The organism is Paraburkholderia kururiensis JCM 10599 = LMG 19447, assembly GCF_003986935.1.
Classification (GTDB): Bacteria; Pseudomonadota; Gammaproteobacteria; order Burkholderiales; family Burkholderiaceae; genus Paraburkholderia; species Paraburkholderia kururiensis.
Genome location: NZ_RJZE01000005.1, coordinates 1 through 113,187 on the forward strand (window position 1 = coordinate 1; position 113,187 = coordinate 113,187).

At 64.3% G+C, this 113,187-nt stretch carries 105 protein-coding genes and 7 pseudogenes (1 of these 112 only partly in view); 42 read left to right on the forward strand and 70 right to left on the reverse strand.

The window, feature by feature from the left end; translation table 11 throughout:
- The first annotated feature begins 114 nt into the window (after positions 1-114).
- Positions 115-834, forward strand: coding sequence for a MetQ/NlpA family lipoprotein (locus PKKP23_RS06925; RefSeq protein WP_240658802.1), 720 nt, complete (start codon positions 115-117; stop codon positions 832-834).
- 13 nt (positions 835-847) lie between these two features.
- Here the strand turns inward: PKKP23_RS06925 and PKKP23_RS06930 are convergent, their stop codons facing one another.
- The 5 genes from PKKP23_RS06930 to PKKP23_RS06950 all read right to left on the reverse strand — a co-directional run bounded on the left by PKKP23_RS06930 (position 848) and on the right by PKKP23_RS06950 (position 5,565).
- Entirely contained in the window at positions 848-1,870 is a 1,023-nt protein-coding gene (locus PKKP23_RS06930) for an SGNH/GDSL hydrolase family protein (RefSeq protein ID WP_126876354.1), read from the reverse strand.
- A gap of 136 nt (positions 1,871-2,006) precedes the next feature.
- Positions 2,007-3,302: an NAD(P)/FAD-dependent oxidoreductase gene (locus PKKP23_RS06935; RefSeq protein ID WP_126876355.1), complete on the reverse strand. Its 1,296-nt coding sequence runs from the start codon at positions 3,300-3,302 to the stop codon at positions 2,007-2,009.
- A gap of 2 nt (positions 3,303-3,304) precedes the next feature.
- Positions 3,305-4,063: an amino acid ABC transporter ATP-binding protein gene (locus PKKP23_RS06940; protein WP_126876356.1), complete on the reverse strand. Its 759-nt coding sequence runs from the start codon at positions 4,061-4,063 to the stop codon at positions 3,305-3,307.
- Complete coding sequence (locus PKKP23_RS06945; protein WP_042303179.1) at positions 4,060-4,716, reverse strand: amino acid ABC transporter permease; 657 nt, start codon at positions 4,714-4,716, stop codon at positions 4,060-4,062. Before PKKP23_RS06945 ends, PKKP23_RS06940 begins: the two co-directional genes overlap by 4 nt.
- Positions 4,717-4,797: 81 nt before the next feature.
- Positions 4,798-5,565 (reverse strand): ABC transporter substrate-binding protein, encoded by a 768-nt coding sequence (locus PKKP23_RS06950; protein ID WP_017778240.1) that lies wholly within the window; start codon positions 5,563-5,565, stop codon positions 4,798-4,800.
- A gap of 186 nt (positions 5,566-5,751) precedes the next feature.
- On the opposite strand from PKKP23_RS06950, the gene PKKP23_RS06955 reads away from it, so the two are divergent.
- Positions 5,752-6,558, forward strand: coding sequence for an IclR family transcriptional regulator (locus PKKP23_RS06955; protein WP_126876357.1), 807 nt, complete (start codon positions 5,752-5,754; stop codon positions 6,556-6,558).
- Between the two features lie 66 nt (positions 6,559-6,624).
- On the opposite strand, the gene PKKP23_RS06960 is transcribed toward PKKP23_RS06955, so the two are convergent.
- The 8 genes from PKKP23_RS06960 to PKKP23_RS06995 form a co-directional block, all read right to left on the reverse strand.
- Complete coding sequence (locus PKKP23_RS06960) at positions 6,625-6,924, reverse strand: antibiotic biosynthesis monooxygenase family protein (protein ID WP_126876358.1); 300 nt, start codon at positions 6,922-6,924, stop codon at positions 6,625-6,627.
- Between the two features lie 140 nt (positions 6,925-7,064).
- Positions 7,065-8,285 (reverse strand): YeeE/YedE family protein, encoded by a 1,221-nt coding sequence (locus tag PKKP23_RS06965; RefSeq protein WP_126876359.1) that lies wholly within the window; start codon positions 8,283-8,285, stop codon positions 7,065-7,067.
- A 371-nt stretch (positions 8,286-8,656) separates the two neighbouring features.
- The gene (locus PKKP23_RS06970) at positions 8,657-9,679 is read right to left on the reverse strand and encodes a hypothetical protein (RefSeq protein ID WP_126876360.1); all 1,023 of its coding nucleotides are present in this window, start codon (positions 9,677-9,679) and stop codon (positions 8,657-8,659) included.
- 264 nt (positions 9,680-9,943) lie between these two features.
- Positions 9,944-11,176 carry an MFS transporter gene (locus tag PKKP23_RS06975; protein ID WP_126876361.1) on the reverse strand — a complete coding sequence of 411 codons (1,233 nt, stop codon included), beginning with the start codon at positions 11,174-11,176 and terminating at the stop codon, positions 9,944-9,946.
- A gap of 33 nt (positions 11,177-11,209) precedes the next feature.
- Positions 11,210-11,761 (reverse strand): hypothetical protein, encoded by a 552-nt coding sequence (locus PKKP23_RS06980; RefSeq protein ID WP_126876362.1) that lies wholly within the window; start codon positions 11,759-11,761, stop codon positions 11,210-11,212.
- A gap of 50 nt (positions 11,762-11,811) precedes the next feature.
- On the reverse strand, positions 11,812-12,627 hold the full coding sequence (locus tag PKKP23_RS06985; protein WP_420873198.1) for a hypothetical protein: 816 nt from the start codon (positions 12,625-12,627) through the stop codon (positions 11,812-11,814).
- A 170-nt stretch (positions 12,628-12,797) separates the two neighbouring features.
- Positions 12,798-14,168, reverse strand: coding sequence for a sigma-54-dependent transcriptional regulator (locus PKKP23_RS06990; RefSeq protein WP_126876363.1), 1,371 nt, complete (start codon positions 14,166-14,168; stop codon positions 12,798-12,800).
- Positions 14,153-15,649 (reverse strand): sensor histidine kinase, encoded by a 1,497-nt coding sequence (locus tag PKKP23_RS06995; RefSeq protein WP_126876364.1) that lies wholly within the window; start codon positions 15,647-15,649, stop codon positions 14,153-14,155. The genes PKKP23_RS06990 and PKKP23_RS06995 overlap by 16 nt, the downstream gene beginning before the upstream one ends.
- Before the next feature lie 388 nt (positions 15,650-16,037).
- Here PKKP23_RS06995 and ilvD point away from each other — a divergent pair, with 388 nt between their 5' ends.
- Positions 16,038-17,900: a dihydroxy-acid dehydratase gene (gene ilvD / locus PKKP23_RS07000; protein ID WP_126876365.1), complete on the forward strand. Its 1,863-nt coding sequence runs from the start codon at positions 16,038-16,040 to the stop codon at positions 17,898-17,900.
- A 161-nt stretch (positions 17,901-18,061) separates the two neighbouring features.
- Positions 18,062-19,231, forward strand: a complete 1,170-nt coding sequence (locus tag PKKP23_RS07005; protein WP_126876366.1) for an epoxide hydrolase family protein — start codon at positions 18,062-18,064, stop codon at positions 19,229-19,231.
- Between the two features lie 48 nt (positions 19,232-19,279).
- On the opposite strand, the gene poxB is transcribed toward PKKP23_RS07005, so the two are convergent.
- Positions 19,280-21,001: a ubiquinone-dependent pyruvate dehydrogenase gene (gene poxB / locus PKKP23_RS07010; protein ID WP_126876367.1), complete on the reverse strand. Its 1,722-nt coding sequence runs from the start codon at positions 20,999-21,001 to the stop codon at positions 19,280-19,282.
- 386 nt (positions 21,002-21,387) lie between these two features.
- The gene (locus PKKP23_RS07015; protein WP_126876368.1) at positions 21,388-21,963 is read right to left on the reverse strand and encodes a TetR/AcrR family transcriptional regulator; all 576 of its coding nucleotides are present in this window, start codon (positions 21,961-21,963) and stop codon (positions 21,388-21,390) included.
- A 157-nt stretch (positions 21,964-22,120) separates the two neighbouring features.
- Between PKKP23_RS07015 and PKKP23_RS07020 the strand changes: the two genes are divergently transcribed.
- Entirely contained in the window at positions 22,121-23,530 is a 1,410-nt protein-coding gene (locus PKKP23_RS07020; protein WP_126876369.1) for an amidase, read from the forward strand.
- Positions 23,531-23,722: 192 nt separating this feature from the next.
- Here PKKP23_RS07020 and PKKP23_RS07025 read toward each other — a convergent pair whose 3' ends face one another.
- The 7 genes from PKKP23_RS07025 to PKKP23_RS07055 all read right to left on the reverse strand — a co-directional run bounded on the left by PKKP23_RS07025 (position 23,723) and on the right by PKKP23_RS07055 (position 32,971).
- Positions 23,723-25,126: a c-type cytochrome gene (locus PKKP23_RS07025; RefSeq protein ID WP_240658804.1), complete on the reverse strand. Its 1,404-nt coding sequence runs from the start codon at positions 25,124-25,126 to the stop codon at positions 23,723-23,725.
- Between the two features lie 10 nt (positions 25,127-25,136).
- A complete protein-coding gene (locus tag PKKP23_RS07030) occupies positions 25,137-26,912 on the reverse strand; it encodes a GMC family oxidoreductase (protein WP_126876370.1) in 1,776 nt (591 codons plus the stop codon).
- A gap of 3 nt (positions 26,913-26,915) precedes the next feature.
- Positions 26,916-27,635 carry a gluconate 2-dehydrogenase subunit 3 family protein gene (locus PKKP23_RS07035; RefSeq protein WP_126876371.1) on the reverse strand — a complete coding sequence of 240 codons (720 nt, stop codon included), beginning with the start codon at positions 27,633-27,635 and terminating at the stop codon, positions 26,916-26,918.
- A 252-nt stretch (positions 27,636-27,887) separates the two neighbouring features.
- A complete protein-coding gene (locus tag PKKP23_RS07040; RefSeq protein ID WP_126876372.1) occupies positions 27,888-29,441 on the reverse strand; it encodes a methyl-accepting chemotaxis protein in 1,554 nt (517 codons plus the stop codon).
- A gap of 326 nt (positions 29,442-29,767) precedes the next feature.
- Positions 29,768-31,279, reverse strand: a complete 1,512-nt coding sequence (locus PKKP23_RS07045) for an alginate export family protein (RefSeq protein ID WP_240658805.1) — start codon at positions 31,277-31,279, stop codon at positions 29,768-29,770.
- A complete protein-coding gene (locus tag PKKP23_RS07050; RefSeq protein WP_017778220.1) occupies positions 31,276-32,190 on the reverse strand; it encodes a VOC family protein in 915 nt (304 codons plus the stop codon). Before PKKP23_RS07050 ends, PKKP23_RS07045 begins: the two co-directional genes overlap by 4 nt.
- Before the next feature lie 94 nt (positions 32,191-32,284).
- Complete coding sequence (locus PKKP23_RS07055) at positions 32,285-32,971, reverse strand: hydrolase (protein ID WP_017778219.1); 687 nt, start codon at positions 32,969-32,971, stop codon at positions 32,285-32,287.
- 262 nt (positions 32,972-33,233) lie between these two features.
- Here PKKP23_RS07055 and PKKP23_RS07060 point away from each other — a divergent pair, with 262 nt between their 5' ends.
- Positions 33,234-34,817: a Na+/H+ antiporter gene (locus PKKP23_RS07060; RefSeq protein WP_126876547.1), complete on the forward strand. Its 1,584-nt coding sequence runs from the start codon at positions 33,234-33,236 to the stop codon at positions 34,815-34,817.
- Positions 34,818-34,946: 129 nt separating this feature from the next.
- On the opposite strand, the gene PKKP23_RS07065 is transcribed toward PKKP23_RS07060, so the two are convergent.
- The 8 genes from PKKP23_RS07065 to PKKP23_RS34965 form a co-directional block, all read right to left on the reverse strand.
- Complete coding sequence (locus PKKP23_RS07065) at positions 34,947-35,360, reverse strand: hypothetical protein (RefSeq protein ID WP_126876373.1); 414 nt, start codon at positions 35,358-35,360, stop codon at positions 34,947-34,949.
- Positions 35,357-35,488, reverse strand: coding sequence for a hypothetical protein (locus PKKP23_RS34810; RefSeq protein ID WP_275094560.1), 132 nt, complete (start codon positions 35,486-35,488; stop codon positions 35,357-35,359). Before PKKP23_RS34810 ends, PKKP23_RS07065 begins: the two co-directional genes overlap by 4 nt.
- A 17-nt stretch (positions 35,489-35,505) precedes the next feature.
- The gene (locus PKKP23_RS34030; protein ID WP_168724539.1) at positions 35,506-35,643 is read right to left on the reverse strand and encodes a hypothetical protein; all 138 of its coding nucleotides are present in this window, start codon (positions 35,641-35,643) and stop codon (positions 35,506-35,508) included.
- Between the two features lie 36 nt (positions 35,644-35,679).
- Positions 35,680-35,844: a hypothetical protein gene (locus tag PKKP23_RS33740; protein ID WP_161978083.1), complete on the reverse strand. Its 165-nt coding sequence runs from the start codon at positions 35,842-35,844 to the stop codon at positions 35,680-35,682.
- A gap of 15 nt (positions 35,845-35,859) precedes the next feature.
- Complete coding sequence (locus tag PKKP23_RS34905; RefSeq protein ID WP_126876548.1) at positions 35,860-36,033, reverse strand: OmpA family protein; 174 nt, start codon at positions 36,031-36,033, stop codon at positions 35,860-35,862.
- Positions 36,030-36,320 carry a hypothetical protein gene (locus tag PKKP23_RS07075; RefSeq protein ID WP_126876374.1) on the reverse strand — a complete coding sequence of 97 codons (291 nt, stop codon included), beginning with the start codon at positions 36,318-36,320 and terminating at the stop codon, positions 36,030-36,032. Before PKKP23_RS07075 ends, PKKP23_RS34905 begins: the two co-directional genes overlap by 4 nt.
- Before the next feature lie 7 nt (positions 36,321-36,327).
- Positions 36,328-38,145 (reverse strand): tetratricopeptide repeat protein, encoded by a 1,818-nt coding sequence (locus PKKP23_RS07080; RefSeq protein WP_126876375.1) that lies wholly within the window; start codon positions 38,143-38,145, stop codon positions 36,328-36,330.
- 231 nt (positions 38,146-38,376) lie between these two features.
- Entirely contained in the window at positions 38,377-38,634 is a 258-nt protein-coding gene (locus PKKP23_RS34965) for a DUF2827 family protein (RefSeq protein ID WP_420873199.1), read from the reverse strand.
- Between the two features lie 218 nt (positions 38,635-38,852).
- On the opposite strand from PKKP23_RS34965, the pseudogene PKKP23_RS07095 reads away from it, so the two are divergent.
- Positions 38,853-39,023: pseudogene (locus PKKP23_RS07095) on the forward strand (aquaporin); the annotation flags it as partial.
- Between the two features lie 3 nt (positions 39,024-39,026).
- Positions 39,027-39,944, forward strand: a complete 918-nt coding sequence (locus PKKP23_RS07100) for a hypothetical protein (RefSeq protein ID WP_240658834.1) — start codon at positions 39,027-39,029, stop codon at positions 39,942-39,944.
- Between the two features lie 30 nt (positions 39,945-39,974).
- Here the strand turns inward: PKKP23_RS07100 and PKKP23_RS34430 are convergent.
- The 4 genes and pseudogenes from PKKP23_RS34430 to PKKP23_RS07120 all read right to left on the reverse strand — a co-directional run.
- Positions 39,975-40,382, reverse strand: a pseudogene (locus PKKP23_RS34430) (recombinase family protein); the annotation flags it as partial.
- Positions 40,383-40,507: 125 nt separating this feature from the next.
- Positions 40,508-40,678: pseudogene (locus tag PKKP23_RS07110) on the reverse strand (IS3 family transposase); the annotation flags it as partial.
- A 58-nt stretch (positions 40,679-40,736) separates the two neighbouring features.
- Positions 40,737-41,084: a twin-arginine translocation signal domain-containing protein gene (locus PKKP23_RS07115; RefSeq protein ID WP_176048882.1), complete on the reverse strand. Its 348-nt coding sequence runs from the start codon at positions 41,082-41,084 to the stop codon at positions 40,737-40,739.
- 39 nt (positions 41,085-41,123) lie between these two features.
- Positions 41,124-41,762, reverse strand: coding sequence for a DsbA family protein (locus tag PKKP23_RS07120; protein WP_017777578.1), 639 nt, complete (start codon positions 41,760-41,762; stop codon positions 41,124-41,126).
- Positions 41,763-41,842: 80 nt separating this feature from the next.
- Here PKKP23_RS07120 and PKKP23_RS34285 point away from each other — a divergent pair.
- From PKKP23_RS34285 to PKKP23_RS07130, 3 genes and pseudogenes are all read left to right on the forward strand, one after another.
- Positions 41,843-42,079 (forward strand): annotated as a pseudogene (locus PKKP23_RS34285) (helix-turn-helix domain-containing protein); the annotation flags it as partial.
- Positions 42,068-42,313: pseudogene (locus PKKP23_RS34290) on the forward strand (hypothetical protein); the annotation flags it as partial. The pseudogenes PKKP23_RS34285 and PKKP23_RS34290, both read left to right, overlap by 12 nt.
- A complete protein-coding gene (locus tag PKKP23_RS07130) occupies positions 42,310-43,563 on the forward strand; it encodes an MFS transporter (protein ID WP_126876376.1) in 1,254 nt (417 codons plus the stop codon). The pseudogene PKKP23_RS34290 and the gene PKKP23_RS07130, both read left to right, overlap by 4 nt.
- Before the next feature lie 163 nt (positions 43,564-43,726).
- Here PKKP23_RS07130 and PKKP23_RS34435 read toward each other — a convergent pair whose 3' ends face one another.
- Complete coding sequence (locus PKKP23_RS34435; RefSeq protein ID WP_240658807.1) at positions 43,727-44,260, reverse strand: hypothetical protein; 534 nt, start codon at positions 44,258-44,260, stop codon at positions 43,727-43,729.
- A 29-nt stretch (positions 44,261-44,289) separates the two neighbouring features.
- Here PKKP23_RS34435 and PKKP23_RS07140 point away from each other — a divergent pair, with 29 nt between their 5' ends.
- The 8 genes from PKKP23_RS07140 (at position 44,290) to PKKP23_RS07175 (ending at position 53,174) form a co-directional block, all read left to right on the forward strand.
- Positions 44,290-45,072 (forward strand): GntR family transcriptional regulator, encoded by a 783-nt coding sequence (locus PKKP23_RS07140; protein ID WP_126876377.1) that lies wholly within the window; start codon positions 44,290-44,292, stop codon positions 45,070-45,072.
- Positions 45,073-45,207: 135 nt separating this feature from the next.
- Positions 45,208-46,839 carry a gamma-glutamyltransferase family protein gene (locus tag PKKP23_RS07145; protein WP_126876378.1) on the forward strand — a complete coding sequence of 544 codons (1,632 nt, stop codon included), beginning with the start codon at positions 45,208-45,210 and terminating at the stop codon, positions 46,837-46,839.
- A 108-nt stretch (positions 46,840-46,947) separates the two neighbouring features.
- A complete protein-coding gene (gene oxlT, locus PKKP23_RS07150; RefSeq protein ID WP_176048885.1) occupies positions 46,948-48,234 on the forward strand; it encodes an oxalate/formate MFS antiporter in 1,287 nt (428 codons plus the stop codon).
- Between the two features lie 274 nt (positions 48,235-48,508).
- A complete protein-coding gene (locus PKKP23_RS07155) occupies positions 48,509-49,372 on the forward strand; it encodes an ABC transporter ATP-binding protein (protein WP_126876379.1) in 864 nt (287 codons plus the stop codon).
- Positions 49,365-50,177 (forward strand): ABC transporter permease, encoded by an 813-nt coding sequence (locus tag PKKP23_RS07160; RefSeq protein ID WP_126876380.1) that lies wholly within the window; start codon positions 49,365-49,367, stop codon positions 50,175-50,177. Before PKKP23_RS07155 ends, PKKP23_RS07160 begins: the two co-directional genes overlap by 8 nt.
- Entirely contained in the window at positions 50,174-51,151 is a 978-nt protein-coding gene (locus PKKP23_RS07165; protein WP_017777564.1) for an ABC transporter substrate-binding protein, read from the forward strand. The genes PKKP23_RS07160 and PKKP23_RS07165 overlap by 4 nt, the downstream gene beginning before the upstream one ends.
- Before the next feature lie 2 nt (positions 51,152-51,153).
- Positions 51,154-52,512, forward strand: coding sequence for an amidase (locus PKKP23_RS07170; protein WP_126876381.1), 1,359 nt, complete (start codon positions 51,154-51,156; stop codon positions 52,510-52,512).
- Positions 52,509-53,174, forward strand: a complete 666-nt coding sequence (locus PKKP23_RS07175; protein WP_126876382.1) for a GntR family transcriptional regulator — start codon at positions 52,509-52,511, stop codon at positions 53,172-53,174. The genes PKKP23_RS07170 and PKKP23_RS07175 overlap by 4 nt, the downstream gene beginning before the upstream one ends.
- 848 nt (positions 53,175-54,022) lie before the next feature.
- Here the strand turns inward: PKKP23_RS07175 and PKKP23_RS07180 are convergent.
- Positions 54,023-54,661, reverse strand: a complete 639-nt coding sequence (locus PKKP23_RS07180; RefSeq protein ID WP_126876383.1) for a hypothetical protein — start codon at positions 54,659-54,661, stop codon at positions 54,023-54,025.
- 279 nt (positions 54,662-54,940) lie between these two features.
- Here PKKP23_RS07180 and PKKP23_RS07185 point away from each other — a divergent pair, with 279 nt between their 5' ends.
- Complete coding sequence (locus tag PKKP23_RS07185; RefSeq protein ID WP_126876552.1) at positions 54,941-56,245, forward strand: chloride channel protein; 1,305 nt, start codon at positions 54,941-54,943, stop codon at positions 56,243-56,245.
- A 236-nt stretch (positions 56,246-56,481) separates the two neighbouring features.
- Here PKKP23_RS07185 and PKKP23_RS34440 read toward each other — a convergent pair.
- From PKKP23_RS34440 to PKKP23_RS07210, 5 genes and pseudogenes are all read right to left on the reverse strand, one after another.
- A pseudogene (locus PKKP23_RS34440) lies at positions 56,482-56,760 on the reverse strand (tyrosine-type recombinase/integrase); the annotation flags it as partial.
- A 265-nt stretch (positions 56,761-57,025) separates the two neighbouring features.
- On the reverse strand, positions 57,026-58,216 hold the full coding sequence (locus tag PKKP23_RS07195) for a M20 aminoacylase family protein (RefSeq protein WP_126876384.1): 1,191 nt from the start codon (positions 58,214-58,216) through the stop codon (positions 57,026-57,028).
- Between the two features lie 64 nt (positions 58,217-58,280).
- Complete coding sequence (locus tag PKKP23_RS07200; RefSeq protein WP_126876385.1) at positions 58,281-59,627, reverse strand: DUF3100 domain-containing protein; 1,347 nt, start codon at positions 59,625-59,627, stop codon at positions 58,281-58,283.
- Positions 59,628-59,754: 127 nt separating this feature from the next.
- Complete coding sequence (locus tag PKKP23_RS07205; protein WP_126876386.1) at positions 59,755-61,266, reverse strand: aldehyde dehydrogenase family protein; 1,512 nt, start codon at positions 61,264-61,266, stop codon at positions 59,755-59,757.
- Positions 61,267-61,295: 29 nt separating this feature from the next.
- Positions 61,296-62,306, reverse strand: a complete 1,011-nt coding sequence (locus PKKP23_RS07210) for an NAD(P)-dependent oxidoreductase (RefSeq protein WP_081601928.1) — start codon at positions 62,304-62,306, stop codon at positions 61,296-61,298.
- Between PKKP23_RS07210 and PKKP23_RS07215 the strand changes: the two genes are divergently transcribed.
- The gene (locus PKKP23_RS07215) at positions 62,305-63,216 is read left to right on the forward strand and encodes a LysR family transcriptional regulator (RefSeq protein ID WP_017777555.1); all 912 of its coding nucleotides are present in this window, start codon (positions 62,305-62,307) and stop codon (positions 63,214-63,216) included. The two genes, PKKP23_RS07210 and PKKP23_RS07215, sit on opposite strands and share 2 nt — an antisense overlap.
- 67 nt (positions 63,217-63,283) lie before the next feature.
- Here the strand turns inward: PKKP23_RS07215 and PKKP23_RS34970 are convergent, their stop codons facing one another.
- The 9 genes from PKKP23_RS34970 to PKKP23_RS07260 form a co-directional block, all read right to left on the reverse strand.
- On the reverse strand, positions 63,284-63,535 hold the full coding sequence (locus PKKP23_RS34970) for a hypothetical protein (RefSeq protein WP_126876387.1): 252 nt from the start codon (positions 63,533-63,535) through the stop codon (positions 63,284-63,286).
- A 92-nt stretch (positions 63,536-63,627) separates the two neighbouring features.
- Complete coding sequence (locus PKKP23_RS07225) at positions 63,628-64,542, reverse strand: TauD/TfdA dioxygenase family protein (protein WP_126876388.1); 915 nt, start codon at positions 64,540-64,542, stop codon at positions 63,628-63,630.
- A 479-nt stretch (positions 64,543-65,021) separates the two neighbouring features.
- On the reverse strand, positions 65,022-65,927 hold the full coding sequence (locus tag PKKP23_RS07230) for a class I SAM-dependent methyltransferase (protein ID WP_240658809.1): 906 nt from the start codon (positions 65,925-65,927) through the stop codon (positions 65,022-65,024).
- 527 nt (positions 65,928-66,454) lie between these two features.
- Complete coding sequence (locus PKKP23_RS07235) at positions 66,455-67,138, reverse strand: SDR family NAD(P)-dependent oxidoreductase (RefSeq protein WP_126876389.1); 684 nt, start codon at positions 67,136-67,138, stop codon at positions 66,455-66,457.
- A 39-nt stretch (positions 67,139-67,177) separates the two neighbouring features.
- Positions 67,178-68,515: an NAD(P)/FAD-dependent oxidoreductase gene (locus tag PKKP23_RS07240; protein ID WP_126876390.1), complete on the reverse strand. Its 1,338-nt coding sequence runs from the start codon at positions 68,513-68,515 to the stop codon at positions 67,178-67,180.
- A gap of 30 nt (positions 68,516-68,545) precedes the next feature.
- Entirely contained in the window at positions 68,546-69,343 is a 798-nt protein-coding gene (locus tag PKKP23_RS07245) for an amino acid ABC transporter permease (protein ID WP_126876391.1), read from the reverse strand.
- Between the two features lie 88 nt (positions 69,344-69,431).
- The gene (locus PKKP23_RS07250) at positions 69,432-70,241 is read right to left on the reverse strand and encodes a substrate-binding periplasmic protein (RefSeq protein ID WP_126876392.1); all 810 of its coding nucleotides are present in this window, start codon (positions 70,239-70,241) and stop codon (positions 69,432-69,434) included.
- 69 nt (positions 70,242-70,310) lie between these two features.
- Positions 70,311-71,036: an amino acid ABC transporter ATP-binding protein gene (locus PKKP23_RS07255; protein ID WP_126876393.1), complete on the reverse strand. Its 726-nt coding sequence runs from the start codon at positions 71,034-71,036 to the stop codon at positions 70,311-70,313.
- A 46-nt stretch (positions 71,037-71,082) separates the two neighbouring features.
- Positions 71,083-72,405, reverse strand: coding sequence for an NAD(P)/FAD-dependent oxidoreductase (locus tag PKKP23_RS07260; protein WP_126876554.1), 1,323 nt, complete (start codon positions 72,403-72,405; stop codon positions 71,083-71,085).
- Between the two features lie 141 nt (positions 72,406-72,546).
- Here PKKP23_RS07260 and PKKP23_RS07265 point away from each other — a divergent pair, with 141 nt between their 5' ends.
- The gene (locus PKKP23_RS07265) at positions 72,547-73,458 is read left to right on the forward strand and encodes a LysR substrate-binding domain-containing protein (protein WP_033351847.1); all 912 of its coding nucleotides are present in this window, start codon (positions 72,547-72,549) and stop codon (positions 73,456-73,458) included.
- A 72-nt stretch (positions 73,459-73,530) separates the two neighbouring features.
- On the opposite strand, the pseudogene PKKP23_RS34450 reads toward PKKP23_RS07265, so the two are convergent.
- The 4 genes and pseudogenes from PKKP23_RS34450 to PKKP23_RS07285 form a co-directional block, all read right to left on the reverse strand.
- Positions 73,531-73,863 (reverse strand): annotated as a pseudogene (locus tag PKKP23_RS34450) (transposase); the annotation flags it as partial.
- 52 nt (positions 73,864-73,915) lie between these two features.
- Positions 73,916-74,110, reverse strand: a complete 195-nt coding sequence (locus tag PKKP23_RS07275) for a YqaE/Pmp3 family membrane protein (RefSeq protein ID WP_126876394.1) — start codon at positions 74,108-74,110, stop codon at positions 73,916-73,918.
- Positions 74,111-74,215: 105 nt separating this feature from the next.
- Entirely contained in the window at positions 74,216-74,614 is a 399-nt protein-coding gene (locus PKKP23_RS07280; protein ID WP_126876395.1) for a PIN domain-containing protein, read from the reverse strand.
- Positions 74,611-74,856, reverse strand: coding sequence for an AbrB/MazE/SpoVT family DNA-binding domain-containing protein (locus PKKP23_RS07285; RefSeq protein ID WP_126876396.1), 246 nt, complete (start codon positions 74,854-74,856; stop codon positions 74,611-74,613). Before PKKP23_RS07285 ends, PKKP23_RS07280 begins: the two co-directional genes overlap by 4 nt.
- Before the next feature lie 434 nt (positions 74,857-75,290).
- Between PKKP23_RS07285 and PKKP23_RS07295 the strand changes: the two genes are divergently transcribed.
- Entirely contained in the window at positions 75,291-75,812 is a 522-nt protein-coding gene (locus PKKP23_RS07295) for a DUF2867 domain-containing protein (RefSeq protein WP_017777541.1), read from the forward strand.
- Between the two features lie 224 nt (positions 75,813-76,036).
- Here PKKP23_RS07295 and PKKP23_RS07300 read toward each other — a convergent pair whose 3' ends face one another.
- The 7 genes from PKKP23_RS07300 to PKKP23_RS07330 form a co-directional block, all read right to left on the reverse strand.
- Positions 76,037-76,945: an ABC transporter permease subunit gene (locus tag PKKP23_RS07300; protein ID WP_420873200.1), complete on the reverse strand. Its 909-nt coding sequence runs from the start codon at positions 76,943-76,945 to the stop codon at positions 76,037-76,039.
- Entirely contained in the window at positions 76,942-77,742 is an 801-nt protein-coding gene (locus PKKP23_RS07305; protein WP_126876397.1) for a taurine ABC transporter ATP-binding protein, read from the reverse strand. Before PKKP23_RS07305 ends, PKKP23_RS07300 begins: the two co-directional genes overlap by 4 nt.
- Positions 77,743-77,764: 22 nt before the next feature.
- Positions 77,765-78,799 carry a taurine ABC transporter substrate-binding protein gene (gene tauA / locus PKKP23_RS07310; RefSeq protein ID WP_126876398.1) on the reverse strand — a complete coding sequence of 345 codons (1,035 nt, stop codon included), beginning with the start codon at positions 78,797-78,799 and terminating at the stop codon, positions 77,765-77,767.
- A gap of 123 nt (positions 78,800-78,922) precedes the next feature.
- Entirely contained in the window at positions 78,923-80,050 is a 1,128-nt protein-coding gene (ssuD, locus tag PKKP23_RS07315; RefSeq protein WP_126876399.1) for an FMNH2-dependent alkanesulfonate monooxygenase, read from the reverse strand.
- A 215-nt stretch (positions 80,051-80,265) separates the two neighbouring features.
- The gene (locus PKKP23_RS07320) at positions 80,266-81,348 is read right to left on the reverse strand and encodes a substrate-binding domain-containing protein (protein ID WP_126876400.1); all 1,083 of its coding nucleotides are present in this window, start codon (positions 81,346-81,348) and stop codon (positions 80,266-80,268) included.
- 51 nt (positions 81,349-81,399) lie between these two features.
- Positions 81,400-82,782, reverse strand: coding sequence for an LLM class flavin-dependent oxidoreductase (locus tag PKKP23_RS07325; RefSeq protein ID WP_126876401.1), 1,383 nt, complete (start codon positions 82,780-82,782; stop codon positions 81,400-81,402).
- Positions 82,783-82,816: 34 nt separating this feature from the next.
- Entirely contained in the window at positions 82,817-84,073 is a 1,257-nt protein-coding gene (locus PKKP23_RS07330) for an SfnB family sulfur acquisition oxidoreductase (RefSeq protein WP_126876402.1), read from the reverse strand.
- Between the two features lie 330 nt (positions 84,074-84,403).
- Between PKKP23_RS07330 and PKKP23_RS07335 the strand changes: the two genes are divergently transcribed.
- Genes PKKP23_RS07335 through PKKP23_RS07350 form a run of 4 tightly spaced genes read left to right on the forward strand, consistent with a single transcriptional unit; the run spans position 84,404 to position 89,032 of the window.
- On the forward strand, positions 84,404-85,396 hold the full coding sequence (locus PKKP23_RS07335; protein WP_126876555.1) for a sugar ABC transporter substrate-binding protein: 993 nt from the start codon (positions 84,404-84,406) through the stop codon (positions 85,394-85,396).
- 39 nt (positions 85,397-85,435) lie between these two features.
- Positions 85,436-87,001 (forward strand): sugar ABC transporter ATP-binding protein, encoded by a 1,566-nt coding sequence (locus PKKP23_RS07340; protein ID WP_420873201.1) that lies wholly within the window; start codon positions 85,436-85,438, stop codon positions 86,999-87,001.
- Positions 86,998-88,062: an ABC transporter permease gene (locus PKKP23_RS07345; RefSeq protein WP_126876404.1), complete on the forward strand. Its 1,065-nt coding sequence runs from the start codon at positions 86,998-87,000 to the stop codon at positions 88,060-88,062. Before PKKP23_RS07340 ends, PKKP23_RS07345 begins: the two co-directional genes overlap by 4 nt.
- Complete coding sequence (locus tag PKKP23_RS07350) at positions 88,055-89,032, forward strand: ABC transporter permease (RefSeq protein WP_126876405.1); 978 nt, start codon at positions 88,055-88,057, stop codon at positions 89,030-89,032. The genes PKKP23_RS07345 and PKKP23_RS07350 overlap by 8 nt, the downstream gene beginning before the upstream one ends.
- A 63-nt stretch (positions 89,033-89,095) precedes the next feature.
- Here PKKP23_RS07350 and PKKP23_RS07355 read toward each other — a convergent pair whose 3' ends face one another.
- Both PKKP23_RS07355 and PKKP23_RS07360 read right to left on the reverse strand, forming a co-directional pair.
- Entirely contained in the window at positions 89,096-90,088 is a 993-nt protein-coding gene (locus tag PKKP23_RS07355) for an ABC transporter permease (RefSeq protein ID WP_017777526.1), read from the reverse strand.
- An 88-nt stretch (positions 90,089-90,176) separates the two neighbouring features.
- A complete protein-coding gene (locus PKKP23_RS07360; protein WP_126876407.1) occupies positions 90,177-91,664 on the reverse strand; it encodes a sugar ABC transporter ATP-binding protein in 1,488 nt (495 codons plus the stop codon).
- A 586-nt stretch (positions 91,665-92,250) separates the two neighbouring features.
- Here PKKP23_RS07360 and PKKP23_RS07365 point away from each other — a divergent pair.
- From PKKP23_RS07365 to PKKP23_RS07385, 4 genes are all read left to right on the forward strand, one after another.
- Positions 92,251-92,577, forward strand: coding sequence for an ArsR/SmtB family transcription factor (locus PKKP23_RS07365; protein ID WP_126876408.1), 327 nt, complete (start codon positions 92,251-92,253; stop codon positions 92,575-92,577).
- A gap of 166 nt (positions 92,578-92,743) precedes the next feature.
- Positions 92,744-93,808 (forward strand): alkene reductase, encoded by a 1,065-nt coding sequence (locus PKKP23_RS07370; protein ID WP_126876409.1) that lies wholly within the window; start codon positions 92,744-92,746, stop codon positions 93,806-93,808.
- A 539-nt stretch (positions 93,809-94,347) separates the two neighbouring features.
- The gene (infA, locus tag PKKP23_RS07375) at positions 94,348-94,614 is read left to right on the forward strand and encodes a translation initiation factor IF-1 (RefSeq protein WP_017777522.1); all 267 of its coding nucleotides are present in this window, start codon (positions 94,348-94,350) and stop codon (positions 94,612-94,614) included.
- A 674-nt stretch (positions 94,615-95,288) separates the two neighbouring features.
- Complete coding sequence (locus PKKP23_RS07385; RefSeq protein ID WP_017777520.1) at positions 95,289-95,504, forward strand: hypothetical protein; 216 nt, start codon at positions 95,289-95,291, stop codon at positions 95,502-95,504.
- Between the two features lie 38 nt (positions 95,505-95,542).
- On the opposite strand, the gene PKKP23_RS34460 is transcribed toward PKKP23_RS07385, so the two are convergent.
- Both PKKP23_RS34460 and PKKP23_RS07395 read right to left on the reverse strand, forming a co-directional pair.
- Positions 95,543-95,767, reverse strand: a complete 225-nt coding sequence (locus PKKP23_RS34460; RefSeq protein WP_081601925.1) for a hypothetical protein — start codon at positions 95,765-95,767, stop codon at positions 95,543-95,545.
- 180 nt (positions 95,768-95,947) lie between these two features.
- Entirely contained in the window at positions 95,948-96,151 is a 204-nt protein-coding gene (locus PKKP23_RS07395) for a cold-shock protein (protein WP_017777519.1), read from the reverse strand.
- Between the two features lie 501 nt (positions 96,152-96,652).
- Between PKKP23_RS07395 and rpsU the strand changes: the two genes are divergently transcribed.
- Complete coding sequence (gene rpsU / locus PKKP23_RS07400; RefSeq protein WP_026121993.1) at positions 96,653-96,865, forward strand: 30S ribosomal protein S21; 213 nt, start codon at positions 96,653-96,655, stop codon at positions 96,863-96,865.
- A gap of 247 nt (positions 96,866-97,112) precedes the next feature.
- Positions 97,113-97,724 (forward strand): LysE family translocator, encoded by a 612-nt coding sequence (locus PKKP23_RS07405; protein ID WP_126876410.1) that lies wholly within the window; start codon positions 97,113-97,115, stop codon positions 97,722-97,724.
- A 79-nt stretch (positions 97,725-97,803) separates the two neighbouring features.
- Here the strand turns inward: PKKP23_RS07405 and PKKP23_RS07410 are convergent, their stop codons facing one another.
- On the reverse strand, positions 97,804-98,736 hold the full coding sequence (locus PKKP23_RS07410; protein WP_017777516.1) for a LysR family transcriptional regulator: 933 nt from the start codon (positions 98,734-98,736) through the stop codon (positions 97,804-97,806).
- Positions 98,737-98,961: 225 nt separating this feature from the next.
- Here PKKP23_RS07410 and PKKP23_RS07415 point away from each other — a divergent pair, with 225 nt between their 5' ends.
- The 6 genes from PKKP23_RS07415 to PKKP23_RS07440 are packed head-to-tail and all read left to right on the forward strand — an operon-like array spanning position 98,962 to position 105,743.
- Complete coding sequence (locus PKKP23_RS07415) at positions 98,962-100,503, forward strand: ABC transporter substrate-binding protein (RefSeq protein WP_126876411.1); 1,542 nt, start codon at positions 98,962-98,964, stop codon at positions 100,501-100,503.
- A 52-nt stretch (positions 100,504-100,555) separates the two neighbouring features.
- Entirely contained in the window at positions 100,556-101,473 is a 918-nt protein-coding gene (locus PKKP23_RS07420; protein WP_042301383.1) for an ABC transporter permease, read from the forward strand.
- A 9-nt stretch (positions 101,474-101,482) separates the two neighbouring features.
- Positions 101,483-102,391 carry an ABC transporter permease gene (locus tag PKKP23_RS07425; RefSeq protein ID WP_126876412.1) on the forward strand — a complete coding sequence of 303 codons (909 nt, stop codon included), beginning with the start codon at positions 101,483-101,485 and terminating at the stop codon, positions 102,389-102,391.
- Positions 102,392-102,416: 25 nt separating this feature from the next.
- Positions 102,417-103,406, forward strand: coding sequence for an ABC transporter ATP-binding protein (locus tag PKKP23_RS07430; RefSeq protein WP_126876413.1), 990 nt, complete (start codon positions 102,417-102,419; stop codon positions 103,404-103,406).
- A 56-nt stretch (positions 103,407-103,462) separates the two neighbouring features.
- Positions 103,463-104,329 carry an ATP-binding cassette domain-containing protein gene (locus tag PKKP23_RS07435; protein ID WP_126876556.1) on the forward strand — a complete coding sequence of 289 codons (867 nt, stop codon included), beginning with the start codon at positions 103,463-103,465 and terminating at the stop codon, positions 104,327-104,329.
- Between the two features lie 4 nt (positions 104,330-104,333).
- Entirely contained in the window at positions 104,334-105,743 is a 1,410-nt protein-coding gene (locus PKKP23_RS07440) for a M20 family metallopeptidase (RefSeq protein ID WP_126876414.1), read from the forward strand.
- A 27-nt stretch (positions 105,744-105,770) separates the two neighbouring features.
- Here the strand turns inward: PKKP23_RS07440 and PKKP23_RS34055 are convergent, their stop codons facing one another.
- From PKKP23_RS34055 to PKKP23_RS07450, 3 genes are all read right to left on the reverse strand, one after another.
- Positions 105,771-105,926 carry a hypothetical protein gene (locus PKKP23_RS34055; protein WP_168724542.1) on the reverse strand — a complete coding sequence of 52 codons (156 nt, stop codon included), beginning with the start codon at positions 105,924-105,926 and terminating at the stop codon, positions 105,771-105,773.
- Positions 105,926-107,176 carry an MFS transporter gene (locus tag PKKP23_RS07445; RefSeq protein ID WP_126876415.1) on the reverse strand — a complete coding sequence of 417 codons (1,251 nt, stop codon included), beginning with the start codon at positions 107,174-107,176 and terminating at the stop codon, positions 105,926-105,928. The genes PKKP23_RS34055 and PKKP23_RS07445 overlap by 1 nt, the downstream gene beginning before the upstream one ends.
- Positions 107,177-107,323: 147 nt before the next feature.
- A complete protein-coding gene (locus tag PKKP23_RS07450; protein WP_126876416.1) occupies positions 107,324-108,250 on the reverse strand; it encodes a LysR substrate-binding domain-containing protein in 927 nt (308 codons plus the stop codon).
- Between the two features lie 472 nt (positions 108,251-108,722).
- Between PKKP23_RS07450 and PKKP23_RS34465 the strand changes: the two genes are divergently transcribed.
- Together PKKP23_RS34465 and PKKP23_RS07460 are read left to right on the forward strand one after the other, a co-directional pair.
- Positions 108,723-110,639 (forward strand): glycosyl hydrolase, encoded by a 1,917-nt coding sequence (locus PKKP23_RS34465; protein WP_240658811.1) that lies wholly within the window; start codon positions 108,723-108,725, stop codon positions 110,637-110,639.
- Between the two features lie 516 nt (positions 110,640-111,155).
- Complete coding sequence (locus tag PKKP23_RS07460) at positions 111,156-111,512, forward strand: DUF4148 domain-containing protein (protein ID WP_126876417.1); 357 nt, start codon at positions 111,156-111,158, stop codon at positions 111,510-111,512.
- Positions 111,513-111,641: 129 nt separating this feature from the next.
- On the opposite strand, the gene PKKP23_RS07465 is transcribed toward PKKP23_RS07460, so the two are convergent.
- The gene (locus tag PKKP23_RS07465; protein WP_126876418.1) at positions 111,642-112,613 is read right to left on the reverse strand and encodes a response regulator; all 972 of its coding nucleotides are present in this window, start codon (positions 112,611-112,613) and stop codon (positions 111,642-111,644) included.
- 356 nt (positions 112,614-112,969) lie between these two features.
- On the opposite strand from PKKP23_RS07465, the gene PKKP23_RS07470 reads away from it, so the two are divergent.
- Positions 112,970-113,187, forward strand: partial view of an acyl-CoA thioesterase gene (locus tag PKKP23_RS07470; protein ID WP_126876419.1) — the 5' portion only. Its footprint extends 280 nt past the window's final position; the window shows 218 of its 498 coding nt (coding positions 1-218); its start codon is at positions 112,970-112,972; its stop codon lies beyond the right edge, outside the window.

Genomic DNA, 113,187 nt, shown 5'->3' on the forward strand with positions numbered 1-113,187 from the left:
CGAGCCGCTCCTGAAGGGCATTCCCTTCAAGGACGGCACTCCGGTGATTGAAAGCACACCGGCTCCTCAAGCGCTGGCCGCCTGATCATGCCGCCTGACCCGCGTACACCACTCTTGACGATTGCTCGCGAGGACGAAGACGTCTGGAAAGTGGTTGCCGCCAACGCGGCAAAGCATGGCCTCGCCATCAAGGTCACCACGTTCGCCGATTACACGCAGCCCAACGAGGCGCTGGCCCAGCACGACCTCGACGCCAACTCGTTTCAGCACAAGCCCTACCTCGAGGCGCAGATCAAGGCGCGCGGCTACAAGATCGTGCCCGTGGGCTACACCTATGTGCAGCCCATCGGCCTCTATTCGCGCAAGGTGAAGTCCGTTGCTGACCTTCCGCAAGGCGCGACAGTGGGCGTGCCGAACGACCCGAGCAACGAAGGGCGCGCGCTGCTCCTGCTGCAATCGCTCGGCCTCATCACGCTGAAACCCGCCGTGGGTCTCTTGCCGACGGCGCGCGATATCGAACGGAATCCGAAGAATCTGCACGTCAAGGAACTCGATGCCGGCATCGTCGGCCGTGCCATCGGCGACCTCGATGCGGCCGTCGTGAACACCGACTGGGCCATCAAGGCGGGCATCAAGATTCCGCAGGAACGCATCGCGCAGGAGAAGGTGCCGAACAATCCGTATCGCAACTTCATCGCCGTGAACGAGCAGGACGCGAACGCGCCGTGGGTCCATGACCTCGTGGAGAGTTATCAGCAACCCAATGTGTCCGCCGCAATCCTGAAGGTTTATCGCGGCGCCACGCTGCCCGCGTGGGACGGCGCGCCGCAGTAGTTCCGCACACTGCTCAGCGCCCGAGCCCGCTCTTCGCAATCTGTTGCTCCACGAACTGCGCGAAGAGCGTATGCAGGCGGGTGGCGGGATGCAGGTCGTCGGCGAACATGTAGGTCTGGTCGGCGTTGGGCGTCGTGTAGGTGGGCGGTGAACAGAGCAATGCGGTGTCGTGCGGCGTCTTCGCGGGGTCGCACGCCGTGCCCGTGTTAGAGACGGCGAAGCCGTTGGCCTGGAAATTCGCGACAACCTGGTTGAGCCAGGTGAAGGCATCGATCTCGATGACCTTGCTCTGAAGACCGTTGGTCTGCAAACCCGCGTTCAGCGTGTCGTTGAAGCGTTGCGAAAGCTGCGTCAGATTCGCGCCGCCGTCCGCGGACGTCACGCCTTTGGGCGACAGCCCGATGTTGGGCAGATTGACCACGACGACGTGCGTCGCCCCACTCTGCACGATCTGCGCGACGAGCTGGACGAGCGTGTTCGCCGCCGTTTGCACCGTGGGCGCGGCAGCGGGCAGCGAGCCGGCACGCAGCACGTCGTTCGCGCCGGCCCACACCAGCACCAGCTGGTTCGCGTTGAAGCTTCCATGCGCGGCCAGATAACTCGACACCTGCTGGTTCATGGGCATTTCGATGTTGCCCAGCACGTCGGTCAGGTAGTCGTAGAGGTTCGCGGGCGTGGCCACCGTGGCGCCGCCCTCCGCGTAGCCCAGACCGCTTTGCGCGCTAAGCTTGTGGCTGGCGTCGATCGAAAAGGCGGGCGTCAGCGTGTCGCCGTAGTACTGCGCGACATCCTGCGTCCACACCTGGCCGGGGTTGGTCGTGAAGCGACCGCCGCCCAGGGCGCTCGCGAGCGGCGCATAGGTGCCGACGTCCGAGAGGCTGTCGCCGAACGACACCACCTGGAGATGCACGCCGCCAGCGGGGCCCGCCGTGCCGGCGCTACTGCCCGAGCCGGTTCCTCCGCCGCCGCACGCCGCGGCCAGCAGGCTCATCGCGACAACAATTGCGGCACACACCCTTGCATTCATGCGTTGCATGGCTTTCCTCCAGTGGACGGCAGCTTTCACGTGACGGACGTTGCGCCCGCGAACCTGCTGCACATGCAGCGGGCTCTACCGTTTAGCAAGAAAGGTGCGCCGAGGTTTGCGGCTCTGGAGGAAGGTCTTGTCGCGCTCAGGCGATGGCGTCCATCAGCCGGTACCACGCAACGCCCGCCGCGATGTAAAAGCGCTGCAGCCCATGGAACGGGATCGGTTTGACCGCGGTGACGGCAAACGGAAACGGAGCGCGGGCGTCGCCTGCAATGCGCGAGGCAAGATGCTTGCCGAGCGTCGTGGCCATCGCAATGCCGCGGCCGTTGTAACCAAGCGCGATGCTGAGCCCCGGTGCCGGCTCGTGGACGTGCGGCAGAAAATCGGCCGTGATCGCGACGCGGCCCGCCCACCGATACTCATACTCGATGCCCTTCAATTGCGGATACATCAACTCGACGGCGCGCTCCAGGTGCGCCCAGTCGTTGTTCGCACGCGGGTCCGAAAAAGGCCCGCGGCCGCCCATCAACAGCCGCCCGGCCGCATCGCGCCGGAAGTACAGCAAAAGACGACGCGAATCGGAGGCCACTTCACCGCCGCGCAGAATGGCGTCGCCCACGCCGGGAGGCAGCGGCCGCGTAGCGACGATAAAGCTGTTCGCCGCGATCACCGACTGCCGCAGGCCCGGCCAAAGCGCCCCGGTATAGCCGTTGGTCGCGATCACGACGTGCTGCGCGACCACGTTCGCACCGCCGTGCGTCCGCACCTGCCAGCCGCGTGCGTCACGCGAGAGGCCCGTGACCGACGTGTATCCGTGCACGGCCACGCCGAGCTTCTGCGCCACGCGCGAGAGACCGCGCACATAGCTGAGCGGCTGGATGCTGCCGGCGCGATGATCGATCCATCCGCCCACATAAGCGCTCGTGCCAAGCCGCTGCGAAACCCCTGCGGCATCGAGCAGGCTGACCTTCGCGCCGCGCGCCGCCCACTGCTGCGCACGGCACGTCACGGTTTCGAGCATGGCACGCGACGGCGCTGGCTGGATCCAGCCGCCCCGTACCGCTTCGCAATCGATGCCGTACCGCTCGATCAACTCGAACACGCTGTCGGCCGCGGCGCCCACCGTCTCCACCAGACGATTGCCCGTTGTTTCGCCGAACCGCTGCACGAGTTCGTCGGGGTCGTACTTGAGCCCGGGAATCACCTGACCGCCATTGCGGCCCGAGGCGCCCCACCCCGGCTGCGCGGCATCGAGCACGCACACCTTCACGCCGCGCTCCGCCAGATGCAAGGCCGTCGAGAGGCCCGTGAATCCTGCGCCCACGATCGCCACGTCGCACGATACGGACTCGCGCAGAGCCGGCGTATCGGGCGCAGGCTGCGCCGTTGCGGCCCACAACGAATCGGGCAGCATTGCACCTTCTTTCACTTCGATCATGTTCAGTTCGGGTTAGCGCCGGCGGGCGTGCCGTCAGGAGACAGCAGGCGCCGCAGGAAGTCCTGCGTGCGCGGATGCTGGGGATGGCTCAGGACCTCGCGCGCGGCGCCTGTTTCGCAGATCGTGCCGCCGTGCAGGAAGCACACGCGGTCGGCCACTTCGCGGGCGAAGGCCATTTCGTGCGTGACGACCACCATCGTCATGCCGTCGCGTGCGAGCGCGCGCATCACGGCCAGCACTTCGCCCACCAGCTCGGGATCGAGCGCGGACGTGGGCTCGTCGAAGAGCAGCGCCGCAGGCTCCATGGCAAGCGCACGCGCAATCGCCACACGCTGCTGCTGACCGCCCGAAAGCTCCGCAGGATACGCATTCATCCGATGCGAGAGGCCGACCTTATCGAGCAGGTGCCGCGCATCGTCGCGAGCCCGCGCAACCGGCGTGCGGCGCACATAGACCGGTCCTTCCATCACGTTTTCGAGGGCCGTTCTATGCGCAAACAGGTTGAAGCGCTGAAACACCATACCCACGCGCATGCGCAATTCGTGGATATTCTTCGCGTGCGCATCCACGCGCACGCCGTCTATCGTGATGGAGCCGGAATCGTAGGTCTCGAAGCCGTTGATACAGCGCAGCACGGTCGACTTGCCCGACCCGGACGGCCCGATCAGGCACACCACTTCGCCCGCCTCGACGTTGAGGCTCACACCCTTGAGCACTTCCTGGTGGTGAAAGCGTTTGTGTATCGCGTTGATTTCGATCATCGGCTTTTCCTCACGGCGAGCCGCTTGCCAAGCTGGTTGACGCCGAACATCAGCGGCAGGCTCAGCACCAGATACAGCAGCGCGACGAGCGTGTAGACCGTCATGTTCTGGAAGGTCGACGACGCAATCAGCTGCCCCGCGCGCGTGATTTCGGCAACAGTGATGGTGGAGGCAACCGACGAGTCCTTCAGCAGCATGACGAGCGTATTGCCGTACGGCGGCAGCGCGATCCTGAAGGCCTGCGGCAGCACCACGCGCCGCATGATGAGCGGGCCGCGCATGCCGATGGCGTGCGCGGCTTCAATCTGCCCGTGGTCGATGGCTTCGATGCCCGCGCGAAAGTTTTCCGCCTGATACGCGGAGTAAGCGATGCCAAGCCCGATGACCCCGGCCTGAAACGCCGACAGCTGCACGCCCAGGTCCGGCAACACGAAATAGATGTAGAAGAGCTGCACGATGATCGGCAGCCCGCGGATCAGATTGATCACGGTGCTGCCGAACGCCGATGCGGCGCGGTTGCGCGACACCTTGAGCAACGCGAGCACCAGACCGAGAACCGAACTGAGCACGAATGCACAGGCCGTGATCTCGATCGTGATGACTGCGCCTTTCAGCAGGATCGGCAAAAAGTCGATTGCGTTCTGCACGAACATCGCGTCTCCCGACACACTTTGCAGATCGTCCGGGCCGCTATGGGGCACGGACAGCTTCGAATACAGCGCAACGTCTCGCCGTTAGCTCATGTGCCACTTCTGCAGAATCTGCTGCAGCGTGCCGTCGGTCTTCATCTTCCTGATGGCCGAGTTCAGCTGTTCGAGCATGGCCGTGTCGCCCTTACGCACGACGAAGCACACCTGCCCCTTCACCGCCGACTGATACTCAGGCACGAGCCGCACCTGCGGATTGGCGCCCTGCTGCAACTGGTAGGCCACGATGGGCTGATCGGCGAAACCCGCCTTGATCCGGCCCAGCGCCACGTCGCGCATGATGTCCGCCACGGAATCGTAGGTGCGCACTTCCTTGAAGATGCCCTTCTTGTTCAACGCATCGACGAACGCCGTGCCCACCTGCGCGCCCACCACTTCGCCCTTGAGATCGTCCATCGAGGTGTAGTGGCCTTTGTCGTCGGCCCGCACGACGAGCCCTTCGCCGTACGAATAGACGGTGTCCGAAAAATCGACGATCTGCTGGCGCGCGGGCGTCTTCAGCATGGCTGCGGAAATGATGTCGATCTTCTGCGTGGTCAGCGACGGAATCAGCGCGGAAAACACGCTCTGCTGCACCTCCACCTTGAAGCCGCCCGCGCGGCCCGCCGCTTCGATGGCATCCACCATCATTCCCTGAATGGAATTGGTTTTGACGTCGAGGAACGTGAACGGCACACCCGTGGCCGTTGCGCCCACCTTCCAGGTGGGCTCGGCGCGCGCGGCGCCCGAGGAAATGGCGAAACAGGTGGCAAAGCCGGCTGCAAGCAAGGTAAGGCGTTTGACGAACGTGACCATGCATTTCTCCTGGCAAGGCGCCGCCGGATCGACATGAACCGTCGGCAATGTTGTTTTGTGACCGCGAGATCATGATAGTCGAATCAAAAAAATCGCAAATAGATTTTTGTGTATCGATATTCGATACGATATGATGCGGTATTGCACTCACCCCGCATTCAACGCGCGTTCAACGGACGGACCACGATGGACAATTCGCACGCCGACAATGACGCCGGAAACGGCACCGACCTACTCTTCAATCAGTCGCTCGAAAAGGGGTTGAACGTGCTGCGCGCGTTCAGCGCGAAGCGCCGCACGATGACGCTGGCCGAAGTGGCCGAGGCGGCGTCGATGTCCAAAAGCTCGGCGCAGCGCATGGTCTACACGCTGGAGAAGCTGGGCTATATCCGCAAACATCCGCTCACGCGCCGCTACCAGCTGACGCCGCGCGTGATGCAGATCGGCTTCAACTATCTGGCTGCGGACACCTTGATCGACGTGGCGAATCCGTTCCTCTCGGAACTCACGAACATCACGGGCGAGACGACCAACCTCACGGAGCCCGATGACGACGAGATGGTGTACGTCTCGCGCTTCGTCTCGACGAAGTTCGTGCCGATACACATGCCCATCGGCAGCCGCATCCCGATGTATTGCACAGGCAGCGGGCGCGCATTCCTGAGCGCGTTGCCCGCGGACGAGGCACACGCGCGCCTTGAGCAGATGAATCGCGTGGCGTTCACGGCGAACACCGTGACCGACGTGGCACGGCTCGGCGAACTGCTCGCCGAAGTGCGCCAGAACGGCTATGCCACGAACCGCGAAGAGTTGTTCATTGGCGATATGTCGATCGCGGCGCCGGTGGTGGGAAGCCAGGGGCGCCCCGTCGCCGCGGTACACGTGGTAGCGCCCACCAGCCGATGGACGTTCGACGACGCACGGCTAAAGCTCGCACCGGCCGTGATCGATTGCGCGCGAGGCATCAGCAATTCGATACGAACGCTCGAGTAGCCGCGCGAGGGGCCATGCGAGCGTGCGCCGCGCTCATACCAGACTCACACCAGGTTCGAACCAGGTTCAAACCCCGCCGTCGCCGTATTGCCGGATGACCTTCGCGATCACGACGCGGTAGCCGTCGAGCCAGCGCGCCTGCTTGCCCTTCGCTTCGCGGTGCGCCGGATGCTCGATCAATTGCCGCAGCGCCGCTTCCGACTCCCAGTAGTAGATGTTCTGGATCAGCCCCGCGCTTGCGTTCTCCCAGGTCTCCTCGCCGAGATAGCCGGGAATCGCGCGCGCGGCTTCCGCGATCTGTTTGTCGAGGCGATGGAACTCGTCGTCGAATTGACCGGCGTTGAAAACGAAGGTGGACGAGTACATGCGGCTTCCTTTGAGTGATCGAAAAAAGCGGACGGCGCACCCCGCCCGCTGCCTTCCCGTCGAATAAAAAAAGGCAACGCGCGAGGCGTTGCCTTCCTTGCTGCATCCAGCACCGGAATTCGCGGCCGAAGCCGCTGCGATCAGCAACCCGTCTGCTTCACGCGCTCCACGGCGAGCCCGAATGCGGGACGCAACTTCGTGCCCACCACGTTGCCGAGAAACGCCGCGACGAGCCACAGCCAGCCGTGCAGGCTGCCCGACACGATGCCGCTGAAATACGCGCCGATATTGCAGCCGTACGCAAGACGCGCGCCGTAGCCGAGCAGCAGCCCGCCCACCACGGCCGCGATCAGCGAGCGCAGCGGCAGCCGCCACACCGGCGCATAGCGGCCGGCGAGCGATGCAGCCACCATCGCGCCGATCACGATGCCGATATCCATCACCGACTTCACGTCGTGGCTCACCGGCGCGGCGAGCGCCGCCGCGTTCGGGCCGGTGCTCCACACATGCCAGCTCGCAACGTCGACGCCCATTGCCGAGAACGCCTTGGCGCCCCACAGCGCGAAGGCCGACGTGACGCCCCAGGGACGGCCCGAGATCGCAAGCGTCACGAAGTTGAGCACAGCGAGCACCACGCCGCCCACGAGCAGCGGCCACGGGCCACGCAGCCACGACGACGTGTTCGGTGCGTCGTCGCTCACGAGACGGCCGTGACGGCGTTTTTCGATCAGCACGGTAAGCGCGGCAATCAACGCGAACACCACGAGGTTCAGCGCGATGGCGGGGCCCGCGCCCAGCGTTTTCACGAGCGAGATGGGCTGCAGATGCGGCAGCGCGCTCCAGAACGGCAGATGCGCGGTACCCACCACGGAACCGACGACGAACGCAATCAGCGTGACCACCATGCGCGTGCTGCCGCCACCCACCGTGTAGAGCGTGCCGGAGGCGCAGCCGCCGCCCAGCTGCATGCCGATGCCGAAGATGAACGCGCCGATCAGGACCGACACGCCGACGGGCGCCACCTCGCCCGCCACCGGATGACCGAACAACGTGCCGGCCGAAAGCGCCGGGAAGAACAACAGCACGCCCACTGCGAGCATCAGCATCTGCGCACGCAGACCGGCGCCGCGCCCGTCCGCGATGAACACGCGCCACGCGGACGTGAAGCCGAACGCGGCGTGATAGAGCGTCATGCCGAGCAGCGCGCCCAGCACGTACAGCGTGGCCTGCTTCGCGCTGACGGTCTGCGCGAGATAGAGGGCACCGAGTACGACGAGCGCGAGCGCAACGGCGAGCGGCTTCGGATTGGTGTTGACGAGCCGGCTAGACGCGCCGCCGAACGGCGTGGAGAGATCGGACATAGTGAGCGGAAGCGGTCGCGCTCAGCGCACAGGGGCGGCACGCCGGCAAAAAGGGCGGTCGCTGCGCGGGCGAAAGGCCGCGAAAAGTCGTTAGGGGAAAGTTCGCAAGTATATCGAAATGTCACGATTCGGCTGGGACGCACCCTGAGCCGCGGCGCCTCGCGCCAAGGGCTGCCGCGCGTCGTGCCGCGAGCCCGCAAGGCCCGTCAGACGGGGCTTGGCGAGCATTCCGCGCGTTTCAAAGCCGGCCGCCTAATAACGTGCTCGTATATCGATATTTCGAATCTGGCTTGACAGATGCCCGTCGAAAAAACCGCCAGGAACTGACCATCCGACCGCCGACCGCCGACCGCCAACCGCCGGCTGCAGACTCAGATCACCAGGTGCCTCGCCTCCTCGTGCATGCTCGCGGGCGGCAGCAGGTCGGCGCGCGAGAAGCGCACGAGCGCAAATGCGCGCCAGGTGCCCGGGTCGGCGGGGAGGCGCGCGAGGCGAAATTCGATCTCCTCGCCCTTCGCCGGGTCGTTGTCTTCGAGCACCACGTTCATCGCGTTGAGTCGCAAGCGCTTTCTCGTCACGTCGAGATGCGAAGCCGGATCGGCCAGCACGTCGCAGATCAGCTGGAGTTCGCGTTGCAGGGCGTCGGTCTGCAGTCCCAGGTCGGCGAGGCTGCGCTCGTTCTCGTCCATCAGCGACTGAATCTTCGCGCGCTCCGCGAGGTCGGGCGCCGTGCCGCTGCCCATCACCTGGCGCATGCCCACGCCGCCCCGCTCAAGCAACTGCATGCGTGCCTTCAGCAGCGCGCGCTCCTGCTGGAGTGCATCGCGCCGGGCCGTATCGGCTTCGACGTGCGAGAGCCCTTCCAGGGCGAGCTGATCGAGCACGCGTCGCACGATTTCGCGCCGCAGAAGTGTTTCCGTAAGTCCACATACGCGGACTTGATAATCGCCGAAGCTGACCGTGGTACGCATCACGTCAGAGCGAACCTCGAGGCCGACCTGTTTTGCGCCCGGCGCACGACGTTCGGTCATCGCCATGCCGAGCACCGCGAAGACCTCGCCGGCGGCCGGACATTCGTCGAAGAAGTGCTGCAAATCGGTGGAGCGGCTGAGCGCCGGTGCCACGTCGTCGGGCGCGGTGAAGAACGCGTGAATACAGGCGTCGGAAGACCATGCCGCGGCGCTGGCCTCGCGTGCAGGCGGTAGCGACTCGACCAGACCTTCGACGTACTGCAGCGAAACACTCACGGCACGCCCCAGATGCGCCTCGTACTGCCCGACCAGCCGCAACTGCGGATGCAGCTTGACGATGCGCTCCACGGCGTCGCGCACCTCGTCGCTTGCGGCCGGCGGTACCGCAGTGTTTCGATGCCACATCCAGCTCAACATGCCCATGTCCGTCTTTCCTTGCCTTCGCTCGCGCCTCGCGCTGCATGGTCGGCTGCGCGCCGGAATTTCCGGCAACGGCCAGCAAGCAACTGTCTTGATTCGGCGCCCGAATCTCACCTTAGCCACGCGGGCAACGGGCTCTTTGATCCTGGTCAGTTGTCTCTCGTTGAAGGAATTCGATCTGACCGACAACGTCGGGCCACCGAAACGGGCACACGCTGATGCCGCGCATGAGAGCGAACACCCTGCCTCACGAGCGGAAAACCGGATTCATGCGGCCAAAGACGGATCGCTTGCGACGTCACGCTGAATGGCGCACGCCGTTTTTAGCGCGGCGCCAAACAGGAGCCAGAGCGCGAGCGACCCTGTCGACACGGCACCCAGCACGAGAAAGGCGGTTGCGTAACCGAAGTGCTGGGCGAGCACGCCGCCCAACGCAGGGCTGAGCGCAGCGCCCATGCCCTGCACGGTCATGACCATGCCCTGCCCGACGTTGACGCGCCCGGTTCCCTGCAACAGTCGCACCACCAGTGCGGGCACCGCCACGCTTTGCAGGCCGGCACCGATGCCATCGAGCGCCTGCACCGGCCACACGCCCCACGCGTCGATGAACATCGCGGCAACGAGCCCGCGAAGCGGCAGCGCGAGGAACGTGATCAGGATGACGCCCCAGTAGCCGATACGACGGATGAGGCGGCTCGCCAGGAACACCGCGACCACCATGACGAGCTGCGCAACCACGATCGTCTGCGCAGTGAAGGCGCCTGGATCGCCCTTGTGCGCGGCGACCACCGCCAGCCCGTAGAGCGGAAGCATCGCCGCATTACCCAGATGGAAGATCGCCAACGCGGCGGCCAGCAGCAGCAACGGCCGGCAGCTCAGCAGCACGCGAAAGCCGCTCGCGTGCTCATGGCTTGCCGCCGACGAACCGCCCAGCCCTCGCGCACTGTCGTGATCGATCGAATCGCGCCGGATGAGCAGCGTCGAGATCACCGTCATCACGCCAAATACGCCGGCGAGTACGAACACCGCACCGAACCCATACCGCCAGCCAAGCCAGCCCGAAAGCGCGGCACCCACCACATTGCCCGCGTGATTGGCCACCTGGTTGCGACCGAACTGCCGGTCAAAGCCCTGTTCGCGCGCGATACCGAGCGTCAGGCCCGCTAACGCGGGCCCCAATGCGGCCCCTGTTACGGCCGTGAAGATCTGGGAAGCGGCGACCATCCAGTAGCTGTGCGACACCCATAGCACGAGCGATGCGAGTGTCGTCATGCCCGCCGCAATCACGACGACGCCGCGCTTGTGATGCGTGCCATCGACGAGTGCACCGGCCGGTGAAGTGGCGAGCATGCCGGCGATGCCGCCGAGCGTCATGACCGTTCCGATCGCGCCCGGATGCCAGCCCTGTGCCTGCAGAAAGACGCCAAGGAACGGCCCGATGCCCGCCTGCACATCGGCCACGAAGAAGTTGAGCCCTTCCAGTGCGTATCGGGGATTCATGGATGCCCAGGTTGTGCGTGTGCCGCCATGCGCTCAGGCCGTTACCGGCGTATCGACGAGTTCGGCAATCTCGTCCACCTCGATCGTTCGCCCGTGGCGGTTCTTGATGCCAGGCCCCCAGGCCTGGACATGCGCGCCCGGCGCCAGGTATTTGGCGAGCTCTGCCGCCGCGTGAGTCGGCATGCGCAACGACGTGCCGTCGTCGAGCAACGCCCCGCGCAACTCGCCCTTCGGGCCGAAGAGCGACAGCACCACTTCACCGGACGCCTCCATCGGTTTGCGTTCGACAGGCGGCTTCCGATGCTTCTCCCCCTCGTGGTGTGGACCTTCGTCGAGAATGAGCACGCCGCTCGTTGTCGTGAGGGAAACGGCGGCAATCATGTCCGCATTGCGGGGCTTCACCCCGCGCACCCGGACCACATCGCCCGGCGCGACGTGCCGCGCAAGCTGTTTCGACAGATGCGGCGGGAAATGCACCTGGCGCGCGCCAAGTACGAGCCCGTCCAGTTCGCCGTGCGGATTCAACAGAAAGCGCGTGACCTTGCCGCGGGTTTCCGGAAGGCTTGCGGGGTCGATCCAATGCATGTCGTTTCTCCGAAATCGATGTGGGCCAAGATTGTTCAGGTAGCGCTCGTTCAGGGCGCGGGCGGAATACGGTCGTAGCGTCCGTAGATCTGGGTCAGGTTGCCGGGCGAGCCGAACGACGTTGCCTGCAGCGCCGTGCCGTACTGGTTGCGCGTGCCGTAACCCTGCGCGGACACCGTTGCGCCCGCCCTGACGAGCGCCGCGAATTGCTGTGCGACAGGCGGCGTGAGTTTGATGACCGTGCCGTCCGCGAGGATCACGCCGTCGGGTTCGCCTCGTCTTGCTGTCGTGACATACGCGACCAGGCCTTGAGCGCTCATCGGCGCGAGGCCTGCGCCTCGCAACTCGCGCGGCAGGGGCCGGGCATCCGGCGGCGGGGGTTGATCGACGAGTTGCTGGCCGCTTCGGGCGTTGGTGATGCGTTGGGCGTCGAAGCTGCCTCCCGCGTCGCGCCAGCCACTGACCTGCACCACGTCGCCGGGGCGGACCGCCGACGTGAGCTGCGCGCTCATGTGAGGCGGGAACCTGACCAGCATGCCGTCACGCGTGAGAAAGCCGTCCACGTCGCCGTCCGGATTGGTGAGAAAGCGGGTGACGGTGACTTGCGTCGTGGTGAACGCGCCTGAATCGGCGAGGCCGGGCGGCGGAACGTCCCCAGGCGGCGCCAGCGGGGCCAGCGGGGCTAACGGGGCTGCTGGAGGCAGTGGCGGGGCATCCTGTGCCACGGGCGGTGGCGGGGAGACCGGGGCTCTTTCCGGTCGAGGTTGCGCTGCGCATCCGGCGCTTGCCGCGAGCAAGGCGGCGAAGCTCATTGCGCTCGCGACGCGGACGGCGATGCGTTGTCTGGGGTATGGGGTCGATGGCACGGTTCACTCCTTTCATGTTGCGCGGAGTGTTTTGCAAAGGCCATGCCATTCGTCCCGAGTCTGTGTTCTCGGGCTTCCGTGGTGATTTGCGCGGGGGTTTGCGCGATGCAGAAGCGTCGACGTGTCAGGAAACCGGACACACGCTGTCCGCTTCCTTGACACCCTTGCCGTTACGACGCGTTCCCGGAGAGGCCCAGGCTCGTCATACGCGTGTAGAGCGATTGACGGCTGATGCCGAGCTTGCGCGCCGCCTCGGCGCGGTTGCCTCCCGATGCGGCCAGCGCGTGGACAATCAGCGCACGCTCGAGCCGTGCAACGGCTTGCGTGAGGGGCAGTTCGAGGAGGTCGGGTGGAATGGCGTCATCCGCGCCGCCTTTCGCCGCCGAGAGGAAACCGAAGTCTTCGCGCGTGAGCACCTGTCCCGGCGCCAGCGCGCTCGCACGCTCGACCGCGTTGGCCAGTTCGCGGACATTTCCCGGCCAGGCGAACGTGGCGAGCAGACGCTGCGCATCGGCGGAAAGATGCTTGCGTTGCGTGCCGCTGGATGCGCTCGAAAGAAAGTGTTCGGCAAGCGGCAGAATGTCGGCCACGCGCTCGCGCAATGGCGGCATGTGCAGCGGAATCACGTCGAGGCGAAACAGAAGGTCCTGTCGAAACGTGCCTGCCGCGACCATCGACGGAAGATCGCGATGCGTCGCCGCGACGACGCGCACGTCAACCGTCACGACGCGGTTCGTTCCAAGCCGCGTGACCTGGCGCTCCTGTAGCACGCGCAGCAGCTTGGCCTGCATGGCAAGCGGCATGTCGCCGACTTCATCGAGAAACAGCGTGCCGCCGTGCGCTTCTTCGAAACGCCCTGCCCTGTCGCTCTGGGCGCCCGTGAACGCGCCTCTTGCGTGCCCAAACAGTTCGCTTTCGAGCAGGTCGTCGGGAATCGCCGCGCAGTTCACCGCAACGAACGGGCCGCCGGCGCGCGCCGATGCGCGATGGAGCACACGTGCTGCGACCTCCTTTCCGGTCCCCGTTTCTCCCGTGATAAGCACGGTGGAGTTCGTTGCCGCCGCGCGGCCAATGCGTTTCTGCACGTCACGCATGGCTTCGCTCACACCGAGCAGTTGCGGCTCGCGCGATGCGGCTTCATCCGGGAATGCGCGCGCAACGGGCGCGTTGCACTGGGTGGAAAAAATGCGTTCGAGCAGCGCGGCGATCTCGTCGCGGCCCACCGGCTTGGTGAGATGCTCGAAGGCGCCGAGCCGCATCGCGCCGATGGTGTTGTCGCTCGTCGCGTGCGCCGTGAGCATGACGACCGGCACGGTCTGCCATCCCGGCGTGTTGCGCAGCGTTTCGAGCACGGCAAGGCCGTCCGCGCCCGGCAAACGGAAGTCGAGAAAGACGCAGTCGGTGGCAGCGTGCTCGTGCAACCGCTCGAACACTTCCTTGCCCGAGCGCGCTTCGAGCGGCTGGTGGCCAAGGTCTTGTACCGTTTCAGCGAGGCCTTCGCGAAAGGCGTCGTCGTCGTCGATGATCAGTATGGTCGCCATGGCAAGTCGATCACGAAACGCGTCATGTTCAAATCATCCGCAAGATACGCCCGCCCGCCATGCGCAGACGCGATCTCGCGCACCACGGCGAGGCCAAGACCCGAACCGTCAGGCCGCCCGGTCACAAAAGGCTCGAAGATGCGCTCACGTTCCGTCGCGCTCACGCCGGGACCATCGTCGACGACTTCGAGCCTGAGCCGCTCGCCCTCGTCCGAGCTTACCTTGCCTGCGCGAATCGTGACGTGACCGCCGGACGGCGCATGCCGCAGCGCATTCACGACGAGATTGTCGAGCGCGCGGGCCAGTTGCGCCGCGTCGAAAACCGGGTTCGCCTCGCAACCGGTCATGTCGACACTGAGTTCGACATGACGGCTTTCAGCGCGTGACTCATGCGTGCGCACCATCTCGTCGAGCCACGCGCGCAAGTCGACCTCGCGTGCCTGGACCGTTATCGGCTGTGTCAGCGCGAGCAGGCTCGCAACCTGCGATTCGATGCGCCCCACCTGTTCGATGATGGTCTTCAAGGCGGCTTCGCGGCGCGCACCGTCGCCTGCAAGCGCGTTCTCGGCCTTGAGACGCATTGCGCCGGCCGGGTTGCGAATCTCATGTGCGATTTGCGCAGCCATCTTGCCCAGCGTGCTGAACCGCTCGGCCTGCGCAAGCTGCGCACTGAGCGCGTTGGCTTCCCGCTTCAAGCGTTCGGCACGTTCGACATAGCGGTTGAGCGCATCCACGATCTGATCCAGGTCGCGCTCGCCGAGCCGTTCGAGCCGCCTGCCCTGTTCGAACTCGCCATCCGGCGCAAGCGCATGTTCGAGCCGTGCGAGATTGCGCTTCCAGCGCCGAAGTGCCAGCGCCAGAACCCATGCCAGCCCGACGATGATGGCCAGCACGCTTGCGAGGATGGTCACGGCGCGTTCGCCGTAAGGCCCGAGCGGTGGCCGCGCACGCGTGAGCACCCACGCGAACACGTCCGTTTGGTGCGGCACGGGACACGCCACCGCGACGACGGCATCCGCTCCGCTCGAGACAACGTCGGCCTGTATCTGCCGCGCGCTCGCCACCTTTCTCAGCGTGCGCAGAATGAGCGGCGTCTCGGCTTCGGGGATATCGCGTTTGACACCGCTGCCGTCGTAGGTGGGAAAGGCGTAGGCAAGAAAGCCATTCGGCGCGCCGGACGCCGGCTCGCTCGTCCAGAAACCGCCTTCTATACCGTCGGTGCGGATCAGCACGAGATCGAGTACCGCGTGCATGAGATCGACGTTGGCTTCGCCGGGACGTTGCATCGACAGGTCATAGCGGGAGGCGACCGCCGTACACGCCGCGGCCGCCTGCTGCTTCGCGGTCGCTACGCGCTCACCCAGCGCCGACGACAAAACCAGCCATACGGCTGCGCTCAGCAGGCCGCAGAGAATGGCGACGAGCATCCAGAGTGCGAAAAGCTGGGTGGCGAACGACGGTCGCGGTCTCGGCATGAGCATCCCGTGTGAGCAGCGTTGGTGCTTTACCTGGAAACTTAACTGGCAAACTTGATTGGCAAACTTACCTGGCAATTCAACTGGCAATTCAACTGGCAATTCAACTGGCAAATTCAGCTGGCAAATCCTCCGCCACCCGCGGCAGGATACGCACTTTTTGCGGTGCACGGTGTCTTGCCGCGTGGTTCGACTGGAGCAGCATTTGTCTACCCATACGCGCGGCGAATCAATTGATCGAGCAAAATATATTGGACGACGCAGGCAAGTTCTCGCAGTATTGGCAACCGAACTGCGCGCACCCTATCCGCACGGCCGCCACTGGCCGCCGTGACGCCTCCTTGAAGGCGGCGCTTTTTCCAACCTTGATAAACAGCAACACCAGAGGACACAGATGTCTAACTATCGGTCACGCCTGTCTACGCACGGTCGCAACATGGCCGGCGCCCGTGCCTTGTGGCGCGCCACCGGCATGAAAGACGACGATTTCGGCAAACCCATCATTGCCGTCGTCAATTCGTTCACACAATTCGTTCCGGGCCACGTCCATCTGCGCGATCTGGGCGCGCTCGTCGCCAAAGAAATCGAAGCGACCGGCGGCGTGGCCAAGGAATTCAACACGATTGCCGTCGATGACGGCATCGCCATGGGCCACAGCGGCATGCTGTATTCGTTGCCCTCGCGCGAGCTGATTGCCGATTCGGTCGAATACATGGTCAACGCGCATTGCGCGGATGCCATGGTCTGCATCTCCAATTGCGACAAGATCACGCCGGGCATGCTCATGGCCGCCATGCGCCTGAACATTCCCGTCGTGTTCGTGTCCGGCGGTCCGATGGAAGCGGGCAAGGTCAAGTCGCCGACAGACGGCCACGTCATCGCCAAGATCGACCTCATCGACGCGATGATCAAAGCCGGCGACCCGAAAATCAGCGACGCCGAAGTGGCCGAGGTCGAGCGTAGCGCCTGCCCGACCTGCGGCTCGTGCTCGGGCATGTTCACCGCCAACTCGATGAACTGTCTGACCGAAGCGATCGGCCTGTCGTTGCCCGGCAACGGGACGATCGTCGCCACGCATGCATGGCGTAAGGGCTTGTTCGAACAGGCGGGCCGCCTGATCGTGGATCTGTGCCGTCGCTACTACCAGGAAGAAGACACGTCGGTTCTGCCGCGCAGCATCGCCACCCGGCAAGCGTTCGAAAACGCCATAGCGCTCGATGTCGCGATGGGCGGATCGACCAACACCGTGCTGCACCTGTTGGCGGCCGCGCAGGAAGCCGGCGTCGACTTCACGATGTCGGACATCGATCGCATCTCCCGCAAGGTGCCGTGCCTGTGCAAGGTCGCGCCCGCAACCGACAAATACCATATCGAGGACGTCCATCGCGCGGGCGGCATCCTCGGCATTCTTGGCGAACTCGGTCGTGCCGGGCTGCTCGACCTGTCGTGCGGCAACGTGCATAGCGGCACGCTCGGCAAGGCCATCGAAAAGTGGGACATCCTGGGCAGCGCGGGCGAAGAAGCGCAGAAGTTCTATCGCGCAGCGCCGGGCGGCATTCCGACCACGGTCGCATTCAGCCAGGAAGCCACCTTCGCGGCGCTCGATACGGACCGGAAAGCCGGTTGTATTCGCAGCAGGCAAAACGCCTATTCGAAGGACGGCGGCCTCGCCGTGCTTTACGGCAATCTGGCCGAGAAGGGTTGCATCGTCAAAACGGCGGGGGTCGACGAATCGCAGTGGGTCTTCTCCGGTCGCGCGCGCGTGTTCGAAAGCCAGGACGATGCCGTGGAAGCGATCCTCGGCGACAAGGTGGTGGCGGGCGATGTGGTGGTGATCCGCTACGAAGGTCCTCAGGGCGGCCCGGGTATGCAGGAAATGCTGTACCCCACGTCGTATCTGAAATCGAAAGGCCTCGGCAAGACGTGCGCGCTGTTTACCGATGGCCGTTTCTCGGGCGGCTCGTCTGGGCTCGTGATCGGTCACGCGTCGCCGGAAGCGGCCGCCGGCGGCACGATAGGTCTCGTGCAGGAGGGCGACGTCATCGAGATCGATATTCCGCAGCGCAAGATCCATCTGGCGGTTGCAGACGACGAATTGGCGCGGCGCCGTGCCGCCATGGATGCACGCGGCGACAAAGCGTGGCTGCCGGCTCATCGCGAGCGCGTCGTATCGCAGTCGTTGCAGGCCTATGCCGCGCTGGTGACGTCCGCCGACCGCGGCGCCGTGCGCGACGTTTCGCTGCTCAACCGCAAGTAGCGCGCACGATGCAGCTCGGGCTCAGGCTCAGGCCGCTCACGTCGCGCCAACGGCAGGGGCACGATGTGCCATGAGCCTATGTCCAGGCGCCTCACCGGCGCCTGGACGCCAGGACAACCGGCTCCGGCGGGTGTCACTCTCCTTGAAAGCGGGACGCGAGCATGGACCTGCGAGACTTCAAGATCAACGTTCCGGACGGCCAGATTGCAGACCTGAAGCTGCGTCTGCGTAACACGCGCTTTCCTGCCGCGCTGGATACAGACCAGTGGGACGACGGCGCGAGCCTCGCCTTTGTCCGGCGCCTGGCAGACTACTGGCTGCATCAATTCGACTGGCGTGCGCAGGAAGCGCGGCTCAACCGCCTCCCTCAGTTCCAGGCGACGGTTGAAGGACACGACATTCACTTCGTCTACCAGACCGGCAAAGGGCCCGCACCTATGCCGCTCGTCCTGACGCACGGGTGGCCGGGCTCCTTCGTCGAGATGGAACGCGTGATCCCGCTGCTGACAGACCCCGCATCGCATGGCGGCGATGCGGCCGACGCATTCCATGTGGTCGTCCCTTCGTTGCCGGGCTTCGGTTTTTCCGCGGCTCCGGCAGGCCCCGGCGTCAGCGCCCATCATGTCGCCGGGCTGTGGCTGAGGCTGATGAACGGGCTCGGTTTCGATCGCTTCGCGACGCAAGGCGGAGACATCGGAGCCGGCGTCTCGATGTGGTTGGCGCGCCGGTTTCCCGAGCAGATCATCGGCGCCCATCTCAACTACATTCCCGGCAGTTTCCGGCCATCGCTCACCGGCAACGTTCCGCCGGTGAGCGCGGACGAGCAGGCGTTTCTCGACAAGGTTGCGGCCTGGTCAGCGGCAGAAGGCGCGTATGCGGCTGTGCAAAGCACCAAACCCCAAACCCTGTCGTACGCGATGACTGATTCGCCCGTGGGGCTTGCCGCCTGGATCGTCGAGAAGTTTCGCAGCTGGAGCGATTGCGACGGCGATGTCGAGCGCGTCTTCACGATGGACCAGTTGCTGACCGATATTTCCCTTTACTGGTTCGGCCACATGCTCGACGCGTCGTTTCGCATTTACAGGGAAAACCGGCTACGCCCGCTCGCTTTCGGTCCGAACGAACGGGTAGCCACGCCGCTAGGCGTCGCGCTATTTCCCCGCGAGTTACCGACACCGCCGCGTTCCTGGGTCGAACGCGTTTTCGACGTGCAACGATGGACGCCCATGCCACGCGGCGGCCACTTCGCAGCGCTGGAGCAACCCGAGCTGCTGGTCGAAGATGTCCGCGCCTTCTTCCGTCCGCTGCGTCGCGCGAGCGGTCAGTCGTGAAACGAGCCTGCCGGGTTCCCGCGCCGCGCGGCGAACCCGGGCGTGCGGCTAACGCAGGTTGGTACGCACGAGTTCGACGATCTCGTCGCCGCGCCCATTGAGAATGGCGCGCATCATGTAGAGGCTGAAGCCCTTCGCCTGGGCGAGTTCAATCGTGGGCGGCATCGCGAGTTCGTGTTTCGACGTAACCACATCGACAAGCGCCGGACCCGGATGGCTGAACGCCTGTTTCAGCGCGCCCGCCACGTCTTCCGACTCCTCTACGCGAATGCCGAAAATGCCGGCGCCTTTCGCAATGGCCGCAAAGTCGGTTTTACTGAGATCGACATTGGTATCGAGATAACCGGCCGCCTTCAATTCCATCGAAACAAAGCCGAGCAGGCTGTTGTTGAACACCACCACCTTGATCGGCAAATCGAGCTGCCGGGCGGTAAGCAGATCGCCGAGCAGCATCGACAAACCGCCATCGCCCGATAGCGACACGACCTGCCGTCCGGGATGCGCGGCTTGCGCACCGAGGGCCTGCGGCATCGCGTTGGCCATGGACCCGTGATTGAACGAGCCGTGCAACTGACGCTTGCCGTTCATCGTCAGATAGCGCGCCGCCCAAAGGGTTGGCGTGCCGACGTCCGCGGTGAAGATCGCATCGTGGCTGGCGGCCTCGTCGATCATCTTCGCCAGATACTGCGGATGGACGGGGCGGCCAGGACCGGCCGGTGTCGCCAGATCGTCCAGGCCCTTGCGGGCGGACGCATAGTGCTTGCGCGCGTTGTCGACGAAACTGCGGTCCGTCTTGCGTTGCAGCCTCGGCAACGTCGCGGCGACGGTTTCCTTCACCGTGCCCACCAGCCCGAGCGAGAGGGGCGCGCGATGCCCGAGCTGCGAGCCCTTCCAGTCGATCTGGATGATCTTCGCGTTCGCCGGATAGAACGCGCGATAGGGAAAGTCGCACCCGAGCAGCAGCAGCGTGTCGCACGACATCATTGCGTGATATCCCGAGCTAAAGCCGATCAGGCCGGTCATGCCGACGTCGTAGGGATTGTCGTACTCGACGAACGGCTTGCCGCGCAGCGCGTGGACCACCGGTGCGCCGAGCGCATCGGCAAGCGCGACGACTTCGTCGTGCGCGCCCTGCGTGCCGCTGCCGCACATGATCGTGACCGCGTCGGAAGCATTCAGCATGGCGGCGAGGCGATCGAGGTCCGCTTCGGCCGGCAGAATCCGCGGCGGCGCGCTTTCCGTCCAGGACGGCGCTTCGGAGGGACCTTCGCTCAGCGCCACATCGCCCGGCAGCACGGTCACCGACACGCCGCGTTCCTCGACGGCCGTGCGCATCGCACGCGCGAGCACGCGAGGAAATTGCGCGGCGGACGACACCACCTCCACGTAATGGCTGCACTCCTTGAACAGTTCCTGGGGGTGCGTTTCCTGAAAGTAGCCCAGGCCGATTTCGGTCGACGGAATGTGCGCGGCAATGGCCAGCACCGGCTGCTGGTTGCGATGACAGTCGAAAAGGCCGTTGATCAGATGCAGGTTGCCCGGGCCGCAACTGCCTGCGCACACCGCGAGGCGTCCGGTCGAGGCCGCGTCCGCACCGGCGGCAAAGGCGGCCGCCTCTTCGTGGCGAGTGTGCATCCAGCGGATCGAGCCGACCTGATCGAGGCTGTAGGCGAGCCCATTCAAACTATCGCCGGTCACGCCCCAGATTCGTTCGACACCCGCGGCGGCGAGTGTCGCGGCAAGATAGGCGGCAATGGTAGTGCTGGCCATGCTTGACTCCTTTTCACAGTTGAAAGGGCTCGACCGGATGGGGAAAACCACGGTCACGGTCGCGACGCCTGCACCCACAGCCGCGCGCGGAAACGGCGCGGCGCGGGTGTGCCACACGTATCAAGGTAGGAGGACATCGTGAAAAAGTCCTGAATTCCGGCTGAAAACACCTGTATCAGACAGACTGAAATCCATCTGTATGGCGCCTGGCGGGGCACTGTAGTCCACGCGCAATGCCAGAGAAAGGGCACCACCAGATACACAAGGTCCTGCGTTTGGGGTGTCGTTGGTTCGCGTGAAGCGCGGCGCTTTCATCGCTTTCATTTGAAATGCGTGGACGCGACCCTATTCAATCGCTCGTGTACGACCAAGCCTTCACAGACGGCTCAACCGGGCAGGAGCCCCGATTCGCGGTAAGTCTTGATCAGCGAATCAAAGAGCGATATGTCCGAACGGCCGCGCGCCATCAACTGCGCGCCGGCCACTGCCGCATAGATCGCGCGGGCCCGCCTTTCAGACTCTCTGTTACTGAGATGGCCCGCGGCAGACAAAACTTTGCTGAGCCAGGCCACGTTCACGTCCGCGAATTTCTGAATCTCGGTCTTGACCACGTCCGGCAAATCGTCGTACTCGGCCGCCATGAAACTGGACAGGCACATCCGGTTTTCGCTCTCAAGGGACTTGCGAAAGGTGGCCGGATACCGTCGCAACCAGCGCGCGGGCTCCGGCGAGTCCAGCCACATTGCCTCCAGCGCCGCGGCTGAGTTCTCCCAGTAGCGCTTCGCTACAGCGGCCGCAAGATCGGCCTTGCTCGGAAAGTGATGGTAGATGCTTGCGGCCTTGATGCCGACAGCCTGCGCGAGATCGCGAATATTGAGCCCGCCGTAACCATGCGCCTGCGCGATCTTCGTTGCGGCCATCAGAATCTTGTCGCTGGAGTTTGTGCCTTCTGCATTCTTCACTGGCCGCGTCCTTGAAGAGAGAACTTGTTGACGGCCAGAATTATAGCGCCTATGGTAAACCTAACTACCGTTAGGTAGAAAACTCAGCGCGGTCTTTCATCGTCTCTTCCCGTCTTCAATCGTCTTCAATTTCGTGAGGTCATTTGTGGGTTCATTTGTGAGTTCCGACATCGTCTTTCAGGACGCCACCCGGCTGGCAGAACTGATCCGCACCCGCCAGATCTCCCCGGTCGAAGTCATGCAGGCCCACCTCGAACGCATCGAGGCTATCGACCCAAAGGTCAATGCCATCGTCACCGTTGCCGACGACGCGCTCAAGGCAGCGAGGCAAGCAGAAGCGGCCGTCATGGCCGGCGAGACGCTCGGCCCGTTGCACGGCGTTCCGTTCACGGCCAAAGATTCCATCGACACCGCCGGTGTTCTGACCCAACGCGGGTCGCCCATTTTCAGGGGGCGCGTGCCGGACACCGATGCGACGAGCGTCGCCCGGCTGAAAAAGGCGGGCGGGATTTTGCTGGCAAAGACGAATCTGCCGGAGTTTTCGTACTGGATAGAAAGCGACAATCTGCTCAGCGGGCGTTCAAACAACCCATGGGATCTGGAGCGCACGCCGGGAGGATCGAGCGGCGGCGAGGCGGCGGCCATCGCGGCGGGCATGTCGCCGCTGGGCCTCGGCACCGATCTCGCCATTTCCGTGCGTGGCCCGGCCGCGCAAACGGGCATTGTTTCGCTCAAAGCGACGCACGGGCGCGTTCCGATGACAGGCATTTTCCCGCGTGCGCCGCGTCGCTTCTGGCACGTCGGACCGATGGCCCGGAGTATCCGCGACCTCGCGCTCGCTTTCTCCCTGCTCGCTGGACCCGATGGGCTCGACGCATACGCGTCGAGCACCGCGAACTTCGACGCCGGCGCAGGGCGCTCGCCGCATCGTCCGCTGCGCGTGGGCTGGCTCGTGGAACCGGGGTTCGGGCCCATTGACCCGGAAGTTGCCGCCACGCTCAAGGCAGCCGCAGACGCGCTGCAAAGCAACGGTGTCGATGTCGCGCCCGTGCGAATTGCCGCGCTCGAGCGCGACTTCGCTCTGGATGTCTTCAATCGCCTGCACGTCATGGAGATGAAACCCGCATTCGCGCAAGTGACGGCCGGTCATAGCGAAGACGCGCTGTACAAGATGGCGAAGACCATGCGCGCCCTTCCCGAGACGTCCATGAAGGACTACATAGACGCCGAGCAGGCGGCTGAACGGTTGCGCGACGGGTTTGCAGCCTGCTTCCAGGAATACGACGCACTGCTTACGCCCGTCCTGCCGATTCCGGCACACAGGCATGGTGCCGATACCTTCGTCATCAATGGAAGAACGGTCGATGCGACCTTCCTTCAGGGCGCAACCGTACCGCTCAACATCACCGGCTTGCCCGGCCTCTCCATGCGATTCGGAACGAGCAAGGAGGGGCTACCCATCAATGTGCAGCTGGTCGGCAGCTGGCTCGCCGAATCCACCATCCTGCACCTTGCCTCGCTACTGGAAAGCCTGAGCGCTGTGCGAGACCTTCATCCGGCACTGTGATGCACCGAAGACGAGGCGTATCCGTGGGCGCCCAAAGTCGAGCCGGCCCACGGGGTCCGCGCAATGCATCCGTCCAGGTACGCGACACGTGAGGCGTGGAAGTCACGATTCGCGCCCTGCCGAGATCGGCGTGCGGAGGATCGTGGTGAGCCGCACGCCGATCTCGGCTCTGCACTGTCAATACGTCGCCCGTTATTCATTCTCCGCGCGAACGGGCAGCGCGGACGCATCGGACGTCTTGCGCACCTTGGCCACTTGCGCCGCCGTCACGGCCGACGCGCGGTTACCCCAGCTCGAGCGCACGAACGTCAGCACGTCGGCCACGTCGCGGTCCGTCAGCCGCTGCGCAAAACCCGGCATCGCGTAGTGTGCGGGGCCGGCCTTCGTCCATGGCATTGCACCGCCTTGCAACACGAGGTGGATCAGCGAAGTCGGATCGTTCGTGTTGACCACCGTCGACAGCGCGAGCGACGGGAACGTCCCGCCGTAGCCGCGGCCGTCCGTGCGATGACAGGCCGCGCAGTTGTCGATGAAGGTCAGCGCGCCGTTGCTGCGGTCGGCGCCGGCGCGCAGCGCCGTGGCGGCGGCCGGATCGGCCGTGAGCGCACGGCCCGACGCATCGGCAGGTGCGAGGGTCTTGAGATACGCCGCGATCGACGCCAGATCCTGATCGCTCATGTGCTGCGTGCTGTTCTCGACCACCTCCGTCATGCCGCCGAACGCCGCCGAATGCGCGGTGCGCCCGCTCTTCAGGAACGCGACGATATCGGCCGCGCTCCAGCTCGCGAGCCCGTCCTTCGCATCGCCGCGCAGGCTCTTCGCCAGATAGCCGTCCACAACGCCGCCTGACAGGAACGTCTTGCCGTCGTCGCTGAGCGCCGTTTCCTGCAGCGCGAAGCCGCGCGGCGTGTGGCATGCGCCGCAATGCGCGAGCCCTTCCACGAGATAGCGACCACGCGCAACAGGGTCGTTCGGCAGCGGGGCGTCGTCGGCGACGGTATCCGGTGCGAACGCCATACGCCAGAAACGCAGCGGCCAGCGCATCGACAGCGGCCACGGAATGTCCGACGCGCGATTGCCCTGCGAAACCGGCTCGACGCCGTGCATGAGGTAGGCATATAGCGCCTTCACGTCGGCCGGCTTGACCTTCGCGTACGACACGTAAGGCATCGCCGGATAGAGCGACGTGCCGTCTTTCGCTATGCCGTGCCGCAACGCGCGATCGAACTCTTCCAGCGTGTAGCGCCCGATGCCGGATGCCGCATCGGGCGTGATGTTGGTCGAGTAGATCGTGCCGACAGGCGACGCGATACCGAGACCGCCCGCGAACGGCTTGCCGCCCTTCGCGGTGTGGCACGCGATGCAATCGGCCGCGGCGGCCAGATAACGGCCTTTCTCGATCAGTGCCGCATCTGCGCTCGCCACAGCAGGTGTCGCGCTCGCTGTCGCGCTCGCTGTCGCGCTCGCTGTCGTAACGGCGGCGGCCGGAGCGGAGCTCGCGGCTGGCGCAGTCTGCGCCGATGCCACCGCCGCAAAACCGGCAGCAACAAGCACGGCCGCCGAAAGAACGGTCAACGTGATTCTGGTTGGGGTCATCGCCGTCTCCTTATGCCTGCACCAGCGGAGCCGGGTTCTTCAGGTACTGCTCACGGATCGCCTTCGCGGAGTGGTACGCGAGCGCGGCCACGATGCCGGTCGGGTTGTAGCCCATGTTCTGCGGAAAGGCCGAGGCGCCCATCACGAATACGTTGGGCACGTCCCAGCTCTGCAGGTACTTGTTGACGACGCTCGTTGCAGGCGACGCCCCCATCACCGCACCGCCGGTCGTATGCGTCGACTGATACACGCGCGTGTCGTAGTGCTGGCCCTTCTTGCGAATGGCCCGGAAGTGCTTCTCCGGCCGCATGGCTTTCGCCACGTCCTCCATGCGCGTGCCGATGTAGTCGAGCATCGCGTATTCGTTGTCGTGCCAGTCGAACGTCATGCGCAAGAGCGGCAGACCGTGCGCATCGCGATAGGTCGGATCGAGGTCCAGGTACGCGTCGCGATACGGCATCACCGAACCGGAAATGCCGATCGTCATGTAGCGCTGGTACGCGTCCGTGATGCCGGCCTTCCAGCCGCTGCCCCACGTGGGTGTGCCAGGCACGGTGGCCGCCTGCTTGATCGGTCTGCCCCCGGTGCGAATGTGGCGGATGCTCGCGCCGCCCACGAAGCCGAGCGGTCCGTGATCGAACTGGTCGCCGTTGAAGTCGTCCATGCCTACGCCGCCCGCGCCCGTGCCGATGAACGGATTGAGCTGCGTCCCCTTGGGCAGCAGCACATTGATGCCGCCGTTCATCTGGTACGCGTAGTTGCGTCCCACCACGCCTTCGCCCGTCTTCGGGTCGTACGGCTTGCCGATACCCGAGAGCAGCAGTAGCCGCACGTTATGCATCTGGAACGCGGCCACGATCACCATGTCGGCCGGTTGCTCCACTTCGCGGCCCTGCGCATCGATGTACGTCACGCCGGTTGCACGCTTTCTGTCCGGCGAAAGCAGCACTTTCGTGACGTACGATTTCGTGCGCAGCTCGAAATGGGGCTTCTTGAGCAGCACGGGCATGATCGTGGTCTGCGGCGAAGCCTTCGAGTACATGTAGCAACCGAAGTCTTCGCAGAAGCCGCAGAAGTTGCACGGCCCGAGGCGCACGCCGTACGGGTTCGTGTACGGCGTCGATGCATTCGCGGCGGGCGCCGGGTACGGATGAAAACCCGCTTCGCGCGCGGCCTTTTCGAACAGCGTCGCGCCGAGGCCGTTCGTGAGCGGCGGCGTGGGAAACTCGCCGGTGCGCCGGCCTTCGAGCGGATTGCCGCCCGCCTGGATTTCGCCATTCAGATTACCGGCCTTGCCCGAGGTGCCGAACACCTTCTCCGCGAAATCGAAGAACGGCTCCATCTCGTCGTAGGTCACGCCGAAGTCCTGCACCTGCATGCCCTCCGGAATGAACTTCTTGCCGTAGCGCTCTTCATAGCGCGTACGCAGCTGCAGTTCCTCGGGCAGCATCCGGTAATGCATGCCGTTCCAGTGAAATCCCGCGCCGCCCACGCCGTTGCCGAGCAGAAACGAGCCGTGCTGGCGGTACGGCACCGCGAGATCGTCCACGCCATGGCGAATGGTCACGGTCTCGCCCGATAGATCCTGGAAGAGCGCGCCGCGTACGGCGTACTTGAGTTCGTCGGCCACCCGCGGATAGTTCGCGTCGGTGGGCGTATCGCGCATCGCGCCGCGTTCGAGCGCGACAACGTTGAGCCCCGCATCGGTGAGTTCCTGTGCGAGGATCGCGCCGGTCCAGCCGAACCCCACGATGACGCAGTCCACCTTGTTCTTTTTGATTGCCACGTCTTACCCCCGCTTACCGTCGATCGACACCGGACCGTACGGATATTTCGCACCCGGCTGATCGATCCAGTCCATGAAGTCCGCGCGTGCGCCGGGAAACCCGACCATCTTCCAGCCGGCCATGTCCTTGTTGCCGCCGTAGATCGGATCGGAGAGGAAGCCTTCCTTCGTATTGCCAAGCAGGAACGAAAAGAAGGTGCGCGCCGGCACCGTCTCGAACGCGATCTTCGCGTGCTCGAGTTCGTGCAGCACCTGCTCCTGGGTCTTCGCATCGAGCTGCGCGAACGTCTTGCCGTACTGCTTCTTGCAGTGCTTCTCGCAGGCTTCGATGCCGTGGCGGTAGATGTCGCGCGGCGCGAAATTGATCTGGTAGCCCATCTCGGGCGCTACGTCGGGATGGAACGGCCCCTGCATGTACCAGAGCTTGCCGTGGCCGTACGGCGTCTCCATCTGCCGGTCGATGTATTCGGGCACGCCGGCCTTGAGGGCACCGGGACCGTGTTCGTCCTCGGGAATCAGCCGGTCCACTGCGGCGTGCAGGAAGATCCATTCCGCGTCGGTGAAATAGGCAGGTCGATACGCTGTTCCCTCGGTAGCGGAGGAAGAAGCGGCGTTGCTACAGGCGCTTTGCGTAAGCGTGGCGCCCGACGCGACAGTGGCGGCGGGCACGATGGCCAGCACCTGTCGCAGGAAGCGACGGCGCGGTTCCGGTTTATTTGACATCGGTCTTCTCGTGGGTTGTTGTGAAGTGCCCCGGACTGCGTATCAGCCTGTGCATCGACAGGCTGACGCAAGGAGAGCGAAGCATCGCAAGATGGCCGGCAACGGGCGCGCGCGTTGCACCGGCCCTGCCTCATTGATGCAGGTCGCCGGTCGCGCACACGCCGCGTTCAAACCATCCTCGGGCGGCCTTCAAGGCCGCCCATGCACCAGAACGTCGGCGGCATCGTGCGGCAAGGCAAGACATGCCGCCCTTCAGGCAACGTGCTCGCCGAGTGTGAACTGTGCCGCCGCATCCGCGAGCGTGCGCGCCTGGTCTTCGAGCGAGCGTGCGGCGGCCGCCGCCTCTTCCACGAGCGCGGCGTTCTGTTGCGTCGCGTGGTCCATGTCGTTCACCGCGACGCTCACCTGGCTCAGCCCGTGGCTTTGCTCCTGGGTCGCCGCCGAGATTTCGCTCATGATCGCGTTCGCGCGCGAGACAGCGTCGATCAGGTCGCTCATCGTGTCGCCGGCCTCGTTCACGAGCTTCGCGCCTTCGTCGATGCGCGAAGTGGAGTTGGCGATCAGGTCGCGAATTTCCTTCGCCGCCGAAGACGAGCGCTGCGCGAGCGAGCGGACCTCGCTCGCCACCACCGCGAAACCGCGCCCCTGCTCGCCTGCGCGCGCCGCTTCCACTGCCGCGTTGAGCGCGAGAATATTGGTCTGGAAGGCAATGCCCTCGATGATCGATGTGATCTCGGCAACGGCTGTCGAGCTCTGGCTGATCGCGCCCATCGTGTTCACGACGCGCGCCACGACGTCATGGCCGCGCCGTGCGATATCCGATGCGGAAGACGACAGCTCGCTCGCCCGCCGCACGTTGTCGGCGTTCTGCTGCACGGTGCTCGACAACTGCTCGGTGCTCGATGCGGTTTCCTGCAGCGCCGCGGCCTGAGATTCGGTGCGTGCCGACAGATCGGCGTTGCCGGCCGAGATCTGGCGCGTCGCCGTCGCGATGGCGTTACTGCCTTCGCTCAGCGTGCGAACAGTGCGCCTCAAGCTCGACTGCATTTCGGCCAGCCCTTCGAGCATGCGCCCCATCTCGTCGTGCGAACGCGCTTCGATCCGGCGGCCCAGGTTGCCTTGTGCGATCTCGCCGAAGTGCGCCACGGCATCGTTGACCGGCACGAGGATTGCCTTGCGCAGGAAGTACCAGCCGCCGACCGCGGCCGCGAGGCCTGCGACGATCGCCGCAATGCTGCCCGCAAGGAACAGCTGGTATTGACGCTCCGTTGCTTCGTACTCTTCCTTCGACTGGTTGAACTGGTAGCGCTTCAATGCGTTCGCGGCTTCCTGCATGCTCGTGTAGATCTTGCCCACGCTGAACATCAGCTTGAGGATCTGGTCGCGGTCGCCGCTCTTCGTCGCTTCGCGAAAACGCGCGAGTTCGGCTTCGGTCTGTTCGTACTGGCTGGTCACGCCTGCGGCAAGCCGGTCTTCTTCAGCGTCGCGCGGCAGCGAAAGATACTGGTTCCACGCCGCGGCCGCTGCGGCTTTGACCTCGTCATCCTTCTTGTACATGTTCAGCGCATCTTCGGAGCCGGGATTGATCGCCGCACGGTCGAGCGACGTGCGTTGCCGGCCCACCATGATGGTCATCTCGCCAACTGCAATGGACTTGGGCAACTGCTCGGAATAGGTGCGCCGGTTCGCGTTGTTACTCGTGACCATGCCGGCAATGCCGAGGGCGCCAATAATGACCAGCAGGACGCCTAAGAAGGACATGGCCGCAACCAGGCGGCCATTGATAGAGATGTGGGTTCGAAGCATCGTGACGGAGACCTTTATTACGTTCTGTAAGAGTTCCGTGCATCGACGCGACACGGCCCCACCTGGTTATCGGCCGCTTCCCCGACGTCTTTACAGTGATTGCTTAAACCAGCGCGGAAGGCACGCGGGCAAACGCTCCGCTCGCGATCGCGAGGTTGTCGGCAGGCGTGAATGAGGGGCGGGCAGTCCAACACATCGGACACCGAATGCCCCTTGCTTCATGAGCGCCTGGCTTGATTGATCGACATGAAAGACGCGCTGTCGCGGGCGGCAGATCGAAGACGATCCATGCGGCTCCATCTCTTCGCCGCAGGCACCCGCGAGTCCTACCACCCGTATTTGAGTTCGACGCCCGCGTAGTCGGCGTTGTGCCCGCCTGCCTCGCGTATTGTGTTGCCCACCTGGAAATGCACGGCTTCAATGGAGCCGATCAGGTTGGCCGCCATCGTCCAGTCCGCGCGCAGCTGCACGTACATCCCCGTCCACAGGCTGCCTTTACCCGCGGTGCCGGGCACCACCTGACTGCCTTGCTGGTACACGGCATCGCCCGTCGTCGCGCGCCATTGGAAACCGAGCGCACCCAGCAGCGCGAGGTTCGCTGTCGGCTTCACCGTAATGGAGGGCTTCACGTGGATCAGGTTCGAGTAACCGGTGTAGCTCGCAAGCGTGAAGTAATAGCCGTTCGGAAACAGCGGATTGAACGTCTCCACGCGGCCATCGTGCGGGTGCCGGTCACCCGACGCTGCATCGATCTGCAGGCCGATACGAGGCGACCACGGCAGGTCGAGCTTGTACCCGGCGATCGAGCCGATCGCCCACGCGCCGATCGTGCTGTTGCCCACCGTCCCCGTCTGCAGCATGCCTTCCACGTCCCAGTCGAAGCGGCCGTGCGTGCCCGTGTACCGCAGATCCCAGACGTCGCGACGCTCCGCGCCGACTGCATCCAGAAACCGGGCGTTGCTGCGGTTGTAGCGCGACCAGTAGCCGGAAAGGTCGCCCGGTCCTACGGACTGGCGCTCGAAACGCACGCCGCTGAACGTGAGGTCGCGGTTCGATACGTCGTCGAACGCGGTGGCGTCGCGGTATTGAACCGGTTGCGTCGCGTAGGCAATGAATCGCCACTTCTGGTATTCGTAGTCGGCCCACACGGCGTCGAACGCCTGCCGCACGTTCGGGCCGTCTCGCACGGAAATGAAACGCTGCAAGTCGAACGCCATCTCCTGCCGGCCCACACGAAACTTGAAGATGCCGCCGCCCAGCGCGCCGGTGTAGGTGGCGAACGCCTGCTCGAGATCGAGCGGGTTCTTGTCTACCGGCGTGACGGCGTCCTTGGCCCATGCGCGCGCGTCCTCCAGTTGCGCGAAGAACTGCCAGTGCTCGCCGACGCGTGCGTCGGCATGCACTTCCACGCGCTGAATCAGATACGTGTCCGACTGCGCCTTGCCGATGCCGAAGAGCCGTGCGTTGTTGGTTTCCATGCGCTCGCGCAGATTGACGCCGAGCGAGAGCCAGGAAGACGGTATGCCCGGCAACGGCATGTACTTGAGCGCATCGAGCGGCGCGCGCGGCACACAGGGATTCGCGAGCACCGACCAGTCTTCCTGCCAGCGATTGAACATGACAACCGGACGTTTGGCGCTGCATGCCGCAACCGGAGCAGCGGCGCTTCCCGCAGCGGCAGCAGCGGCGGCCGTTGCGTTAGCGGGCACCGCGACGGAATCGGCGAGCGCCGCGTCCGCGCCCGTCAGCAACAAGCCGCCGACGAACGCCGGAAACACCCTGCGCTTGTGCACGAGCCCAGCAAGGAATGCGGCAAAAAGCGCGTCGGCGGACTTCATTTCGCTGCGTCGGCGTGGATTTCGGCGATGTAGCCGCCCGGGAACTGGACGATCGCGGCATGGCGCCCGTCTGCCGTGAACGGCGGCACGAGCACCGTCACGCCCGCGGCTTTGGCCTTCTCCAGCGTGGCGTCGAGATTGGCCACTTCATAGCCGGTCGTTTCGCGGCCGAACGGGTACGGCAGATGGCCGTCGGTCGCGAGCACGGTCATCTTGCCGAAGCCCGACTCGATACGAACGCGGCGATACGTGTCGTCAGGCCGGCCGATCTCGATACCGGGCGCCTTCGCCTCGTCGGACACCACCTTGCCGTGCGAGAACTTCACGAAATCGTGCACGAGCTTGTTGAGGCTTTGCGGCGAAACGTAGACCCGATTCTCGGGAACCGTCTGCAGCGCGTCGTAGTGCGGAACCCGGTTATGCCAGTACAGCTGCATGTTGAGGCCGCCCGGCCAGGTCACGATGACATCGCGACCAATCGGATCGGGAAAAGTATCGACGATCACGTCCGCGCCGAGCGCGCGTGCCGACTTGACCGCCGCATCCATGTCGGTCACGAGATAGCCGGTGCGCTCCGCGCCGAACGGATACGGAATCGGCGTCTTGAAGCCAAACACGGAGATCGTGCCCGAGGGCGTGAAGACGAGTTGCGACATGGTCTGGCTGGGCGTGGGCGTGACCTGGAATACGCCCTGCTTCGACTTGCTGCCGCCGAAGGTCGCGACGAAGCTGTCCGTGAAGCGGTCGAAGTCTTCGGGCGCGACGTAGACATGCGTGGTGTCGTACTGCGGACCGACGGCAACGGCCGGCGGCGTGGCTGGCATCACGGGCGGTTTCGCAAACGACACGGGCGCGGCGACGAGCCCGCCCGCGATCATCAGCGCAACCAGTGCGCAGCGAATGGCTTTCATAACGGAGTTTCCTTCGTTGAGTACAGGCGCGAAGCCAATGGGACGCGTTCGCGCCGAACGCGTCCTGTCGGCTTCGGGAACAGCGGGGTCGCGATTACTTCGCGGGCACGGCGGCCAGTATTTCGTGCGGCACCGACGTGCGCTGCGCGGCCTTGTGGACCATCGTGTACGCGTAATCGACGCCCATGCCGTACGCGCCCGAGTGTTCCTTCGCGATGGCCATGACGGCGTCGTAGGTCTCGCGGCGCGCCCAGTCGCGCTGCCACTCGAGCATCACCTGCTGCCAGGTGACGGGCACGACGCCGGCCTGGACCATGCGCTGCATCGCGAAGTCGTGCGCGTCTTTGGAGGTACCGCCCGACGCGTCGGCCACCATGTAGATTTCGTAGTTGCCTTCGAGCATGGCGCAAAGCGCGAACGTGGTGTTGCACACCTCCGTCCACAGGCCGGCCACGACGACTTTCTTGCGGCCGTTCGCGGCCAGCGCGTCGCGCACTTTCTGGTCGTCCCACGAATTCATCGAGGTGCGCTCGAGCACCTTGTGATCGGGAAACACGTCGAGCAGCTCGGGGTAGGTGTAGCCCGAAAAGCTTTGCGACTCGACCGTCGTGATGGTGGTGGGAATGTTGAATACCTTGGCCGCTTTGGCGAGACCGACCACATTGTTCTTCAGCACCTGGCGGTCGATGGACTGCACGCCGAAAGCCATTTGCGGCTGCTGATCGATAATGATCAGCTGGCTGTTGTGGGGAGTCAGGACTTCAAGATTGGGATTGCTCATGGCAGAAATATCCTGTGAACGGGTGAAAGGAAGCCCCCGCGCCGAATGAACGAACGGACGGGCGGAGCCTCATGTGTGATGCGCCGGGAGAGTGGCCGTACAGCCGCACTTATTGGACACGCAAAATCGCGGGCCCGACAGATAAAAAAAGTTAATTAATCTGATTCAGGAAATCCGCTCTTAATTAATCTTAATGGGACCTCTCAGGTTCTTGAAACGCGATACCCTTTCGGGCACCCTCGCACCATCCGGCAATCTGCGCATGACCAACGTCGAGCTGTTCCATTACCTGCTGCTGTTGATCGCCGGCGCAAGTGCGCTCACCTGGCTGGCCGACCGGATCTCGATTCCGCCTGCGGTCGTGCTGTTGCTGGGCGGCTGTGTCATCGCCGTGGCCGGCAAGGGCGTGACCGGCATGGACCCGGACCTCCTGCTCGTGGCCGTGTTGCCGCCGCTGCTGATGTCGAGTTCGTTCTATACGGCGTGGAAGGAATTCCGCGCAGAACTCGGCACGATCGTCTCGCTCGTGCTGGGTGCCGTAGCGTTCACCACGGTCGCGGTCGCCTTCGCCGTGCATGCGTTCAATCCCGGCTTGCCCTGGGCCGCGTGCTTCACGCTCGGCGCAATCGTCTCGCCGCCGGACGCCGTCGCCGCGAAAGCGATCCTGCAGCGCTATGCGCTGCCGCCAAGGCTCGTGGCCGTCCTCGAAGGCGAAAGCCTCGTCAACGACGCGTCTGGTCTGCTGCTCTACCAGATGGCGGTTTCAGCGGCGCTCGCCGCTACTACGATTACGGTCGCGAGCGGCACAGGCCTCTTCTTCAAGCTCATCCTGCTCGGCATCGCCGTGGGCCTCGTGTGCGGCCAGGCGATGTGCGCGGTGCTGACGCGCCTCGTCGATTCGAAGCTCGGCATCGTCCTGACCTTCACGATGGCGTGGGCGAGTTACGGCGTCGCCGAAGCGATCGGCGGCTCGGGGGTGCTCTCGGTCGTCACCTGCGGACTCGTGCTCGGCATACGCCAGCACCGCGTGTTCAGCGCCGACATGCGGATCAAGGCCAAAGCCACGTGGGAAGCCATCGTGTTTGTGCTCGACGCGCTCGTGTTTGTGCTGATCGGGCTCGCGCTGCACGGCATTCTCGCCAGCGTGAACCAGGAAGGCGCGGTGGTCATGGCGGGCTTGCGCGTCGCATTGCCGGCCACCGCGGCGGCTGTCGTCGCGCGACTCGTGTGGGTGTTCGCCGCGATCTGGCTGCCGGGCCGTCTACGCGCAAGGCACACGGGAGGCCGCGCCTGGTCGCTCGGCGAAGCCGCCGTGATGGGATGGGCCGGCATGCGCGGCGTGGTCAGTCTGGCCGCGGCGCTGGCGCTGCCCGATCACTTCGCAGGCCGCGACGTGATCATTTTCAGCACGTTTGTGCTGATCATCACCACGCTCGTCGTGCAGGGCGGCAGCCTCGCGCCGTTGATCCGGTTGCTGAAGCTGCGAGCGCCCGCGCGCCACACGATGTCCGAGCACGAGACGCGTGCGCGCACGTTCGGCGCCTCGCTCGCGGCGCTTGCGGACATCGGCAAGCGCGAGGACGGTATCGAGCCGGCCATGCTCGCGCGGCTGCAAGCGGAATACCGCGTGCGCGTCACCTCGAACGAGAATGCGCACACCGCAGGCGAAGAGCGGATCGAACATCGGGCGCGCTTGCTGCGCGTCGAACTCGAGCTTGTCGGCGTCTCGCGCGACACGTTGCTCACCCTGCATCGCGCCGGCAAAGTCGACGACGCGGTGCTCCACCGCATCGAGTCCGAACTCGACCTGGAAGAGCTGCGGCTACTGCGTCTGCTCGAACCGTGACGGTTTAACAGGCCATCCACCGGCGTTCAGGCACGTCTTTGCATGGCCCTACCCCGCGTTTGCATGGCGCAGGCGGGTGGGAGCTCTCGTCACACGTCCCCGGAAAAGTCGCCGCGTGGCCAGAGCGCGTCAGACGTGCGGGTCATCGCGCAATCCATCGTGAGCCTCATGTACGTAACGCGGTCTGAACTGGCTGCCCAGCCTGAAGGCAGACATGCGCCGTGCCGGCAGACGCGGGCGCGAACGCTGCAACGCGCCGAGCTGCACGAGTTCGTTGACGGCATCGGTCCAGCGTCTGGCCGTAAAGCCGCAGGCCGCGCGCAGGTCGAGATCGGGAATGGGACGCTGCTGACCGAAATCGAGCAGCGGCACGACCAGCAGCGCGACGAGGAAAGCGTCGTCGCTCAGCGCGTGCTCGACGAGCCGCGCAAGAAAGGTGCGTTGCACATTCGAGAGCGCGGCGTGCAGCGTCTTGACCGACACCGCGCCCGGTATCGCGAGGCAAGGCATGGGTACGAAGCCGTAATCTCCGTAATCGCTCATGGCTGCTCCGCTTCGTTTGCGGTATTCGTGAACGGCCGCCACACCCGCGCGGCATCGCGGGGCAGATCACTCGCCACGACGCGTGCTGCCGTAGCCGGCATGGGACCGGTGATGTTGGTGCACTTCATGCGAACGGTTCTCCGTGTCAGAACGAGGCGCCGGCCTGGCAGCCGCCGGCCGCCGCGCCATTGGTTGCGTTCATGCCGCAGCCGAGGAGCGAACAGCCGGAGAGCGCGAGGACGGCCACGACGGCGAGCAGGTGGAGCAAGCGGTGCAGGATCATGTCGGTGACTCCGTTCAGTAGCTCGTGGCCGGTGCATCAGCGGGGAAAGACGACGGCGATGAGAAGCCTGAGAAACATCCACGCGGCGAGCACCGATAGCGGGATGACGAGCAGCACCGCGGCAATCAGCCAACCCACGCGCGGCAACGCGTGCGGGTCTCGCCCTTCGTGGCGCGCTCTGGTTGCGGCTTCGCCTCGCATACACGCCTCCCACGCTCAGAGCGGCACAAACTCGATGCGCCGGTTCGCAAAACGTCCGGCGGCTGTCAGCGTGCCGGCCACTGCACGGTCCGCCCCGTACCCTTGCGCGACCAGCGACGCCGCCGGTACGCCCGCATTCACGAGAAAGCCGCGTATGGCATCGGCGCGCCGCTGTGTCAGGGCAGTCAGGGCGAGCGGGCCATTGCCGTCGTCCGCGCGGTTTCCGTGCGCAGTTCACTGTCGTCGGTGAACCGCCAGTCACCGCACTGACCGCAGATGCGCACGCAGCCGGCGTAGATCTGGATCACGGCGTCGTCTCCCCATGCCTGCCGCAAACGCCGCAGCCACGCACGCTGTCTGCGGCTCAGGTAGAACGGCCAGTCGCATCGCCGTGCCAGGTGCGGCTCCGCCTGCAGGCTCGGAAAGCGAAACGCATCCGGCTGCATCGGGGCGGAACCGGCAAGCTCGTCTTCCATGGGCGCCTCACGCGGCGGTGCGGCCCGCGGCTGCGGCGTGCTCGCGGTGCTCGTGCGCCAGTGTTGCGAGGTCGCGCGCGAGCGCCTCGAAGACCGGGGACCACGCTCCATAGGCCGGCTGGCGATACAGCCGGGCGCTCGGATACCAGGGGCTGTCGCTGCGCCCGCTCATCCAGGGCCAGTGCGGATTCACGTCGAGCAGCACCCAGACCGGCACGCCGAGACCGCCCGCGAGATGCGCAACCGACGTACACACCGTGATGACGAGATCGAGGCTGGCCACGAGCGCGGCCGTATCGTCGAACGAGCCCAGTTCCGCCGTGTGGTCGACAAGCGCGAGGCCGGCGTCGTGCATACGCTCTACGTCTGCCGCAGCATCGAGCTGCAGGTTGACGAACGTGACGTCTTCGATGGCGGCAAAGGCCTGGGCACAGGCGAGCGGATCAACCGATCGCATGGCATTGCGTTGATGGTCGTGGCTGCCTGTCCATACGAGTCCCACGCGCAGCGGGCGGCCACGCCCCAGGCGGGCATCCCAGGCCTGGGTTTTCGCCGGATCGGCCTTGAGGTACGGCTCCGCGCCCGGCAGGTCCGCGAGGCCTGTGCCGAGCATGAGCGGAAGGCTCGCGAGCGGCAGATGGAAATCAAATGCGGGAAGCGGCCGCTGGTCGTGGGCGACGACCGCCGGCACACGATCGCCGAGGCTGCGCATGAGCAGCGTATGCAGACTGTCGAAGCAGCAGTAGACGAGCGTGCCGCCCTCCTTTTCCACGCGCGCGGCGATCGCCGGCACGAAACGCACGAACTGCAGCACGTCGCCATGCCCCTGCTCGCCCCAGACAAAGAGCGTCCTGCCCGCAAGCGGCTCGCCGTTCCACCTGGGCGCCGGCATGTTCGGCACGACATCGCGCAGTTCAGGCGAGCCCTGCCAGCGGGCCTCGTGGCTCTGCCAGCCCCGCGCGTAGTCGCCCAGCATGAGCTGCAGCATGGCGATGGTCCAGACGAGCGAAGCATTCTGCGGGTCAAGCGCAAGCGCACGTTCGGCCACCGCAAGCGCAGCCGGAAATTCCTGCCACTCGCGCAGCACGTACGAATACGTCTGCAGCGCGTTGACGTAGTTCGGCGCAAGCGCACAGGCGCGTTCGGCCGCCACCAGGCTGTCGCCGATCTCGCCCATGCGCAGCAGCGCGGCGGCAAGATTCGTCCAGGCGAGCGCGTGGTCCGGCTCGTCGGCGAGTGTGGCTTCCAGCAGTGCCTTTGCCTCCCCGTATTGCCGCAGTTCGAGGTGCGCCGCGCCCATGTTGTTGCGGAGCATCGGCAGGCGCGGATCGAGCTGCATTGCGTGACGATAGGCGTCCAGCGCCTGCAGATGATGGCGGTCCTGCTGATGCGCGAGGCCCAGCCGGAACCAGGTGTGCGCCTCTTCGGGCGCACGCTCGCAGCGAACCATGGCGAGGTTGCGCGCCTCGTCGGGGCGGCCGAGCCGCAGCAGCACGTCGATCCAGTCCACCATCCAGTCGTCGCCGCGCGCGCCCTCGTCCCAGGCGCGCTGGAACCAGCCGTTCGCGCCGGGATCGTCGCCGAGGCGAATGGCAAGGCGCGCGCGTTCGATCAGGGCGTCGACGTTCGCCGCGTCGGCATCCAGCGCGCGATCGAGCAGGTCTCTCGCCTCGTCAAGACGACCACGCAGACACCACAACCGGCTGCCTATCACCAGCTCCCGCGGCCGCGTCGAGTCCATGACGCGATGGGCATCGAGCAGTCGCGAGGCGGCAATCAGGTCGCCGCGCGCAATCATCCCTTCCACCTTGTTCAGCCAGGTCATCCGTTGTTCTCCATGCAATAGACAGGCGGTGTGCGAGCGCGGCGTACACGGCCTATGCGGCCTACGTGGCCAATGCCGCCATCAGTCCCAGTAACAGTCCGGCAAGACGCGCGCACCACAGCCGGTACGGTGGTGTGCCGGGCTCGCCCGGCTCTGGCCAGCGGCACAGGGCACACCGCGCGAGCGATGGCCCCGCGAAGAGCGCGCCGGCGGCCACTGCACCTGCCAGCATCACCCGCCCGACGGGCGAAGCCGCATGCCCGGGCGACACGTGAGACACCACCTCCTCCACGGCGAGCGAGGCTTCCCAGGCGATGAAGACACCCAGTTGTTGACGAGCAGCACCTGGTGCCGCAGCGGCGAGTGCTGGAACAGCTTGGACAGGTACAGCGCGTTCTGCTTGATGCCGTTGATCCACAGGCTCTCGGCGGCATCGCGCAGACCGATGGTGATGCCGATGCGCAGCCCGCGCGGGCATGGGCCGTTCATGTTTCCTCCCGGATGACGGTATGTGCGTTCATGGCCACCGAACTCGTCGTGGTCGACAGACCCGTGGACAACGAGCTGACACCGGTCGAGAGCGAGCTCACCCCCGTGGAGAGCGAGCTGGCCGTGGTCGAGGTCGAGGTGGACAGCGACGTGACACTGCTGTTCGTGCTCGACAGCCCCGTCGAAAGCGAGCTCACTCCGGTGGAAAGCGAACTGGCAACCCTGCCCGTTCAACCGCGCCTGCGCTCTTCGCCGGTCCCGCCGCGCTCGACCAGCTCTGGCTGTTCTGGACCTCGCCGCTTGCCGGCGCCATCGTCGCCGGGCTGATCTACCCGCTCGTGGCCGACACGCGGTCCGGCCGCGCACGCACGGGCATGGGGCGCGCCTGACCCATGTCGACGCGCCACCCGCCAGTGCCCGTTCCCCAACCCGCCCACGCGGGCTCCGCCGAAGTCACCGTCATTTCGTGCTTCGCGGAACCCGCGCCGGCGAGTCTCGAGAATCACCGGCACTACGCATTCGCGCACGGCTACCGGCATTGCTGGATCGACATGAGCAGCGGGCCAAGGGGGCCGCAGCTTCAGGCGCTGCACCGCTACGAATGCCTGCTGGCCGCGCTGGACGCCGCCGCAGAAAACCACCTCGTGCTGCTGCTCACGGAGAACGCCGCCGTCGTCTGGCCCGTTGCGCTATCCCGTCTGATGGAGGGACGAGACCGTCTGCTCGTGGCCACGTCCCCTGACTGCGTGCAGCACAACGTGCAGGTATGGCGCAATACGCCCGCGGCCCGCGCGTGCGTGCGAGGGCTCGCGGCGCAATGCCGGCTGGGCGGCGAGGCCTTCGTCAGCGAGAGCCAGCTGCTCGACGCCGTGCCCGCCTTGCCGTGGTACGAAACCATCGACGGCGTGTATGCGGTCATGCCGGCAGGGCCGAATGTCGATCCGCGCTGGAGCGTGGTGCCGGCGTTCGCGATCAGTCTGGACGCTGCGATGCACTCGCCGCCCGAGCTCGGCATCGTGCCGAGGTTTCGCGACGCCCTGTTCGGCCACATCAATCATTGCCAGCTGCGCGGCGAGGCGTTGTTCGATGCCGCTGCCCTGCCCGGCGACGTCGCGCCCATGCCCGAGCGCAGCACGTTCCAGCCTGGCCATCGCGTCGCACTCGTCACGCTCTATACGCCCGATATCGCCTGCTACGGACGGATTGCCGAAAACAGCTTCAGGCGCTACTGCGAACGTCACGGCTACGTTGGCCGAATGGTTCTTGAGAAGAGCACGTGCCTGTTCGCGTTGCGCGGCACTCATTCCTGACGGACGCCCAATGCTGCTGCCCCGCTGACGCGCAGCGGCCATTCCAGCGCGCGTCCGTTCACTGATCAGCCCGCGCTCGAATTCTGCAAGTGCCGCAAGCATGTGGAAAGTAAAGCGGCCAGTTGTCGAGCCGGTATCGATGTATTCGCTTAGAGAGACGAGCCGCACCTTTTGCTGCTCCAGATCGACCATGATGCTGGCAAGGTGCTGCAGCGAACGCCCCAATCTGTCCAACCGCCAGACCACCAACGCCCCCCCGCTGGCGACGGCTTCGAATGCCTGGCGCAAGCCGGGCCGGTCGAATCGTGCCCCCGAGATTCCTTTGTCGAAGAAGACCATATTGCATCCATGATCTCTTAAAGCCGTCAGCTGCATGTCCAGATGCTGTTCCTCAGTGGAAACACGGGCATATCCGATCTTTATTTTTTTGAATTGCATTTTTAAAAAATGAATTGGAACGGTAATTTTTTGGAAAACGCTATTAAATCTATCTTTCTTCAATCTCGTCCCAGACGAGCCGCACACATCGCCCTTCTCGCGCTTGTCCAGGGGGCGTGTAGCGGTCAAGTGATCCCGGACACTGCATTGAGTTCTTCTTCCGCAACGGCCGGCGCCAGTCCGTCATTGAACTGATGCGGCCGTATCCAGTTGTACCGGTGCATCAGGTAGTGGCTGATATCCCGGCGTGCTTCCTGCGCCGCCATATACCCCACTGACGGCAGCCATTCCGTCTTCCACAAGGATGTCGCATAGCGAGGCGAGAGATTCACTCCTGACGGTTGTCGAGCTCCGTCAGGGAAGCAGCGCCTGCTGCACGGGGTGGCTGTCGACGTACTGCTCCATGCTCAAGATCTTGCCGTCCTTGAGACAGTACAGGTGCGCGAAGATCAGTGTCTTGCCGAAGGCCTTGATGGCGTCGGCTACTGCGCGGCCGTCTGACAGCGAAAAGCCGCCGTCGATGAGGATGGCTTCCTTGGTACCGGAGAGCAGCACCGGCGCGCGGAAAAAGCCTTTTTCACCAGCGGGGAAATGCTTCCATTGCAACGGGGTGGCGGCGAGAGCGTTCGCTCCGGCGGAGGAAAGAGCGGCTACTGCGCCGGCGGCTGCAGCGGTTTGAATGAAGTCTCGGCGTGTCATCATGATGCCCTCAGGTAAAAGTCGAAATAAAGAACGAAAGCCTCAGGCTGCGACGAATTCCTCGATGAAAGCCTGTGGATTGGGAAACACAGTGCTGGAATGCAATAGCTGGCGCTGACCGCTCGTCTCCAGAATGAAGGTAGGCACTCCACGCGCATTGAACTGGCGCAACAGATCCTGTGCGTTGGCTAAACGTGCGCGGTTGGCCGCGACCAACTCGTCATCGGTTTGCGTCAAGCGCGCGGCCACCTGTTCGAGACCGATGGCCCTCAACACGGCGTCCAGCGTTTCCAGTCGTGTGATGTCCTGGCCATCGACGTAACGGGCTTTCTGAATGGCCTTGAGGGCTTCCAGTTCACGCTGCGGCGAGATCAGGGCAACGGCCGTTAATGCCAGGGTGGCGGCGCCACTGTCGAATCTTTGCTGGCGGTCGGCCAGGACTTTGCTGCGGTAGCGGCCGCTGAAGGGCTGGCCCGTCAGGCGCTCGATGCGCTGGTCGTTGCTCCAGGCATAGGCGGCGAAGCTGTCGTCCATCGAGCGTGCTCCTTCGCCGGAGAACAGGCCGCTGGGCAACAGTTCCACTTCCAGGCCCGGCACATCTTCCAGAGCCGCCACGGCGGCACCCGCGCCGTAGCACCAGCCGCACAGCGGGTCGAATACGTAGTACAGCGTCTTGTTCATGACTGGTTCCGTTTCAGTGAATGCGCTCATGATAGGGGTCGCGCATTGACAGAAAAAGCCGGATGGAATAGATAGACCGTATGTCAAAAGCAAACAATCCGGTCGAATTAAGTCACGGCAACTTTGCGAATCTCAAGCGGATGGCATACTTCGCGGCCGTCGTGGAAACCGGCAGCTTTACTCGCGCTGCCGAACGCCTGGGCGTGACCAAGGCGGTGGTCAGCCAGCACGTGGCCCGTTTGGAGCGTGAGTTCAAAACCACGCTGCTAACACGCACGACCCGCAAGGTCGCACCAACCGACGCAGGCAAACCGTTCCAAAGTCCATTCGCGAAACCGTCGGGGCAAGGGCTGTCCTCGTCGACCGTGAACGTGCTCTGGGGTTTTCTCAATCTGGTCGTGGGCTACCTGCTCCTTTGCCGTGTCGGACATTTCGATCTGAGAGACACGAGTGATGCCATCGCACTCGGGCTCGGCGTGCTGGTACTCAGCCTGCCCACGGCACGACATTTCGGCCGCTTCCACGGCGGCAATACACCGGGGCATTCGTGAGCCCTCCGGCAACCGGTGTCTTCCGTTCGCTGAGAAACGTCAACTACCGCATCTGGGCGGCAGGCGCGCTGGTTTCGAACGTGGGCACGTGGATGCAACGTACGGCCCAGGACTGGCTGGTGCTGACCCAGCTCACACGGCACAATGCGGCCGCCGTGGGCACCGTGATGGCGCTCCAGTTCGGGCCACAGCTTCTGCTGCTGCCCTGGACGGGATTCGCCGCCGATCACTACAACCAGCGCAAGCTTCTGATGGCAACCCAGGCCGTCTTGGGCGTTCTAGCCTTGATGCTCGGTCTTCTCACGGTGACTGGCATCGTCCAGCTCTGGCACGTCTATGTATTCGCCTTTCTGTCAGGCTGCGCCTCGGCGTTCGATGCCCCCGTGCGTCAGACATTTGTGGCCGAGCTTGTCGGCGATGCGGATCTGCCGAACGCGGTCGCGCTCAACTCAACTTCGTTCAACGCGGCGCGGATGATCGGCCCGGCGGCGGCCGGTGTGGTCATCGCTTCGATTGGCACCGGCTGGACATTTCTGCTCAACGGCGCCAGTTTTGCGGCGGTGCTGGCCTCCCTGTTTCTGCTGCGCGTTTCCGCTCTGCACACGAACGCACGCGCACACCGAACCAAGGGTAGTCTCACCGGGGGATTGCGCTATGTGTGGTCTCGCCCCGACCTCAAGGCGATTCTCGTCATGCTGTTCCTGATCGGCACGTTCGGACTGAATTTCCCGATCTTCATCTCGACCATGGCCGTCAGTGTCTTCCACACGGATGCACGTGGTTACGGCCTTCTGTCGTCGATCATGGCCGTCGGTACTATTTCGGGAGCACTGCTTGCCGCCGGCCGCGATCGGCCGCGGTTCATGTCCCTGTTGATCGGTGCCGCGATTTTCGGAATCGGCTGCATGCTGGCCGCCATCGCCCCGGGCTACTGGTTGTTCGCCGGCGCGTTAGTCGTCATTGGTGTGGCCGCCTTGACCTTCACCAACGCGACCAACAGCCTGATGCAGCTCACGACCGAGCCCGCCATGCGGGGACGGGTGATGGCGCTGCGCGTGGCCATCGCGCTCGGCGGTACGCCGATCGGCGCGCCGGTCGTGGGTTGGGTAGCCGACCATCTAGGGCCACGCTGGGCGCTCGGCGTCGGCGCGGCGTCGGGCTTTGCCGCGGCGATGGTCGCTATCCACGCCATGGCGCAACAGATTCATCGGCCACGCGGAGGCGCATTCGAGCAGCATGACTTGCAGTGATGCGGCGATCGGGGTTCTTTTCCGAAGCCGGGCGGACGCTCCAATGTTCGTCTGAGGTCGATGCGTCGTTCACGGCCTGGCCAGCGCAGCCGCTGCCGTCGCTCGCGCAACCCGGATAGCTCCCGGTCAGACACATTGAGCTGAAACGGCTGAATCAGATCACTCATCGCTTGCTACCTTTGGTTGCGTAGTGACGTTTCATGAAGTCGAGGAGCGATGTCGGCCGCACTGTCGGATATTGGTCATTTGCGATGTCGCGCAACGTCCCTTCGCCCGACATCATCGGCAGCAGATACTGGAGCGGCAGCATTGCCATCGGATGAGCACCGGCCTTCGCCATTCGCCGTAGTTCGGCATATCCGTCCGCGATCGAGCCTCGACGCACCCGATGAAGCGCCTTGCCCGTTGCTGCTGCATAGTCACCTGCAATCTGGGCAATGGTGCGGCGGTCGCCTGCCACGGACACCAGACCTGCTCGCTTGGCCGTCCTTCCAAACCCAGTGCTCCGAGAAGCCGGCTTCCAAGATCGGCGAACTTTTTTTTTTTTTTGCTCATTGGCACGGCGAGAAAAATGATGAAAGCGCTTGCCGTTGAATTCGAAGCGCCTCGAAGAGGGTGCCCTCGTGTCACGCGCTCTTGCCGCCGGTTGCTCGCCCACCAAAAGCGACGCCAGCCCGAAGCCACGGACCTTTTGCAACGCGCGGTCCTTTGTTAAGCTCTTCGGCCATGCCCGACATCAAGCTAAACATGACGCCCGACGAGCGCCCTGCCATCACGCCGGACGCCGCGCTTTCGCGCGCGGATCGCGTCTATTACACGCTGCGGGCAGAAATATTCGACATGAGCCTCCTGCCGGGGGACCGGCTCACCGAGGGTGCGATAGCCGAACGCTTCGCGGTCTCGCGCACGCCTGCGCGGGAAGCACTGCAGCGCCTGCAAAGCGATGGCCTGATGCAAGGCTACGTGCGCGGCGGCTGGGAAGTCGTGCCGATCGACAACAAGCGTTTCGACGATCTCTACGAAATGCGTCAGATGATCGAAACCTTCGCGGTGCGCAAGCTCTGCGCGGGCGACGCACCGCAGGCCGAACTGCATCTGCTGCTCGATGCGCTGGACCGCATCTGGAAAGTCGAGCGCGCGCGGCGCATTGCCGACGGCCGGAAGCTCGTCGAACTGGACGAAGCGTTGCACCACGCACTGGTAGCCGCCGCGGGCAACGACGAACTGACCTCGACGATGCAGCGCGTCACCGACCGCATCCGCGTCGTGCGACGGCTCGATCTCGTGCATGGCGACGGCATCGCGGAAACCTACGACGAGCACGCCGCGATTCTCGACGCCATTCGTCGCGGCGACGCCACGCAGAGTGTCGAACTCGTCTCGCGCCATATCGGCGGCAGCCAGGCCAGCGTGAGCAGCCTGACGCTGCAACGCCTGCTCGCCGCCCGCACCGAGACGGGGCGAACGGTCACCAACGAGGCACCAGCGCGGCCTCGGCGCACCATCTGACGACATCGTCAGACGTTATCCAAAGCTCTAGCATGCAGGCCGCCGGGCCTTACGCAGCAAGCCTTCTCAGGGTTTGCACCGATGCCTGGCACGGATCTCGCGTTGATGGATTCCCATGTATACAAGGAAACGTCAATGCCTCTGACTCACCCGCACATCGCGGCGAACACATTGAATCCCACGCGCGGATCGCGCGGCATGGCGGTCGCGCCGCACGCGCTTGCATCGCAAAGCGCGCTCGCCGTGTTGCGCGAAGGCGGTAACGCGGTCGAGGCGATGATCGCCGCCGCCGCGACCATCGCGGTGGTGTATCCGCACATGAACAGCATCGGTGGAGACGGCTTCTGGCTGATCTCGCGCCCCGGTCATGCACCGATCGGCATCGAGGCGTGCGGCGCGGCGGCGATGCGCGCCGACATCGACACGTATCGCGGACTCGGCCTGAGCGCGATTCCCGCACGCGGTCCGCTCGCAGCCAACACGGTCGCGGGCACGGTGTCCGGCTGGGACTTCGCGCACCGCTTCTCGCAAGACGCGCTCGCCGGCCGCCTGCCCGTTGCGCGCCTGCTGGAGGACGCGATCCACTATGCGAAGCAGGGTATCCCCGTGACGCGCAGTCAGGCCGACTGCATCGCGGCCAGGCGCGGCGAGCTGGCGTGCGCACCCGGCTTCGCGCAGACGTTCCTTCCGGATGCACGCGCGCCGCGCACCGGCGACCGCTTCGTCAACACGCGTCTCGCCGCGACGCTGCAACGCCTCGCCGATGCCGGCCTCGACGACTTCTATCGCGGCGATCTCGCGCGCAGCATCGCACACGATTTGTCGTCGCTCGAAACGCTCGTCACGCTGGACGATCTCGAACGGCACCGCGCCCGCGAGCGCACGCCGCTCGCGCTGAAACACACGCTCGGCACCGTCTACAACATGCCGCCGCCGACGCAGGGCCTCGTCTCGCTGCTCATCCTGGGCGTGCTGGACCGCGTGCTCACCGACGACATGGACCCGCTCGGGCCCGAGTTCGTGCATGCGTGCGTCGAGGCGACGAAGCTCGCCTTCCAGGTGCGCGACGAACACGTGACGGACCCGGATCACATGCGTATCGACGCGGTCACGCAACTCGATCCCGCCTCGCTGGACACCATGGCGAGCCGACTCTCGATGACGCGCGCCGCGCCCTGGGGCCGTGGGCGCGGTCCCGGCGACACGGTGTGGATGGGTGTCATCGATGGCGACGGCGTCGCTGTCAGCTTCATCCAGAGCATCTATCACGAATTCGGCAGCGGCATCGTGCTGCCGGAGTCCGGCATCAACTGGCAGAACCGCGGTTGCAGCTTCTCGCTGGACCCGTCGTCGCTCAATCCGCTGATGCCGGGCCGCCGTCCGTTCCACACGCTCAATCCGGCGCTGGCTCATTTCGCCGATGGCCGCACGATGGTCTACGGCAACATGGGCGGCGACGGCCAGCCGCAATCGCAAAGCGCGGTGTTCTCGCGCATCGCGCGATTCGGCTGGAATCCGCAGGCCGCGATCGATGCGCCGCGCTGGCTGCTCGGCCGCACCTGGGGCCAGTCGACCGATTCGCTCAAGCTCGAAGCGCGTTTCTCCGGAGAGACCATCGACGCCTTGCGCGCGCTCGGCCATGACGTGGACGTCCTCGCCCCGTACGACGAAGTGATGGGTCACGCAGGCGCAATCGTTCGGCATCCTGATGGATTGTTCGAGGCGGGATTCGATCCGCGCAGCGACGGCGCTGCCGCAGGCTGGTAGCGCGCCACGCGCGCATAACGTCACCGCTTCATCTCCCCGGTCCCGCGATTCGTCGGACCGGAGGGCACCCTTCATTCTTTCGATTCGCGATTCAACCGGGGAACGCACATGAACACACGCATTCATACGCTGCACGACGATGCCGCCGCGAGCGCGCCCGCCGTCGCGGCCTGGCACCGCTGGCTTCAACTGGGCTTGGGCCTGCTCTGCATGATGGCGATTTCCAGCCCGCAATATGTGTGGACGCTGCTGACCAGGCCGCTCTCGGCGAAGCTCGGCGTGCCGCTGCCCGAATTGCAGGTGACGTTCTCGCTGCTCATCATCCTGCAGACGTTCTTTTCGCCGTTTCAGGGCAAGTTGATCGACCGCTTCGGCCCGCGTCTCCTGATCTCGCTCGGCACGGTGATGTCGGGGCTGAGCTGGGTGCTCGCGTCGATGGCCACGAGCACGTCCCTGCTGTATCTCACGTACGGGCTGGTCGGCGGGCTGGGTACGGGCATCGTGTATGTCGGCGTGGTCGGGCTGATGGTTCGCTGGTTTCCGGATCGGCGCGGGTTCGCGGCAGGCGCGGTGGCGGCGGGCTATGGCATGGGCGCGATCGTCACCACGTTCCCGGTGTCCGCTTCGCTGGCGACGCGCGGACTCGACGCCACGCTGTGGATCTACGGCATCGCGTTCGCGATCGTGGGCTTCGTCGCATCGCAGGGTCTGCGCGTGCCGCAGGATGCAACGCCGGCCAGGACATCGGCGCTGGCGGCATCGAACGTGCCGAACCTTCGTCCCTCGCAGATGATGAAATCGCCTCTCTTCTGGCTCATGTTCGCGATGATGACGATGATGTCCACCTCCGGCCTCATGGTCACCTCGCAGATGGCCACCTTCGCGGCGGACTTCGGCATCACGAAAGTCATTGTGTTCGGCATGGCCGCGCTGCCGCTCGCGCTGACCATCGATCGCTTCACCAACGGCCTTACGCGTCCGCTGTTCGGGCTGGTCTCGGACCGCTTCGGCCGCGAAAACACAATGTTCTTTGCGTTCGCGCTGGAAGGCATCGCGATGGCGCTGTGGCTGCTGACGCGCGACAACGCCCTGCTGTTCGTCCTGCTGTCGGGCGTGGTGTTCTTCGGCTGGGGCGAGATCTTCTCGCTCTTTCCTTCTACCCTGACCGACACGTTCGGCACGCGCCATGCCACCGAGAACTATGGGTGGCTGTATATCTCGCAGGGCATCGGATCGATCTTCGGCGGCCCGCTCGCGGCGCTCCTGCATCAGCATGCGGGAAGCTGGGTGCCGGTTTTCAGCGCCGCCATCACGCTCGACATCGTCACGGCCGCGCTCGCGCTCTTCGTGCTCAAGCCGATGCGCACCCGCTTCCTGAAAAACACGGCGGCATGATCGTCCGTCGGGCCGATGGCGACGCGCGTTCGTGAATCGTTCCTGCGAACGCGGCATGCGTGGCATCGGCTCGAACGAGACTGCGCTGCACGTGACGTCTGCTGTGTTCCACGATGACGCTTATCCCGGCCCTTGCGGCATCGTCGTGCGCATGACGCGTCGCGTTCGGACTCCACGCTAAAAACTTTTTTGGGGAAAACACCTTCCTGTTTTTGATTGTGCATTATGCATTTCAGGAACCACTTCACTTGTGCGAGACCTTGCGAGGAACGACATGAAGGGATCGAACGCAACCGCAGCCGACACGTTCCCGGAAACGCTGACCGTGCGGCAGCTCATTCACGGTTTCCAGTCGCCCGATGGCTCGACCGTGACCATCTTCGACCGGCTCGACTTTTCCGTGCGGCAAGGCGAGATCGTGTCGATCGTCGGACGAAGCGGCGCTGGCAAGAGCACGCTCTTCAATCTCATCTCGGGCCTGCTCAAGCCGCAGTCGGGTGAGATATCGGTCGGCAGACGCGCCGACGGCGAAGCGGGCCGCATCGCGTACATGCTGCAAAAGGATCTCATGATGCCGTGGCGCACCGTGCTGCAAAACGCGCTGCTCGGCATCGAGCTATATCGCAAAGTCCGCCCGGACGATGTGGCCCGTGCGCGGCAAATGCTCGCGCGTTACGGGCTCGGCGCCGTCGCCGATGGCTATCCGCATTCGCTTTCGGGCGGCATGAGACAGCGCGTTGCGCTCTCGCGCACGCTGCTCGTCGATCCGACGCTCGTGCTGCTCGACGAACCCTTCTCCGCGCTCGACTACGAGACGCGGCTCGCACTCGAGGACGACATCATCTCGCTGCGTGTGCAAAGCGGCACCAGTGTCGTGCTCGTCACGCACGACATCGAAGAAGCCATCGCGATGAGCGACCGCGTGATTCTGCTTGGCGGGCGTCCCGCGCGCATCGAAGATCAGATCCTCATCGAACTGACGACGCACGGACCGCGCAACGCCGTGTCCGCGCGCGAAGCGCCAGAATTCCGCGGCTACCACGCGCGCATCTGGAACGGCCTGCGCGGAAACGTCACCGCGCGCGACACCGATCAAGTCGCTCAACCGACTACTCTGGCAGGAGCCGTCCATGACTGAAGCCGTTCTCTCCACGCACGTCACGCCGAAGAAAGCCGTACGCCGCGCGTCCCGCAAGCTCGGCACGACCGGCGCCGTGGTCGGCATCGTCGTTGCGCTGATCGTCCTCTGGCAGCTTGCTGTCAGCGCGGGCTGGATCAACGGCAAGCTGCTCGGCTCGCCATCCGGCGTCTATGAGGCCGCCGTCATCGGACTGACGCAAGGCACGCTCGTCTCCGACACGTGGGTCACGCTGTATGAAACGCTGGCGGGTCTCGCCATCGGCAGCGGCCTCGGAATCGGTCTTGGCCTGCTGCTATGGTTCCTGCCCGCCGTGTCGGGAGTCGCCGAGGGTTTGTCCGTGATCCTGAACAGTATCCCGAAGATCGCGCTCGGCCCGCTCATCGTGATCTGGTTCGGTTCCGATGCCTCCTCGAAGATATGGCTCGCCGGCATCTCCACCTTCGCTGTCGCCATGATCTCGTCCTGCGCCGCCGCGCGCGAAGTCGACAAGGACCTGCTGAATCTCTTCCACTCGTTCAAGGCCAGGCCGTCGATGATCTTCACCAAGCTCATCGTACCCAGCGCGCTGCCGTGGATCTTTTCGACGCTGCGCGTGAACATCGGCTTCGCGTTGATCGGCGCGGTCGTCGGCGAATACATCGCGTCGCAAGCAGGGCTGGGTCACGCGGTGTTCGTGGCGGGCTCCCTCTTCGATCTCAATACCGTCTGGCTCGGCATCATCGTGCTGACCTTGATGGCCTCGGTTCTCAGCTGGATCGTTCAACTCGCGGAAGCGAAGATCATTTCCTGGAAGAAAAAATGAAAAAGACACACGCTCTGCTCAACAGTATCGCGGCGGCATGTCTCGTTGCATCGGGAATCGGCGCGACGAGCGCGGCGGCCGCCGAGCCGGTCGTCATCTATCAAGCGTTTCAGTCCATACAGTATCTGCCGCTCTATGTCGCCATCGACAAGGGTATTTTCGAGAAGAACGGCCTCGCCGTGCAGAAAGTGACTGCCGGCAGCGGCGCGGCGGGCGTGGCGGCGGTGATCGGCGGCCACGCGGACTTCTCGCTGCAAGACCCCATGACCGCGATGCTCGCAAACCTCAAGGGCGCATCGCTCGTGAACGTGGCGAACGTCGTCGCGGGCGTGCCCGTCTGGGTGATCGCGCCGAAGGATTCGAAGGTCAAGGACGTGGGCGACCTCGCGGGCAAGAGCGTGGCCACCGCGTTGCCGCCATCGACCAGCACGTACCTGTTGCAGCGCCTCATCAGCGAACAGAAGCTCACGGACGTGAAGATGAACACGGTGCAGATCGGCACCGAACTCGCGCCCGTGACCGCGGGCCGGTCCGAAGCCGCCGCGCTTTACATGCCGCAAGCGGAAACGGGGCTCGCGCAAGGGTATCGCATCGTCTATGCGTTCCCGAAGGCGTATCCGGGCGGCTATGCGTTCTCGACCATCGACACGCTCGCTTCCACCGTCAAGAGCAAGCCGAAGATGGTGGCCGCGTTCGTGAAGTCGATCGGCGAGGCCGAAGCCTTGATTCAGCAATCGCACGATACAGCGAAGAGCGTCGCGCGCGCGGAGTTCCCCTCGCTCGATCCGAAGATCGTCGATTCAGCGGTGCAGCGCCTCATCGATCAAAAGATCTATGCGGCCACGCCCGATATTTCGGAGCAGGCCTTCCGCAATGCGCTCGATCTTCAGGAGTCGATTGGCAACATCAAGCCCGGCGCGATCACTTATGCCAATGGCGTCGACAACACTTTCGCCGCGGCCGTGAGCAAATAGCCATGGCCCAGCCCGATCGCTCCCTGCTCGCGACGCTGCTCGCGAACCGTCACGACGAGGCTGCCGCGCGTGCGACGCTCCTCGCCGCGCAGACCCGCGCCGATGCGCTCGAGCCCTGGCTTCGAGCCTTCATACATCGGCCGGATACGTACGACGTGCGTAGCGCGGTGGCGCATCCGCTCGCCGGCGTGCCCATCGGCGTCAAGGACCTGGCCGACACGGCCGACATGCCCACGGGCTACGGCTCGCCGGCCTACGACGGCCATCGGCCCGAGCGCGACGCGCGCATCGTATCGACGATCCGCGCGCTCGGCGGCGCGATTTTCGGCAAGACCGCGACGACCGAGTTCGCCTGGCGCGGTCCGACTGCGACCGTCAATCCCTGGAACCGTGCGCACACGCCGGGCGGTTCGTCGAGCGGATCGGCGGCGGCCGTCGCGGCGGGCATCGTGCCGCTTGCCATCGGCACGCAGACGGTCGGCTCCATCATTCGTCCGGCGGCGTACTGCGGCGTCGTCGGCTACAAGCCGTCGTATCGCGCGGTGCCAAGCGAAGGCGTGCATCCGCTTGCTGCATCGCTCGATCACGTCGGGTTCTTCGGGCGATCCGTCGAAGACGTGGCCGTGGCGCATGCACTGTTCGTCGAACGCGCGCCGCACGCGGTGGAAAGCGAATCGGCGTGGCGCGCTCACTTTCCGCGCAATACGTCCGCGCTCACGCTCGGCGTCGTTCGCACGCCGTTCTGGGACGAACTCGTCGCGCCGCATCAACGCGAGAACTTCGAGGCATCGTTGCAGACGCTCGCCGAAGGCGGCGCGCGCATCGTCGAGCTGGACTATGGCGCGGACCTGCCGCGCATGCGCGAAGCGACATTGACCATCCTCGCGGTCGAGGCGTATCGCGCCATCGGCGATGTGGCCGCGCGCGCACCCGCCCTCATGAGCGAACATATGCGCGTGCTGTTGTCCGAAGGCGCGGCGATGCCGCTAGAACGGTATCAGCAAGCCTTGCTGCTGCAAGCGCACGTGCGCTCGCAGTCCGCCGCACTGATGCAGGGCTGCGACGCGCTCGTGACCCTGCCTGCCAGCGGTGAAGCGCCTCACGGACATGCGGATACCGGCGACGCCCGCTTCTGTGCCCCGTGGAGCCTGATGGGTGCGCCCGCCATCAACGTGCCCTCCGGATGGAGCGAAGCCAATCTGCCGCTCGGCTTGCAGATCGTCGGCGCGTTCGGCGATGATGCGAAGCTGCTAAGCGTGGCCGCGCGCATCGAAAGCATGCTGGAATTCGAACCACGCGCTATCGTTGCTGAATCGGCATGCGCGGCAGACAATAACAACCGCTCACGAAGACGCGCATGAGCCAGCCCTTTCGCACGATTCAGCAATACGTGCTCGGCACGTTGCGCGCCGAGATACTCAACGGCATCCATGCACCGAACACGCGGCTGCGGCAGGAAGAGATCGCCAAACGCCTGAGCGTGAGCACGACGCCGGTGCGAGAAGCGTTTCGCGACCTGCGCGCGGAAGGGCTTGTCTCCATCGATCCCAACAAGGGCGTCGTCACACGCCCGCTCACGGCTGCGGACGTGAGCGAAATCTACGAGTTGCGCATGGTGCTCGAACCGATGCTGGCCGAGCGTGCCTGCGCGCATGCCACCGAGAGCGACCTCACCGCTGCCGCAAACGTTCATGCACAGATGTGCGCGACATCGTCGGCAGAGACGTGGGCCGTACTCAATGAAGGGTTCCACAAGCATTTGATGGCGAGCGCCGCCGGCACACGTCTCTCCGAAATGGTCGAAGGGCTGTCGCTCATCGCGCGGCCATACGTGTCGCTTTCCATGCACGTCAAAAGCGATATGCTCGACAGCAACAACCGCGAGCATGCGGATCTCCTCGACGCATTCCGCGCGCGCGATACGCGCGCCGTGCATGAGCAGACGCGCGCGCATCTCGAGAACACGCGCGATGCGATCATCGCCTGTGTGGTGCAAGCCTCGCCTTCGCAAGCCGCAGCTTGAGCAGCCATCCGATTCATACTCGATGCCGATGCTGCTCGATGTCTCGGAGGCGCTCGAAGGGGCATTTTCCACGGACGACGCCCTGCGCCGCCCTGTGCCGGACCTTGACGCACTGTCTAAGCCGGTGCCTGAGCTGCGCTCTATCGTGCTCTCCCCGCCGCGCTGATCAATTGCTCGAGCACGGCCAGGTAGGCGTGATCAGATACTCGCTGCAGCTGCAGCTGCAGCTGCAGCTGCACGCCGCCCCACGCGTTGCGCCGCTCGCGTGGCCTCCAGCGTTTGATGCGACCGACCAGCAGAGACAAAAGCGCGACGTTGCATGGCAGAGCCAAGGCAGCGGCGCCCCCGCCGACGTGTCACCGCAACAGGTGCTCCGTGGAGCGTCGAGGTAGTCAAGGCAGATCTCCGCACCGCAGCATTAGCGCACGCGACAGTTTTTGCGAGCGATGGCGGAGGCTCTCGGAGGCGTCGCCTGTGCTCGTCAGCGGAAGCCTTCGCCTCCAGGCGGTTTCCTCAATTCGACGCCATATGGCCTTGGGGGCGGCGCCTGTTGCCTCGTTCTCGGTTGCCGCGCCTGGACATGCCTCCACCTTGAGTTTGTATCCCATCCACGCCCATCTCGGTAACCAAGGGAACCGCCTAATCGATTTACTGAGCGCACCGGAGGTCGGGGAAGATGACGTGCGTATCGCTAAATGGCTCAGCTGACCAGTTGCCCGACGCGTCACTGGCGCGGACGTCCCTCACCGGTCGTGCGTCCGTTGTTGAATGCTGAGCCGACGCCCGGACGTCAGTATGACCGCCTGACCGAACGACCGATGGCCCATCGACGCCGGGCGCGCAGGCGCTCAAGTCTGCCGAGGGCGCGTATTGCGCTCGATGGCCATGACGGTCAGCAATAGCGTGAGGGTGGCGGCAACTCCGAGCAGCGTGCCGAAAGCATTGCGATACTCGTCAAGCTTTTCGGCCGCGCGCTTGCGGGCGTCGGCAACCTCTGCGAGGCGGTCGATGGTCATGCGCGCATACTCGCTCATCGCCGCCGCGACGTAGTGCTGCCGGTTGTCCCACTCCCACGACGTCGCGTGCTGGTCGGCCGCAGCAACCACCGCAGCAAGACCGTTGACGAAAGCGGGTCGATTTTGCACGGGAATGTCGTCGAGCCAGCCGTTCAGAATGGGCTGGCTCGTCGCATCGCTTGTCAGCACCGAGCTCAGCGGCTTCGGAATCGGAATCCCCATCGCGTTGGGAACGTTGATGCCCGCGTCATGTGCGCTGAAGAATTCGTCGTTCGCCGACTGAGTGCCCGGTACCGCGGCCAGTACCGTCGCGACGGACACGGGCGTCGCATGGTCAGGGGGAAGGGCAGTCTTGCCCACCACGATGCTCACACCCACCATCGCGATAGCGGCGAGTGAGCCGCCGAGCAGGATCTGGCACAACGCCCTCGCGACGCTGAAGAACACCCGTTTTTCGGCCTTTACAGTCATTTTTCTGACTCCCGTTTGCGGATACCGCCTTGGCGGTCCGGTTTTTGCGACAGCGTGCTGGTCTTTCATTCGAGTTACGGCGGGAGGGCATGAGCCTTGCCCGCCGATCGCAGAGAGCCATTTTGCGCGAGACAGTTCCCCAAGATTGCGCGACGCAGGATAGGGACAACCCCTCCCCCGCAGGGAACACCGCTCGTGCAGGCGACTGCTCGCAGGGATGCGCAACGGTATACTTCCGCCTTCCGCATGAACCGCACGCCCATACCAATGCCGATCCTAATGGACAAATGGTCTTTCAGGCACGCCTACAAACTGTGGCTTCACTACGGCGTCTTCTGGATGGGGGCCGTTACCGCAGGGCTCGTCGCGGTACTGTATGCCCGCCTGATCGATTTTGGATACACCCTCTTTCTCACGTACCTGGCGCACAATCGCTGGCTGCCGTTGCTCGTCACACCGGCGATCAGTGCGCTATGTGTGTGGATCACGAGACGCTTCTTCGAAGGAGCGGAAGGCAGCGGCATTCCGCAGGTCATCGCCGCGTTGCACGGCCCGCGGGAATTGGGCCAGCGGCTGCTCACGCTCCCCATTCTCGTCGGCAAGATCCTCGTTTCGTTTCTCGCTATCATGGGTGGACTGACGATCGGCCGCGAAGGGCCGACCATTCATGTGGGCGCCGCACTGATGTTCAGCCTGCGGCAGTTCTACCCGGCGCGTTTTCGGGCAATCAGCGGAGCGGCACTCGAGCGCAAGCTAGCGCTGGCCGGCGCGGCGGCTGGCCTCTCGGCGGCCTTTAACGCGCCGCTCGCCGGGGTGGTCTTTGCCATCGAGGAACTCACGCGCAGTTTCGAACAGCGCACGAGCGGCGTGCTGATTACCGCGATCATCTTCGCAGGCGTCGTATCACTGGGTCTGCAGGGCAACTACGTCTATTTCGGCACAATCGAGATCGGCTCGCACCTGCCAGATCTCCTTGTTGCGGCCGTGCCGCTGATCGGCGTAATCGCAGGGGTGGCCGGTGGCGTTTTTTGCTGGCTGCTGCTGAACACGAAGCGCTGGATGCCGCCCAGCGTGCTGCAGATGCGCCTCGATCGCCCGGTCATGTTCGGCGCGCTCTGCGGACTCATCATCGCAGTGATCGGCGTCGTCAGCTCAGGGCATACGTTCGGTAGCGGATACGCGGAAGCGCGTTCGATGCTGGAAGGGCACGGAGAATTCACAGCGCTCTATCCCGTGTTCAAGATGGTCACGATGGTGGGCTCTTATCTGCCCGGCTCGCCAGGCGGCCTCTTTGCGCCGTCGCTGGCGATCGGCGCAGGTATCGGCAATTCCGTTCACATGGTGTTCTCGCAGATGCAACTGCCCATGCTGATCGCGCTCGGCATGGTCGGCTATCTCGCAGCAGTCACGCAAAGCCCCATTACCGCCTTCGTCATCGTGATTGAGATGATCAACGGCCACGCCCTCGTTATCTCCCTGATGGCGACGGCATTGATTGCCAGCCGGGTATCGCGGCTCTTCGCTCCCCCCCTGTACGAAGCGCTATCGGAACGCTACGCGGCGCCGCGGCATGCGCCTTCATGACCGCGCCGTAGACATTGCCCGTCAACACGGGGGCCCGCCGCGCATCCGGCTGCAGTGCCCTCGCCCATACCGACATCTGCAGCGCCATGATGGCCACGAACGGGACGGTAGAGGTTGGCGAGCGAACGTCCGCCATCTACTGCGGAACGACCGTTTTCGCGTCCCAGGCTGCACGGTGATGAATGACAGCAGGTGGCTGGGCAGCGACCCGACGCCGTCCGGCCTACGTCCCCACACACGTCGGTTTGCTCAGCCATCTCGAGCGCATCATCGACCTCAATTCCGAGGTATCGAACCGTGCTCTCTAGCTTCGTGTGTACGAGCAGTCACTGTACTGCCCTCAGATTTTTCGTGCGACGATCAATCAGCGAAGCCTTGGTCCGGCGCATCGTATGCGCTCCGTAAGCCGCATCATCCAGTCCGATCGCTCGTATCCAGCGATGGACCAGTCGGGCGTATTCTCGCGTCGACAGGTGCGGCGAGTCGTGGATGCGACCCGGAAACAGATAGTCGCCGCCCGAAAGCGCTGCGGCCCGAGCCCTCAGGTCAAGCTGCCCTGCGCCTCGTACGTGTGAGGCTCCAGGGGACCTCCCGAAAAAACTCACGGTCAATCGGGTTTGAAGTTTGAATCGCGTGCAAAGGGAATGGCATCGCAGATGCCAGTCAGTGCAGTATTCTTCTACCCGCCTCCGCCAATATTCTTTCTCCTTTGTCCAATACCTGCCACACCGTCAGTTGCGCCACCACGACGGAACCGTGACATGCGTGCAGTCCTCAGAACTACGTCTGAAGGAAACGCTCAACCAGCCTGACAAAGTAGCGCGCGCCGATGGTCAGCAGTTCGTCGTTGAAATCGTAGCTGCTGTTATGCAGCAGACACGGGCCGCCGCCATGCCCCATCTCGCGATGGTCGCCCATGCCGTTGCCGAGGAACGCATAACAGCCCGGCCGTGCCTTCAGCATGAACGAGAAGTCTTCCGCGGCCATCGTGGGATCGACCGCTGGGTCGACTTTCTCGGCACCGACCACCTCGCGCATCACCTCGACCGCGAACGCGGTCTGTACTGGGTCGTTGACTGTCGGCGGATAGTTGCGGTCGAACGCAATCTCGTATTCGCAATCGAATGCTGCGGCGGTCGCCGCGACGACTGCGCGCAGGCGCGATTCGATCAGGTCGAGCATCGCCGTCGTGAATGTGCGCACGGTGCCGCCGAGCCAGGCGTCGGCCGGCACGACGTTTTGCGCCTCGCCCGCATGAATCTGCGTGACGGACAACGCAGCGGCCTCCACCGGATTCTTGTTGCGCGACACGATACTTTGAAGCGCAAGCAGCACATGGCCCGCGGCGATGACGGGGTCGCGGCCAAGGTGCGGCATCGCGCCGTGGCAGCCTGCGCCACGCAGCGTAATTTTGAAGAGACTCGTCGAGGCCATCAGCGGCCCCGGACGAACCGCAAAATGGCCAGTGGGAATGCCAGGCCAGTTGTGTACGCCGAATACGGCATCGACTGGAAAGCGTTCGAACAGGCCGTCGTCGATCATCGCCCGCGCACCTGCACCCGCCTCTTCAGCGGGTTGGAAAATGAAATGCACGGTGCCGTCGAAATCGCCATGGCTCGCCAGGTGCCGGGCCGCACCGAGCAGCATCGCCGTATGACCATCGTGTCCACACGCGTGCATCACACCGGCCACCGTCGAGCGATGCGCGAACGTATTGGTTTCCTGCATGGGCAAGGCGTCCATGTCCGCGCGCAGACCGATCGAGCGCGTGCCCGCGCCGCGGCGCAGCGTGCCGACCACGCCAGTCCTGCCGACGCCCCGCGTCACCTCGATGCCCCACTCTTCCAGCTTGCGCGCCACCAGGTCCGATGTCCGGAAAACCTCGTAGCCGAGTTCGGGATGCGCGTGGATATCGCGCCGAAGCGCTTTGAGAGCAGGCGCAAGCGCTTCGATGTCAGCCGTCGGTGTCATGTCGTAACAGATGGAATACAACGAGGTGCAGCCGGGGGAACGTCGGCTGCACGCAGAGGACAGGTCAGATGTGGAAGATCTGTGCGACGAGTGCGGCGCCGATGAATGTGCCGGCGTTGGCGACGAACGACACGAGCACGATGCGCCAGCCGAGCCGGCGGAACGCCGGGATGTCCTTTGCGATCGAGAGGCCGGCGAAGGTCAGCATCGGCGTCACGACGCCCAGGAAGTCGTTCTTTGCGCTCATCGCCGCGATCTGCGACGCCCACGGGCACAGCGGCGAAGTCATGAACATCGCGACAATCGACACCCAGCACACCGCCGGAATCTTGCGTCGTGTAGCAGTCGACAACGCATCACCGATTATGGTGGCGAGTACCATGAAGCCCATACCCGGCAGCCCTTGCAGCGGTGTCGTGCCGTGCGTGATCCAGTCGCACACGAGCGAGAACATCGCGGTCAAACCCCATGCCGCGATCTTGCCTGAATAGCTCAGCGAGGGTGCCTCGGTCTGGACATCGCCGAGCTTCGGGCGCGCTGCATCCACAGCGTCGGATGCGCCCGATGCCTTCGTCGTACGCCCAATGAGCGGTTCGAGCACGCGATAACCGAACACCGCGAGCGGCAGGGAGATGAACAGCGTGAAATACGTGCCGATGGTCGTCGTGATCAGGTTGCTGGCGGCGGCAAAAGTCAGCACGTCCTTTGCGACTTCCGGTGACTGCTGTGCCGCCGCGATCGCACCAGACGCAGCAGCCATCATGCTGCCCGAGCCGACGCCCGCACCCATGGCGAGCGCCAACGGATGGAAGATGTTCAGGCTCGCCACAAAGCCCGCGAAAATGGCGATGAACACGGCCCCAAACACCGTGCCCGTCAGATATTCGGCCAGCACGCCGCGGCCTTCCGCCGAATTCATTCCATATTTTTCGCCGATGATGGCAAGACTAGGTTCGCGACCCACGGAAAACGTTGCGCCGATGGCTTCGCGCTTGATGCCGAGGAGCAGCGCAAGCGGCAAGCCCAGCAGGATCGTGCCGACGAAGTGTCCGAGTTCCTGAAAGGCGAGCGCCCAGCCCGCTGCGGCGAGCTTCGGCAATGCACTGCCGACCATCAGACCGAGCTTCGATACGAAAAGCAGCAACGCAGGCTGTAGCACGGCAGCGGCCAGAAACTGCGTCTTCACGTCCAGCCGCATGCCGCTACGCCAGCGCTCCGACACCAGCCCCAGCGCGCCGCCCATCAACAGGGCCCAGACCATCGGCAACAGCACCACCTTGCCCGGCCCCACCTTGAACGTGAATGCACCGATGCACTGCGCGACCAGCAGGATCGCAGCCGCGTAGACCAGCAATTTTGCGCCCCTGAAACCGCTGCCCGATGCACCGTCCGTCGTTATCGTGTGTTCCATGCTGGTCTCCGCCCCAGGGCACAATGGCCCGATATCAAGGTTATCAAGCTTGTCGTCTTCGTCGAACAACTCAACTGAGTTTATGGCGCAACCTGCCTGCGCCCCCCTAGGCGCAGGCAGGTTGCGCTCACAGATAGCCGAACGCGGTCGACGGCGCCTTTGCCGTTTCAACCCACACGCTCTTGGTCTGCGTGTACTCGTACAACGCCTCGACGCCGCTCGAACGGCCATAACCGCTCATGCCGTAACCACCGAACGGCGAAGCCACGTTGATCGTCTTGTAGCCATTGACCCAGAACGTACCCGCGTCGACCTGCGCGGCCACGCGATGCGCGCGCGCCACGTCGTTCGTCCACACCGCGCCGGCCAGGCCGAAGTCCGTGTCGTTGGCGATGGCGATCGCTTCTTCCTCTGTGTCGAACGGAATCGCGACCACCACAGGCCCGAAGATTTCGGTGCGCGCCACGTCCATCTGATTGTTCACGTTCGCGAGTACGGTCGGCGAAACGAAATAGCCGCCGTGCGACTTCTCTGCCGATCCGGCCGCGAGCGTCGCGCCCGCTTCTACCCCGCTCGCGATCATCTTCATCACATGATCGTACTGGGCGCGATTGCAGATAGGGCCGACTTCGGTGGCGTCGTCGGTCGGTACACCGACCTTGATCTTCTTCGCACCCGTCGACACCATCGCGACAAACTGCTCGTAGATCGAACGCTGAACGAGCAGACGTGAGCCCGCCACGCAACTCTGACCCGCTCCCGCGAAGATCGCGGCCTGTGCGGTGAGCGCCGCGCGCTTCAGGTCCGCATCCTCGAACACGATGTTGGCCGACTTGCCGCCCAGTTCCAGCACGCAGGGCAACACACGCTTCGCCGCCGCTTCCGCGATGCGGGCACCGGTTGCCGGAGAGCCTACGAACACGACCTTCCTGATGACCCTGTGCGCAATCGCTGTCTGCGCGATGGTGTGGCCATAGCCCGCGAGCACGTTGATCAGCCCCTTCGGCACGCCGGCACGCTCGGCGAGCATACCGACGGCGAGCGAACTGAACGGCGTGAGTTCCGACGGCTTGAGCAGCACCGCGTTGCCCATCGAAATGGCCGGCGCGAGCTGCCAGCCGCAGGTGAACACCGGCGCGTTCCACGGCGTAATCTGAAGCACGGTGCCCGCGGGCTCGCGGCGCGTGTAGTTCAGATGCGAAGTGGGCACCGGAATCACGTCGCCGTAAAACTTGTCGGCCCAGCCGCCGTAGTACTCGAACATTTCGGCGACCTTCGCGACTTCACCGCGGCAGTCGCGGATCGGTTTGCCCGAGCCGAGCGATTCGAGGCGTGCCAGCTGTTCGGCATGCTGACGAATCTGACGGGCCACCTCAAACATCGTGCGGCCGCGCGCGGCATGCGTCAGCGACCACCACTGCTGTTGCGCAGTCTGCGCCGCCGAAGCCGCGAGCGCGACGATTTCGGCTCCGCCATCACGATAGGCGATGCTCTTCTCGCCGGAAGCGGCGTCGTACAGCTGGATGGTTTCGCCCTGTCCTTCGACAAGTTCCCCGTTCACATACGAACCCACGGTTTCTGCATTCGGGAAGAAGTGCTGAAATGCCTTGAGCAGGTTATCTGCGATGCTGTGTTCCATAGCGTGTCCTCGTTGTATTCCGTGAGCGCTCATTGCCCGTCGACGAACTGAACGATGCGATTGAAATCTTCTGCATCGCCAATCGATTCCTCGCTCTTCGCCCACAGCCGTCCCGCTTCTTTCGCGACCGGCGCGCTGACGTTCTGGCTCCGCAGCAGCTCAAGCGCGAGGCGCATGTCCTTGCGCATCAGTTTCATCGTGAAACCCGAGTCGAATTTCCCGTTGAGGATCCACGTCGGGTAATTGGTCAGCGTCGCGCTGTTCCTGCCGGAGCCGCCACTCAGCGCTTCGATCAGACGCGCGCCATCCACGCCCGCGGACTCCGCTGCGCGGACTGCTTCGCTCGTCACCAGCAGATGAACGCCCGTCAGGAGGTTGTTGATGAGCTTGGTGACGTGGCCCGCGCCCACCGGCCCGACGTGAACCTGCTTCGCGCTGATTGCGGAGAGAATCGGCTGCACGGCGGCGATATGTTCATCGGCACCGCCCAGCACCATCGTCATGGTGGCCGTGGCGGCGCCCTTCGGACCACCGCTCACCGGACCATCGATGAACGCAACGCCACATTCCGCGAGTGCAGCAGCGACCTTGCGCGTGCTGTTCGGGTCGGCGGTCGTCGTGTCAATCACGGTCAGACCGCGTTTCGCATGGGACGCTACGCCGCCATCGCCGAGCACGACCTGCTCGACGATCGCCGATGTCGGCAGCGAGAGGATCAGCACGTCGACCGCCGCGGCGATTTCCGCGACTGATGCGCAAGGCCGCACACCCTCTTCGCCCAGCTTCCTCGCGCTGTCCTGGCTGGTATCGAATCCAAACACGTCGAAGCCTGCCCGCTTCAGCGACAGGGCCATCCCGCGCCCCATGTTTCCGAGTCCGACGACACCTACCGCTTTCATTTCTGCGCTCCTGGTCAGTACATTGAGATGCGCCTGGCTCGAGGCCTGGTCCGCTCCGTTGACGTCGATATTCGGCGCATTGACCGTTTCAACCAATAAGTGCCAATATTCGAATCGTTCTAATAATTCGAACACCACCATGGCAGACAGCCTGACCGAAAGCCGGATCACCTATTTTTTCGAAGCGGTGCGTTGCGGCACGATCCGCGCAGCGGCTGACTGGCTCGATGTCGCACCCTCTGCCGTAAGCCGCCAGATCACCTTGCTGGAAAAGGAACTCGACGCCCCGCTGATCGAACGTCACGCCCGTGGCGTTACACCGACCGAGGCCGGCCAGTTCGTCATCCAGTATTTTCGGGAGCAGCGCGCGCATCGCGAAGACCTGCTGTCCCGTCTGCAGGAACTACGCGGCCTGCGTACCGGCCGCGTCAGCGTGGTGCTGGGAGAAGGATTCGTATCCGACATGCTGTCGGGACCGATGCAGCATTTCTGCAGACAGTATCCGAACATCAAGGTCAATCTCGACGTGGGCAGCACCAACGACGTCGTGACGAAGATTGCGGAGGACGAGGGCGACATCGGCCTCGTCTACAACCCGCCAAACGAACCGCGCATCGTGTCGCGCGCGTTCCGCCAGCAGCCGATGATGGCCATCGTCGGCACCAGGATGGCGCGCACGATCAGGCGCAAGAGTCTTACCGTGCAGGAACTGGCGTCGTATCCGATTGCCGCGACCCATGCCACCTATGGCACACGGCAAATGCTGCAGGCGGTCGAGTTCGCCGAGAAGATCACGCTGGAGCTGGCCGTCACGACCAACTCCATCAACATCATGAAGCAGTTCGCCCTTTCCGAACTCGGGATCGTGGTGCTACCGGCTTTTGCTGTTGCCGGCGAACTCAAGGCTGGGCAACTGAAGGCCATTCCCATCGAACACCCGATTCTTCAGAACGCCGAAGCACATCTCGTGACGCGTGTGGGACGCACGTTGTCCGTTGCATCGAACAAGATGCTGCAGATGATCTCGTCGCAAATGAGCGCGTTTCGCTAGGCGGTCGCGGCAGGAGCAGCCCCCCGGCCCAGGACGAGGACAAGGACAAGGACAAGGACAGCGGAGATCAACATGGGCAACAATCGGGCAGCCCAGTTCGGCGAGCGTCGCTTTTTCGAGCGTCAGGCCGGTCGCGTGCCACGTTGAGCAGCAGATAGACCACGCCGAACTGCTCCGCAATGCGGAGTTGCCCGTCCGCGCGCGCACCACCCGGCACGGCAAGCGCCGTCACGCCGACTACGACGCCCAGCGCCAGCACCGCAGCGTGACGGACCTGTCGCGACATCGCGGACAACGCCGCGCGAAACGGATGCAACATCGATGACCCCGTATGACTGTCTGAATCTGAAGAGTTGGGACGCCGGCTTGCAAGCGACGCAAAGCCGACGAAGAGAGATGCACGGGCGTCGTTCAGAACGGCACGTCGCCTTCAATCGTCGTGCGGTAGAGCTTGCGGCGCAGGTGGTCCGGCGTGCCTGCGGCCAAATGCATGAGCGAACGGTTGTCCCAGAACACGAGATCGTGTGCCTGCCAGCGGTGCCGGTACAGATGCTCGGGCCGCACGCTATGCGCGAACAGTTCGTCGAGCAGCGCGCGACTTTCGTCTTCAGGCAGATCGACGATGCGCGTCGTGAAATGCTCGCTCACGAAGAGCGCCTTGCGGCCCGTTTCCGGATGCGTGCGCACCACCGGATGCACGACGGGCTTCACCTGTGCGATCTGCTCAGGCGTAAGGTTCGGCCGCCACGGGCTACGCGCCTGAAGCTCCGCGTAACGCGCGAGATAGGTGTGCTCGGCACGCTTGCCTTCAACAGCCTTGCGCAGATGCGCCGGCAGCGTGTCCCACGCGAGGTGCATGTTCGCGAACAACGTGTCGCCGCCTTCGGACGGCAGTTCCTGCGCATGCAGCAGCGAGCCGAGACTCGGCTTTTCCTTGTAAGAGAGGTCCGAATGCCAGAAGCGGCCCGCATCGCCAAGTCCGATGGGTTTGCCGTTCTCGATCACGTTCGACACGATCAGCACTTCGGGGTGGCCGGCCAGCGCGAACTGATGCAGCACATGAATCTGCAAGGGGCCAAAGCGGCGACTGAACGCAACGTGTTCGTCGGGCGTGATGCGCTGGTCGCGAAACACGAGCACGTGATGCTCGAGGTGAGCGCGATGGATGCGCGCGAAGTCGTCGTCCCCGAGCGGTTTCGACAGATCGAGGCCGATGACTTCGGCGCCCAGCGGCGCGTTGAACGCGCGTATTTCGAAAGACTGTGCGGCACCTGCACGAGGCGGCACGGAACGCGCAGCGGCGATAGCGGAAGCGGTCGTTGTCACGGTAATGCCCGGGGCCTGTAAAAACGCACAATCTACGGTTCGCCACGCGCACCGGTCAACGAAGCAAAATCGATACGTTTATCTGCTGTCGTCATAAAGGCGCTGCTGCGGCGTCGGTCGACCGAACCGCATGGGAAGCGCGCCCTCCACGCGATCAGTCGCCGGTCTTACCGGTCCACGAGGCTGTTGATTTTGGCTTTCCCTACCGGCATTGAATGATCGCCGCGATGATTCGCGATACCGCGGGCGTGAAGGCGCTATTGCTTTCATCGACGATATGGATGAAACAAAAACACCAAATTCGAATGCGAACATTTGAAGTGCCTGGAACAGCTATCCCAAGCATTGGTGAGGCACACCATTCACGCGATGGCCTTGCTCGATCCGCTGGTCGATACGTGTGGGAAGTCCGCCTACACGCCCAAGATGTTCGAACCACGAAAGTCGTCGCGGTTCTAAGGCGCTGCTTGCCCGTGCGGCTATGGCTTGACGAACCTGAGTGTCATCCGATCCGACTCGCCAATTGCGGCATAGCGATCCCGGTCAGCATCGCCGCCAGCGTAGGTCGGCGGCAGCGACCATACGCCATGCGGATAGTCCTTCGTATCCCGCGCATTCGCGTTGATCTCGCTACGCGCCACCAGTACGAAACCCGCGGCCTGCGCATGTTCGATCACGAAGGCTTCCGTCACGTAGCCCGTATCGATCATTTGCTGCAAGGACGCGCCGGGCCGGGCGCGATGCTCTTCCACGCCGAGTTCCCCACCGCGCTTCAGCGCGCCATAAAACGCGCGGAAATTCGCATCGAGCTGACCATCCTTGATCCAGTTGTGGATGTTGCGGAACGTGAGCACGCGGTCGAAGCGCTCGTGCGCGTCGAAGCCTGAAAATGCGCCTGCTTGCAATCGACCAACGACGACGTTCCCATAGATGGCGGGGTCGCCGGCCAGCTTGCGAAGATAGGCGTCGTCGGTCGCGCGCTCTTCGAGATCCGGCACACCCGCAAGGCCGAGATATTGCGCCTCGTACAGATGGCCGGTGTCGTGCAGCCACGGCGCAAGAATGTCTGTGTACCAACCGCCGCCCGGCGCGATCTCCAGCACCGTTTGCGACGGACCCAGTTCGAAGAACTCCAGCGTTTGCTTCGGGTGGCGATAAACGTCGCGTGCTCTCGCCTTCTCGCTGCGTTGCGCGCCATCGATGGCGGCATCGAGGGAACGGGCAGCGGCAGGACGCGCTTGCGCTTCATGCGCAACAGGCTGCAAAGCAGACGGCGAAGTGGTGGTGCAGCCCGTTATCGTCAGCGCGATCAACGTCGTAACAACGGAGAGTGCGCGCGGCAACGCGGCGTTTACCGGCGTGCGGCGATCGTTGAATCGATTCATGGGCTACGCTCCGGTTTTCCGTGTTGTCCGAAGCGGTAGCGCGCAATCTCTGCCCGGTCGGTGTCCGCAACGGCGCGCTTCGTTCCCCACGGCTGATCCGGATTGCCTCGGCGCAGTTTCTGCAGGCTCGCTGCCTGCGACACCGGTAACAAGCCGAAGACGGCCGCGACAAGGAACGCGACTGCCCGGCCGAATCCATTCTTCCCTCATTTCAACCTCCGTGGTCAGACAGGTTCGATACGCGCCTGCGCCGCCTCGCCAGGGCCACCCCAGCGCTTGAGGTCGATCTGCGTATCTCTGGTCCTGGCGTAATAGATCGGGAGCCCTCTCCCTCGAACCCGTGTGAGACCATGCGAGTGTAAATCACGCGTGCCGTCGCGCGCGTAGCGCCCTCCAACTCGCGCTTGTTGAAGCCTTCAGGCGCGTCGCTCCTCGACGCATACGCGAAAAAGGAATTGAAAAACGCGGGACCGATCGATCGCCCGCACGCAGGTTGAATTGCCGTCTGGCTCCAGCTTCCAGGCGGGCTAAAGCGTCTCCTCATACCGGCAATTGACGAGCAGTTCCGCGACGCTCGCGGTGTTCGGCAGTTCGATCGTATTGACCACGAGCAGCGCCAGATCCTGCGGTTGCGTCATCGCCTCGGGCGCAAGATCGGCGATGCCCGACGCCATATCGGTATTCACGAAGCCGGGACACACGGCCGTTGCGCGCACGCCGTCGTCCCAACCCGCGCGGCGCACCGCGTGCGTCAACGCGACCATCGCGTGCTTCGACATCTGGTAGCCGACGTTCAGGTTCTTGACGCGCTTGCCCGACAACGACGCAAGCTGTACGAAGCGCCCACGTCCCGAACGCCGTAGATGCGGCAACGCGGCCTGCACAAGACGAAAAGGTGCGTGCACGTTGATGTCGAATGTCTCGGCGAGCAGCGCATCGTCGCCGTTGTCGAAGTCGATCATCTTGCAGATGCCGGCATTGCTGACGAGCACGTCGAGCCGGCCGTATCGATGGATCGTCGCATCCACCCAGTTGCGTGCCGCCTGCGGGTCACGCGCTTCATAGGCGTGAATGAATGTATCGGCCATGCCCTCGAACACGCGCGGCTCGCGCATGCCAAGCGAAAGCGCATAGCCTCGCCGCGCCAGTTCGTTTGCAATCTCGCTGCCGATACCGCGCGAAGCGCCTGACACCATCGCTACCTTTTGCATGCTCGAATCCTTGCGAAGCGTCTCGTTCATGCGGGCGCATCAAAAGCCTGCATCGATCGTGATTTTCGAACCATCGCTAAAGCGGCTCAGCCTGAACGCGTGCGTATCGACGAGCGGTTTGTCGTTGTGCACGATATCTGCCATCAGCCTGCCCGCGCCCGGCCCGATACCGAAGCCATGCCCCGAAAAACCCGTGCCGATGAACAGTCCCGGCACCTTCGCGACGTCCGAGATGACGGGAATCGCATCCGGCGTGACGTCGATATAGCCGGCCCAACGCTGCGCGATACGTGCGCCAGCCAGTTGCGGAAACACGGCGACAAACGCCTGCAAGCCCTTGTCGACATACGGAACGACAGGATCGGGATCGAGCGTGCGGATGGATTCGAATACCGTCGGCGCGTCCAGCGACCAGCGGCGCGGACGTTTCAGTTCGTCGAAGAAGCGCTTGCCGACGCTGATCTGCAATGCGCCCATCTGGCTTTTCAGCGCCTCGATGTATTTGAAGAACAGCCGGAACGAATCGGGCGTGAGGTCCGCATGCGTGCGCAGCCCATAGGCGACCGTATAGCCGCCGTCCAGACGCTTTCGAAACGCGAACTCCTCATTGTTGGCGCTGCACGTCGGGCCGCCTTCCAGCGGCTCGGTACGCAGCACCGAGGCACGCGTGAGCAGTTGCGGCAGATCGACGCCGAGATTGCCGCAGAAATAGCGTGTCCATGCGCCGCCCGCGACAACGGCGGCATCGCAGCGGATCGTGCCGTGCTCGGTGACGACAGCGCTGACGCGTCCGCGGCTCGTTTCGATGCCGCGCACCGCACAGGGCGTCAGGATGCTGACACCGCGCTTTCTCAGCGCGTTCGCGATGGCGGGCGCGGCCTTTTGCGGTTCGGCGCGCGCGTCGCCGGGCGTGAATATGCCGCCTTTGAACGAACGCGTCGCGCCCGGCAACAACGCGGCGATGTCGCGGGTATCGACCTCGCGCGTATCGAACGCATCGCCGCCAATCTCGCGCGCACGCCGCAGCCAGTCGCGATGGCGTTCAAGCGTTGCGTCATCGTTCGATACGTAGAGAATGCCGCACTCGTTGAAGCCGGTTTGTATGCCGAGCTTCTCGTCGAGCGTGCGCCAGATCTTCAGGCTTTCGATGCTCAGCAGCAATTCGCGCGGATCGCGCCGCGTGACGCGCACCCAACCCCAGTTGCGGCTCGACTGCTCGCCGGCGATGTGGCCTTTCTCGCACAACGCGACGCTCAATCCCTTTTCGCTCAGCGCGAGCGCTGTGGACACGCCCATGATGCCGCCGCCTATCACGACGACGTCGGCGCGTTCCGGCAGCTTGATATCGTCGGCGACGATGTCGACTTTCGGTCCCATGTTCTGATTGATGTGTGTGAGGGTTCGTTATCAGCAGCGATGTTCGGCGGCGGGCGCCTGCGATTGCAACGCCTCTTCGCGGCGCAGGCTGCGCAGTACGCGCGCGGATCGACGGCCGCGACGCGCGCCGGGGTTGCTGAAGCGATTGGTCCAACGGTCGATGTGATTGATCGCATGCGTGAGCGGCACGGTGATCAACAGATACACGAGACCCGCTGCCACCAGCGGCGACAGGTTGGCCGTATTGACGGCTGCGTTCTGGCCGATCGTGAACAGATCACGCTGCGACGTCAGCAGACCCAGGAAATACACGAGGCTCGAGTCCTTGACGATGGCGATGAACTGGTTGGCGAGCGCGGGCAGAATGCGTCGCACGCCTTGCGGCACGATGACGTGACGCATGCCGCTCCAGTACGTCATGCCGAGCGCCTGGCACGCGTACATCTGGCCGCGCCCCACGCTCTGGATGCCGGAGCGGAAAATCTCCGCGATATACGCCGACGAGATCAGCGCGAGCGCGACGATTGCGAGCGGATACGGATTCGGCCCGAACAGCGACAGCCCGATGGGCGCGAGGCCCTGGCCAACCACGAGAATCACCAGCGCGGCGGGCAGGCCGCGAAACACATCGATGAATACCTGGGCAGGCCAGGTCAGCCAGCGCGTATTCGACACGGTCATCAGTGCCAGCACCATGCCCGCCAGAATGCCGAGCACCGTGGAAAACAGCGACAGGATCAGCGTGTTCACGAGGCCCGTGCCAAGCAGGCCGGGCAGCGAATCGAGCAAAAGCGGCCAGTCGAGAAAGTTTTGCAAGAAGGCATCCATCTGCGCTCTCCTGAAGTGTGTCCGACGTTGAAAAGCGACCGCACTCTCCCGCGCGCCCGTTGCTTGCAGCGTTGGCGTGAAGGGTTGCCTACTTCATCGCGTACGGCGGAAGATCGGTAGGCTTCGGATAACCCGGATGGAACTGCAGATATAACTTCATCCACGTGCCGTCGGCAACGAGTTCGCCGATCGTCTTGTTGAGCGCAGCTTCGAGCTTCGTGTTGCCCTTGCGCACGGGAAAGCCAGCGGGCAGATTGACGGCGGAGATATCGAGCTTGTCGGCGATATTCGCTTGCGGATACTTGCTTTGCAGACCTTCGACGAGCGTCTTGTCGACGAAATAGCCGTCGATGTACTTGTTGCGCAATGCAAGGAACCCCGCGTTCAGGTTAGGAAAGCGCACGATCTGTGCGCCGGGCAGATAGCTGGCCGAGTAAGTGTCTTCGATCGTGCCTTGCACGACGCCGATGCGCTTGTCTTTCACTGAAGCAACATCCGCGCTGATCGTGCTGCCCGGCAGCGTGGCGACGGAAAGCAGGCCCGTCAGATAGCCGTCGGAGAAATCCACCATCTTCAGGCGGTCCTTCGTGATCGAGATCGAGCCCGCTGCGAGATCGATCTGCTGGTTCGCGACGCTCGGCAACAGGCCGGCGAAATCCTGCGCGCGAAAATCGGCGGAGAGCCCGAGCTTCGCGGCAATCGCGCGAATCAGCTCGACGTCGAAGCCTGTCATCTTGCCGTTGTCGACGTACGAATACGGTTTGTTGTTCGCATCGACGCCCGCAACGATCTTGCCTGGCGTCAGCGTGCCGACATCTTCGGCATGAGCCGCCGTTGCAGCGACGAGGCACAGCGATGTGGCGACAGCAAAGCTGCGTGCAAATTGAAGGAATCGCATCTGACTCTCCCCAGGTAGAAACTTCGATAAACGAAACTCGCGCGCGACTTGGTACGACTCGCAAACCGGCTAGTGAAGAATGCGCGACAGAAATTCTCTTGCGCGCTCGGAGCACGGCCTGTCGAAAAACGCTTCCCGCGTGTCGTCTTCGACGATCGCACCGCGGTCCATGAACAGGATGCGGTCGGCCACGCGCTTCGCAAAACCCATTTCGTGCGTGACGCACAGCATCGTCATGCCGTCCTGCGCAAGCGTGCTCATCACGTCGAGCACTTCGTTGACCATTTCGGGGTCGAGTGCCGAAGTCGGTTCGTCGAACAGCATCGCAACCGGATCCATCGACAGCGCGCGTGCGATCGCCACACGTTGCTGCTGGCCGCCCGAGAGTTGCGACGGATACCTGTCCTCATGCTCGCCAAGACCGACGCGTCGCAGCAACGCGCGTGCCTTGTCGGCCGCTTCGTCGCGGCTGCGGCCCAGCACGTTCCGTTGCGCGAGCATCAGATTGCGTTGCACGGTGAGATGTGGAAACAGTTCGAAGTGCTGGAACACCATGCCGACTTTCGCACGCAACTGGCTAAGATTCGCCACTTTGGCCGTGACGTCCATGCCGTTCACGACAATCTGCCCGCTTTGCACGGGCTCGAGCCCGTTGACGGTTTTGATCAGCGTCGACTTGCCGGAGCCCGATGGTCCGCAGATCACGACGACTTCACCGCGCGAAATGGTTGCCGAACAATCGGACAGCACCCGATGGCCCCCATACCATTTCGAAACCTTGAGCAATTCGATCATCGTGTTCCTCCCAATTCATGAAACATGGGTTGCCCGTGCCGTACGCTCACGACAACGCGTTGCGCACCCGGCCGCGCCACATGTCGTCGGCCTTGTAGAGCGCCGTGCCGAGCGGCACGGCAAGTCGGCTCACCATGCCGGCGCCATTCAGTGGGAACGTGCCTTCGCCGAAAGCGCCCGCATCGCGCTCAATGTCGAGCATGTGTTTCGCGATGCGATGTCCCAGATAACTCATCAGCGCGACGCCGTTGCCGTTGCAGCCGAGCGCGTAGTGGATGCCGTCGTGTGCGCCGACGTGCGCGAGCTTGTCGTGTGTCATCGCGACATAGCCTTTCCATGCGTGTGTGATCCGCATGTCGCGCAATGCGGGCCATAGCTGCACCAGCTTCGCGTAAAGCCGTCGCGCGGCTTCGCGTTCGTTCAGTTCACGAATAGAGGGGCGCGAGCCGAAGATCATGCGCGTGCCATCGGGCGATGGGCGCGTATAGAACAGATTGCGCTTCGAATCGCTGATCATGCGACGGCCGGGATTGAGCGCATCCATCAGACCTTCGGGCAGCGTTTCGGTGGCGATCTGATAGCTCGCAACGGGCAGCACACGCCGCGCAAAGAATGGCAGCAGCGCGCCCGTGTAGCCGTTGGTCGCCACCAGTACGCGCCGTGCCTCCAGCGTGCCGCGCACGGTATGCACGCGAAACTGCGCGCCGTCCCTTTCGATGCGCTGCACCGCCGCATGCGAATGCAGTGTCGCGCCGCGCCGCCGTGCGAGATCGCGCAGCGCGCGATGATATTTCGCGGTGTGCAGCCCACCATATTCGTCGACGAGAATGCCGCCGTAGTAGTAGTCCGAACCGATGATTGCACGTTGCGCATCGCGTTCGATCACATGCACGGTCACACCCGTCTTGTCGTGCAGCAGTTGGCCCTGGCGGCGCAAGACGTTGAAATGCGCAGGCGTGTACGCGCCGAAAAAGCGGCCTGTGATGTTCAGATCGGCGTCGAGCGATTCATCCGCAACGAGCCGCTTCAGATAATCGAAGCTTGCCATCGATTCCTGCATCAACCGCGTGAGCCGGTCGGCGGACACGCCGCGAATCGCGTTGGTCAACGCAAGTTTCTGTCCGCTCGACACCATGCCGCCGCTGCGCGTGCTGCCGCCTGCGCCGATTTCGGCCGCATCCAGCACGGCGACGCGTGCGCCATGAAGCGCCGCTTCAGCCGCCGCCGACAGTCCGCAATAACCGCTGCCGACGATCGCGACATCGACGTTCGGCGGCAAGGGCGCGGCCGACGTTTCGGGCGGCGCGGCTTCCCACCAGTAAGGCGCGCAGCTGAACGTCTGGTGAAACAGCAAGGCATCGGGGCGCATGGATGAAGATCTGTAAGCTCGACGTGAGGCCAGTCTAGGTCGCTGCAAATCATCCGGTCAAATAGCGACAAAAACGTCTTCTATTCATTTCTGATATGGCAAGCTGTCGCCTTGTGCATGCTGCGTCGCATCGGAGAGTGCATGAATCTCAGGCAAATTGAAGCGTTTCGGCTCGTCATGCTGCGTGGCTCGATGACGGCGGCAGCGGAAGAACTCGGCACGTCGCAACCGAGCATCAGCAGGCTGATTGGAGAACTGGAGGCCTCGACGGGATTGACGCTGTTCGTGCGCAACGGCGGGCGCATCCGCGCGACAGATGCGGGCAGTGCCTTCTATCGCGAGGTGGATCGCAGCTTCGTCGGGCTGGAAAAACTCGGGCATTCGGCTCGTGAGATCCGTCAGCTCGGCAGCGGGCGCTTACGTATCGTCGCGGCGCCCGTGCTGGCGCTGTCGTTCCTGCCGACGGTGATCGAGCGTTTCCTCGAGGTGTATCCGCACGTAGCGGTGTCGCTGGAAATGCGCAGCGAAGGCACGATCCAGCGCTGGGTGTCGTCGGGACATTGCGACGTGGGCTTTGCGACGGCGACGCCCGATGCGTTCGGCGTGACGAGCGCCGAACTGTATCGTCTGCCTGGGCTATGCGCGTTGCCGGCGCGTCATCCGCTGGCGGCGCGGGAACGTATTCAGGCCGCAGACCTGCGCGGCGAACGGCTGATCCTGCCGTCCTATGCAGACGATACCCGCACGCCGCTCGATCGCGCGTTGCGGCCCGCAGGAGCCGATCAGGTGCCTGCCGTCGAAACGCCGTACGGCGCGACAATCTGCGCGCTGGTCTCGCGCGGCGTGGGCGTCGGCATCGTCAATCCGCTGGCGGCACTCGAAGCAGACCGTCGGCGTATCGTGTTTCGTCCATTCGTGCCGGAGATTCTTTTTCGCGGCTTCATTCTGTGTCCGCAATTGCAGCAGGCCAATCCCGTCGTCGAGAATTTTCTGCAGCTCGTCCACACCACGATGAAGCGCGAAATGGCCACGCTGGGCGTGAAGGCTGGCTGAACCGCTGACGTTGCCCTGTTTTTCAGTACCGTTCGAATACCGCCTGCAACGTCGCTACGTCATCAGTTTGCGTCAGTGCGAGCGTGAGAGCGTGTAGGCACTATTCGTAAGGTTTGCGCAATGGACCAGCATCAGTACGGAGAAGGCTACGAAGTGCAGTGCGGCCAGTGTCTCAGGCAAGCGCTCGTAATCTTGCGCCAGCCGGCGAAAGCGGTTCTGTCAGCCAAAGCTGCGCTTTACTACTCAGCGACGTGGCAACAGCACAAAGCCTTTCTTTGCCTCAGCCAACTTGATTGCCTGAAGCTCGATTCCCTCATCAAGCGCTGCGCGCAGGTTCCTCGCCGGTATACCCTGATCGGCGAACGCCACCCTAACCGTCTGGCCCGTGGCCAGCTGGACCTGACGCGCCAATTCCCCTATACACGGTCGCTCATTTCTTTCCCCCCGCTTTCCTGTATCAGCTGCGGTTCGCGAGGGCGCGCTCGATCTTCTTGTCCGTCTTGTACTGGCTCAGCGTGTAGACAGACCAAATTGCAGCTGGAATCCACCCGATCAGCGTGATCTGAAGCAGCAGGCAGATGATTCCTGCAAAAGGCCGCCCGATTGTGAAGAACTGGAGCCACGGCAGAATCAGGGCAAGGAAAAGGCGCATGTTGGTCCTCATGTGGTTATAGCCGTTGTTATCGAGTCAGCTACAGGCCGACTTGCCGGCCACTCGCGTGCCGGGTACTTCCCGTTTATCGGCTCACGCCGTGATTTACTTAATCAACTGCATCCCTGCGGCCTTCGAGGCCGTCACGTCGAAAGTCGCGGTGTACTCGCATTCGGCAACATACCCCGAACGCTCGATCAGGCAGTCCGCGAAATCTGCCTTCGCGGACGCCACGAAAACGCGAAGGGCCTTTCGCACCGTGTCAGCACCTTCAACGACCAGTTCTTTGGTGCCGATTATGGAGTCGATGATGTCGTTCATCTGCTCACGCTCGACGCCATAGCAGCGCGCGAGCACCCACACGACCTCCACCAGGGCAACCTGCGAAACGTACCCTGGCCGTTCGGCCGACAGGGACTCCATCAGCACCGTCGCCTTCTTCGACTGCACGGCGTCGTCCTGTGCGAAGTAACGGACCAGCACATTCGTATCCAGTCCGATCATCGCGCGGATGCCCCCTGCTCCGCGATGGCCTGGTTCATGTCCTCGATCGACACGGGTTTCGCGGGCTTCTTCACGATGCCCTTGAGCGACGCGAGCGAGCGCGTGGCCGGATAGATCTCATACCGGCCCGTCGCCTCGTTGAAGCTGAATTCGATCCGGTCGCCGGACCGCAGGCCAAGCTGATTGCGCACGTCCACCGGAATGGTGACCTGGCCCTTTGAAGTGATCGTTGCCGCTGTCATGGTGACACCTCCAATACGCCTTACCTTAAGGTAAGGAGAGCAGAAAGGCAAGGACTGAAGGCGGGCGCGCCGCACTGTCCGTGACAGGCGAGATACTGCTGGCGGACGAAGACGATCGCCCGGCTTGAACGTACGCCAGCTATATTCGAGGCGCTGGCAGAAGTTAGTGTAAAAAGGTGGGCTGCCCCGGAGGGGTGATCCGGTCCAATGTTCCCGGTCGGACGAAAGCGGCGTCGATCATCATATGGAGACCATCCGTTTTTCGCCAATGTCGACTCGCAGATGCGCAGCCACCGGATGAATGTTTTGGCATTGTCCATTGCCGGATCGCCGCCATCGGGTTGGCTTCGGCTTCAGCATGAATATGTCACGCTAATTTGGACCGCGTTCGCTTGGGTCGCGCTGGGGGAAATTTGAACGCATGGAGAGTGGGCATGCAGACGAATTCGAAGAAAGCTGAACAGGTCGGCCTGCCGGCGACCTCACGGCTGAGCCGGTCGTACGGCAAGGCTGATTTTGCCGACGCATTCTCGGTAGACTTGCCGGCGACGGCCTGCAACGACGCAGAGTCTCTCGCTCGACACATCTTTGGCGGGCAACCCGGGTGGATCGCGATTCTGCAGGGAGTTCGTGACGTTGCCGTATGGCCATTCGGACTTAAAAAAACGGTCGATCTGAAAATCGCGAAGGACGACCGGCTAAGCATTTTCCGCGTGTTCGAACGGCATAAAGACGAGATCATTCTGGGCGAGGACGACAGGCATCTTGATTTCCGTGTGTCGGTTCTCGTGCAGCCCGCATCTGAGGACCGCCCCCAGCGCCTGATAGTCACTACGCTTGTCTTCTACAATCGTCTGCTGGGCCGGGCCTATCTTGGCCTTATCGCTCCTTTCCATCGCCTCGTCGTGCGAGCCTCGCTCGACCGGGCACAGCAACTCGGATGGCCCGGCCGGTAGCGACGATTCATTAACTCTCCTTCCAGCGGGCCGTAGATCGCCAGACCTCAAAGTGGGGGGTTCCTGAGAGCAGTCAGGACCAGAGGTAGCTGTCCATTCGCGAAGAAGCCACCCCATCGCGGGATTCACGCCATGAAAGACCCCGCTACCGATCACGGCAGCCCAGATGGTCCAGTTCGCGTCGAACAGGCCGCTCATCGCGCACTCGGCACGTTCACAGCGGTTCAGGGGTAGCAGTACGAATCGGACGAACAGTTACCGCCCTCCAACCGGATCTGGCGCGGCCGGTGCGACTTCGGCCACTCGAGCAGGAAGCTCGACGCATTGAGCACCATCTGGCCGAGGCCCGCCGTGGCCGCCACCATTTCGGCGGCGACCAGCGTGGTCCAGCCGAAGCCTGCCGCAATGCGCAGGCCGGTCAGTATCTCCGGCAGCGCCGCGGGCAACACGACGTGGCGCACGATCTGCGCGAAGCTGCCGCCCAGCGAGTACGCCGCGCCGATCTGCTCGGCCGTCGCGCTGCGCACGCCGGCGCGCGCGGCCAATGCGATCGGCGCGAAGCAGGCGAGATAGATGACGATGATCTTGGCCGTCTCGTCGATACCGAACCAGATCACCACGAGCGGCAGATAAGCGAGCGGCGGCAGCGGCCGGTAGAACTCCAGCGGCGGATCGAGCAGCCCGCGCGCGACGCGGCTCACGCCCATCAAGATGCCGATGGGCACGGCCGTGACCGCGGCAAGCGCGAACGCGCCGAACACGCGCACCGTGCTCCACGCAAGATGCGTCGAGAGCGGCAGACCGCCCTGAATGCGACCGTGCCACGCGTCCGCAAAAGCGCGCAGTACGGCTTCGGGCGTGGGCAGAAAGAGAGGCGGCAGCCAGCCGAGATGAGTGGCGAGCCACCATGCGAGCGCGAGTGTTGCAACGGAGGCAGCGCTCAACGCCAGCGTCGGACCTTCGCCGGGCAAACGCCATGCGGTCGAGCGTCGCCGTGCCGGCCGCAAGCACCGGAATTTGGCAGCGCGCCGCGCAGGAACGTCGCGGTCCCGCACGTGATCGGCATGCGCCCAACCTGCCTGCCCACGCGTTGCGAGCGTCACGTCGCCCGCGCGTTCGTTCGAAGCACTCACCACGCGCCCTCCTCCTGCTTCACGCCGGCATGCAGTTCGCGCACCAGCCGCTCGCGCCACGCGATGAATTCGGCCGACGACTTCACCGCCCGCGCATCGCGCGTTTCCAGATAGCGGCGTGCGAACGGAAGCGTATAGCTGTGCGCGATACGCCCGGGCCCCGCCGTCATTACGACGAGGCGCGTCGCGAGAAAGAGCGCTTCTTCGACGCTGTGCGTGATGAAGAACACCGTCTTGTGCGTGCGGTCCCAGACGTCGAGCACCAGTTCCTGCATCGACTCGCGCGTCATGGCGTCGAGCGCGCCCATGGGCTCGTCCATCAACAGCACGCGCGGATTGCTTGCAAGCGCGCGCGCAATGCCCACGCGCTGCTGCATCCCGCCCGAGAGCGTATAGACGCGGGCATGGGCCTGTCGCTCGAGTCCGACGAGCGCGAGCATCTCGCGCGCCCTGCGTTCGCGTTCCGCCTTCGGCAAGCCCTGAAAACGCAGGCCCAACGCCACGTTGTCGAGTACGTCGAGCCATGGCATCAGCGCGTATTTCTGGAACACCACGCCGCGATCCGCGCCGGGCCCGTTCACCGGCTGGCCGTCGATCAGCACCTCGCCCTCGGTCGGCGTAACGAAGCCCGCGATGCAGTTGAGCAGCGTGGTCTTCCCGCACCCCGACGCGCCCAGTGCCACGACGAATTCGCCGGCCTCGATACGCAGATCGACGTCCGCCAGCGCCATCGCTCCCTCGCCTTTGCGCGGATCGCCATAGGCCACGGCGAGGCCGCGAATCTCCAGCATGCTCACGGTGTGCTCCAGGAAGACGCGTTCAATGCGCCACCGCCCGTTGCACGAACTGCGGATCGACGCCGATCGAGTAATCGGGCAACACGTTCTGGATAGTGCCTTGCGTCTTCAGGAATGCCGCCGTCGCGGCCAGCGACTTCGCTGCGCCCGACTGTGCGCCGCCGCCCAGCCACGCATTCGAAGCCTGCTCCGCGGGCGACGGAAACGCGTAGAGCGCAAGGCTTGCGGGCACTTCGTCGGCATTGGCGCCCGACTCCTTCGCCACCGCGGCAACCTGCGGCGAGGCCGCATCCCACGTGTTGCGATGGGCGCGATAGTTCTCGTCCGCGGCGGCCAGTACCTTCACGAAACGCGTCATGAATTCGGCGTTGCCCTTCGCGAAGCGCCGGTCGACGACGAAGCCGTCGAAGGTCGCCTTGCCCGTGGACTGCGCCACCTGGCCCGACGTAATCAGCACCTTGCCGCTCTTCTTCACCTTGGCGAGCACCGGGTCCCAGATGTACGTGGCGTCGATGTCGCCGCGCTCCCACGCCGCGGCCACTTCGGGCGGACGCAGGTTGACGATCTTCACGTCGGCGGGATTCACGCCGGCGTTTTGCAGCGCGACCAGCGTATGGAAGTGCGAGGTCGAAACGAACGGCACGCCGATCTTCTTGCCCTTCAACTGCGCGAGACTCGTTACGCCCGAGCCGTTGCGCACCACCAGCGCTTCGGCGTCGTTGATGTTGTCGAGAATCCAGAAGAGCGAAATGTCCACGCCTTGCGAGAGGCCCGCCGCAACCGGACTCGAACCCGCCTCGCCCAGTTGCACGGAGCCCGACGCGAGCGCGCGAATCACGTCGGCACCGCTCGCGAGCTTGCGGTACGTGACCTTGTAGCCGGTCGCCTTCTCCACTTCGCCGGTGGCCTGTGCATAGCGCCACGGCACCACCATGTCCTGGTAGGCAATCACCACTTCGCGCGTGTCGGCTTGCGCCGCGGTACTCAGGAAAGCCGGCAAGACAACCAGCGAAGCGAGCGCACCCGCACGCAGCAGGGCACGGACAATACGGTTCATCAATTCACTCCGGAAAATAGGTACAGGCGTGCAGGCCGTCGATTATGGACGGCTGCACGCGCGGTGCTTCTAACTTATTGTCAGTTGCTAATCAGCCCGCGAGGCGCCGCTCGCCTTGCCCCGTCAGGAAGCCGAGGCCGCACGCACGTCGAACGCGCCTCCTGTCTGAACGCCGCCGGATGTCGTCACGGGCTTCTTGCCCGGCAGCAGCGGAAACACGAGTTCTGCGAAACGCCAGGCTTCTTCCAGATGCGGATAGCCGGAGAGCACAAAACGCGTCGCGCCGAGCGCCGCATATTCTTCGAGCCGTGCGGCCACGGTAGCGGGGTCGCCCACCAGCGCGGTGCCTGCGCCGCCGCGCACGAGGCCCACGCCCGCCCACAGGTTCGGGCTGATCTCCAGCCGGTCGCGGCGCCCGCCGTGCAGTTGTGCCATGCGCCGCTGGCCCACCGAATCCATGCGCGCGAAATTCTGCTGCGCGCGCTGGATGTCTTCGTCGCTCAGCTTGCTGATGAGTGCGTCGGCTGCGGCCCATGCTTCCTCGTTCGTCTCTCTCACGATCACGTGCAGCCGCAAGCCGAAGCGCACTTCCCTTCCGTGTCGCGCAGCACGTGCGCGCACGTCCGCAAACTTCTGCGCCACGGCGTGAGGCGGCTCGCCCCAGGTCAGGTAGGTATCGACGTGTTCCGCGGCAATCTCGTGCGCCGCCGGCGACGAACCGCCAAAGAAGAGCGGCGGACGCGACTGCTCCGCGAGCGAGAGGTGATTCTTCGCCTTCTCCACGCGGATGTATTTGCCCTCGAAATCCACCTGCTCGCCCGCGAACAGCCGTCGCCACACCGTGAGGAATTCGTCCGCGTGGGCATAGCGTTCGTCGTGGTCTAGAAAGATGCCGTCCGCGGCAAGCTCCGTCGCGTCGCCGCCGGGCACGACATTGAGCAGCAGACGTCCGCCCAGCGCCTCGTCGAGCGTGGCGGCCTGCCGCGCGGAAGCCGTGACGTTGCCGAGCGAAGTGCGCAACGCGACGAGCAGCTTGATGCGCCGCGTGACGGGCGCAAGGCTCGCCGCCGTCACCCATGGATCGAGGCAACTGCTGCCGGTTGGAATCAGCAGGCCGTCGTAGCCGAGTTCCTCGGCGGCCACTGCGATCTGCCGCATGTAGGCGTTCGAAGGCGCACGCCCCGAATCCGATTGACCCAGATAGCGTGTGTCGCCTGACGTCGGCAAAAACCAGAATATGTCGAGACTCATGAGGGGCTCCCCGAAAGATGTTGGGCGCCTCCCACACGAGGAGGCGGTTCGGAGGCCATTAGATCAGCGGCAGGTAATGCGCCCTACTAACGATGTGGAAAATGCATATTCCGTGGGGCACGTAGGGCCGTCATACGGGGCTCGGCGGCCTCGTGCGGCGTATCGTCGCGCACTGACGGCCCGTTGCGTTCGTCGTCTTGTCGCGAACGGCGCCGTCAGTCGCGTCCTGCCTTGCCGATCCACGCCGCTGTCGCCGCGTCGCTCGTGCGGAACGCGGGGAACCTGGCACCCAGTTCGGCAATGGTATGGATGTCGTTCTTCACGAGGTCGTCGCGTGTGATCAAGGTCGGCTTCACCACGATGCGATGGCCGGGGTCCTCGCCTGCGACGAGCAGCGCCGCAGCCCGCACCGACACGGCGCCCACCACGGCCGGGTTGGTGGCGGCGGTGGCCACCCACGGGCTGTTCGGCGCGCGGATCGCTTCGATGTCCGCCGTCGAGATGTCGGCACTGTAGATGCGCAGCTTCGTGCCGAGACTGGCTTCGTCGGCGGCCAGCTTCGCGCCGCGTGCGAACTCGTCGTAAGGCGCGAACACGACTCGAATCTCCGGATGCGCCCGATAGGCCGCAGCCGCCTGGTTCGCGACCGACTGCGCGATCGGGTTGTCCACCGTGCCCCAACGCGCCTTTTCCTGCACGCCGGGATGCGCGCTCTTGAACGCGCGCCATACGGCATCCCGCCGGTCGAGCGGCGCGAAGCCCGCCACGTACACGTAGCCCGCGGAAAACGTCGCGCCATTGTCCTTTACGGCCTGGTCGAGCAGCAGCGTGGCCAGATCGTGGTCGCTCTGTTCGATCTGCGGCACCTTCGGGTTGGCCAGATCGACATCGAACGCGACGACCTTGATGCCCTTGTCGAGCGCGCGCTGCACCACGTCCTTGAGCGACTCGGGCAAGCCGTGATTCACGATGATCGCCGACACGCCGAGACTGATGGCCTGCTGGATCTGCTCGCGTTGCTCCGCCGCGTCCTGGCGCCCTTCGTAAATGCGCAGATCGATACCGAGCGCCTTCGCCTGCTTTTGCGCGCCCGCTTCATACGCCTGGAAGAAATCGCCCGTCGAGAGATAGTTGACGAGCGCGATCTTCACGCCGCCCTTGTCGAACGGCGGCGGTGCTCCGGGAATGCCGGCGGCACGCGCGCCGGGGGTCCATCCGAGTGCCGCGGCCACCACCATCAACCCTGCTGCCGCACGCCATGTCTTGCGCACCACGCGCTCACCAAGCCCGCTTGCCATGATCGGAACCCCCTTGTTGTTCGTCGTATTTCGTTCGATCCATTCGACTGCTCAGACCACGGGTACCACCTGCGCCGAGCGATAGCGGGCCCCCGGATGCGGCTCGGCGAGGCGTGCGCCGCCGCCGTGCAGCTTCTCGCGCAACGTGCCGCGCGCATATTCGGTCTTGTAGGCGCCGCGGCGCTGCAACTCGGGTACGACGAGTTCGACGAAGTCGCTGAACGTCTCGTGCGTGAGGGCATAGGCCAGGTTGAAACCGTCCACGTCGGTTTCCTCCACCCACGATTGCAGTTCGTCTGCCACCTGCACCGGGTCGCCCACCGTAAGCGGCCCGAGGCCGCCAATGCCGCCCCACTTCGCGATCTCGCGCACGGTCCACACGCGCGTGGGGTCCGCGCTCGACAACGCTTCCACCGCCGACTGCACGGCGTTGCTCTCCACGTAGCGCAACGGCTCGTCGAGGTCGTACTTCGAGAGATCGATGCCGGTCCATCCCGACATCAGCGCAAGTGCCCCTTCGTCGCTCGCATAGCGGCGATAGTCGGCATGCTTCGCATGCGCCTCGGCTTCGGTGCGGCCTGTAATCACGGTATGGAGGTTGAAGATCAGCACGTCGTGCGGATCGCGCCCGAAGCGCTTCACGCGCTCGCGAATGTCTGCGACGAATTCCTTGAGCACCACGCGCGACGGCGCCGCAATGAAGATGCATTCGGCGTGCTGCGCGGCGAAGTCTTTGCCGCGCTTCGACGCTCCAGCCTGATAGAGCACCGGCGTACGCTGCGGCGAGGGCTCGCACAGATGAATGCCCGGCACGTCGAAAAAACGCCCGCGATGCGCGATGGGATGCACCTTCGAGGGCTCCGTAAACACGTGCCGCGCCGCATCGCGCACCACGGCATCGTCATCCCAGGAAGACTCCCAGAGCTTGTAGCAGACCTCGAGGTATTCGTCGGCCAGCGCATAGCGTTCGTCGTGATTCGCCTGCGACGGCAGACCGACATTGCGCGCCGCGCTGTCGAGGTACGACGTGACGATGTTCCAGCCTACGCGTCCGTTGGTGAGGTGGTCGAGCGTGGACATGCGACGCGCGAACGGATACGGGTGTTCGTACGAGAGCGAACACGTCACGCCGAAGCCGAGATGCTGCGTGACGTGTGCCATCGCGGAGACAAGCAGAATGGGGTCGTTCACCGGCACCTGCGTGGCCTGGCGAATCGCAGCCTCGCCGCTGCCCTGATAGACGTCGTAGATGCCCAGCACGTCGGCAATGAAAAGGCCATCGAACAGGCCGCGTTCGAGCAGTTGCGCAAGCTCTGTCCAGTAGCCGAGTTCGCGGTAGCGCCACGAAGCGTCGCGCGGATGCGCCCAGAGGCCGGGCGACTGATGCCCGACGCAGTTCATGTCGAAGGCGTTAAGGCGAATCTGTCTGGTCATGTCTTGTCCATACACGCGGATGCGACGGCTCGCATCAATTCCATGGATGCCGTGCGGGCTTCACGCCGTTGAGGTAGTAGTTGCCGACGAGGTGGTATTTCCAGCGCACCGGATCGTGCAGCGTGTGCGTGCGCGCGTTGCGCCAGTGGCGATCGAGGTTGTGCTCTTCGAGCGTGGATTGCGTGCCGGCCAGTTCGAACAGCTTTTCGCTCGCGAGCAGCGCGATTTCGGTGGTAAGCACTTTGGCCTCGCCAACCGCAACCGAGGCACGCGCGACGTCGTCTTCCGTCGTGACGGGTTGCGCCGCGATCTCGTCGAGCGTGCGCGCAGCGCGGTCGAGCAGCGCGTCGGCTGCATGCAGATCGATATGGAGCCGGCCGACCTCGCGCACCGTCAACGGGTCTTCGCTCGCGCGCTCCACGTTGCTGTCGATCCACGGGCGCGAGCGTTCGCGCACGAAGCGCAGCGTGTCGGCAAGCGCGGCGTGCGCAATGCCCGCATCGATGGCGGCCTGAATGATCTGCGAGAGCGGACCGTTCAGCGTCGGCTCGTCCGACACGCGGTGCGCGGGAAACACGTGCGACGCCGGCACGCGCACGTTATCGAGCACTACCGTGCCGCTTGCGGTGGTGCGCTGACCGAACCCCGACCAGTCGTCGATCACCGTGAGGCCCGGTGTGCCCTTCGGGATATACGCAAGCCATCCCTTGCGGTTCTCGTCGAGGCCCAGCACGGGCACGTAGTGCGCGAACAGCGCACCGGTCGAATAAAACTTCGTGCCGTTCACGACGTAACCACCGTCGTCGCCGTTCCTGTCGCGCGTCACGCGCGTCTTCAGGTCGAGCACGTTTTTCGTGCCCTTTTCGGAGAAACCGTTGCCGAAGCGCTTGCCCCTGAGGATGTCCCCAAAGAAGTGGCGCTTCTGTTCATCGGTGCCCGTGAGTGCAATCACGTCGACAAGGCCGAAATGATTCTGCGGCAGTTGCCCCAGCGACGGATCCGCCGCCGCAACGATCTTCACGACCTCGACCAGCGTCTGGTACGCCGCCCCGGCGCCGCCGTACGCTTTCGGCACCGTAATGGCCCACAGGCCCGACTGCGAGAACCATTCGATTTCCTCATGCGGCAGGCGCCGCTCGCGGTCCCGTTGCGCGGCCTCTTGCGCAAGACGCTCCGCAAGCGCGTGCGCAACGGCGAGCGCTTCCTCGTCGCTGCCGATCACGTGTGCGCCGTTTTCCGCTTCAGTCCCGGTGCCCACGCGCAAGGACTTCGTTTCGTCGATCGTTGCCATTCGCCGGCTCCGCTGCAATGAGTATCGGCAGAATTTATCAGCGCGCCGCTCGTGGCCCAAACGAAGGTTTGGAACATCGTTATTCCTTCGGATGACCCATGATCGTTTTCGCCGCAGCCGATTTGCAAATCGTCGGAGTTTGCATATCGATAGCGTCAATCGTTGGTTTCAATCGCGGCGTATCGTTGCGTAGAGTCGGTCCGGATTGCGCATTCCTTTTCTGCGGCCCTTCACTCTCGCATCCGACATCACGACATGATCCACCGCACACTGTCCTCGCCCTATTCCCGTTCTTCTTCGCGCCGCACACGTGGCGCCCTCGTGCCACTTGTGCGTCTCGTCACCGCCGCCGCGCTGAGCTTGATGGTCATCGCACTACCCGCCCATTCCGAGGGCAACGCAAGCGCCGCGAGCAACGACAGCGCGATACCGTCGCTCAAAGGCAAGCGCATCGGCATCACCGCAATCGGCACGGACCACTACTGGGATCTGAAGGCCTACCAGGGCGCGATCGACGAGGTGAAACGGCTGGGCGGCACGCCCATCGCGCTCGACGCCGGCCGCAACGACAACCGCCAGATTGCGCAGATTCAGACGCTGATCGCGCAAAAGCCCGACGCCATCATCGAGCAACTGGGCACCGCTTCGGTGCTGGAGCCGTGGCTGCAGAAAATCCGCCAGGCCAACATACCGCTCTTCACGATCGACACCGCGTCGCCCTCCAGCCTGAACGACACCACCTCGGACAACTTCTTCATCGGCGAGCAACTCGCGCTGAAGCTCGTCAACGACATCCACGGCGAAGGCAACATCCTCGTGTTCAACGGCTTCTACGGCGTTCCGGTTTGCGCGATCCGCTACGACCAGTTGAAGGCGGTGCTCAAGTACTACCCGAAGGTCCACATCATCGAGCCCGAGTTGCGCGACGTGATTCCGAATACGGTACAGAGCGCGTATGCGCAGGTCAGTCAGTTGCTCACGAAATACCCCAAGGGGCAAATTGCGGCGATCTGGGCCGCGTGGGACGTGCCGCAGGTGGGCGCCACGCAGGCCGTGAACGCTGCGCATCGCAACGAGATCAAGACCTACGCGGTGGACGGCAGCCCCGACGTCGTTTCGCTCGTGAAAGACCCGAAGTCGAGCGCGGCGGCCGTCGTCGCGCAGCAACCCGCACTGATCGGCAAGACCGCGGTGGACAACGTCGCGCGCTACCTTGCCGGCGATCGCAGCCTGCCGCCGTACACCTACGTGCCGTCCATTCTCGTCACGAAGGACAACGCCGCGCAGTTGCAGCAGGCGCTCGGCCAGATTGCCGCGAAATGAACGCCGCGAAATGAACGCCACGAAAGCGAGCGCCGCAGAATGGGCACTGCGATGAGCACACCGAAAGACACGCCCGCTCATGCGCCCGCCCTCGCGCTGCGCGGCATCGTCAAGCACTTCGACGGCGTACCGGCGCTGCGCGGCGCATCGCTCGACGCGGCCCCGGGCACCGTGCATGGCCTGATCGGCCAGAACGGCGCGGGCAAGTCGACACTCATCAAGATCCTTGCGGGCATCCACACGGCAGACGCCGGCACCGTCACCGTGCACGGCGAGCCGCAGCCCCCCGGCGTTGCCCCCAGGGGCATCGCATTCATTCACCAGGAGCGCCTGCTGCCGCCCACCTCGACCGTGGCCGAAGCGCTCGCGCTCGGTCACGAGCCCGCGTTCGGCCCACGCGGCGCGGGCGTGCTGCGCGTGCTCGATACGCGCCGGCTGAAACGGCAGGCACGCGAGGCATTGCATACGCACTTCGGCCTCGACCTGCATCCCGACCGCCTGATTGGCGAGCTCACCGTAGCCGAGCAGCAGATCGTGCAGATCACGCGGGCACTCGCGGGCGAGCCGCGCGTGCTCGTATTCGACGAACCCACCGCGGCACTCGTGGCACGCGAAGTGGACCGTCTTCTGCACACTATCGACACGCTGCGCGCGAGCGGCCTCACCATCCTCTACGTATCGCATTATCTGGATGAAATCGCGTCGATCTGCGATACGGTCAGCGTGCGGCGCGACGGCGTCGACGTCGCCCACGTCGATGCACGCACTACGTCCACGGAATCGCTCGTCGAGGCGATGATCGGCGCGCAACGGAGCGCACCGGCGGCAGTATCCGCGCGTACGCCGGGCGACGTCGCGCTCGCTGTGCGCGGGCTCGGCACGCCCGGCCGTTTCGAAGACGTGTCGTTCGACGTGCGGCGCGGGCAGGTCGTCGGCGTGACGGGGTTGCTCGGCTCGGGCGGCAAGGCGGTGCTGCGCTCGCTATTCGGCCTCGAGCGCGGCACGACGGGCACCGTGAGCGTAGCGGGACGCACAGTGCGACTACGCCGCCCACCCGACGCGGTACGCAGCGGCATCGCGTTCGTGCCGGAAGACAGACGCGCGCACGGCGTAGCGGGCTCGCTCTCGGTGCGCGAAAACACGACGCTCGCCAGCCTTTCGCGCATCAGCCGCTTCGGGCTGCTCGCGAGGCAACGCGAAACGCAGCTCGTGCAACGACTCATCGCCGCGCTCGCCATCCGCACGCACAGCACGGAAACGCCGGTACGGCAACTGTCCGGCGGCAACCAGCAGAAGGTGGCGCTGGCGCGCTGGCTCAGCCGCGAATCGACCGTCTATCTGCTCGACGAACCTACGGTTGGCGTCGACGTGGGCGCGAAGGCGGAAATCTACCGGCTGCTCGACGAACTCGTGCGCAACGGCGCTTGCGTACTGCTGTTTTCGAGCGACCTGATCGAACTTGTGGGCGTGACCGATCGCATCCTCGTCATGAAGCGCGGCCGCATCGTGCAGGAACTCGTCTCGCAGGAAACGGACACGCAAACCGTGCTCGCCTGGGCGAGCGGTGCGCGCGAGACGGCCATGCAGGAACGGGAGGCGGCATGAACGTCCCGTCGTCCCCTACCCGTTCGCTGGCCGACGGGCGCGCGTTGCCCGGCATCGGTCCCGGACGGGCACATCGCCTTCGCGCGAGGCTGCGCGACCCGCAGTTCTGGCTGCGCGGCAGCGCGCTGCTCGCGTTCGCCATCGTGGTTACGGCATTCGCGCTCACGTCGCCGCTGTTTCTCACGGTTGCCAATCTCGCCAACGTGTTGCAGCAGTCGGTGGTGATCGGGCTGCTCGGCTTCGGTCTCACGATCGTGTTGATTGCAGGCGGCCCGGACCCGATTCGCGGCGGGCTCGACCTTTCGGTCGCGGCCAACCTCGGATTGTGCGCAGCCGTCTTCGCCGTCACGCAGCGCGACGGGTATCCGGCCCTGCTGTCGGTCGCGTTGACGCTCGCCACAGGCGCAACGGTGGGCGCGTTGAACGCGGTCGCCGTCATCGCGCTACGCATCGTTCCGCTGCTTGCGACGCTGACCACGATGAACATCGCGGCGGGCTTCGAACTCGTACTGACGCAGAACACGCCGGTCCAGGCAAACGGCGCTCTGCTTGCCTACCTGCTGCGCGACGGACCCTTCGGCGTGCCGCATCTCGCCTACGCACTGCTGCTTGCCTGCGCGGCATTCACGGTACTCGTTCACGAAACGCCGTTCGGCTTGCGTCTTGCGGCCGTGGGCGCCCATCGCGACGCTGCACGGGCGGCCGGCATCCACAGCGAGCGTTATGTCGCCGCCAGCTATGTGCTGTGCGGTATCGCTGCGGCGCTGGCCGCGCTCGCGTCGGCAGCGCTTTTGAGCGGCAGTTCGCCCGGCGCCGGCGACAACCTGCTCGCAGTCGTGGCGGCTGCGTTGCTCGGCGTGGTGTTCTCGCGCCGGCTCGTGCCCACCATTCCGGGCACGCTCTGCGCGGTGCTGTTCATCGGAGTGATCGTCAACGGGTTCCAGCTCGACAACCTGTCGAGCTATTACGTCAACGGTGTGGAAGGCGTACTGATCCTGTTCGTCGTTGCGACGACGGTAATCGTGCGCCGCCGACATGGCAGGAGCAGTGCATATGATTGAGCGCCTCTCGCTCGCGTCGCGGCTCACTGGCCTGCGGCGCTTCGCGCTCGTTGGGGCGCTCGTCGTCGTGATTGCCTTTTTTGCCGTGTTCGCACCGGGCTTTGCACGTGTGGGCAACCTTGCTGACGTCCTGCTGAACAACTTCGCGCTGCTCGCCATTGCAGCGCTCGGCATGACGCTCGCGGTCTCGCTGGGCGCGGTCGATCTGTCGCTCGGCACATCGATCGACGTAGCCAGCCTCGTTTTCGTGTTGCTGTGTGCGCACCACGTCGATCTGTTTGCCGCGGCGCTCGGCGGCCTGGCCGCTGCGCTCGCGACCGGCGCGTTGAACGCCGTGCTGGTCGCGCGCATCGGCATCGCGCCGTTCCTCGCCACGCTCGGTACGCTGTTCATCGGGCAGACCGTTCAGCAACTGGCAACGGACGGCGGACAGCCGGTCTATCTGCTCAACGTGGCCCTGCCGCCGCTCTTCGGCGCGCTCGCGCACGGCAGCATCGCGGGCGTACCGGTGCCGCTGGGCATCGTCGTCGTGCTGGCCCTCGCGTTGCATGTTGCGCTCGCGCATTCCGTGTTCGGCCGCCAGCTCGCTGCGCTCGGCGCGCAGCCTGGTGTAGCGCGTCACGCGGGTCTGCCGGTACCGGCCATCGTGAGTGCAGCGTTCGTTGCGAGCGCGTTGCTCTATGGCGTGGTCGGCCTGCTCCTGTCTTCGACGGTGAAGGCGTACGTGCCGCTCGCGGGCAATGGCTATCTGATGAACGCCATTGGCGCCACGTTCATCGGCACCACGCTCTCCACGACGCATCGCCCGAGTGTGGCGGGCACGTTGTTGGGCGTGTTGCTGCTGAGCCTCGTGGCGAACGGGCTACTCTTGATCGGCTGGAACTTCTATTGGCAACAGGTGGCCACCGGCGCCGTGATTCTTGCCGTGCTGGCGATCAGCTTTGCGCAACGAGGCGCGCGGTACGCATGAAGTGCAAACGCGACGGGGCGCTGCTTACTGCGTCCCTTTCGCCGCTTGCGCACCTTTCGCCCGTCATGCATGCGCGTCGTCGCGCTTGCCCACACCGAACGTGAACGCCAGCGCGCCGACGAGCAAGGCGCCCTTGATGAAGTCCTGCATGTAGTACGGCGCATTGAGCATGGTGAGTCCGTTAAGCAACACGCCGACGAACACGGCACCGATCACCGTGCCGAACACATTCGGCCGCTTCGCGGCGCCCACTGCATAACCCACGAGCGCGGCCGCGACGGCATCGAGCAGCAGCGAGTGCCCGGCGCTCACGTCACCGCGCCCCACGCGGGCCGCAATCAGCACGCCGCCCAGCGCTGCGATGGCCCCCGATGCCACATAGGCCGCCACGCGATAGCGTGCGGTGGGCGCACCGGCGAGCCGGGCCGCGGTCTCGTTGCCGCCGATCGCGTAAAGCACGCGGCCCCAGCGAGTCGTCTCCATCACCACGCAGGCGAACACCGTCAACACCGCGAGCACGATCACGGGCAGCGGCACGACGTCGAGCACACGTAAGCGGCCGAGCGCGAGAAACGCGGCCGGAAACACCCCGCTCGTTTCGGTGCCGTCCGGCAAGATCGTGCCGGTCGAAAGCGAACGTCCGCCGGTCGGAATGAGTTGCAGCCCCGCGAGCAGAAACAGCGTGCCGAGTGTGGCGAGCTGATCCGGCACGCGCAACCGCGTAATCAACAGCGCATTGAACAGCCCCGCCGCCATACCGAGCGCAATACAGGCCGCCACGGCCCACCACGCGCTACCGTGCCAGACGACGAGCACGTAGCTCGCGGCCATCTGCGCCGACGCCGCGATGCTGCCCACCGACAGATCGAAGCCGCCCACGGCCAGCGTGATCGTGACGCCGATGCCGAGCAGCGCGGTGATCGAAATCGCCTGCAGAATGCTGAAGAGATTGTCGACGTTGAGAAATGCGGGTTGTGCAATCGCGAACACGACGACAAGCGCCGCGAGTGCGAACAGCATGCCGCTTTTTTCGAGCTGTCTGCGCCATGTCTGCATGCGCGACACCTGCGCGATGGCAGCGGACGGCGGGGTTGTCGGGGCGGTAGCGGCAGGGTCGCTGGCGGGCAAAAGGGTCTTCATGGGCTCACAGAGCGTGGACAGGAACTGAGGGCTCGGCGTGCGCGACAGGCGAGCCGCGATCGAAATGCACGATGCGGTCGGCCACCTGAAGCGCTTCATCGAGGTCGCTGACGAACACAAGCGTCGCGCGCGACGCAGCTTCGCCGCGCAGCAGACGAACGATGTCGGCACGCGCGCCGGCATCGATACCTTGAAACGGTTCGTCGAGCAGCAGCAGACGCGCGGGCTCGGCATGCCAGCGCGCAAGCGCGACCTTCTGCTGATTGCCGCCGGACAGGCGCGAGGGACGGTCGTGCGCGCCACGACAGCGAATGCCGAAACGTTCGATCGCCTCTACGACCGCCTGCCGCTCGCGCCGTGTGCGTACGAAGCCGTTGCGAAACCAGCGCGACATGAACGGAAAGCCGATCGTGCCAGCGATCGTGGCAAACGGAACGCTGTCGGGAAAGAGCGTGGTGCGGCGCCGATCTTCGCCGAGCATGAAAACGCCTGCGCGGATGGCCTGCGCAGGCGAACGCGGCTGCCAGCGCAGGCCGTCGAGCGTCATCTCGCCGTCGCTCGCATGCGCTGCACCGAACAGCGTGCGCGCAAGGCGCGACTTACCACTGCCAACCGGCCCGACGACGGCGACGATCTCCCCACGTCGTACGTCGAGATCGAACGGCGCACTCACGGGCGTGAGACGCAGACTGCGCAAGCTCAATACCGTGCGCGTGTCGGCGCTGTCGGGCGTCTCGTACGTTTCATGCAAGCGTTGCAGCGGCCGCCCGAGCATCGTTTCGAGTGCCGCGTGAAAGTCGATGGGGCCTCGCGCGTCGCCTACGACGCGACCGTCGCGCAGCACCACCACGCGATCGGCGATACGCCGCAGGTCGCGTTCGCGATGCGAGACGAGCAGCGTCGCGACGCCCTCGTCACGCAGCCGTGCGATCAGCTCGAACAGGCGATCCGCTTCCGCAGCGGAAAGACTCGCGGTCGGCTCGTCGAGAATCAGCAACGCCGGATGCGTCGCCATTGCGCGCGCGATCGTCACCTGCTGCTGGGCCGCAAGCGGCAGCGTTCCGAGCGGCGCATCGAGATCGACGGCGAGCCCGATACGCGCGGCCCGGCGCGCGGCCTCGGCACGCCGGACGCGCGCGGGCACATACCAGGCGGACGAGCCGCCGCAAAGCCGGTCGAGCAGCAGATTGTCCGCGACCGGCAGGTTCGGCACGACCGCATCCGCGATGGACTGATGCACGGTGGCGACACCGCGCCGTGCCGCATCGTGCGGCGACGACGGATCAAACGGTGTGCCACGCAGTGCAAGCGTGCCGCGATCCGGCAGATAAACACCGCTGAGAATCTTGACGAGCGTCGACTTGCCCGCACCGTTCGCGCCCATCAAAGCGACGACTTCGCCGGCACCGATAGAAAGATCGACGTGGTCCAACGCGATGCTGGCGCCGAAGCGCTTGCCGATACCGAGGACATGCAGAACGGGAGATGGCATCACACGGCGCGAAGGGCGGACAAAAGAGAACATCGTGGCACTGCAGCTGCGGGCGCAGGCTGCGGCGATATCCGCGCACACTATCGCGCTTCGCGGCCGGCGGACAACGAATGAATGCTGATAAAGATGTGATGGGCGGTGCGGTGCAGGCGCCGTCAAGACGCTTGCTTGCGGCCGGGAAAAATGAAAAAAAGCCCCCGACGGTCTATCGACCATGAATTGCCCACAAAGGTTGGGTAGGGGTTCAACTTCTGGGGGCAGTTCGTTCCGGCGGCTTTGGTGTGCTGATCTGCAAGAATAAAGTCCGTCACGCGGCCTTTTCGAAGGCGAAGATGGGCGCAGGGGGCACTGTGCGGCTCCATCGAGCTGATGGATGGACAGAGGTGTGCATGATAGCGACTTCGAAATGAACCGTCCCCTCTTCTCCGGGTGCGCGCGATTCCTGATGTACAGAAGTGCCGACTTTTTTGTGTGTCGACAGGACACAACCCCCACCCGCAGTAGTGCCATTGCTAATATCGTCATTTTACGATATACAATTCGTCCCGTAGCGATGCTAATTTCGTGTGTCACCGGTACGCTCTTCATGAGTTCAAGAAAACCCGCAGCAGCAGCCATCGATATCGACGCCGTTCTGAAGGCGCTCGCCAATCCCGTTCGGCGGGAGATTCTGGGCTGGCTGCGCGATCCGTATGCGCATTTCGCGGATCAGGAATTGCCGCTCGATCACGGCGTATGCGCCGGCAAGATCGACGCCCGTTGCGGCCTGTCGCAATCCACGGTGTCGGCCCATCTCGCTGCCTTGCAGCGCGCGGGGCTCGTGACGTCGAAACGCGTGGGCCAATGGGTGTTCTTCAAGCGCAATGACACGGTTATCAAGGCCTTTATCGAACGCATGAATACGGAACTCTGAACGCACGCGCACGCATCGCCGCGTGGCCTGCATGGCGGCGCCGTATCGCCGGGGGCCTCTCGTCGCACTCGTTATCAAGCTCGTCACCGCGCCAAACACTGCGCTAATCCCCTAATCACTTTACCCAGCCGCGGGCCGCGTGCCCGCCTCCAAAGGTGAACACAACATGGCAACTCTTTTCGACCCGATCCAGATTGGCGATCTCACCCTGCCCAACCGCATCATCATGGCGCCGCTCACGCGTCAGCGTGCGGGCGAAGAACGCGTGCCGAACGCGCTCATGGCGCGGTACTACGCCGAGCGCGCAACGGCAGGCCTCATCATCAGCGAGGCCACGTCCGTCACGCCGCAAGGCCTGGGTTATGCGGATACGCCGGGCATCTGGTCGCAGGAACAGGTGGAAGGCTGGAAGCTTGTGACCGAAGCCGTGCATGCCGCCGGCGGCAAGATCTTCCTGCAGCTCTGGCACGTGGGCCGCGTCTCGGATCCGATCTTTCTCAACGGCGAATTGCCCGTTGCACCGAGCGCGATCGCGCCGCAAGGTCACGTCAGCCTCGTGCGCCCCATCCGCGAATACGTGACGCCGCGAGCACTCTCGCTCGACGAGATTCCGGGCATCGTGGCCGCCTATCGCAAGGGCGCGGAAAACGCCAGGGCCGCAGGCTTCGACGGTGTCGAAGTGCACGGGGCCAACGGCTATCTGCTGGACCAGTTCCTGCAAGACAGCACGAACCACCGCACGGACGCCTATGGCGGCTCGATCGAAAACCGCGCGCGACTGCTGCTCGAAGTCACGGACGCCTGCATCGACGTCTGGGGCGCCTCGCGCGTGGGCGTGCACCTTGCGCCGCGTGGCGACAGCCATACGATGGGCGATTCGAATCCGCCGGCAACGTTCGGTTATGTGGCGCGTGAACTGGGTAAGCGCAAGATCGCCTTCATCTGCGCCCGCGAATCGTTGGGTGACAACCGGCTCGGCCCCATGCTCAAGGAAGCGTTCGGCGGCCCGTACATCGCCAACGAGAAATTCACGAAGGAAACCGCGCAACAGGTGCTCGACGCGGGCGAGGCCGATGCCGTGGCATGGGGTCAACTCTTCATCGCGAACCCGGATCTGCCGCGACGCTTTGCCCAGAACGCCCCGCTCAATGCGCCGAATCCGGCGACCTACTATGCGCGTGGCGAGACGGGCTACACGGATTACCCGTCGCTGGACGAACAGGCGGCATAAGCGCAGCGCGGCCGCACTATCGTGCGGATCCGTCTGGATGTGAAGGCTGTTGTTGTGGAAGAAAGGTGTGGCTCGATGTATTCGGGCCACGCTTCTTTTCGCACGTTGCGTGGTGAACCGCCGTTTGCACGGCCCGCCGCAGGCAGCTGCGACGGGCCTGTGCGCGGCAGCGCGGTGAAAACGGCGCTCTTCGGTTACAATGTGGATTCAAGTTGCTTCGAACAGCACATAACAAGACATGTGCGGTTCGTTGTGAATGTCCCCTTGAACGATCGTGCAGTGAGGCCGGCAGCAGCCTCTCAAAACTGTACGTCCTGACTTCCATTGGCCCGGCATTAAGGGCCACCGCGGCTTCCCATTCCCTCGCGCACGCGCTTCGCCGCCTGGACGGGCGGCGCCCGTGAGATCCATTCCGGACGCTGGGCACCAGCAGACCGCAGGCTTTCCATTCCCGCGCGAGCGCTTGTTGTACAACGCTCGTGGCTTCTTCCCCGTGCGGCATCTCGACCGATGCCGCGCCCATTGACCAGGAACCTTGAATGGCTAAAGAAGAATTGCTTGAACTCGACGGTATCGTTGACGAAGTGCTGCCGGACAGCCGCTACCGCGTCACGCTGGACAATGGCGTCGTGGTGGGCGCCTACGCATCGGGCCGTATGCGCAAGAACCACATCCGCATTCTTGCGGGCGACCGCGTCACGCTGGAACTGTCGGTGTATGACCTGACGAAAGGCCGGATCAATTTCCGGCACAAAGACGAGCGCAGCGGCGGCACAGCGCAACGCGCAGCCTTTCGCCGCCGCTGAGACGCGAAGGCACGAGAGCGCCGGCTGCAACCTCGTCTGCGCGCGTGATGCAGCGTAGACGCCGGCGGTCGATGCTCTTCTCCCGCTTCGCGACCGCCGCGATAGCTCCAGAATTTCCGCTGTACAAATCGGGCAATGGGCGTAGCATGAGGCGGTCGATTGCCCCTCGTCCGTTCCCGGCGCCCCGCCCGTCTCCTGTCGAATGGGAATCGGCCACGCGCCTTCCTTGCGGGCCGAACAAACCGGCCGATCGTGTGAACACTGAATCCGGCCGCTCACACTCCCTCCCCTCCGCCGCGTGGTGATGCGGCCTCAAAGGTATCCCATGACAACAGGTTTGCGTCTTTATCGCGGTCTGGAAATTTATCCGCTGGTCTATCCGCATCGCGCAACCGAGCCCGGGTTGGGGCATAACTACGACGAAGGGTTCGACGCTGCTGTACGAATCCAGGAACCGGGAAGCTCGAACGGGATATCGCGCAGCCGCGTATTCAGACTGTCGAGCGCAACGCCCTTCCGGAACGCCGGCGACGCGAGGCGTGCATCGACCGCGTACGCGGAACACCTCATCGATACCTGCCCTCTGAACACGAACGTTCTCGATCTGCAAGCGTGAACAGGGGCCAGGGGCGATCTTCGCACCCGCGGCCGCGGCAGTCAGGCAAGGAAAGCACATGCACTTCAATTCGACGCGATTCACCATTGACCCCACACCACGTCGGGCCGACGGCGAATACATCGCGCACGCCCGCATCAGCACTAGCCGCGCGGACGGTAGCGCATGCGACATTCATACGAGCGGCGATCTGGCGGGGTTCGACGTACGCGAAGACGCTGTTGCGTACGCAAAAATCTGGGCACAGGAGTGGCTGGACGCGCGTTTCGGCTAAGCGACGCGCGATCGGTGATCTGTGTCGACAGCGAGGCGTCAGCCGCGCGTATCGATCCAGTCGCGCGCCCATCGGTCAGAGTAGCCGATGGCGTCTTCTTCGGAACTGAAATATCCGATCGAATAAAACTCGTAAACCGCTGATCCGGAATGGACGTCGGACCGCGAGAGCAATACGTTTGAGGAAAAACAGCCGTCAGGCAAACAGTGAGCAGACGGCGAAACCGCATAACCGCGGTATTGTCTGGTGGAAGAAATTTGCATTATTGGTGATGAAATTAAACATGGGTGTGCGACCGCGCCTTTCCGTAAAGGAACGCAGATCTATTCAGATCGGAGAACCAGCCTTGGGGGATGCAACCTGAGGTGTATTCCCCGCCGAAAAACGGTCGAGGAATACGATGGGAAAGCGTTCGCGGCGAGTGCGGCGAACGCTCGAAAGACTTACAGCGGCTTGATGTTGGACGCCTGAAGGCCCTTCGGGCCACGCTTCGTTTCGAAGCTGACCTTCTGGTTTTCAGCCAACGTCTTGAAACCGTCGCCGGAGATTTCCGAGAAATGCGCAAACAGGTCGGGGCCGCCTTCATCCGGCGTGATGAAACCAAAACCCTTACCTTCGTTAAACCATTTGACCGTACCGGTATTCATGATGAATCCCTCAAAAAAATAAATTGATCATTCCCGCGCCACGGGGCAGCGGGGAAGCACCAAGAGGGAGAAAGAGGAAAACGAACTCCGCGCAAATGGCGGACAAGAGACGACACCAATTGAACTTCCTGAATACTTCAGCCGCGTACGATACGCGGATCGCGCAACCGGGTCAACTCATTTCACGTCGCCAAACGTAACAGCACGAAAGATGCGGAATTGCCGGTAATTTGAGCAGGAAATAGCGTTACACACTCAGGCATCATGCGTATAGTGCGCTTCAGCAGCAGCGCCGCACTCCGCACTGCATTCGATCGGAATCCGAATCGTATCCCCCGGCTCGGGTGAATATCGTGCGGCCAGGGGGCAAAAACGCCGGGCACAGGAGGCGCCGTACAGACAGTGGCCTCCCGTCGAATGTCGTTCAATGTCGATGGCGCAATGCATCGCCGCCGCGGATGCCCAGATGATTCACCACGCCAACTCATATCCAGGAAAGAATTGACTACCGTAACCCCCAAGCTGAACGAGCCCGTAGAGGTTGCACTGCGTCGCTTCCGACGTTCCATCGAGAACACGGGTCTTCTCAAGGAATTGCGCGCCAGAATGGCCTATGAAACGCCCACGGCGAAGCGCAAACGGAAGAAGGACGCGGCTGTCGCCCGGCTGCGAAAACAGATCAAGCGATCGTTGCCGCCAAAGAAACTGTACTGAGTAGAAGTTAATCGTAGACAGGCGAACGCGGCGCTGCGACGCGCTAAACGTCGCCAGCCGCCCCTCGCCGTCAACACCTTGCCGGCCGCCCCATCACAACAATAACGGCGAAACGCCCACGAGCGGGCTGTATTACCATTTCGCCACGGCCTCGAAGCGGACCTCCACGTCCGCTCGCCTTCAGGCGCCGATGCCACCCCGCAACCACGCGCCCATCGCAGGCAGCGTCCGGCATGGAGACACGTCAATGACACTCTCAGGTCTGTCCGTATTCGCACTCGCGCTGATCGTGGCCGCCGGCTCGCCCGGCCCCAGCATCGCTGCGCTCGTCGCACGCGTGCTCACCAATGGCGTGCGCGACGTGTTGCCCTTTCTGGCCGCCATGTGGATTGGCGAAGCGCTGTGGCTGACCTGCGCGGTGACGGGGCTCGCCGTGCTCGCCCATACGTTCGCCCTTGCATTCATGGCCGTGAAATTCGCGGGCGTCGCCTATCTGCTCTATCTCGCGTGGAAGATGTGGCACGCGCCCGCCGACGTGCGCGAAAGCGCACTGCCGCGTGGCCAGTCGCCATGGCGCATGTTCGTGGCGGGACTCATGGTGACGCTTGGCAATCCGAAGATCATGGTCTTCTATCTCGCGCTGCTGCCCACGATCGTGGATCTCTCACGCGTGAGCACGGTGGCGTGGCTCGAGCTGACGGCGACCATGCTGATCGTCCTGATGATGGTGGATTTCGGCTGGGCCATGGTGGCGGCTCGCGCGCGCAAGTTGCTGACGAACCGCCGCGCCGTGAAGATCGCCAACCGTGCGAGCGCGACGATGATGGCGGGCGCAGCCGCCGCCATCGCCACCCGATAGCTGTCGCACCACCCTGCAGGGGTGCGTTCACGCTTCGCACGCTGCGCCTGAGCGCGCTCGCGCGGGTCTTGCTGCGCTCTCACGAAGCGCTGTCTGCCTTTGCGCCGATATTCGCGAGTTGCGCGCGCAAGAACTCCAGAAACAACTGCACCACCTTGGGCAGCGTGCGTCCCACGAGCGTCTGCAGTTCGATGCTGCGCGCGTCCATGCCGCGATCGCTGATGCGTACGAGCGCCATCTCGCCGCGCACCTGTCGCGAGCGCACGGTGACTTCGCCTGAGATCGAGACCGCGTCCGAGGCCAGCGCAAAGTTGTGCAGCGACACGATGTAGTTGCTGACCATCACGGGTTCGATAGCGAGCCGCTGCTGGCTCGACACCACGTCGAAGAGCTGGCGGATGGTCGTGCTCGTGTCCGGCAACGCCAGCGGCCACGCGCAAAGCTGCGCGAGCGACACCTGCGGAAAACGCGCGAGCGGATGGTCGCGCCGCATGACGGCCATCACTGGCGCAGGCTCGCGGTGCTCGATCTTGATGTCGCTTTGCGGGGTGCGGCTGAACGTAACGCCGATGTCGGTCTCGCCTTCGCGCACGCGCCGCGAGACTGTGGCGGGCGCGCACACAGCCGTGTGAAAGACGATGCCCGGATACTTCTTGCGAAACTCGGCAATGGTTTGCGGCAGAAACTCGATGGCGAATCCTTCCGACGTCGCGACCCGCACCTGTCCGCGCCGCAACCCCTGCAATGCGTCGATGTCCTGAACGAGCCGGTCCGCCTCCAGTGCTGTGCGCAACGCGTAGACCGCGAGCATTTCGCCGGCCGCGCTTGCCACCATGCCGCGCGAGCGTCGCTCGAAGAGCGGCGTGCCCAGTACGTCCTCGAGATGCGCGATCTGCCGGCTGATCGCGGAACCGGCAACGTTCAGGCGGGTGGAAGCCTCGCTGATCGAGCCGGCCCGCACGACTTCGAGAAAGTAACGAAGCGCCGTTTCCTGAAGGTGGTGATGTTTCATCGTGTCCCTTTTGCCGGTGGTTCGCTTGTGCTTCGAACGCGGTCGCCGCTGGGCAATACGCTGCCGTGCCCTGCCGTGCCATTTCGGCAACGCAGATTTATTGTTTCCATAATAGTCGCAACAAAATTCACCGATTAGTCTTGGTGCACGGTCGTATGACGCGCCGGTACACCGGTGGGTCATTGCAACGCTTTGGACATTCACCGCGTTCACAGGAGTCTCGCCATGACCCGTCGTACCCGGGCGTTCGCACTCGCCGCCGGCGCATGTCTCTCGCTGTCTCTTGCGCTCTTTGCGCCTGTTAGTGCGTACGCCGGCAAGGCGAACGACACGCTCGTCTACGCGTCCGACAGCGAACCCGAGAACATCTCGCCGTACCACAACAACCTGCGCGAAGGCGTGATCGTCGCGCACATGGTGTGGGACACGCTGATCTACCGCGACCCCACCACGGGCGCCTACAAGCCCGAACTCGCTACGACGTGGAAGTGGGAGTCGCCCACCTCGCTCGTGCTCGACCTGCGCCACGACGTGAACTTCCAGAACGGCGACCACTTCACCGCGGACGACGTCGTGTTCACCTTCAACTACGTCGTCTCGCCCGACTCGAAGGTCGTGACGCGGCAAAACACCGACTGGATCAAGAACGCAGAGAAGATCAGCGACTATCAGGTGCGCGTCAACCTGAAGGCGCCCTTCCCGGCCGCGCTCGAGTATCTTTCGGGCCCCACGCCCATCTATCCGGCCGCGTACTTCAAGAAGGTCGGGCTCGAAGGGTTCAGCAAGGCGCCTGTCGGCACGGGTCCTTATCGCATTACCGCAGTCACGCCCGGTGTCGGCGTAACGATGGTCAAGAATCCGAACTATTTCAAAAACAGCCCGCTCGGCACACCGAAAATCGGCACGATCAAGTTCGTCGTGATTCCCGATCCGGAAACGCGCTCGGCGCAACTCATGACAGGCGCGGTGGACTGGATCTGGCGCGTGCCCGCGGACCAGGCCGACTCGCTGAAGTCGATGCCCAATCTCACGGTGGTGGGCGGCGAGACGATGCGCGTCGGCTACCTCTCCATGGATGCGCAAGGCACGTCCGCATCCAATTCGCCGTTCAAGGACGTGCGCGTGCGCCAGGCCGTGAACTACGCCATCGATCGTGCCTCGCTCACCCGGAACCTGGTTCGCGGCGGCAGTCAGCCCGTGTACTCCGCCTGCTTTCGCACCCAGTTCGGCTGTGACACGACAGGCGTCGTGAAATACGAGTACAACCCGGCGAAGGCGCGCGAACTGCTCAAGGCCGCGGGCTATCCGAACGGCTTCGATACCGACCTCTACGCGTATCGCGAACGCGAGTATGCCGAAGCGATGATCGGCGATCTGCGCAAGGTGGGCATCAACGCGCGGCTTCACTACCTGCAATACGCGGCGCTGCGCACGGCGCAACGCGCGGGCAAGACGCCCATGACGTTCCAGGCCTGGGGCTCGTTCTCGGTGAACGACGTCTCCGCGTTCACGAGCGTCTACTTCAAGGGCGGCCCCGACGACAGCGCCAAAGACCCGACCGTGGAGAAGTGGCTCGATACCGCGGACTCCTCGAACGATGCGGGCATCCGCAAGGTCAATTACTCGAAGGCGCTCACACGCATCAGCGAACAGGCCTACTGGGCGCCGCTCTTCTCGTATTCGACCAACTACGCGTTCACCTCGTCGCTGAACTTCAAGGCGTACCCGGACGAGTTGCCGCGTTTCTACGAAGCCTCCTGGAAGTAGGCGCACGACCACAACCGCAGCGACTACCCATTCGTCACTCACCGGTCCAGCCATGTTCGCCTACACGCTTCGCCGCCTCGCGCTCGCCATCGCGGTCGCGCTGACTGTATCGATCATCAGCTTCGCGCTGTTGCACCTGTCCGTCGATCTCGCCACGGCCATCGCCGGACCGGAAGCCACCGCCGCGCAAGTGGAAACGCTGCGCCACCAGTTCGGACTGGACCGCCCCGTCACCTCGCAGTATCTGGACTGGCTCTGGCACGCGGTTCATCTGGATTTCGGGCGCTCGTTCTTCTTCCAGTCGTCGGTGGTCGATCTGATTGCGGAACGGCTGCCCGTCACGCTGAAACTGGGCGGCATCGCGCTTGCCATCGCGGTGCTCGTCGCGATTCCGCTCGGTGTGGCCGCCGCGCTGTATCGGGACACCTGGGTGGACCGCCTCGCACTTTTCGTCGCGGTGATCGGCCAGGCGATGCCGAGCTTCTGGTTCGGCCTCACGCTGATCCTCGTCTTCGCGGTGGAACTCAAGTGGCTGCCGGTGGCGGGCAACAGCAGCTGGCAGCATTTCGTACTCCCGGCCATTGCGCTGGGCTACTACGCCACGCCAGCCATGATGCGGCTCACGCGCACGGGCATGCTCGACGTGCTCGGCGCCGACTACATCCGCACCGCGCGCGCCAAAGGTCTCACGCCGGCACGGGTCGTGATCCGCCACGCGCTACGCAACGCGCTGATTCCCGTGGTGGCGCTCGCCGCCGTCGAACTCGGCTTCATGCTGGGCGGGTCCGTGGTGATCGAATCGGTCTTCTCACTGCAAGGGCTCGGCCAGCTGGCCTGGGACGCCATTTCGCGCAATGACTTTCCCGTCGTTCAGGCAGTCGTACTGATCATCGCGATGTTCTACATCGGCCTCACGTTTCTTGCCGATATCGCCAACGCCGCGCTCGACCCTCGCCTTCGTACGCGCTAGGAGCCGCCCATGTCATCGCCTCCGCCGCACTATCCCGCGCTCACCCTCGCCTTGCCGCCGCGCCGGCATGTTCTGCGGCGCGTATTCGGCCGCGCACTCGATCATCGCAGTCTCGTGGTCGGTGCGGTGCTGCTTGTGCTCATCGTCATCGCAGCGGCGCTGGCGCCGGTCCTCGCGCCACACGACCCCTATGCCCAGGATCTTGCAAGCCGGCTCCTGCCGCCCGTCTGGAATCCGCGTGGCAGCTGGCTCCACGTGCTCGGCACCGACAAGCTGGGCCGCGACTATCTGAGCCGGCTGCTCTACGGCGCCCGCGTGTCGCTTGTGATCGGCGTATGCGCGGCGTCGCTTTCCGCGCTGATCGGCACCACGCTCGGCGTGCTGGCGGGTTACTTCGGCGGACGCGTCGACGCGGTGATCAGCTACCTCATCACCACGCGGCTCGCCATGCCGGTGGTGCTCGTGGCGCTCGCCATGTCGTCGCTGATCGGCGGGTCGCTGAAGACGGTGATCCTGCTGCTGGGCCTGTTGCTGTGGGACCGCTTCGCGGTGGTATCCCGCTCCGTGGCACAGCAGTTGCGCGACGCCGAGTTCATCGCGGCCGCCCGCGCCGTGGGCGCCTCCACGCCGTACATTCTGCTGCGCGAATTGCTGCCGAACATCGCGGGTGCGTTGATCGTCGTGGCGACGCTCGAAATGGCTCACGCCATCCTGCTCGAAGCCACGCTCTCGTTCCTCGGTCTCGGCGTGCCGCCGCCCATGCCGTCGTGGGGGCTCATGATTTCAGAAGGCAAGACGTATATGTTCTTCCAGCCCTGGGTGATCCTCATTCCCGGCGCGGCGCTGGCGCTCACCGTGCTCGCCATCAACCTGGTGGGCGACGGCATGCGCGACCTCACCACGCCCGACGGCCGCTAGACGATCACTCAACAAGGAGCGAGCCATGAGCCTGTTGCTCGACGTCGAAAACCTGCGGGTCGATCTGCCCACACCGAACGGCACGCTGCACGCCGTGCGCGGCATCGACTTTCAAATTGCGCACGGCGAGACGCTTTGCATCGTGGGCGAATCGGGTTGCGGTAAATCGATGACGTCGCTCGCGCTGATGGGTTTGCTGCCGCGCCGCGCAACGCGGCACGCTACACGTCTCGCCTTCGACGGCACCAACCTGCTCGCGCTCGGCGACCGTGCCATGGGCCGTCTGCGCGGCAACCGCATTGCGATGATTTTTCAGGAGCCCATGACGTCGCTGAACCCGTCGTACACGCTCGGCAACCAGCTGTGCGAAGCGTTGCAGCAACACCGCAAGGTGACGCACCGGGCGGCACGCGATCGCGCGGTCTACCTGCTCGAGCGAACAGGCGTGACGAATGCTGCTGAGCGGCTCGGCCAGTATCCGCATCAGCTGTCGGGTGGCCTGCGCCAGCGCGTGCTGATCGCCATGGCGTTGATGTGCGAGCCCGACCTGATCGTGGCCGACGAACCCACCACCGCGCTCGACGTCACGATTCAGGCGCAAATCCTGCACATGTTGCGCGAGTTGCAGCAGGAAATGGGAGCGGCCGTCTTGTTCATTACGCACGACCTCGGTGTGGTCTCGCGCATCGCAGATCGCGTCGCCGTGATGTACGCGGGGCAGATCGTCGAAACAGCCTCTGCGCCGCATCTCTTCGCGCAGCCCAGCCATCCCTATACGCGCGGGCTCCTCAACTGCATTCCGGTGCGCGGCAAGACGCGGCCCGGCAGCAAGCTCGAAGCCATTCCGGGCGTCGTGCCGTCGCTCGTGGGCGAGTTCTCGGGCTGCGCATTCCGCAACCGCTGTTCGCTGGCACACGATGCATGCCTGCAAACGCCCGCGCTTGCCGAAGTGGACGCGCAGCATCTTTCCCGTTGTGTGCTCTCCGCCGGCGCAACTGCCGAGGTGACGTCATGAACGCCGTTGCGCATTCGTTGCCTGCCAGCCCGGCTCAAGCCGATCTGCCGTCTCGCATGGCCGAGGTCAACGCGGCGACCGCCCAGACCCGCGACATCGCGCTCGAACTCTGCGCACTCACCCGCACGTTCGAACTGGGCCGTGGGCTCTTTCGCAAACCGCATCCATTGAAGGCCGTGGACGACGTCTCGCTGCGGCTCTATCGCGGCGAAACACTCGGCCTCGTCGGCGAATCAGGTTGCGGCAAGAGCACGCTCGCGAAGATGCTGCTGGGTCTCGTCACACCCACCACAGGCAGCATTCTCGTGGACGGCCGCCAGATCGATCCGCGTGGCGCGCGACAGTTGGCGCAGCGAATCCAGCCCGTTTTTCAGGATCCCTACTCGTCTCTGAACCCACGAAAAACGGTGGCGCAGATCGTCGGGTTGCCGCTATGGCTGCACAAACGTGGCACTGCCGCAGAGCAAGCCGCCGAAGTCAAACGCATGCTCGACCTCGTCGGCATGCCGGAGCGCACGCACGGGCAATATCCGAATCAGCTTTCGGGCGGCCAGCGGCAGCGCGTGGCGATTGCCCGCGCGCTGATCCTGCGGCCCGCCATCCTGATCTGCGACGAACCGACGTCGGCGCTCGACGTCTCCGTGCAGGCGCAAATTTTCAATCTGCTGCTCGATCTGAAAGCGGAGTTCGGGCTCAGCTATCTGTTCATCAGCCACGACCTCGGCGTGGTGGAGCATCTCGCGGACCGCGTCGCCGTGATGTATCGCGGCAGCATCGTCGAGCAGAACAGTTGCGAGCAGATTTTCTCGAACCCCAAGCATCCCTACACACGGACGCTGCTTTCCTCGGTCTTGACGCCCGCGCCGGGGCTCGGCCTGCCCGGCCCCGACGCGCTTCATGCACCGCCCCCATCTGGAGACTGACACGATGAGCCGTAGCCGCGCCATCGACATGGCCACTTCCTACTTCGACGACGGCCGCTTCATGCACGTGCTCGACGAGCGCGTCGCCATGCGCACCGAGAGCCAGTTGCCTGACTCGCAGCCCGCGCTCTATGCGTATCTGCGCGAGCACATGGTGCCCGCGCTCGCGGCGCTCGGCTTCACGTCGCGCATCGTCGACAACCCCGTGCCCGGCAAGAGCCCGTTCCTGCTCGCCGAGCGCATCGAAGATCCGGCAGCGCTCACTGTGCTGACCTACGGGCACGGCGACGTGGTACCTGGACACGACGCGCAGTGGCGCGAAGGGCTCGCGCCCTGGCGCGTCGTCGTGGACGGCGACCGCTGGTACGGGCGCGGCACCGCCGACAACAAGGGCCAGCACACCATCAACCTCGCGGCGCTCGAACAGGTGATCGAAGCGCGCGGCGGACGCCTCGGCTACAACGTGAAGGCGATCATCGAGATGGGCGAGGAAACCGGCTCGCCAGGCCTCGCCGAGGTGTGCGCGCAGCACCGCGAAGCGCTCGCTGCCGACGTGTTCATCGCCTCGGACGGCCCGCGCGTGGCGGCCACGCGCCCCACGCTCTTTCTCGGCTCGCGCGGCAACTTCAACTTCACGCTGCAAATCAAGCTGCGCGAGGGCGCGCATCATTCCGGCAACTGGGGCGGCCTGCTGCGCAGCCCCGGCATTCGCCTCGCCAACGCGCTCTCTACGATGGTCGATGCGCACGGCCGCATTCTCGTGAAAGGGCTCCTGCCCGAGACACTGCCGGAAAGCGTGCGCGAGGCGCTGCGCTCCATCGAAGTGGGCGGCGGCCCCAACGATCCCGAGATCGACCCTGCCTGGGGCGAGCCGGACCTCACGCCCGTGGAACGCCTGTTCGCGTGGAATGCGCTGGAAATACTGGCGTTTCGCACCGGCAATCCCGATGCGCCCGTGAACGCGATTCCGGGCCACGCCGTCGCGCATTGCCAGTTGCGCTACGTCGTGGGCACGGACACGGAGAACCTCGTGCGTCGCCTTCGCGAGCATCTGGACGCGTACGGCTTCACCGAGATCGAAGTGAGCGAGCGCGGCACACGCATGGCGGCAACGCGGCTGGACCCCGACGATCCCTGGGTGCGCTGGTGCCTCGCGTCGATACAGCACACCACCGGCGAAACGCCGGCGCTGCTGCCGAACCTGGGCGGGTCGCTACCCAACGACGTTTTTGCGCACATTCTCGGCTTGCCCACGCTGTGGGTACCGCACTCGTACGCGGCCTGTTCCCAGCACGCGCCGAACGAGCATCTGCTTGGCAGCATCGCGCGCCAGTCGCTGCAGATCATGGCGGGATTGTTCTGGGACCTCGCCGAAGAAGGGCCGGCCATTCGAGAACAGAAGCGCGCGGTGTGAACCGCGCGGCCGCGTGCACACCGCGTTTCATCCGCAAAACGAAAGGCCCGAGAGCAGTGAAACGAGCGCGGCGGCTGTGAGGTAGCCCGCGAAGCACCACGCAATGAAGACCGCGAAGGCAGCGAGGCCGATTATCGCCAGCGCCGCGGGGCCGCTCGGCACGATGCGCGCGGCTACTTTCATCACGCCACCTGAGCAAGAGGCCGTGCGCGTTGCGCGACGCGTGCATCGTCGATAGGCAGATGCAGCACGCCGGCCACCACGCCCAGCGCCGCGGCGCCATACCAGAGCAGATCGTACGAGTGCGTCGCGTCATACACCACGCCGCCCAGCCACACGCCGAAGAAGCTGCCCAGTTGGTGGCCCAGAAAAACGAAGCCGAATAGCGTCGTGATGTACCTCACGCCGAACACCTGCGAGACGATGCCGTTCGTGAGCGGCACCGTGCCGAGCCAGATCAGTCCCATGACGAACGAGAACACATAGAGGCTCACAGGCGTGAGCGGCCACAGCACGAACAGCAGCATCGTGGCCGCGCGCACGAAGTAGATCGCACTGAGCAGATATTTGCGGCGCAGGAAACCGCCTGCGTATCCGCACAGGAACGTGCCGGCCGTATTGGCGAGCGCGATGATGGCAAGCGCCGTGCTCGCATGACGCGCGGTGAGACCGTGATCGAGCAGATACGCCGGCATGTGCGAAGCGATGAAGGCGAGTTGGAAGCCGCACGCGAAGAAGCCGACGTTGAGAAGCCAGTAGCCGCGATGCGTAAGCGCCTCGCGCACGGCGGCCGCGATGGTTTGCGCCGCCACGCCAGCGGTCGTTCCATCGGCATTCGCGTTGTGAGCGGCAACGGGGCGGTCGCGCAGGAACACCGCGAGCGGCGCCGTGGTGAGCATGACGATCGCGAGCACGACCGTCGCATTGCGCCAGCCGATGCCCGTCAGCATGTCCTGCGCAAGCGGCACCATGCAAAACTGACCGAGGCCGCCAATCGTGCCGGCCACGCCAAGTGCCCAGCCGCGACGGTCCGCGGGAAAAAGCCGGCTCAGGGCGCCGTACACCGCACCGAACGCGCAGCCCGACAGCGCCACGCCCACCAGCAGACCCGTGCCGAGGGTATAGAAGCCGGCCGTCGCGGAATGCGCCATCACAACCAGTCCCACGGCATAGAGCACGGCGCCTGCGGCAATCACGCGCGCCGAGCCAAAGCGGTCGGCCACCATGCCGGTGAGAGGCTGCGACACGCCCCAAAGCAGGTTCTGCAGCGCCAGCGCGAAGCCGAAGACTTCGCGCGGCCAGCCATGGTCCAGTGTCACAGGCATCAGGAAAAGGCCCTGCACGTTGCGCACGCCGAGGGCGGCGCCCATGACAATGCCGCCCGCCAGCACGAGCAGCCAGCGCCGCCGCCAGGCGGCTTCGGGTTCGATCACGGTGGTCTCCTTCAGGGTTCGTTCCAGCGTCCTTACGCGTTCGCGTGTTGGCGCATTAGAGCCCTGGAAGCCCCACGTCTCAATCGATTCTTTGGCATGCATCGCATGCGTCATACGCATGCGAACCGGGCGAACCCGGGCGCAGGTTTACAGCCCCGACGTGCCAGAGGCCTCGCCAGACTCCGCTTCGCTCACGATCCACGCTGCGACGGCGCGCACGTCGTCGCGCGGATGCTCGTCGGCCTGATGGAGCCAGTAGCCGTAGTCGGTGGAGCGCCCGTTCGTGTCCGGGCCAATCGCGGCGAGGCGGCCTTCGGCGAGCAACGGTCTCACGAGCGGCACGCGGCCCAGCGCGATGCCCTGCCCCGCGAGCGCGGCTTGAATGACCTGATCGTATTGGTTGAATCGCACGATGCTGCGAACCGGCGCGTCGGCCAGTCCGATGGAACCCAGGTGATCGCGCCATTGCAGGAATGGCCGGCGCGCACCGTCGAATTCGAGCAGCACGTGCTGCGCGAGCGTGTCGGCATCGAGCTGCGTCACCGCGAGCGACGGGTGCGCCACGGGCACGATCGCTTCCTCGAAAAGACGTTGCGCGCTCGCCGGCGCCCTCGCCGCCGGCGCGTAACGAATGCCGAGATCGACGCCCTCTGCCTGGAGATCGAGCGGCTTGTCCGTGGCGGCGAAGCGCACGTCGATGCCGGGAAGGCGCTGCTGCAGGCGCCCGAGCCGCGGCAACAGCCAGAGCGACGCCACGCCGATGCTCGCCGTGATGGTGACGGGGCGCCGCTGCTTCGACTGGCTCAGCAGTTCGAAGACGTCCTGGAGTTGCTGCACGGCGCTGTCCGCCGCGCGAAAGAGCCGCTCGCCTTCCGGCGTGAACGAAACCGTTCGATGACCGCGCTTGAGCAATGCGACGCCCAGCATCTGCTCGAGTGCCTGCACCTGGCGGCTCACAGCCGATTGCGTGAGGCAAAGATCCTGTGCCGCGAGCGTGATGCTCATGCGCCGGCCGACCGCAACGAAGCCGCGGACAGGATCAAGGGAAGCCAGCCGAACGAGGGGAAGTGCCATGCGTGAACCTCATGCGAACGATGCGACGAGGTTGGTCGACGACGGCGTATGAGTCAAGCCCCGACGCTTCGTTTAGCGAGCTTGCACTCCACGGAGCAAGACGAGATGAAGCGCGAATTCGGTATGCCCGGCCATTCCCGATTTCGACCCTTCATTTACATTAAGTTACATTGAATTGCTTTTATCGTACGAATAAAAGCAGAAAACGCAAAAGGGACGTTATTTCTCCGCCGCACAAAAAAGTGCCAGGTAAAAAAGAACACGCATCAATATTTTTGTCTTTTCATATCAATCGCTTATCAAGCCTTTCAAACAGCGCCAAGCAACTGGTACCGAAGAAATAACATTTCGCGAAGCCACCCGATCCGAGACTTCTATTACTAATTTTATTTGATTTATTAACACGGTAATAAATGGAAAGAGGATGACCCTATACTGCGCGCCTTCGGTAATTTCTCGACAGGCGCGGAAAGTGGGTAAGACGACAGAGACAGCACATTCGGTAGAACACGCAGTGGGAAGCGCGACGCTTCCGGTAGTCCCGGCCATTCCGGGCTTCGCCATCGACGGCAACCGGCCGGCCACGCGCCGCCGCTTCCTCGCCGGGCTCTTTGCCGGCGCCGGCAGCCTCGCGCTGGCCGCATGCGGGGGCGGCAGCGGAACGTCGTCGGGCAGCAGTGCTGCGGCCACCAACGCCTCGATGTCCCAGCGTATCGCGGCTGCCACGCCGAGCGAATCGTCGTCAGGCACCACGGTGCCGCCCGCGGCCTCGATCATCGACGGCAACGGCGTGGCCTGGACGCTCTCGAACGGCGCCGTGCTGCGCGCCGGCGCCAACACCGGGTGCCCGGTGTCGGCCACCGTGGTGCTCTATTACAACCGCACGATCTACGCAGCCAATGCTTCGGGCGCGTGGTACATCAACGTCAACAACGTCTGGAAAGCGTCGAACGATCCGCGCGAATCCGCCTCGGGCACCGTCGTGCCGACAAACGCCGCCTCGATCACGGACGGCAACGGCGTGAGCTGGACCTGGAGCGGCGGCGCTGTGCTGCGCGCCGGCGTGAACACGGGCTGCCCGGTACTCGCCTCGTGGATTCTGTACTGGAACCACACCATCTACGCCTGGGACGCCTCGGGCCTCTGGTACGTGAACCGCAACAGCGCGTGGGTCGCCTCCTACGATCCGCGCGAATCGGCCTCGGGCTCGACCGTTCCGCCGCAGCGTGAAATCACGGACGGCAACAGCATGCCCTGGACCCTCGCCAACGGCGCGGTGCTGCGCAACGGCGCGAATACCGGGTGCCCCGTTGCGGCGTCGCTGCTGCTGTACTGGAATCACACCATCTACGCCGCCGACGCGAGCGGCCACTGGTACATCAACCAGAACAACGTCTGGAATGCGACCACGGACCCGCGCAATGCCTCGACCGTCGCGGCTGCCGCCGTGGCCCCCGGGCCGATCTTCTTCGGCATGAACGGCCACGTCGCGTGGACCTCGGGCGTGTATGCATCGATGACCGCCGCGCAGCAGGTGTCCATCCTCAAGGACCTGGGCGTCACAAACTATCGCGCGGACGTGGCGGACGCGGGCATGGCACAAACGGTGGCCAACGCGCTAAACGGTGCGTTCAAGGGCAGCGGCATCTCGATCCTGCCGTGCATCAACCCGATGAACTACAGCCTCACCGCGTCGGAGAGCACGGCATACAGCTACGGCTACCAGCTCGCGCAATCCATTGCGCAGGTATTGAAGGGGCTTGTCAGCTACATCGAGTGCGGCAACGAACTCGACGCCACGGGCCTCATCAGCAACGGCGCGGGCAACTCGCCGTCCAACTACAACCCGTCGTACTGGCCGGCGTTCCGCGGCATCATTCGCGGCATGATCGACGGCGTGAAGTCTGTGGACCCGAACATCAAGTGCGGCGTGAACGTGGGCGTGCCGCTCGCCTACACCGCGCTGCAGATGCTGTGGAACGGCCAGACGCCCAACGGCACCACCACGCCGACCTCGGGCGCCACGCCCGTGCGCTGGGACATCACGATGTACCACTGGTACGAAACCTCGGGCGACATCGTGCGTGCGGGCTCGCAGGGCCTCACGAACGTGCTGCAGATCCTGCAGACCTCGTTCGGCGTGCCGATCTGGATCACGGAATGGGGCTACTACACGGGCGACACGTCGACCAACCAGGCGGCCTACGTGACCAACACGCTGCAGGAGTACTACTCGCTGCGCACCACGTACAACCTGCAGTGCGTGATGATGTACGAGCTTATCGACATGGGCGGCGGCGACGACTTCGGCGTGCTGCTGTCGGACGGCGTGACGAAGAAGTCGCCGTACGCGGCGTACAAGAACTTCACGGCGGCCAACGCGGTTTGACCTGCTTCAATGCGACTTGACGCGGCTGCCTGCCTGTTGCCGCTGGAGCGCCAGCACAGGGGGCTGGTAGTCCGGTAGTGCGGTAGCCGCCGCATATTCGTTTTGATTTTACGCGGTTGATCAGGCGCGGTCCGCGATTCATCGGCGGCCCCATGGGTGACTCGATTCGCGCCCGCGCTCCGCTTCGGGGCGAGGTTGACCCTCGCTCCCGTCGCTCTCATCTCCCCTCCCTCTCCTCCCGCCGGCTACCGCTTTCCGTGCGCCTCGGCCGGGCATGAGCGGCCGGTTTGTTCTCGCCACCGCAAAATGGCGGGAATAACCGCCGCGAATCCTGTGTTCACAGTTGCATGGGCGCCCGTTGGACCGCGCTTCATGCCCGACGCCACGCCACCCGCGCAGGCGTCACACAGGAAAACCTGAAAACGCGACGCGGGAATAATGCCCGCTTCGCCCGTGTTCTCCCGAGTACCGCAACACAGACTCTGGTCACCCGATCCATTACTTAAGGATACCGAAATGAAAACGCGTTCACTCATCGCCCTTGCCGTTGCCCTCTTCGCGACCGCCGGTGTCGCAACGACCGCGTCCGCGGCGGAAAAGACGCGCGCGGAAGTACGTGCGGAACTGGTCCAGGCCGAGCAAAACGGCCTGCGCTTCGTCACCGACGCCTCGTACCCCGACGTCGCGCCGATCTATCAGCAACAGGTCGCGCAGGCGAACAGCCATGGCCATGCGGATGCCGCGAGCAGCATGGGCGGCACGGTATCGGGATCGAGCGCCGCAGGCCTGCCCGACACGTTCATGAAAGCGAAGACGCCGATGTCTTCGTGTGTGGGTCCGGTCAGCTTCTGCCAGCTCTACTTTGGAAGCTGAGCGGACCAATGTGTGCGACAGCGCTGCAACGCGAGCGGCGGCCGGCCGCGCCTTATGCCGGCACGCCGCGCCGCACGCCGCAACGCAAACCGCTGTGCGCCGCGTTGAACCGCATCCCGAACCGGCCTGTTACGACGACGCCAGCGTCGCCGCTCTCGTCTCGCGCCAGCGCGCGAACGTCATGACGCCGGGCTCCACCGCCGCGGCATCCAGCCGTGTCCAGCCGTAAAAAGCGCCTTCCCAGTCGGCAATGGCCGTGGGCGCGACAAAGCGCGGCTCGGCAAGCCCTGGCCGGTACGCCTGCGACGGCCAGAACACGGGCATGCGCCGGCGCGCCTCCATGGCTTCGCGCAACGCTTGAGGACCGCCTTCGTCCGTGACGACTTCACACTGGAACTGCCATTCGGCGGCGTCCCAGGCCAGAAAGACGCTCGGCGCGCCCTCAGCGTCGAACATCAGCACGGCGTTCTGATCCGGCCGCCAGTAATACTCGACAACGCCCTCGCGCGCGGCGATCTCGTTCAGCGCGGCCTGCGTGCGCGCATCGCGATAGGCTGCGCCGACGTCGTGCACGCTGATGTACCCACGCTGCGCGCAGTGCTTGCGCTTCGCCTGCCCGATGGCCGACGTGAGCTTGCGCGACATGCCGGCGTCGGACTTCTTCAGGTAGAAGTCGATCAGACCGTCGTTGAATGCATCCACGGCTCGCGGCTCGTCCGCCGTACCAGTGAGCAGCACCTTGGCGCACGACATGCCGGAAAGTGCCGACAGCAGCTCGATGCCGTCCATGCCCGGCATCTGGTAATCCACCACGATGGCCGCGATCTCTTCGAAGCGCCCTTCGTTATGCAGCGCGTCCTGGCCGAACGCGTTGCCCCCTTTCTTTTCGAACTCGGAATAGGCGGCTCCCGAGAACCGTTCCTGCGGCACGTCATGCGCACGTGAGGACAGGAAGTCCAGCGCCGCCGCAGGGTCGGTGAAAAAGCGGTTCAGGTGCCGGTCGGCGAAGATGCCCTGCAACGCATGCAGGAAGTCGGTGCTGTCGTCCACGAAGACGACAGACGTGGGATAGAACAACGGTTGTCTGGTGAAGAAATTCATGCATGCCCCGGTTGACGTGAATGCCCGTGCGGCGTGCCTGTGAGCGCATGCAGAACCGCACGCATTGCCCCCGCCGGACGGACGTCACGGGACGCGCAGGCCGGCGATCGTTGTTTTAGTACGCCGTTGCCGCCCAATGACGGATAAACCGCCACGATTATCCGGCGGCATCCTCGCCCCGCGCAACTCCCCGTTTGGCCGAGGTGTGGGCCATGCCGCGTTCAACGCTGCTCCCGCACCGTTCGCGCCGCCCTCAAAAATTTTGACAGTGCTTTCGGAAGCCAGAATGGGGCGTTCCTCCCTATGGAAGGAACGCGCGGCTGCCGCCTGCAGCCTTTCGTTTCAGGAGTTTCCCCATGCTGGTTCGAGACACGATTCCCCCGGCCCTCACGCGCGGTATCGCGATGCTTTCGCCGGAAATGATGGAGTCCGGTCCCTGCAAGACCTTCCATCACGTTATCGACATCTACCTCAAGGACTCGAATGCCTTCCAGAACACCTACTTCGCACGCTATTTCGAGTGGCAAGGCGTGTGCCGCGAGCGCTGGTTCCATGAGTGCGTGCACAACAACCT

Coding starts and splice junctions, on each gene's coding strand:
- PKKP23_RS06930 (WP_126876354.1), bottom strand. CDS start 1,870: ATGCAACGCATGAATGCAAGGGTGTGTGCCGCAATTGTTGTCGCGATG.
- PKKP23_RS06935 (WP_126876355.1), bottom strand. CDS start 3,302: ATGATCGAAGTGAAAGAAGGTGCAATGCTGCCCGATTCGTTGTGGGCC.
- PKKP23_RS06940 (WP_126876356.1), bottom strand. CDS start 4,063: ATGATCGAAATCAACGCGATACACAAACGCTTTCACCACCAGGAAGTG.
- PKKP23_RS06945 (WP_042303179.1), bottom strand. CDS start 4,716: ATGTTCGTGCAGAACGCAATCGACTTTTTGCCGATCCTGCTGAAAGGC.
- PKKP23_RS06950 (WP_017778240.1), bottom strand. CDS start 5,565: ATGGTCACGTTCGTCAAACGCCTTACCTTGCTTGCAGCCGGCTTTGCC.
- PKKP23_RS06955 (WP_126876357.1), top strand. CDS start 5,752: ATGGACAATTCGCACGCCGACAATGACGCCGGAAACGGCACCGACCTA.
- PKKP23_RS06960 (WP_126876358.1), bottom strand. CDS start 6,924: ATGTACTCGTCCACCTTCGTTTTCAACGCCGGTCAATTCGACGACGAG.
- PKKP23_RS06965 (WP_126876359.1), bottom strand. CDS start 8,285: ATGTCCGATCTCTCCACGCCGTTCGGCGGCGCGTCTAGCCGGCTCGTC.
- PKKP23_RS06970 (WP_126876360.1), bottom strand. CDS start 9,679: ATGGGCATGTTGAGCTGGATGTGGCATCGAAACACTGCGGTACCGCCG.
- PKKP23_RS06975 (WP_126876361.1), bottom strand. CDS start 11,176: ATGAATCCCCGATACGCACTGGAAGGGCTCAACTTCTTCGTGGCCGAT.
- PKKP23_RS06980 (WP_126876362.1), bottom strand. CDS start 11,761: ATGCATTGGATCGACCCCGCAAGCCTTCCGGAAACCCGCGGCAAGGTC.
- PKKP23_RS06990 (WP_126876363.1), bottom strand. CDS start 14,168: ATGGCGACCATACTGATCATCGACGACGACGACGCCTTTCGCGAAGGC.
- PKKP23_RS06995 (WP_126876364.1), bottom strand. CDS start 15,649: ATGCTCATGCCGAGACCGCGACCGTCGTTCGCCACCCAGCTTTTCGCA.
- ilvD (WP_126876365.1), top strand. CDS start 16,038: ATGTCTAACTATCGGTCACGCCTGTCTACGCACGGTCGCAACATGGCC.
- PKKP23_RS07005 (WP_126876366.1), top strand. CDS start 18,062: ATGGACCTGCGAGACTTCAAGATCAACGTTCCGGACGGCCAGATTGCA.
- poxB (WP_126876367.1), bottom strand. CDS start 21,001: ATGGCCAGCACTACCATTGCCGCCTATCTTGCCGCGACACTCGCCGCC.
- PKKP23_RS07025 (WP_240658804.1), bottom strand. CDS start 25,126: ATGACCCCAACCAGAATCACGTTGACCGTTCTTTCGGCGGCCGTGCTT.
- PKKP23_RS07035 (WP_126876371.1), bottom strand. CDS start 27,635: ATGTCAAATAAACCGGAACCGCGCCGTCGCTTCCTGCGACAGGTGCTG.
- PKKP23_RS07040 (WP_126876372.1), bottom strand. CDS start 29,441: ATGCTTCGAACCCACATCTCTATCAATGGCCGCCTGGTTGCGGCCATG.
- PKKP23_RS07045 (WP_240658805.1), bottom strand. CDS start 31,279: ATGAAGTCCGCCGACGCGCTTTTTGCCGCATTCCTTGCTGGGCTCGTG.
- PKKP23_RS07050 (WP_017778220.1), bottom strand. CDS start 32,190: ATGAAAGCCATTCGCTGCGCACTGGTTGCGCTGATGATCGCGGGCGGG.
- PKKP23_RS07055 (WP_017778219.1), bottom strand. CDS start 32,971: ATGAGCAATCCCAATCTTGAAGTCCTGACTCCCCACAACAGCCAGCTG.
- PKKP23_RS07060 (WP_126876547.1), top strand. CDS start 33,234: ATGACCAACGTCGAGCTGTTCCATTACCTGCTGCTGTTGATCGCCGGC.
- PKKP23_RS07065 (WP_126876373.1), bottom strand. CDS start 35,360: ATGAGCGATTACGGAGATTACGGCTTCGTACCCATGCCTTGCCTCGCG.
- PKKP23_RS34810 (WP_275094560.1), bottom strand. CDS start 35,488: ATGAAGTGCACCAACATCACCGGTCCCATGCCGGCTACGGCAGCACGC.
- PKKP23_RS34030 (WP_168724539.1), bottom strand. CDS start 35,643: ATGATCCTGCACCGCTTGCTCCACCTGCTCGCCGTCGTGGCCGTCCTC.
- PKKP23_RS33740 (WP_161978083.1), bottom strand. CDS start 35,844: ATGCGAGGCGAAGCCGCAACCAGAGCGCGCCACGAAGGGCGAGACCCG.
- PKKP23_RS07075 (WP_126876374.1), bottom strand. CDS start 36,320: ATGGAAGACGAGCTTGCCGGTTCCGCCCCGATGCAGCCGGATGCGTTT.
- PKKP23_RS07080 (WP_126876375.1), bottom strand. CDS start 38,145: ATGACCTGGCTGAACAAGGTGGAAGGGATGATTGCGCGCGGCGACCTG.
- PKKP23_RS34965 (WP_420873199.1), bottom strand. CDS start 38,634: ATGAACGGCCCATGCCCGCGCGGGCTGCGCATCGGCATCACCATCGGT.
- PKKP23_RS07100 (WP_240658834.1), top strand. CDS start 39,027: ATGTCGACGCGCCACCCGCCAGTGCCCGTTCCCCAACCCGCCCACGCG.
- PKKP23_RS07115 (WP_176048882.1), bottom strand. CDS start 41,084: ATGATGACACGCCGAGACTTCATTCAAACCGCTGCAGCCGCCGGCGCA.
- PKKP23_RS07120 (WP_017777578.1), bottom strand. CDS start 41,762: ATGAACAAGACGCTGTACTACGTATTCGACCCGCTGTGCGGCTGGTGC.
- PKKP23_RS07140 (WP_126876377.1), top strand. CDS start 44,290: ATGCCCGACATCAAGCTAAACATGACGCCCGACGAGCGCCCTGCCATC.
- PKKP23_RS07145 (WP_126876378.1), top strand. CDS start 45,208: ATGCCTCTGACTCACCCGCACATCGCGGCGAACACATTGAATCCCACG.
- oxlT (WP_176048885.1), top strand. CDS start 46,948: ATGAACACACGCATTCATACGCTGCACGACGATGCCGCCGCGAGCGCG.
- PKKP23_RS07155 (WP_126876379.1), top strand. CDS start 48,509: ATGAAGGGATCGAACGCAACCGCAGCCGACACGTTCCCGGAAACGCTG.
- PKKP23_RS07160 (WP_126876380.1), top strand. CDS start 49,365: ATGACTGAAGCCGTTCTCTCCACGCACGTCACGCCGAAGAAAGCCGTA.
- PKKP23_RS07165 (WP_017777564.1), top strand. CDS start 50,174: ATGAAAAAGACACACGCTCTGCTCAACAGTATCGCGGCGGCATGTCTC.
- PKKP23_RS07170 (WP_126876381.1), top strand. CDS start 51,154: ATGGCCCAGCCCGATCGCTCCCTGCTCGCGACGCTGCTCGCGAACCGT.
- PKKP23_RS07175 (WP_126876382.1), top strand. CDS start 52,509: ATGAGCCAGCCCTTTCGCACGATTCAGCAATACGTGCTCGGCACGTTG.
- PKKP23_RS07180 (WP_126876383.1), bottom strand. CDS start 54,661: ATGACTGTAAAGGCCGAAAAACGGGTGTTCTTCAGCGTCGCGAGGGCG.
- PKKP23_RS07185 (WP_126876552.1), top strand. CDS start 54,941: ATGGACAAATGGTCTTTCAGGCACGCCTACAAACTGTGGCTTCACTAC.
- PKKP23_RS07195 (WP_126876384.1), bottom strand. CDS start 58,216: ATGACACCGACGGCTGACATCGAAGCGCTTGCGCCTGCTCTCAAAGCG.
- PKKP23_RS07200 (WP_126876385.1), bottom strand. CDS start 59,627: ATGGAACACACGATAACGACGGACGGTGCATCGGGCAGCGGTTTCAGG.
- PKKP23_RS07205 (WP_126876386.1), bottom strand. CDS start 61,266: ATGGAACACAGCATCGCAGATAACCTGCTCAAGGCATTTCAGCACTTC.
- PKKP23_RS07215 (WP_017777555.1), top strand. CDS start 62,305: ATGGCAGACAGCCTGACCGAAAGCCGGATCACCTATTTTTTCGAAGCG.
- PKKP23_RS07210 (WP_081601928.1), bottom strand. CDS start 62,306: ATGGTGGTGTTCGAATTATTAGAACGATTCGAATATTGGCACTTATTG.
- PKKP23_RS34970 (WP_126876387.1), bottom strand. CDS start 63,535: ATGTTGCATCCGTTTCGCGCGGCGTTGTCCGCGATGTCGCGACAGGTC.
- PKKP23_RS07230 (WP_240658809.1), bottom strand. CDS start 65,927: ATGAATCGATTCAACGATCGCCGCACGCCGGTAAACGCCGCGTTGCCG.
- PKKP23_RS07235 (WP_126876389.1), bottom strand. CDS start 67,138: ATGCAAAAGGTAGCGATGGTGTCAGGCGCTTCGCGCGGTATCGGCAGC.
- PKKP23_RS07240 (WP_126876390.1), bottom strand. CDS start 68,515: ATGGGACCGAAAGTCGACATCGTCGCCGACGATATCAAGCTGCCGGAA.
- PKKP23_RS07245 (WP_126876391.1), bottom strand. CDS start 69,343: ATGGATGCCTTCTTGCAAAACTTTCTCGACTGGCCGCTTTTGCTCGAT.
- PKKP23_RS07250 (WP_126876392.1), bottom strand. CDS start 70,241: ATGCGATTCCTTCAATTTGCACGCAGCTTTGCTGTCGCCACATCGCTG.
- PKKP23_RS07255 (WP_126876393.1), bottom strand. CDS start 71,036: ATGATCGAATTGCTCAAGGTTTCGAAATGGTATGGGGGCCATCGGGTG.
- PKKP23_RS07260 (WP_126876554.1), bottom strand. CDS start 72,405: ATGCGCCCCGATGCCTTGCTGTTTCACCAGACGTTCAGCTGCGCGCCT.
- PKKP23_RS07265 (WP_033351847.1), top strand. CDS start 72,547: ATGAATCTCAGGCAAATTGAAGCGTTTCGGCTCGTCATGCTGCGTGGC.
- PKKP23_RS07275 (WP_126876394.1), bottom strand. CDS start 74,110: ATGCGCCTTTTCCTTGCCCTGATTCTGCCGTGGCTCCAGTTCTTCACA.
- PKKP23_RS07280 (WP_126876395.1), bottom strand. CDS start 74,614: ATGATCGGACTGGATACGAATGTGCTGGTCCGTTACTTCGCACAGGAC.
- PKKP23_RS07285 (WP_126876396.1), bottom strand. CDS start 74,856: ATGACAGCGGCAACGATCACTTCAAAGGGCCAGGTCACCATTCCGGTG.
- PKKP23_RS07295 (WP_017777541.1), top strand. CDS start 75,291: ATGCAGACGAATTCGAAGAAAGCTGAACAGGTCGGCCTGCCGGCGACC.
- tauA (WP_126876398.1), bottom strand. CDS start 78,799: ATGAACCGTATTGTCCGTGCCCTGCTGCGTGCGGGTGCGCTCGCTTCG.
- ssuD (WP_126876399.1), bottom strand. CDS start 80,050: ATGAGTCTCGACATATTCTGGTTTTTGCCGACGTCAGGCGACACACGC.
- PKKP23_RS07320 (WP_126876400.1), bottom strand. CDS start 81,348: ATGGCAAGCGGGCTTGGTGAGCGCGTGGTGCGCAAGACATGGCGTGCG.
- PKKP23_RS07325 (WP_126876401.1), bottom strand. CDS start 82,782: ATGACCAGACAGATTCGCCTTAACGCCTTCGACATGAACTGCGTCGGG.
- PKKP23_RS07330 (WP_126876402.1), bottom strand. CDS start 84,073: ATGGCAACGATCGACGAAACGAAGTCCTTGCGCGTGGGCACCGGGACT.
- PKKP23_RS07340 (WP_420873201.1), top strand. CDS start 85,436: ATGGGCACTGCGATGAGCACACCGAAAGACACGCCCGCTCATGCGCCC.
- PKKP23_RS07345 (WP_126876404.1), top strand. CDS start 86,998: ATGAACGTCCCGTCGTCCCCTACCCGTTCGCTGGCCGACGGGCGCGCG.
- PKKP23_RS07350 (WP_126876405.1), top strand. CDS start 88,055: ATGATTGAGCGCCTCTCGCTCGCGTCGCGGCTCACTGGCCTGCGGCGC.
- PKKP23_RS07355 (WP_017777526.1), bottom strand. CDS start 90,088: ATGCAGACATGGCGCAGACAGCTCGAAAAAAGCGGCATGCTGTTCGCA.
- PKKP23_RS07360 (WP_126876407.1), bottom strand. CDS start 91,664: ATGCCATCTCCCGTTCTGCATGTCCTCGGTATCGGCAAGCGCTTCGGC.
- PKKP23_RS07365 (WP_126876408.1), top strand. CDS start 92,251: ATGAGTTCAAGAAAACCCGCAGCAGCAGCCATCGATATCGACGCCGTT.
- PKKP23_RS07370 (WP_126876409.1), top strand. CDS start 92,744: ATGGCAACTCTTTTCGACCCGATCCAGATTGGCGATCTCACCCTGCCC.
- infA (WP_017777522.1), top strand. CDS start 94,348: ATGGCTAAAGAAGAATTGCTTGAACTCGACGGTATCGTTGACGAAGTG.
- PKKP23_RS07385 (WP_017777520.1), top strand. CDS start 95,289: ATGCACTTCAATTCGACGCGATTCACCATTGACCCCACACCACGTCGG.
- PKKP23_RS34460 (WP_081601925.1), bottom strand. CDS start 95,767: ATGCAAATTTCTTCCACCAGACAATACCGCGGTTATGCGGTTTCGCCG.
- PKKP23_RS07395 (WP_017777519.1), bottom strand. CDS start 96,151: ATGAATACCGGTACGGTCAAATGGTTTAACGAAGGTAAGGGTTTTGGT.
- PKKP23_RS07405 (WP_126876410.1), top strand. CDS start 97,113: ATGACACTCTCAGGTCTGTCCGTATTCGCACTCGCGCTGATCGTGGCC.
- PKKP23_RS07410 (WP_017777516.1), bottom strand. CDS start 98,736: ATGAAACATCACCACCTTCAGGAAACGGCGCTTCGTTACTTTCTCGAA.
- PKKP23_RS07415 (WP_126876411.1), top strand. CDS start 98,962: ATGACCCGTCGTACCCGGGCGTTCGCACTCGCCGCCGGCGCATGTCTC.
- PKKP23_RS07420 (WP_042301383.1), top strand. CDS start 100,556: ATGTTCGCCTACACGCTTCGCCGCCTCGCGCTCGCCATCGCGGTCGCG.
- PKKP23_RS07425 (WP_126876412.1), top strand. CDS start 101,483: ATGTCATCGCCTCCGCCGCACTATCCCGCGCTCACCCTCGCCTTGCCG.
- PKKP23_RS07430 (WP_126876413.1), top strand. CDS start 102,417: ATGAGCCTGTTGCTCGACGTCGAAAACCTGCGGGTCGATCTGCCCACA.
- PKKP23_RS07435 (WP_126876556.1), top strand. CDS start 103,463: ATGGCCGAGGTCAACGCGGCGACCGCCCAGACCCGCGACATCGCGCTC.
- PKKP23_RS07440 (WP_126876414.1), top strand. CDS start 104,334: ATGAGCCGTAGCCGCGCCATCGACATGGCCACTTCCTACTTCGACGAC.
- PKKP23_RS34055 (WP_168724542.1), bottom strand. CDS start 105,926: ATGAAAGTAGCCGCGCGCATCGTGCCGAGCGGCCCCGCGGCGCTGGCG.
- PKKP23_RS07450 (WP_126876416.1), bottom strand. CDS start 108,250: ATGGCACTTCCCCTCGTTCGGCTGGCTTCCCTTGATCCTGTCCGCGGC.
- PKKP23_RS07460 (WP_126876417.1), top strand. CDS start 111,156: ATGAAAACGCGTTCACTCATCGCCCTTGCCGTTGCCCTCTTCGCGACC.
- PKKP23_RS07465 (WP_126876418.1), bottom strand. CDS start 112,613: ATGAATTTCTTCACCAGACAACCGTTGTTCTATCCCACGTCTGTCGTC.